Source organism: Streptomyces sp. NPDC029151 (genome assembly GCF_055564315.1).
On the sequence record NZ_JBVHWQ010000001.1, the window covers coordinates 563,003 to 678,345 of the forward strand.

Consider the following 115,343-nt stretch of genomic DNA (forward strand, 5'->3'; position numbering starts at 1 on the left):
GCCCCCCTGGGAGCGGGTCGCAGCCTATGTGACCGCCTGCGTCCGCGCAGCGCACGCCGGTCGGATCGACCTCTCCTGCGAGGAGGAACTCGCGCGGCTGCGGAGCGACCACGCCACGCTCACCGACCTGTTGGAGACCGCTGGCGGAAAGGTCCGCGCGCCGGCTGCCCGCCCTCCGGGCCCGCGCTCCCGTCCGGCGACCTACCGGCTGCCGCCGCGCAACACCCACTTCACCGGCCGCGACGCCACCTTGCGCGAGTTACGGCAGCGCTTGACCTCGGGCGGCGAGGGCGCGATGCAGGTCGTGCACGGGCTGGGCGGCGTCGGCAAGACACAGCTGGCGGTCGAGTACGCCTACCTCTACCGGTCGACATACCGGTTCGTGGCGTTCGTGGACGCCGAGGACCCCGATCTGGTGTCCTCGCAGTTCGCTTCGCTGGCCCGGGAGCTGGGACTGGCGGAGGTGAACGGCGAACAGGTCGTCCCCCGGGTCTACGGCGAACTGCGGCACCACCGGCCCTGGTTGATCATCTTCGACAACGGCGGGAGACCCGGCACGCTCCTGGACGCGCTGCCGTCGGGTGATCTGGGCAGCGGCGGCCACCTCATCGTCACGACCAGGCTGCGCGGCTGGTCGGGCAGAGCCGGCGTCGTCGACCTGGACGTCTTCTCCAGGCAGGAGGCGGTGGAGCTGCTGACCCGGCGGGTGTCCGGCATGACCGCAGCGGTGGCGGACCGGATTGCCGAGCACCTGGGGGACCTGCCGCTGGCACTGGAACAGGCGGCCGGGTACATGGACTACCACCACACCGCGCCCGCGAGGTACCTGGCTCTGCTGGCGTCGCGGCTGGAGGACATGATCGCGCTGGGCGAACTGACCGACCGGCCCGCGGTGGTGGTCGCGACCCTGTGGCAGCTCAACGTGCGCCAGCTGCAGAGCCAGCGGCCGCAGGCCATGCGGCTGCTGGAGTTGTGTGCGCTGCTGGCACCGGAGCCGATCCCGCTGGACCTGTTCGGTGACGGCAAGGAACCGTTGATCGCGGCGGCTGCCGACCCGGTGGCGTGGGACACGACGGTCGGCGCTCTTGCCGGGCTGGGGCTCGCCCGGCGCGGCGCGTCCTCCCTGGTGCTGCACCGCCTGGTGCAGGCCGCCATCCGCGCCACGATGCCGGACGACGTGCGCACCGACGCGCGCACACGGCTGTGCCGGGCGCTGCTCGCGGCCGTGCCGCACGACATCCACGGTGACCCGCAGGCGCCGTCGCGATGGCAGGAACTGCTTCCGCACACGCTCGCGGTGACCAAGGACGAGCCGTCGGCCGAGTGCGCCGCCCAGACGGCGACGCTGCTGCGGCTGGCGTCCGCCTTCCTCCTCTCGATCGGGGAGCACTCGGTGGCACAGCCCCTGTGCGATCGGGCTCTCGCGATCGACGAATCGCTCGGACAGCGGGACGCGGAGATCGGCTTCGACCTGATCACCCTGGCGCAGATCCACCGGGACCGCGGCGCTCCGGAGCGGGCGCGTCCGCTGGCGGAACGTGCGCTTGGCCTGCACGAGTCCTGTCTGCCGGCGGACAGTCCCGCCATCGCGACGGACCTGGCCACCCTGGCCCGGATCCGCCACCTCCTCGGTGATCACGAGGCGGCGGTGCCCCTGGCCGAGCGGGCGTTGCGGATCGACGAGGCGGCGTACGGGCCGGACGACCCGTACGTGAGCTTCGACCTGATAGCCCTGGCCAGTGTCCACCTCGACCTGGACGAGCACGCCGTGGCCGTGCCCTTGATCTCCCGGGCGTTAAGGATCCGCGAGGCCAGTTACGCGCCGGACCACCTGTACATCGGGTACGCCCTGCTGCTCAAGGCCAGGGCCGTGCACGCGCTGGGCGACCCGACCGCGGCGGCCCTCGCGCGCAGGGGCGCACTGATCCTGAACAGCCGGCTGGGCACGTCCCATCCCAAGACGGAGGATGCCCTCGCTCTGGCCAAGCGCTTGCTGGAAGGCGGCAATTGCCGCGAACACGGGGAACGCTCCGCGGCCGCTCAGGCTCACGACACGGACGCCGCCGCGCCGGTCCCGGGCTCGCGTCCGTCACGGGCGCCGGGGCGGTGACGTGAGCCGTCGCGGGCGGTGACGTGCGGGGGGGGCCTTCCGAGACGGGGTGATGGAGCCGCGGATCGTGGAGGCCGGGACGCCCCCCGTCGCGCGCTGCCTACAGTCGAGGGATGGGCGCCGGTGCCCTGGTGGGGGAAGGTCGTCGCGGTGGCCGGCACGCGCGCTCCTTGGTGTGCGCTCGCGGTACGGCGCGAGCTCGTCGACAACCGCCCCAAGGCGATCGAACCCAAGCAGAGTGACACCGTTGAGGACGTGCGCTTCCGCCGACGTCTTCGCTCGATCCTGGAGCGGCTCCGATCCCGGCCACCCCTCCTGGCTCTCAAGGGGACATCCGCGCCCTGGAAGCCGGGCCTGGCTCGCACCTCGAGGCTCGACGAGGCCACGCGATAGACGAAGGGCGCGGCGTGATCATCGCGGTAGCAGGAACGGCCGGCGGCATGGGCCGCACCGTCACCGCGCTCGGCCTCGCCGGCGCAGCCGCCGCGAGCGGGCAGGACACCCTCCTCGTCGGCGGCGATCCATACCAGCACGACGCTGCCGCCGCCACCCGCAGCGTCAGCGAGCCGGCCACCCTTCTGGACCGTACTCCCCCGCTGCGGGTCCTCTCTCTCAACTGGGAGGAGACCGTCCGGTGGGCGCCCGGTGAGCAGAAGCCGGACCAGCTCGGCATCCTCGATCTGTCCAGCGTGGCCCAGGCCGGCGGAGCCGGCCTGGGCGCTGGGCGAGTACGCGCAGCGGGTGATGACGCCGGTCGGGCCCCCCGCCCTGGCGGGCGTGCGGCTGAGGACCGCGCTCAGCCCGCCGACCCGCTGTCTGAGCCGGGCGGGTTCAGACCTCCCCGCGCCACGCGCCGGTCTCAGCGCCGCGGGACTCGATGAACCTCTTGAAGCGCTTCAGGTCCCCGGTGGCCTGCCGCTTGACGAAGCCGAGCTTGTCCCCGACGGTCTCGGCCAGGCCCTCCGGCTCGTAGTCGAGCTGCAGCATGATCTTGGTCGTCTGGTCGTCGATGTAGTGGAAGGTGACGACGCCGGCCTGGTGGGCCTCACCGCCCACCGACGTCCAGGCCACCCGCTCGTCCGGGATCTGCTCGGTGATCTCCGCGTCGAACTCCCGCTCCACCCCACCGATCTTCGTCTTCCAGTGCGTGAGCGTGTCCGTGCGCTGCTCGATCCGCTCGACACCATCCATGAACTGCGGAAAGTCCTCGAACTGCGTCCACTGGTTGTACGCCGCGCTGACGGGCACGTGGACCTCGATGGATTCCTCAACCTGCGACATGGTCGCCCCTCTCCAAGAACCGTGACGTCTCTCGCCGAAAGCCGGGTTTCCAGCTCTGCCAGCAGTCATGCTTCCGATTCATCCGTCTCGCAGCCGCCGCCTGAGCGGCAAGGCCGGCAGTGTCGGCTCCTCCCGGAGAAGGCGCAGGCTCCGATGGGCAAGAGCCCCTGCGTACGGCAGGTGCCTACCGATGAACCACGACAGGTCCGAGCGGCGCCCAGGAGTCCGAAAGACCTCGCTCGCCTGCTCGCTCGTCCGGATGAACGCGGCGGAAACCGGAATGGCGAACCGTTCCACCAGGACAAAACGGACGACCAGCGTCTCTTGGTGCCGGCCGTCCGTAGCCTGCTCTGAGCCGACGAGCGTCGGAAAGTCTGTCTCTCCGCCAGTCAGTCACCCGTGATCGGCCAGGGGTCGGCAACGCTGAGCTGTCCGGACTTTGCGGCGTCGCTGCCCGCATCTGGGAGGCAGTGACGGCGAGTTCGTGTGTGGGGCAACTGTAGGCTCGTGCTCTCGGTTGTTGGGTAGATCGGCGCCGGGCTGACTGGTATGTCGCCTGCCGGCCTGCGCGTTCCAGTCTCTGTGGAGTGAGGAGAACTGATGGAGTCGGCAGAGATTCGCCGCCGTTGGCTGAGCTTTTTCGAGGAGCGCAAGCACACCGTCGTCCCTTCGGCCACACTCATCGCTGATGATCCCACGCTGCTGCTGGTCAACGCTGGCATGGTGCCGTTCAAGCCTTACTTCCTGGGTGAAGTCAAGCCCGAGTTCACCCGAGCCACCAGCGTGCAGAAGTGTGTGCGTACTCCGGACATCGAGGAGGTCGGTAAGACCACCCGGCATGGCACGTTCTTTCAGATGTGCGGCAACTTCTCCTTCGGCGACTACTTCAAGGAAGGTGCCATCAAACTGGCCTGGGAGCTGCTGACCACATCGGTGGAGCAGGGTGGGTACGGGCTTGAGCCGGAGAAGCTGTGGATCACGGTCTATGAGCAGGATGAAGAGGCCGAGCGGATCTGGCGCGACGTGGTCGGCGTGCCCGTCGAACGCATTCAGCGTCTGGGTATGGGCCCCAACTTCTGGTCGATGGGTGTCCCCGGTCCGTGTGGTCCGTCCTCGGAGATCAATTACGACCGTGGTCCGGAGTTCGGTGTCGAGGGTGGTCCGGCCGTCAACGACGAGCGGTACGTGGAAATCTGGAACCTCGTCTTCATGCAGTACAAACGGGGTGAAGGCTCGGGCAAGGACGACTTCCCGATCCTGGGTGACCTGCCGGCGAAGAACATCGACACGGGCCTCGGTCTGGAGCGTCTGGCGATGATCCTCCAGGGTGTCCACAACATGTATGAAACGGACACGCTCAAAGTCGTCATCGACAAGGCCACGGAGCTGACCGGCGTCGCCTACGGCAAGGTCCACGACAGCGACGTGTCGCTGCGTGTGGTCGCCGACCATATGCGTACCTCCGTGATGCTCATCGGCGACGGCGTCACCCCCGGCAACGAGGGCCGCGGATACGTGCTGCGCCGCATCATGCGCCGTGCGGTCCGCAACATGCGCCTGCTCGGAGCGACCGGCCCGGTCGTGCAGCAGCTCGTCGATGTGGTGATCGACACGATGGGCGAGCAGTACCCGGAGCTGGTCACCGACCGCCAGCGCATCGAGGCCATCGCGCTGGCGGAGGAGGCGGCGTTCCTGAAGGCCCTCAAGGGTGGCACGAACATCCTCGACACCGCTGTGACCGAGACGAAGGCTGCCGGCGGCACGGTCCTGCCCGGTGACAAGGCGTTCCTGCTCCACGACACGTGGGGTTTTCCGATCGACCTGACCCTGGAGATGGCCGCCGAGCAGGGCTTGTCGGTGGACGAGGACGGTTTCCGCCGGCTGATGAAGGAGCAGCGGGAGCGGGCCAAGGCCGACGCGAAGGCCAAGAAGACCGGCCACGCCGACGTCACCGCCTACAGGGAGATCGCCGATTCGAGCGGCGCTACCCAGTTCACCGGCTACACCGACAGCGAGGGCGAGACCACCGTCGTCGGCCTCCTGGTCAACGGTGTCCCTACGCCCGCCGCCTCCGAGGGTGATGAGGTCGAGGTCGTCCTGGACCGCACCCCGTTCTATGCCGAGGGCGGTGGTCAGCTGGCCGACCAGGGCCGGATCACACTGCACTCCGGCGCGGTCGTGGAGATTCGCGACGTCCAGCAGCCAGTCCCCGGTGTCTATGTGCACAAGGGATCGGTCCAGGTCGGTGAGGTGACCCTGGGCGCGACCGCCTACGCCGCCATCGACGTGCGTCGCCGCCGGGCCATCGCCCGCGCGCACAGCGCCACCCACCTCACCCACCAGGCTCTGCGTGACGCGCTGGGTCCCACAGCCGCCCAGGCCGGGTCGGAGAACTCCCCGGGCCGTTTCCGCTTCGACTTCGGCTCGCCCAACGCCGTCCCGGGCACGGTCCTGACCGACGTCGAGCAGAAGATCAACGAGGTCCTCGCGCGCGAGCTCGAGGTGCATGCCGAGGTCATGCCGATCACTGAGGCCAAGCGGCAGGGCGCCATCGCCGAGTTCGGCGAGAAGTACGGCGAGCAGGTCCGCGTTGTCACCATCGGTGACTTCTCCAAGGAGCTGTGCGGCGGCACGCACGTCCACAACACCGCGCAGCTCGGCCTGGTCAAGCTGCTCGGCGAGTCGTCCATCGGTTCGGGCGTGCGCCGTATCGAGGCCCTTGTCGGTGTCGATGCGTACAACTTCCTGGCCCGCGAGCACACGGTGGTCGCCCAGCTTCAGGAGCTGGTCAAGGGCCGCGCCGAGGAGCTGCCGGAGAAGATCTTCGCCATGCTCGGCAAGCTGAAGGACGCCGAGAAGGAAATCGAGAAGTACCGCGCGGAGAAAGTCCTCCAGGCCGCCGCAGCTCTCGCCGACTCCGCCAAGGACGTGCATGGCGTCGCTGTGGTCGCCGCGCGGGTCGCCGACGGCGTGGGCACGGACGAGCTACGCATGCTGGTCCTGGATGTGCGTGCCCGTCTGGGCTCGCGCCCGGCCGTCGTCTCTGCCTTCACCGTGGCGCACGGCCGTCCGCTGACCGTGATCGCTACCAACGAGGCCGCTCGCGAGCACGGTTTGAAGGCCGGCGAGCTGGTCCGGACCGCGGCTGAGACCCTGGGTGGTGGTGGCGGTGGCAAGCCGGACGTCGCCCAGGGTGGCGGCCAGAATCCGCAGGCCATCGGCGACGCCATCGCCGCCGTTGAACGGTTCGTCACCGAGACCGCCGCATAAGGTGCCACGGTCCTCCGGAGGCCCCGGTGGGTCAGCAGAGGAACACCTCAACACGCCGCGTTTCGGGTGCGCTCACCAGAGGAGTCCGGTGGGCGCACCCGAACAGGCCGTGTTCTTGCTCCGAGGCTGCCCCGGCTCACCGGCCCTGGGCCGCTGACGAGCGGGCCGTGCGGCCTCAGGACGCCGGGTCGGCCGCCGAATCGAGGACCTTGACGATCCAGGCCTCAAGGTCGCACTCGAGGCCAGCGGCTGCCGTCTTCCACCGCGACTTCTGGTCCTGGGAGATCTGCAGTTTGATGCTGTCCACGGCTGCGGGGACTTCTTCCGTGCCTGTCTGGGCGAGCTTCAGTCGTTGGCGGAGTTCGTTCCGCGACCAGTTGCCCTCCTCGGCCCTTGCCAGCCATTTGTCCTGCTCGTCCTCAGACAGTGCGGCCACCTCGGCGTGGTGTTGGAAGCTCAGGGCATTCCGTCGCCGGGACGCCGGAAACTTCCGTGCGATCCAGGCGTAGTTACGCAGCGTCTGGTAGTCGAGCGAGGTCTCAGCGATGGCACGGCGGTATCGCTCGGGGAACCTGTTCCGACCGTAGATAAGCCAGTCGCCCAGCCACCACGTTGACGAGTCGGAAATTCGGGAGAGTTTCTGACCAATTTCCTTCCACGATTCCAACTCCAGTCGCGGCGGCAGCGACAGCGAGGTGCGGAACGTCATGACCTGACCCTCGATGGGCCGCCCTCCTGCCCCCGACCGGACGGAGGTCTGGTTGCCGATACTTCTCGCGGTGCGCGTATCGGCATGCGGCAGAGTATGGTTCGACGCCCTTCGAGGCTTGGTTATTCGCGACATCTGTGTCTTTCGTCCTTCCTGATTGTCGCGTCGGTCGATTCCTCGTTCTCGTCGTGTACTAAGTGTGGGCAAAGCCTGGGGCGATGCGAGAGTCACTCACAGGTCCACGGACGTGCATTCGTCCAGCCGCCACCCCGCGAAGTAACCTGCCCCTGCGAGCACCCGGCCCATCAGCTGCCCCACCATGTCCCTGGCGTTCTCTCCGTCATGGGCGCGGACGAAGAATATGATGCTGAGAAGCCGGTGCTCCTCTTCCACCGTCAGATGCTCAAGACAGTCACGGGAGCCGGCGCACGCCCAGATGATGTCCTCGGCGACCGCAGGGTTGAGATGGAACCTCGCGGCGTGTATTGCGGGAACCATCCGCACGAACACCGGCATCATGGCTAATGACTCCTTGTCATCCCCAACCGAATCCGTCTGCCAGAACGACGGGCTTGTCGGGGGACGTCGCGCTCGGGTGCGCCACCGCTTCCGCGCCGACGGCGACGGCGGCGACCACGGTCAGTGCGAGCATGAAAGTTCCGACAAGGGTCAGAAGGCGGGACATGAAAAGGCTCCTCCAGTTGAGGGAAGGGATGCAACCGTTCGATCGCCGACCCGGCCGATCGAGCGATGAGACGAGTCTGTCCGCTGAGTGCCCACCGCTGAAGACCCTGCCGGTGGCATCAACTTCCTGCGTCTCTTGGTGCCAATCCAAACAGCCCCCACACCCGCCCGGACCTGCATGTTCAGCAGCTTGGCACGCACCTGCCAGGACACGAGTTGCCACATGGGAAGCCCTCAACCAGTCTGGCCGACTGTCGAGTTCGGGTGGAATGGCGCGGTTCGCCGGATTGGACCGATGAGGCACAACATGTGTTCAGCCTGCTGGGCGATCCTGCGCTCGGACCCGAGGTCGTGTACGCCGACTTGGACGCGTCTGTGCCCCCAGGGTCTCTGGTACACGCCGGCGAGGTCGGCCGGCGGCCCGCCCGGCCCATACACGAGAGGAACCTGCCGCGCCGACCCACCGACCCAACAAAGTGCACAATACAGCTATTTTTTTCATCGTCTGACCCTGCGTTGGTTGATCGGTTGTCCGTGATCAGTCATCATCACGGTATGGACCGATGACCAAGTGATTGCATGCGGATTCGGCGACAGCGGTTGCTGCCACGGAGTCCTCGCCCCCACGACAGTTGCCCCACCTCTGACGGATAAGGCGAAACAATGCTTGAAGCCCTCGGCTTAGACCCCGCAGCTGAGGTTGTCTACTGTTCACTCCTCGATTCACCACGATTGAGCATCGAGGAACTGTGTCACCGTTCGGGTCTCACCGAGAACTCCGTACGGGAGGCCCTCGACAAACTCGCCAGAATGTACCTGCTCCGCCCTGCCGAACCCGGGTCCGGCAGATTGCGCCTGGTCGATCCCGCCACCAGTCTCAGCGCCCTGCACTCACGTCGAGCGGCGGCCCTGGCTCGCCAGCAGAAGGAACTCGACGACGCCCGGCAGTCGATCACCCTGCTGGCCTCGGAATACGGCAGCTCCCGCCGGGACTTCGTACCCGAACTCGCCGAACGCCTCGTCGGCCTCGACATGGTCCGTGAGCGCTTGGCCGAACTGGCCGAGAACGCCAAGGAGGAGTGCCTGTCGTTCATGCTCGGAGGCCCGCAGAAGCCCGAGGACATGGAGGCGAGCAAGCCGCTGGACCAGGTTGCCCTGGAGCGGGGCGTGTCCCTCCGCAGTGTCTACCAGGACAGTTTGCGCAACGACGCCGCTACCACGCGCTACGTGCAGTGGCTATCCTCCCTGGGTGCTGCGAACCGCACCGTGCCCAGCCTGCCGATGCGGCTGGTGATCGTGGACCGCAAGGTCGCCCTCGTCCCGATGGTGCATCGCGACGCCGCTCAGGGGGCCCTCGTCCTGTACAGCGAGGGAGCCGTCATGGCGATGGTCGCCTTGTTCGAGGAGGTCTGGCGGCGCGCGACGCCCTGGGGCACTCCCCTGCGCAAGGACCAGCGTGGTCTGACCCCGCAGGAACGCGAGCTGCTCCGCCTTCTCAGCGAGGGCAACACGGATGAGATGGCCGCCCGTCAGCTGGGTGTCTCCCTGCGTACGGTGCGCCGGCTGGCCGCCGACCTGATGACCCGCCTCGAAGCACGCAGCCGCTTTGAAGCCGGTGTGCTGGCCACCCGTGAAGGCTGGATCTGAGTCGATGGTGTGAGGCCGGAAGCGTCGATCGGGGCCGGAAGCCTCCATGGTGAAAGGCCGGGAGCACGGCCGTCGGACCGCCGTCCAGCGGTCACGATGCCCGTGCTCCCGGCCCTTGGGAACTTTCTCCCCTGCCACACGGTCAGGACCGGCCGGGGCGACGCCCGGCGAGCAGTCCCCCCGGCGACATCTCACGCAACGAAGGCTTCCTCCCAGGTGGCGTTGAGAACGGACTCCCACCGTTCCTCAGCCGGAACCACGACGCGCCGGGTCTGCAGGCTCACGGCCATCAGGGTGCCGTCCGGAGTCCAGAGCCGACCGGACTCCAACGTCCAGCCCGCGCCGGCCTGTTCCGTCCGCACCTCGATGAGCGCCCATCCGTCAAGAGAACGTTCGGCGATCCGATCGGTGAACCGGACGGAGATCTCCGCCGAGGGAATCGGGAGCGGCCGGTCGAGCACCCCGTACAGCGCAGGCGGCATTGAATCGAGGAGCACCACTGCGGCCTCGGCCGGTTCCAGTTCGAGGTCTTTCAATCGGATCCACGCGCTGAGCCGAGCGTCGTCACCGCCTTCGAGGGTCCGGACGCCGGGGTCCATCCGGATCTCCAGGTGCCGGTCGAACCGGACAAGGCCCTCTGGCAGCTCCAACGGCGCGCAGTCCTTGACGGGCGGAACGCACGGATACCGGTGCCCTCGATAGTGCCCGATGTGCGTGTCCTCGGCGTCGCCGAACAGACTGGTCACCGTGACTGCGGGAACACCGGCCTGACGCATCATCGAACGGACGACAACACTCGACAGGTTCTGTTGTTCGGTCTTCGCCGACAGATGCAACGCGCCGGTTGTCACCGGCGAGAGGAACGAGGCGTGCAGGGACCGGGGAAGCATGGATCCGGTCCGCCGGGCGGCGTGCCGGAGGGCGATCGCGGCGAGCAGGCCGCCGTGCGCGGAGTGCCAGGACCACCAACTGGGGTCCAGAGGCGGCAGGTTGATGTCACTGTTGGCCCAAGTCGCCATGTGTGGCTCCTTCGCTCGTGAGATGTCGCTCTACCGTTCGTGATACGCGGGCGTCTGGTGCGACAGCCCTGCGTGGGCATCGATGAGGGCGAGGATCTCGCCCGGGGTGGCGGGAACAGCCGGCACCGCCTCGGATCCGCCGCCGCTCGCTGCGGTACGGGCCATGAGCCACAGTGACAGCATCGAGCGCAGCCGCAGTTCGACCTCCGTGTGCTCTTCCGCCCCGGGAGAGTGCCGGGACAGAAGCGTTTCGAGCCGATCGATCTCCTCGACGACGGATCGGCCGCCGGGCGTCGAGACCAGAACGTCGTGTTCTTGGGTGTCGGTGGTTTGGTGGTGGGGGGTGAGTTGTTCGGTGAGGTGGGTGGCGATGGCTTGGGGGTTGGGGTGGTCGAAGACGAGTGCGGGAGAGAGTCGCAGGCCGGTGGTGGTGTTGAGTCGGTTGCGGAGTTCGACGGCGGTCAGGGAGTCGAATCCGAGGTCCTTGAAGGGCCGGTCGGCCGGGATGGTTGTGGTGTCGGTGTGGCCCAGGACCGCGGCGACGGTGGAGCGGACCAGTTCCAGTGCGGCTTCGTAGCGTTCGGCGTGTGGGAGCGTGCGGAGAGTGTCGGCCTGGTGGGTGTGTGCAGGAGTGGTGGTTGCGGCGCGGCGCCGGCGGGGTGTGAGGGTTCGTAGCAGGGCGGGCAGGTTGTCGGGGTCTGCGGTGCGCAGGGCGGCTCGGTCGAGTGCGGCGGGGACCAGGTGGGGCCGGTCGGTGCGCAGGGCTGTGTCCAGGAGTGCCAGGCCGGTTGTGGTGGGCAGGGCCTTGATGCCGGAGCGGGCCAGGCGGGCTCGTTCGGTGGTGCCGAGTTGGCCGGTCATGCCGCTGTCCTGGTCCCACAGGCCCCAGGCCAGTGCGTGGGTGGGGAGTCCTTGCGCGTGGCGGTGGGCGGCGAGGGTGTCGAGGAAGGTGTTGGCCGCGGCGTAGCTGCTCTGTCCGGCGTTGCCGATCACTCCGGCGATCGAGGAGAAGAGTACGAATGCCTTCAGGGGCATGGCCTGGGTGTGCTGGTGCAGGTTCCAGGCAGCGTCGATCTTGGGCCGCAGGACGTTGCGCAGTCGGCCGGGGGTCTGTGCTTCCACCAGTCCGTCGTCCAGGACGCCGGCCGCGTGGATCACCGCGGTCAGGGGATGCTCCGCCGGGACGAGGGCGAGTGCCGCGGTGAGGCTGTCAGGGTCGGCGACGTCACAGGCGGCGAAACGGACCTGTGCACCGCAGGCAGCGAGTTCGGCTGCCAGGTCACCGGCTCCGGGGGCGTCCGCGCCGCGCCGGGAGGCGAGCAGCAGATGCCGTACTCCGTGCGTGCGGACCAGATGCCGGGCCACCACAGTCCCCAGAGTGCCGGAGGCGCCGGTCACCATCACCGTGCCCCCGGGATCCAGCGACACACTGCCGTCTCCGCCGGGCACGGAGGCCAGGCGGGGCGTCAGTACTTCCCCGCCACGGACGGCCAGCTGGTCTTCCGCGGCATGCCAGATCTCGTGCGGGACCGTCTCATGCGAGGCGGGGCCGAGGTCCACCAGGGTGAAACGACCGGGATGCTCCGATTGCGCGGTACGTACCAGACCCCAGACCGGGGCGGTGCCCAGGTCCAGCAGGCCGGGCTCTTCACCGCCGACGGCAACGGCACCGCGGGTGACCAGGACAAGCCGTGAAGCAGCCAGCCGATCTTCGGCCAGCCAGTCCTGGACCAGGCCCAGTACCTCACCGGCTGCCTGGTGCGCCCGCTCCACGACAGGACTGTCCGCAGGGCCGGCCTCGATCATCGTGATGACGGCGTCCGGCACGGGTGCGCCCGAGGCCGTGTCCGAGATCAGCTGACCGAGATCGTCGAACCGCTGCGCATCGGGCAGCCACGACAGCCCGTCACCGAGCACCGCGACCGAACCGGCCCGGCTGTGCGGCACGGGAGCGGTCCACGGCACCCACTCCACCGCGAACAACCCACCACCCGCACCAGCCGCAGCCGGCGCGGCCTCGGCCACCGGACGGGTGAGAAGGTTTCCGGCGGTGACGACGGGGTTGCCCGTCATGTCTTGAGCTGTCATCCGGCCGTCGTCGCTCCACGTCACGCGCAGCGCCCGCGACCCGGTCGCGTGTACTTCGACGTCCTTCCATGCGAACGGCAGCACAAGCCCGTCCCCGGATACCACCGAGGCGAACGCCAGCGGGTGGAGTGCCGCGTCGAGCAGCGCCGGGTGGATCCCGAACCGTTCGGCGTCCGCCCACAGTTCCTCCGGCAGCTCCACCTCGGCGAACCACTCCTCACCACGCCGCCACAGAGCACGCACCCCCTGGAACGCCGACCCGTACTCGTAACCCGCCTCCGCCAGCATCGGATAGATCTCATCGACGACCTGCGGCTCGGCACCCTCCGGCGGCCACACCACCGACGTTTCCGCCGCCGCGGTCGGGGCCCCGGCGTCGAGCCGGCCCCGGGCGTGCAGGGCCCAGGCCTCCGTCTCCTCTGAGTCTTCTGGCTGCGAGTAGATGCTCACCTCGCGGCTGCCGGCCTGGTCCGGCACGCCCACGGTCACCTGCAGTCGCACACCACCTACCGCGGGAAGCTCCAGCGGCGCCTCCAGCACCAGCTCCACGACACGGCCCAGGCCGGCGCGTACCCCGACCTCGGATGCCATTTCCACCAGCGCCGCACCCGGTACAAGCACCCGGTCACGCACCGCATGCCCTGCCAGCCACGGCTGGGCGTGCACGTCGAGCCGTCCGCTCACCAGCAGCCCACCGTCCGCAAGCGCCGTCGCCGCGCCGAAGAACGGATGACCGCCCTCGCGTAGTCCCAGCGCCGACACATCCCCCACGTCGAGGGGTGCCTGCAACCAGTACCGCTCCCGCTGGAAAGCGTACGAGGGCAGATCCACCAGCCGGCCACCCGGGAAGAACCCCGACCAGTCGACACCGGCCCCCCGCGCCCACACCTCACCCAGCGCGCCGAGCCACTGCTGTCGGCCGCCTCGGCCGCGACGCAGCGTGCCAGTGGCGATGCCGTTGCGTCCGGCCTCCGTGAGTGCGTCCTGGACTCCCGCCGCGAGCACAGGGTGCGGGCTGCATTCGATGAACACCTCGTGGCCCTGTTCGATCAGGGCGCGCATCACCTGGCCGAACTGGACGGTGTGGCGGAGGTTCCGGTACCAGTATTCCGCGTCGAGCGCGGCCGTATCGTCCAGCCGCCGGCCCGTCAGCGTGGAGTGGAAGGTCACCTGGCAACTGCGCGGCCGGATGTCGGCGAGAAGGCTGAGGAGCTGGTCGCGCAGCGCCTCGACTTGGGGGGAATGGGAGGCGTAGTCGACGGCGACCCGCCGTGCCTCGACGCCCTCCTGCTCGCAGGTGGCTATGAGCGCGTCGAGTGCCTCGGTGCCGCCGGAGACCACGGTCGAGGACGGTCCGTTGACAGCGGCCACGACGGCACGGTCGTGTTCCGGGCCGGTCTGCCGGGCCAGGAGACGCTCGCACACTTCCTGGTGTGGCAGCATCACGGCCACCATGCCGCCCTTCTTCGTCAGCACGGTGAGTGCCTGCGACCGCAGGGCGACGACCTTGGCTGCGTCCTCCAGCGACAGCGCCCCAGCGACCGTCGCCGCCGCGATCTCCCCCTGCGAGTGACCGATGACTGCTGCGGGCTTGACGCCATGCGACTCCCAGAGCGCGGCGAGGGCGACCATCACCGCCCACAGGGCCGGCTGGACGACGTCGACCCGCTCCAGCGACGGGGCGCCGGGCTCTCCCTGGAGAACATCGGTCAGCGACCAGTCCACATACGGCGCGAGGGCGTCCGCGCAGGCGTCCACACGATCACGGAAAACGGCGGAGCTGCCGTAGAGCTCTGTCGCCATGCCCTTCCACTGCGATCCCTGGCCGGGGAAGACGAAGACCGGTTTCGCTCCGAGGTCCGCCACGCCCTGTGCGACGACTCCGTCCCGGCGTGTCGCCGTTGCCCCGGCCACGCCACCGGCCCCCTCGGGTGCCAGGCCCTCCAGCGCGGCCACGAGCCCCCGGGTGTCCGACGCGACGACGACGGCCCGGTGCTCCAGCTCGGCGCGAGCTGCAGCCAGGGTGTGGCCGATGTCGGTGATGCCCGGCGCGCTGTCACCGGTCGCGGTCAGGAACGCGGCGAGCCGTTGTGCCTGTGCTCGCAGTGCTTCCGGGGTCTTCGCGGACAGGACGAGGGGCAGGGGCCCGTCGTCGCTCGTGTCGACCGCGGGGGCGGTGGTTTCCTCGCGGGGGGCTTCCTCCAGGATGACGTGTGCGTTGGTGCCGCTGATACCGAAGGATGACACCGCTGCCCGCCGTGGGGCGTGATCGTCGTTCCACTCGATCTGGTCGGTCAGCAGTCGAACGGCGCCTGCTTCCCAGTCGACGTGCGGGGTGGGTTCGTCCACGTGCAGGGTTCGCGGCAGTATCCCGTGCCGCATGGCCTGGACCATCTTGATGACTCCGCCGACGCCGGCGGCTGCCTGGCTGTGACCGATGTTCGACTTCAGTGAGCCCAGCCACAGGGGCCGCTCCTTCTGCCTCCCCCGGCCATAGGTCGCCAGGAGTGCCTGCGCCTCGATCGGGTCGCCCAGCCGGGTTCCGGTGCCGTGTGCCTCGACCACGTCGATGTCGGTGCCCGCCAGACGGGCGTCCGCCAGGGCTGCCCGGATCACCCTCTCTTGCGCGGGGCCGTTGGGTGCGGTCAGTCCGTTCGACGCGCCGTCCTGGTTCACGGCCGAACCCCGTACGACGGCCAGTACGCGGTGGCCGAGCTTGCGGGCCACCGACAGGCGTTCCACCAGGACCAGGCCCACCCCTTCGGCCCAGCCCGTGCCGTCCGCCGAGGCGGCGAAGGACTTGCACCGTCCGTCCGCCGACAGCCCGCGCTGCCGGGAGAACTCCACGAAGGTACTCGGTCGTGACATGACGGTCACACCGCCCGCGAGTGCCAGCTCACACTCACCGCGTCGCAGCGACTGCACGGCCAGGTGCAAGGCAACCAGAGACGACGAACACGCCGTATCCACCGTCAACGCCGGACCCTCGAACCCGAAGGAATACGCCAGGCGACCGGAGGCAACGCTGGGAATGCTGCCGGTGGACAGATAGCCCTCCAGCTCACCGGGGACCTGCCGCAGGCGTGTTCCGTAATCCGCGTACATGACGCCGGCGAAGACTCCGGTCTGTGAGCCTCGCAGCGTCGCCGGGTCCAGACCCGCGTGTTCGAACGTCTCCCAGGCGGTCTCCAGCAGCAGCCGCTGCTGCGGATCGGTGGCCATTGCCTCGCGCGGGCTCAGGCCGAAGAAGTCCGCGTCGAACTCGGCTGCGTCGTAAAGGAATCCGCCGGACCGGGTGTACGTCCGACCGACCGCCTCCGGGTCGGGGTCGTACAGTCGCTCGACGTCCCAGCCGCGATCTGCCGGAAAGTCTCCGACCGCGTCCACACCGCCGGCCACCAGATCCCACAGGCCCGCCGCATCCCCCACCCCTCCCGGATAACGGCAGGCCATACCCACGATCGCGATCGGTTCGTGCTCGCGCGCTTCCATGTCACGGATGCGCTGCCGGCTCTCGGCCAGCTCGTTCGTCGCCCGCCGGAGGTACGAGCGGATCTTGTCTTCGTTCGTCATGGAGATACGCCTTTCCTGACGGCTGACGTCATGGCCGACGTCGTGCGCAGTGAGCCGAGTGTTGAATGATTCGGAGCCGGGAACGGCGGACTGATCGCCGCCCCGGCGAACCCCGTCGAACGGCACTGCTCAGTGTTCGGAGTCGATGAAGGCGAAGAGCTCTTCATCCGTCGCGCTGTCGGAGATCGCGACCGCGACGGGCGCGTCATCGCCCTGGTCGCCGCTGATCTTCATCAGCGACTCCTGAACCCGCTTGGCGAGCCAGGCCCGATCATCGCTGCTGAACGAGGCGTTCATGGCGTCGGACAGCATCCGGTCGAATTCCGCGGCGATCGTCCGTGCGTCGGTGGTGTGGTGGTGGGGGGTGAGTTGTTCGGTGAGGTGGGTGGCGATGGCTTGGGGGTTGGGGTGGTCGAAGACGAGTGCGGGAGAGAGTCGCAGGCCGGTGGTGGTGTTGAGTCGGTTGCGGAGTTCGACGGCGGTCAGGGAGTCGAAGCCGAGGTCCTTGAAGGGCCGGTCGGCCGGGATGGTTGTGGTGTCGGTGTGGCCCAGGACCGCGGCGACGGTGGAGCGGACCAGTTCCAGTGCGGCTTCGTAGCGTTCGGCGTGTGGGAGCGTGCGGAGAGTGTCGGCCTGGTGGGTGTGTGAGGGAGTGGTGGTTGCGGCGCGGCGCCGGCGGGGTGTGAGGGTTCGTAGCAGGGCGGGCAGGTTGTCGGGGTCTGCGGTGCGCAGGGCGGCTCGGTCGAGTGCGGCGGGGACCAGGTGGGGTCGGTCGGTGCGCAGGGCTGTGTCCAGGAGTGCCAGGCCGGTTGTGGTGGGCAGGGCCTTGATGCCGGAGCGGGCCAGGCGGGCTCGTTCGGTGGTGCCGAGTTGGCCGGTCATGCCACTGTCCTGGTCCCACAGGCCCCAGGCCAGTGCGTGGGTGGGGAGTCCTTGCGCGTGGCGGTGGGCGGCGAGGGTGTCGAGGAAGGTGTTGGCCGCGGCGTAGTTGCTCTGTCCGGCGTTGCCGATCACTCCGGCGATCGAGGAGAAGAGTACGAATGCCTTCAGGGGCATGGCCTGGGTGTGCTGGTGCAGGTTCCAGGCAGCGTCGATCTTGGGCCGCAGGACGTTGCGCAGTCGGCCGGGGGTCTGTGCTTCCACCAGTCCGTCGTCCAGGACGCCGGCCGCGTGGATCACCGCGGTCAGGGGATGCTCCGCCGGGACGAGGGCGAGTGCCGCGGTGAGGCTGTCGGAGTCGGCGACGTCACAGGCGGCGAAACGGACCTGTGCGCCGCAGGCGGCGAGTTCGGATGCCAGGTCACCGGCTCCGGGGGCGTCCGCGCCGCGCCGGGAGGCGAGCAGCAGATGCCGTACTCCGTGCGTGCGGACCAGATGCCGGGCCACCAGAGTCCCCAGGGTGCCGGAGGCGCCGGTCACCATCACCGTGCCCCCGGGATCCAGCGACACACTGCCGTCTCCGCCGGGCACGCAGGCCAGGCGGGGCGTCAGCACCTCCCCGCCACGGACGGCCAGCTGGTCTTCCGCGGCATGCCAGATCTCGTGCGGGACCGTCTCATGCGAGGCGGGACCGAGGTCCACCAGGCTGAAACGGCCGGGATGCTCCGATTGCGCGGTACGTACCAGACCCCAGACCGGGGCGGTGCCCAGGTCCAGCAGGCCGGGCTCTTCACCGCCGACGGCAACGGCACCCCGGGTGACCAGGACAAGCCGTGACGCAGCCAGCCGATCTTCGGCCAGCCAGTCCTGGACCAGGCCCAGTACCTCACCGGCTGCCTGGTGCGCCCGCTCCACCACAGGACCGTCCGCAGTGCCGGCCCCGACCACCGTGATGACGGCGTCCGGCACGGGTGCGCCCGAGGCCGTGTCCGAGATCAGCTGACCGAGATCGTCGAACCGCCGCACCCCCGGCAGCCACGGCAGCCCGTCACCGAGCACCGCGACCGAACCGGCCCGGCTCCGCGGCACGGGAGCGGTCCACGGCACCCACTCCACCGCGAACAACCCACCACCACCCGCACCAGCCGCAGCCGGCGCGGCCTCGGCCACCGGACGGGTGAGAAGGTTTCCGGCGGTGACGACGGGGTTGCCCGTCATATCTCGGGCTGTCATCCGGCCGTCGTCGCTCCACGTCACGCGCAGCGCCCGCGACCCGGTCGCGTGCACTTCGACGTCATTCCACGCGAACGGCAGCACAAGCCCGCCCCCGGATACCACCGAGGCGAACGCCAGCGGGTGGAGTGCCGCGTCGAGCAGTGCCGGGTGGATCCCGAACCGCTCGGCGTCCGCCCACAGTTCCTCCGGCAGCTCCACCTCGGCGAACCACTCCTCACCACGCCGCCACAGAGCACGCACCCCCTGGAACGCCGACCCGTACTCGTAACCCGCCTCCGCCAGCATCGGATAGATCCCATCAACGACCTGCGGCTCGACACCCTCCGGCGGCCACACCGACCCGGACTTACTCACCGGCCTGCTCTCCTCTGCCTCGGTGAGCCAGCCCTGCGCATGCATGACCCATTCATCCGTCGCGTCGGTGTCTTCTGTCTGGGAGTAGATCCGTACTTCGTGGCCCCCGGCCTCGTCCGCGGTACCGACCACGACCTGTATCCGGACACCCTGGCCCGTGGGGAGTACGAGCGGGGATTCCAGGGTGAGTTCACCGACCCGGTCCGCACCGACACGTGCGCCGGCTTCCGCGGCCATCTCCACGAACGCGGCTCCGGGAACCAGCACCCGATCGCGGATCATGTGTCCGCCCAGCCACGCGTGGGAACGCAGGTCCAGCCGTCCGCTCAACAGCACGCCACCGTCCGGCAGGCCCGTCAACGCGCCGAAGAACGGATGACCGCCCTCGCGCAGTCCCAGCGCCGACACATCCCCCGCGTCGAGGGGTGCCTGCAACCAGTACCGCTCCCGCTGGAAGGCGTACGAGGGCAGATCCACCGGCCGGCCACCCGGGAAGAAGCCCGACCAGTCGACTCCGGCCCCCCGCGCCCACACCTCACCCAGCGCCGACAACGCGGTCGCCACTTCGGGCCGGCCCCGTCGCATGACCGTCACACACGCCAGCCCGGTGCCGGAGTCGGCGTCGCTGTCCAGGACCTCCCGTGCCAGCGCGGTCAGCACACCGTCCGGACCCAGCTCCAAGAACGTCGTCGCGCCCAGCTTCCGCAACGCGCGCACACCGTCGGCGAAACGCACCTCCTCACGGACATGGCGCACCCAGTGCCCGGCCGAGGCCGGATCACCGTCCGCCAGGTTCGACACCAGCTGAATCCGCGGCGCCTGATACACCACCTGCTCGGCAACCCGCCGGAACTCCTCCAGCATCCCGCCCATCAACGACGAGTGAAACGCGTGGCTTACCGTCAGACGGCGGACCTTACGACCCAGATCCGTGAAGTGCCGTTCGATCACGGCGACGTCGGCCTCACGGCCGGAGACCACCACCGCGCTGGGGCCGTTCACGGCGGCCAGATCCACACCCGGCACCAACAGCGGCAGGACTTCCTCCTCCGCGGCCTGCACCGCCGCCATCGCCCCACCGGCCGGCAGTGCCTGCATCAACCGGCCACGCGCGGCCACCAACCGTGCGGCATCCTCCAGCGACAGAACACCAGCGACATGAGCCGCCGCCAGCTCACCCACCGAGTGACCCGACACGAACTCCGGCCGCACACCCCACGACTCCACCAGCCGGAACAACGCCACCTCGACCGCGAACAACGCCGGCTGCGCGAACTCCGTCCGGTCCAGCACCCCGCCGTCCGACCACACCTCCATCAACGGACGCGACATGTGGCCGTCCAGGGCCGCGCACACCGCGTCGAAGGCCGCGGCGAACACCGGGAACCGCTCGTACAACTCCCGGCCCATCCCCACACGCTGGGCACCCTGCCCCGTGAACAGAACAGCCAGACGCCCACCCGGCACCACACCACCAGCAGCCGGCACCGAACGCAGACCCGCAACCGCACCCTCACGATCACCCGCAACCACCACCACACGGCAATCGAACACGCCGCGAGTCGCCGCCAGTGAGTACGCGGCATCCAGGAGTGCCGGAGCGTTCTGCTGTTCCAGCACGTCGGCGAGCCGTTGTGCCTGTGCTCGCAGTGCTTCCGGGGTCTTCGCGGACAGGACGAGGGGCAGGGGTCCGTCGTCGCTCGTGTCGACCGCGGGTGTGGTGGTTTCCTCGCGGGGGGCTTCTTCCAGGATGACGTGTGCGTTGGTGCCGCTGATACCGAAGGATGACACCGCTGCCCGCCGTGGGGCGTGATCGTCATTCCACTCGATCTGGTCGGTCAGCAGTCGAACGGCGCCCGATTCCCAGTCGACGTGCGGGGTGGGTTCGTCCACGTGCAGGGTTCGCGGCAGTATCCCGTGCCGCATGGCCTGGACCATCTTGATGACTCCGCCGACGCCGGCGGCTGCCTGGCTGTGACCGATGTTCGACTTCAGTGAGCCCAGCCACAGGGGCCGCTCCCTCTGCCTCCCCCGGCCATAGGTCGCCAGCAGTGCCTGCGCCTCGATCGGGTCGCCCAGCCGGGTTCCGGTGCCGTGCGCCTCGACCACGTCGATGTCAGTGCCCGCCAGACGGGCGTCCGCCAGGGCTGCCCGGATCACCCTCTCTTGCGCGGGGCCGTTGGGTGCGGTCAGTCCGTTCGACGCGCCGTCCTGGTTCACGGCCGAACCCCGTACGACGGCCAGTACACGGTGGCCGAGCTTGCGGGCCACCGACAGGCGTTCCACCAGGACCAGGCCCACCCCTTCGGCCCAGCCCGTGCCGTCCGCCGAGGCGGCGAAGGACTTGCACCGTCCGTCCGCCGACAGCCCGCGCTGCCGGGAGAACTCCACGAAGGTACTCGGTCGTGACATGACGGTCACACCGCCCGCGAGTGCCAGCTCACACTCACCACGGCGCAGCGACTGCACGGCCAGGTGCAAGGCAACCAGAGACGACGAACACGCCGTATCCACCGTCAACGCCGGACCCTCGAACCCGAACGAATACGCCAGGCGACCGGAGACCACACTGCCCAGGTTGCCGGTGAGGAGGAAGCCTTCAAAACCTTCCGGGGCTGTGCTCAGGCGAGAACCGTAGTCGTGGTACATGACGCCCGCGAAGACTCCGGTCCGTGAGCCTCGCAGCGTCGCCGGGTCCAGACCCGCGTGCTCGAACGTCTCCCAGGCGGTCTCCAGCAGCAACCGCTGCTGCGGATCGGTGGCCATTGCCTCGCGCGGGCTCAGGCCGAAGAAGTCCGCGTCGAACTCGGCTGCGTCGTAAAGGAATCCGCCCGACCGGGTGTACGTCCGACCGACCGCCTCCGGGTCGGGGTCGTACAGTCGCTCGACGTCCCAGCCGCGATCTGCCGGAAAGTCTCCGACCGCGTCCACACCGCCGGCCACCAGATCCCACAGGCCCGCCGCATCCCCCACCCCTCCCGGATAACGGCAGGCCATACCCACGATCGCGATCGGTTCATCGTCGACGGGAGCCTCGACGTCGCCGGCCACGGGCGCATACGAGGGTGTGGGATCGGTGACCCCGACGGACTCCGCCACGACGGTGCCGAGATAGGCCGCCACCAGTGTGGGCGTCGGGTAGTCGAAGACCAGCGTGGTCGGCACCCGCAGGCCGGTGGTGGTGTTGAGCCGGTTGCGGAGTTCGACGGCGGTCAGGGAGTCGAAGCCGAGGTCCTTGAAGCCGCGTTCCAGGTTGATGTCCGTGGCGTTGGCGTGCCCGAGCACGGAGGCGACCACGCCGCGCACCATGTCGGTGATCGTGCTCAGCCGGTCGGCCTCGGGCAGCGCGGCCAGCCGACCGAGCCAGCCGGCCCGCTCGCCGGTGTCAACCGCCGTCCGGGCCGACACCCGCCGGACCGGCATCCGGATGAGGCCACGGAAGAGGGTCGGTACCTCTCCGCCCGGATCGGAAAGAAGGTGCGCTTTCAGCACTGGCAGGTCCAGGCATGCCGGGACCAGCTGCGCCCGCGAGGTGGCGAGGGAGGCGTCGAGCAGCTCGAGTCCGCGTTCCGCGTTCAGCGGGGCGACACCGGTTCGAGCCCACCGTGCGAGGTCCGCCTCGCCCAGGCCGCCTGCCATGCCGCTGTCCTGGTCCCACAGGCCCCAGGCCAGTGCGTGGGTGGGTAGTCCTTGCGCGTGGCGGTGGGCTGCGAGGGTGTCGAGGAAGGTGTTGGCCGCGGCGTAGTTGCTCTGTCCGGCGTTGCCGATCACTCCGGCGATGGAGGAGAAGAGTACGAATGCCTTCAGGGGCATGGCCTGGGTGTGCTGGTGCAGGTTCCAGGCAGCGTCGATCTTGGGCCGCAGGACGTTGCGCAGTCGCTCGGGGGTCTGTGCCTCCACCAGTCCGTCGTCCAGGACGCCGGCCGCGTGGATCACCGCGGTCAGGGGATGCTCCGCCGGGACGAGGGCGAGTGCCGCGGTGAGGCTGTCGGAGTCGGCGACGTCGCAGGCGGCGAAACGGACCTGTGCGCCGCAGGCGGCGAGTTCGGCTGCCAGGTCGCCGGCTCCGGGGGCGTCCGCGCCGCGCCGGGAGGCGAGCAGCAGATGCCGTACTCCGTGCGTGTGGACCAGGTGCCGGGCCACCAGTGTTCCCAGGGTGCCGGAGGCGCCGGTCACCATCACCGTGCCCCCGGGATCCAGCGACACACTGCCGTCTGCGTCAGGCACGCAGGCCAGGCGGGGCGTCAGTACCTCCCCGCCACGGACGGCCAGCTGGTCTTCCGCGGCATGCCAGATCTCGTGCGGGACCGTCTCGTGCCGGGCGGGACCGAGGTCCACCAGGCTGAAACGGCCGGGATGCTCCGATTGCGCGGTACGTACCAGACCCCAGACCGGGGCGGTGCCCAGGTCCAGCAGGCCGGGCTCTTCACCGCCGACGGCAACGGCACCGCGGGTGACCAGGACAAGCCGTGACGCAGCCAGCCGTTCTTCGGCCAGCCAGTCCTGGACCAGGCCCAGTGCCTCACCGGCTGCCTGGTGCGCCCGCTCCACGACAGGACCGTCCGCAGTACCGGCCCCGATCACCGTGATGACGGCGTCCGGCACGGGTGCGCCCGAGGCCGTGTCCGAGATCAGCTGACCGAGATCGTCGAACCGCTGCGCATCGGGCAGCCACGGCAGCCCGTCACCGAGCACCGCGACCGAACCGGCCCGGCTCCGCGGCACGGAAGCGGTCCACGGCACCCACTCCACCGCGAACAACCCACCACCACCCGCACCAGCCGCAGCCGGCGCGGCCTCGGCCACCGGGCGCAGGGCCAGTTCCCCAACCCTCGCCACCACAGCGCCCGCGTTGTCCAGCATGGTCAGCGAGGCGCTCCGCTCACCGCCCGCACCCCAGTGCACCCGAACTTCGCGCGCACCCGTCGCGTATACCGCGACATCGCTCCATGCGAAGGGCAGCAGCAGCTCGGCATCCTCGGCGGCGGTGAGTCCGTGGACGAGAGGGTGGAGTGCCGCGTCGAGCAGTGCCGGGTGGATCCCGAACCGTTCGGCGTCCGCCCAGAGTTCCTCCGGCAGCTCGACCTCGGCGAACCACTCCTCACCACGGCGCCACAGAGCGCGCACGCCCTGGAACGCCGACCCGTACTCGTAACCCGCCTCCGCGAGAGTCGCGTAGAAGCCGTCGAGCCCCACGACCTCCGCCCCCGCCGGCGGCCATGCGGTCAGGGAGGTCCGCGGCGCCACCGGGTCGCCTACCTCGAGCCGGCCTGAAGCGTGCCGGGTCCACTCCTGGCCGTAGTCGTCGGTGTCTTCCGTCTGGGAGTAGATCCGTACTTCGTGGCCCCCGGTCTCGTCCGCGGTACCGACCACGACCTGTATCCGGACACCCTGGCCCGTGGGGAGTTCGAGCGGGGATTCCAGGGTGAGTTCGCCGACCCGGTCCGCACCGACACGTGCGCCGGCTTCCGCGGCCATCTCCACGAACGCGGCTCCGGGAACCAGTACCCGTTCGCGGATCACGTGGCCGCCCAGCCACGCGTGGGAGCGCAGGTCCAGGCGTCCGCTCAGCAACACGCCACCGTCCGGCAGGCCCGTCAACGCGCCGAAGAACGGATGACCGCCCTCGCGCAGTCCCAGCGCCGACACATCCCCCACGTCGAGGGATGCCTGCAACCAGTACCGCTCCCGCTGGAAAGCGTACGAGGGCAGATCCACCGGCCGGCCACCCGGGAAGAAGCCCGACCAGTCGACTCCGGCCCCCCGCGCCCACACCTCACCCAGCGCCGACAACGCGGTCGCCACTTCGGGCCGGCCCCGTCGCATGACCGTCACACACGCCAGCCCGGTGCCGGAGTCGGCGTCGCTGTCCAGGACCTCCCGTGCCAGCGCGGTCAGCACACCGTCCGGGCCCAGCTCCAAGAACGTCGTCGCGCCCAGCTTCCGCAACGTGCGCACACCGTCGGCGAAACGCACTTCCTCACGGACATGACGCACCCAGTGCCCGGCCGAGGCCGGATCACCGTCCGCCAGGTTCGACACCAGCTGAATCCGCGGCTCCCGATACACCAGCTGTTCGGCAACCCGCCGGAACTCCTCCAGCATCCCGTCCATCAGCGACGAGTGAAACGCGTGGCTTACCGTCAGACGGCGGGTCTTGCGACCCAGATCCGTGAAGTGCCGTTCGATCACGGCGACGTCGGCCTCACGGCCGGAGACCACCACCGCGCTGGGGCCGTTCACGGCGGCCAGATCCACGCCCGGCACCAACAGCGGCAGGACTTCCTCCTCCGCGGCCTGCACCGCCACCATCGCCCCGCCGGCCGGCAGTGCCTGCATCAACCGGCCACGCGCGGCCACCAACCGTGCGGCATCCTCCAGCGACAGAACACCAGCGACATGAGCCGCCGCCAGCTCACCCACCGAGTGACCCGACACGCACTCCGGCCGCACACCCCACGACTCCACCAGCCGGAACAACGCCACCTCGACCGCGAACAACGCCGGCTGCGCGAACTCCGTCCGGTCCAGCACCCCGCCGTCCGACCACACCTCCGTCAACGGACGCGACATGTGGCCGTCCAGGGCCGCGCACACCGCGTCGAAAGCCGCGGCGAACACCGGGAACCGCTCGTACAACTCCCGGCCCATCCCCACACGCTGGGCACCCTGCCCCGTGAACAGAACCGCCAGACGCCCACCCGGCACCACACCACCAGCAGCCGGAACCGAACGCAGACCCGCAACCGCACCCTCACGATCACCCGCAACCACCACCACACGGCAATCGAGCGCATCCCGGCGGGCCAGGGTGAAGCCGACGTCGGACAGGCTCAGGCCGCGGTTCTCCTCTGCGGCGAGGAAGTCGTGCAGTCGGTCTGCCTGTGCTCGCAGTGCTTCCGGGGTCTTCGCGGACAGGACGAGTGGCAGGGGTCCGCCGTCGCTCGAGTCGACCGCGGGTGTGGTGGTTTCCTCGCGGGGGGCTTCTTCCAGGATGACGTGTGCGTTGGTGCCGCTGATACCGAAGGACGACACCGCTGCCCGCCGTGGGGCGTGATCGTCATTCCACTCGATCTGGTCGGTCAGCAGTCGAACGGCGCCCGATTCCCAGTCGACGTGCGGGGTGGGTTCGTCCACGTGCAGGGTTCGCGGGAGTATCCCGTGCCGCATGGCCTGGACCATCTTGATGACTCCGCCGACGCCGGCGGCTGCCTGGCTGTGACCGATGTTCGACTTCAGTGAGCCCAGCCACAGGGGCCGCTCCTTCTGCCTCCCCCGGCCATAGGTCCCCAGCAGTGCCTGCGCCTCGATCGGGTCGCCCAGCCGGGTTCCGGTGCCGTGTGCCTCGACCACGTCGATGTCGGTGCCCGTCAGACCGGCGTCCGCCAGCGCTGCCCGGATCACCCGTTCCTGCGCCGACTCATTCGGGGCCGTCAGTCCGTTCGACGCGCCGTCCTGGTTCACGGCCGAGCCCCGTACGACGGCCAGTACGCGGTGGCCGAGCTTGCGGGCCACCGACAGGCGTTCCACCAGGACCAGGCCCACCCCTTCGGCCCAGCCCGTGCCGTCCGCCGAGGCGGCGAAGGACTTGCACCGTCCGTCCGCCGACAGCCCGCGCTGCCGGGAGAACTCCACGAACATGCCGGGGGTCGACATGACGGTCACACCGCCCGCGAGTGCCAGCTCGCACTCACCGCGTCGCAGCGACTGCACGGCCAGGTGCAAGGCCACCAGAGACGACGAACACGCCGTATCCACCGTCAACGCCGGACCCTCGAACCCGAACGAATACGCTACGCGGCCGGAGATCACACTGGCTGAGTTGCCGGTGAGCAGGTATCCCTCGGAGCCGTCGACCGACTCGTGCAGTCGCGGTCCGTACTCCATCGCGGTGGCACCGATGAAGGTGCCGACGCGCTTGCCCCGCAGGGACGACACGGCGATACCAGCGTCCTCGAACGTCTCCCAGGCGGTCTCCAGCAGCAACCGCTGCTGCGGGTCCATCGCGGCGGCCTCGCGCGGGTTGATGCCGAAGAAGTCCGCGTCGAAGGAGGCCACGTCGTCCAGGAAGCCGCCGTGCCGGGTCACGGACGCGTCGCGCTCGATCAGCGCGTCGAGGTCCCAGCCGCGGTCCGGCGGGAAGTCGCCGATCGCGTCCACGCCGTCGGTGACGATCCGCCACAGATCGTCGGCGGAGGCGACCGAACCCGGGTAGCGGCACGCCATGGCCACCACAGCGATCGGGTCGTCGTCGGCGCCGTCGTTCCCTGTCTCCGCCGGGTCGATCGCGCCGGACACCTGCGTGACGAGGTGGTCGACCAGTGCCGCGGGGGTCGGGCAGCGGAAGAGCAGTGTGCTCGGCAGGCGCAGGCCGAGTTCCTGGTTGAGGATGTTGCGCAGCTCCACCGCGAGCAGGGAGTCGAAGCCCAACTGCTTGAAGGTGAGGTCGAGTTCAATGGCCTCATCGGTAGCATCGCGCCCCAGCACCGCAGCCGCTCGGGTGCGAACCACCTCCGTGAGTTCGCGGGCGAGCTGGTCGGCCGCGAGCGTGCTCAGCGGGGTCGAGCTGCCCGTGGCCGACGCGTCAGTGGCGGACTCCGCTTCTGCTGCGGGCCCGGATCGCTCGACCGGGTGTGGAGCGGTGACTCCGTCGCCGGCGGCCGGGGCCTTCCAGTAGCTCTTGCGCTGGAAGGCGTAGGTGGGCAGGTTCACCGGCCGGGCCGGTGCGCCGGTCAGCCTCGGCCAGTCGACGGCGAGCCCACGGATGTGTACGGCCGAGGCCGCGGCGACGGCGGCGAAGCTCTCGGCGTCATCGCGCATCGCGGGCATCAGCACGGCGTCTGTGCCGTCGAGCGACTCCTGTCCCATGGCGGTCAGCACGCCGCCGGGTCCGATCTCGACGAAGGTCTCGACTCCTTCGGCGTGCAGGGCCTGGAGGGCGTCGGCGAAGCGCACGGTCGCGGCGACGTGCCGGACCCAGTACTGGGCACTGCACAGCTCGTTGGCCCGGCCGGTTCGACCGGTGACGGTCGACACCACCGGGATCTGCGGTGCGTGGTATGTCAGGCCGTTCGCGACGGCGGCGAACTCGGCCGTCATGGGTGCCATGAGCGGCGAGTGGAAGGCGTGGCTCACGGTCAGCCGGCGGGTCCTGCGGCCCGCTGCGCGGAAGTGCGCCTCGATCGCCAGAGCGTCCGCTTCGGTGCCGGAGACGACGGTCGAGCCGGGCGCGTTGACCGCGGCGAGGCCGACGGACGCCTCCAAGCCCTCGAGGAGGGGGAGCACCTCGGCCTCGGAGGCCTCCAGGGCGATCATCGCCCCGCCGGCCGGGAGCTGCTGCATGAGCCGGCCCCGGGCGACGACGAGGGCTGCGGCGTCGGGCAGCGACAGGATTCCGGCGACATGGGCGACGGCGATCTCGCCGATCGAGTGGCCGGCCAGGTAGTCGGGTCGTACGCCCCAGGACTCGATCAGTCGGTACAGCGCGACCTCGACGGCGAACAGGGCGGGCTGGGTGAAGCGGGTCTCGTCGAGCGCGGTGCGATCCGCGGCGTGCCACATGACCTCGCGCAGCGGCTGTCCGAGTCGGGGGTCGAGTTCTTCGCACACGGTGTCGAAGGCTGTCGCGAACACCGGATATGTCTGATACAGCTCGCGGCCCATGCCGAGGCGTTGACTTCCCTGGCCGGTGAAGAGGAAGGCCAGTCGGCTGGTGCCGGCCCGCCCGGTGAGCACGGCGGTCGACCGCTTGCCGTGGGCCAGTGCCTCGACGCCGGCGAGGAGCTGCTCACGGTTGTCGGCGAGGACGGCGGCGCGGTGGGTGAAGTGGGTGCGGGTGGTGGCGAGAGCGGCGGCGACATCGGCAGGGTCGACCGTGGGGTTGTCCGCCAGTGCGGTCAGCAGCCTCTCCCCCTGTGCGCGCAGGGCCGCTTCGGTCGTACCGGACAGCAGCCAGGGTATGGTCCCGGTCCGAGCGGGCGCGGCGTGCGCGCGACCGTCGGGCGTCGCCGCGGGAGCGCCGGACGGCCGGTCGGTCGGTGGTTGCTCCGCGACCACCAGGTGGCAGTTGGTGCCGCCCATGCCGAACGAGCTGACACCGGCGACGAGTCGGCTCTCGTCCTGCGGCCAGGGCCCGGACTCCGTGACCACCCGCAGGCGCAGTTCGTCGAGCGGGATTTCGGGGTTGGGCCGCTCGTAGTTGAGGCTCGCCGGAAGCCTCCGGTGCATGATGCCGAGGCCCGCCTTCAGCAGGCCCACGATGCCGGAGGCGCCTTCCAGGTGGCCGACGTTGGTCTTGGCGGAGCCGACGAGCAGCGGGGCGTCGGCGGGGTGGGCGCTGCCGATCGCCGCGCCCAGGGCCCTGGCCTCGATCGGGTCGCCCGTGGGCGTGCCCGTGCCGTGCATCTCGACGTACTGCACGTGCGCGGGGTCGATGCCGGCGTTGTGGTGCGCGAGTCGGATGACTTCCTGCTGGGCGCGTACGGACGGCCTGGTCAGCCCATCGGTGGCGCCGTCGCTGTTGACGGCGCCACCGAGGATCAGCCAGTGCACCTGGTTGCCGTCGGCAAGGGCTCGCGAGTACGGCTTCAGGAGCAGGACGGCGCCGCCTTCGCCGCGTACATAGCCGTTGGCGCGTTCGTCGAAGGTGTAGCACCGCCCGTCGGGCGAGAGGGCTCCGAACTTCTGGGTGCCGACGGTGGTCTCGGGCAGGATGTTGAGGCTCACACCGCCGGCCAGCGCCAGCGTGGACTCGCCGCGCGCCAGGCTTTCGCAGGCCATCCGGACAGCGACGAGAGCCGAGGACTGCGCGGTGTCGACGACCAGGCTGGGGCCGCGAAGGTCGAGGAAGTAGGAGACGCGGTTGGCGATGATGCCGCGGTAGGTGCCGGTCACAGTGTGCTGGGTGATGCCGTCCTCGCCCGCGCGGTCCAGCAGGCGCGCGTAGTCGTCGGCTATGGCGCCCACGAAGACTCCGGTGCGGCTGCCGGCCAGCTCGCCGGGCACGACCCGGCCGTTCTCCATTGCTTCCCAGCTGAGTTCGAGCATGAGGCGTTGCTGGGGGTCCATCATGGCGGCCTCACGCGGCGACACACCGAAGAAGCCCGCGTCGAACCGGTCCACCTGTTCCAGGAAGCCGCCGAACGGAGCCTGGATACCGGGGTGGTGCGCCCAGCGGTCGGCGGGTGATTCGGTGATCGCGTCCTCACCGGCGTCGAGAAGACGCCAGAACGCCTCGGGGTCGGGGGCGCCCGGCAGTCGGCACGCGATGCCGATGACGGCGATGGGTTCGTGGGTTCCGCCGGTGAGGGGCGTACGCGCCGTGTCACGGTCATGGTCCGCCGAGCGGCCCGTGGCAGGCGTGGTGGACTCGTTAGTGATCTCGACATCGCGCATGGTCGTGAACTCTGCCTATCGCACGGTTGAGGGGAAGGGGGACCACGTTGAGGGGAAGGGGGCACCACGGTCTTCGCCTGGGCCGAGGGCGGCCCAGGCGGAGCGGTCCGGCCGGCGGAGCAGCTCAAGACGGTGGGAGACTCGGTTGGCCCGCCCCCAGGGGCATCGGCCTTGCCGACGCGGCCTGTGGCTCAGAAGAGACTTTTCAGGGTCGCTTCGGTCTGGGCGACGGACTCGCTGTCGGGGCCTACCACGCAGTACTCGACGGCGCCGGACTGTTCGGTGTGGTCGCAGGTGATGACCACGCCGGACGAGTGCTCCGAGTCGTAGGCGAGCCCCTGGGATCGCAGCTCGGTGATCGCCGCGGTGAACGAGGCGACCTTCCAGTCGTTGTTGCTGACGAAGACTGTGCGGTCCGGGTAGCCTTCACCGGCTACGGCAAGGCCGAGCCAGTGGAGGTGGGTGGTGCCGCCCAGTCGGCCGTTGTACTCGGTGAAGCGCACCTCGCCGTCCGGCGAGACGATTCCGTCGATGTTGATCAGGCCTCGGTAGCCGAGGGCCTGGATGGCCTTGCCGAGCCGCTCGGCGGCAGCACGGAACTCCTCGCGCTGTGTCTTGGTGGTGGTCTCGCCCGGCAGAACGACTCCGTCGAAGACCGGGGTCATGCGCATCTCGCCGACGTGGTACACCGTCGCCCCGGTGTCATTGATGTCGACCTCGGCACCGAGCGGGATGCTGTCCGGAACGTAGTGCTCGACGACGACCTTGTTCCGACCGTCGTTGGAGTAGACGGGCCAGCGCTGGGCGAGGTGGTCGGCGAGTGCGCCGGGCCGGTCGAGAACGGTGAGGGCGCCCGCCCCGATCTGGGTGACGCCGACGGTGGGGGCGAGGATCTCGTTCCCGTGTCCGCCCTGGTGGAAGTCCTGCTTGACGATCACTGGGCGGCCGAGGGCGAACTGGTCCAGGACGAACCTCTGGGCGCGCTCCCGGGAGTAGGTCGCCACACCGTCGGCGGTCGCGACCCCGGATCCCGCCGCCAGCATCCGGAAGACGCTCTTGCTGTTGAGGAGTTCGCAGCCGCCTTCCTTCAGGAAGGCGAGGTTCGGTGCCGAGGTGTCGAGGCCGAGCATGTCGCAGATCCGCACGACGACGGTGTCGAAGACGTAGGGAAGCACCTGGTCGACGCCGCGTGCGCGGGCTTCCCTGAGCAGCAGCTGCTCGAAGGCGGGCTCGGTCATCCGGTCCGTGGTGAGGACGTCGGTGCCGAACTCGCCCGGCGGCGGCACGAGGATGGTGACCGAGTCCGCAGGGATGCCCTTGAAGTCCATGACGTACCCGATGAACTCGGGATTCACGGGCTGGGGCAGCACAACGAGATCACCCGGCTCAGCGAGCCAGACGAGCCGGAGCGAGATGTTGCCTCCGATCGTCCGCTCCAGCGGGTCGAAGGAGTTGAGATCGCCCACCAGGTAGTCGTTGAACGAGTTGCCGATGATCAGTTTGCTCATGGAGTGCTCCCTAGCGGGCGTGTGCCGTGGCGGCGACGAGGCGCAGAGCCCGCTCCAACCTGGCGATGAGGATGTCCAGTTCGGCTTCGGTGAGGGTGAGGGGCGGCGCTACGAGGATGGTCTGGGACCGTGCGTCCACCCCGGCCGGGTACAGCTGCAGACCGCATTCCATCGCGGCGGCGCAGATCCACGGTGCCAGCGGATTCGTGGCGTACTCCTCGGCGTCCTGCACGAGGGGTATGCCCTGGAGCAGTCCGCGGCCGCGCGGCGGCCGGGTGAACTCCAGTCCAGCCGTGACCCCGGCGAGCCGCTCGGTCAGCAGGGGGCCGAGCTTGGCGGCGTGGGCCACCAGGTCGTGCTCCTGCATGTAGCGGAGCACTGCCAGCGCGGTCGCGGCGGACACCGGGTTGCCGCTCATGGTGTGCCCGACCGCGGCGTCGACGGCCGATCGCCCCGGCAACACCTCCGGGCTCACCAGGCAGGCGCCGATGGGCGTGTAGCCGGCGCTCAGCCCCTTCGCGGTGATCACGAGGTCGGGGCGCACCCCGGAACGGTCGTGTCCGAACCATTCGCCGGTCCGGCCGAAGCCGGTCATGACCTCGTCGATCACCAGCAGGGCGCCGGACCGGTCGCACAGCTCGCGCAAGCCGCGAAGGGTCTCGTCCGGCAGCTCGGCGGCGCCGCCGGCGGCGCCGCCGACCGGCTCGACCACCACGGCGGCGATCCGCTCCGGGCCGATGGCGGCGAACCGCTCTTCCCACTCCGCCAGCCCGGGAAGCGGGGCGGCGGCGTCGTGGGCGGCGACAGTGCCGAGGCTCAGCCTGTTGTCGTGTAGCGGGTCGAGGTTGCGCCGGCGCTGCGGGTGTCCGGAGATACTCAAGGCACCGGCGGTCATTCCGTGGTAGCTGGGGAACTGGGCCAGTACGACGGTGCGGTCGGCGTCACCGCGAGCGGCGTGGTGGTTCAGCACCAGACGCAGCGCGGTCTCTGTGGCCTCCGACCCGGAGTTGGTGTAGACGACCTCCTTGAACCTGTGGCCGGTCACCCGGTGGATCTCCGCGGTGAGTTCGCGTACGGCCTCGCTGGCGAACTGGTAGCGGTGGGCGAAACCCAGCTGCTGTGCCTGCCGGGTCATGGCGGAGATGATCTCTGGGACCCCGTGGCCGATGTTGACGCAGATCGTCCCGGAGCTGCCGTCGAGATAGTCGCGTCCCTCCGCGTCATAGATCCAGCAGCCACTGGCCTTCACTGCGAGGGGCCTGGCCGCCCTGAGGTCCAGTCCTGGCGTGTCGAGGATGTCGTTTGCCATGTCCCTGCTTCCTCAGTCGGCCAGTCGGCTCGTGAACTTCTGGACGTCGATCACCGCTCGCTCGTGCGTACCGACGCTGATGGTCTCGCCGGCCTCGTCGAGGACCCGGAAGGAGAACTCCATCCGCCGGGCGACGGCGGGCGCGCTGATCTCGTACTCGACGGCGCGGCCGACCTTCACCGGAGCGTGGTGCCGCATCGTCGCGGACACTCCGACGGTCATCTGGCCGGCGTCGAGGTGCTTCTTCATCAGTGCGTCACACAGCACCTCGACGGTTCCGAGGATCGCCGGTGTCGACAGCACGGGCAGGCCGACGTTGCCCCAGCGCTCAGCCGAGTCCACGTCCGTCACCTGCCGGGTCTCCCTGAAGACCTCCGTTGAACCCATGGGTGGGGCTGCCTCTCTCGTTGGTGGACCCGGATCAGGCACGCGCGGTGCGGTGCTCCGCGAGCAGCTGGCTGAAGATGTTCTTCTTCTGCATCTCGTCGGTGCCGCCAGCGATCCGGAACGCCGCGGCATCGCGCAACTGGCGTTCGATGCCGAAGTCCCGGTCGAAGCCGAGGTGGCCGAAGAGCTGCAGGAGCTCCTGGCTCGCCGCGACGATGCCCTGGGCGGCTGCGAGCTTGGTGCAGGACGCCAGGCTGTTGGCCTGGGCGTCGTCGTTCTCCAGGGCGGACAGCGTGGCGTAGGACAGCTGGCGGGCGGTCTCCGCCGCGACCTTCATCAGTACGATCTTGTCCTGGATGTACTGGTGCTCGGCGATCGGGGCGCCGAACGCCTCGCGGGTGGTGGCCCGTTCCAGCGCCTGCGGGACGAAGGAGTCCATGTGCGCCGACGCGATGATGCCGAAGTTCAGCCGGTCGAACGCGAGGCACCAGTAGAGCATCTCGATGCCATTGCCGATCTCGCCGATGATGCGGCCGGGGGTGATACGCGCGGCGTCCATGGTGATCGGTCCGAGGGGGCTTGACCGCAGTCCGATCAGGTCCTCCGGCTCGCCCTGGGAGACGCCCTGCTGCCCGCGCTCGATCAGGAAGAGCGTGATGTCCCGCTTGCCGACGTCGGCGACCCGCCCGACGATCAGCGCGATGTCCGCCACGGGGGCGTTGGTGATGTGGCACTTCTGGCCGGTCAGCTCGAACTCGTCCGCGGAGAGGGCGCGTGCTGTGGTGCGGATCCCGGTCACGTGCGAGCCGCCGGTCGGCTCGGTGCACGCCGTGGCCCCGATCTCGCCGGACATCAGGCGCGGGATGTAGTGCTCCTGCTGCTCCTGCGTGCCGTACCGCAGCAGCAGCTGGATCAGCGAGCCGTGCGCGCCCACCGACACCATGTAACCGGGATCGTTGGCGCCGCGGCTGAGCCCTTCAAGGGCGGCGATGAAATCACTCAGCTCGCCACCGTCACCGCCGAGCTCCTTGGGCACCGATATCTTCCAGAACCCACTGTCGGCGATTTTTCGCCACAGGTCGAAGTCGAATTCCACGGTACGGTCGCGCCGAATGCTTCCCGGCGCGGCAACGGTCTTTCCGAAATCCATGAATTTCGCGCGGAGTGCGAGCTGATTGTCGTTCCACCGGTTGTCCATTACTGCCTCTCGGTCTGCATTCGGCGACTGACTGACGGAACACTAGGAAGGCGGCGTCCGGTTGGCAATTGAACCACACCCCCGGAAGAGGCCTCGCCACAACTTCCGTCCCGCCGGCGGGACAGCCCTGGGGAAGCCTTCGCGGACTGGCCCTTGCCCCTTCCCGGGTGCGGCTCATACCTTCCCGGAGACCCGCAAGAGAGAAAGGATTCCCGCTTATGCAGACCATGGAGCTCGATCTCATTGACCTGGATTTCTGGCGCAAGCCGCTGGAGGAGCGGAACCAAGTGTTCAGGCAACTGCGCGCGGCTCCACGGCCGGTGTTCTGCCCCACCGACGACGGCCACGGCTTCTTCGCACTGACCCGGTACGACGATGTCTTGACAGCGAGCCGCAACACCCAGGCGTTCAGTTCGGAGCCGATCTCGACCAGTCCGAACAACCCGTCTCCGGAGGTCCTGGAATTTGCGGGGTCGATCATCAGCCTGGACGCTCCCCAGCACACCCGGCTGCGTCGGATCGTGAGCCGTGCGTTCACCCCGAAGATGATCGGTAACCTCGCCGAGGACATCGCGGGCATCGCCCGCGGGATCGTCGACGACCTCATCGACAAGGGACCGTGTGACTTCGTCTCCGAAGTCTCGATGCTGATGCCCATGCGGGTGATCTGCCGCATGCTCGGCATTCCGGCCTCCATGGAGGACGAGGTGATCGGCCTCACCGACATGATCCTTGCGGCCGGCGATCCGGACTACGCGACGGCGGACGGGAACGACCGCGACGCCACGTTGGTGACCAAGTACACCAAGCTGCACGCGTTCGCCGCCGATCTGGCCGATGCCCGACGACGGCAGCCCGGTGACGACCTCGTCACGAAGCTGATCACCGCGGACATCGAGGGCGAGTGCCTGACCCAGAAGGAGCTGGGAAAGTTCTTCACCCTGCTCCTCGTCGCCGGCAGCGAGACCGCGCGAAACACGCTGTCACACACCCTCGCCCTGCTCACCGACCATCCCGACCAGCGCGCGCTGCTGCTGGACGACCTGCCGGGCCGTCTTCCCCGCGCGATCGAGGAGGTGCTCCGGTACGCCACTCCCACGACCTGGATGCGCCGCGACGTCAAGAGCGACATCGAGCTGTCTGGGCACACCTACCAGGCCGGTGACCGCGTGGTGATGTTCTACAACTCCGCGAACCGCGACGAGACCGCGTTCAAGGACCCGGACACCTTCGACATCACCCGCCACCCGAATCCCCACGTGAGCTTCGGCGCACCCGGCCCGCACTTCTGCCTCGGCGCCCACTTGGCCCGCCACCAGATCTCTGTGCTGCTCCGGGAGCTGTTCACCCGGCTCCCCGGCATCCACGCCACGTCGCCCGGCACTCGCCACCTGTCGAGCTTCGTCAACGGCCACCAGAGCCTGCCGTGCGCGTTCTAGCTGCTCGCCGACCGCTGCACACCGGGAGGCGCTGACATGCGACTCGGTATCAACCTCGGCTACTGGGGTGCCGGCGCCGACACGGACAACCTCGCCGTCGCCCAGGAGGCCGACCGCCTCGGCTACGCGGTCTGCTGGGCTGCTGAGGGGTACGGCTCGGACGCACCCACGGTGCTCGCCTGGGTCGCCGCCCAGACCGACCACATCGACGTGGGCACCGCCGTCCTCCAGATCCCGGCCCGCCAGCCCACCATGACCGCGATGACAGCCGCCACGCTCGACACGCTCTCGGGCGGTCGGTTCCGCCTCGGCATCGGCGTCTCGGGACCGCAGGTCTCCGAGGGCTGGTACGGCGTCAGATTCGACCGGCCGCTCGCCCGCACCCGGGAGTACGTCGAGATCGTCCGCCGGACGCTCGCCCGTGAACGGCTGAGCCACCAGGGCGAGCACTGGACGCTGCCGCTGCCGGGCGGCCCCGGAAAGCCGCTGCGTCTGACCGTCCATCCGGTCCGGGAGCACATCCCGCTGTACGTCGCGGCGATCGGCCCGAAGAACCTCGAACAGACCGGCGAGATCGCCGACGGTGCGCTGCTGCTCCTCACCGCGGCCGAGCAGCTGGAGGAGACCACCCTGCGGCACCTGCGTACCGGCCGCGCGCGGGCGGGCCGCACGATGGACGGCTTCGACGTCGCTCCGACGCTCCCCATCGCGGTCGGTGACGACCTCGGCCGTCTGGCGGACGGATTCAGGCCCTACACCGCCCTGTACGTCGGGGGGATGGGCAGCCGCAGCCAGAACTTCTACAACCGGCTCGTGCAGCGGATGGGGTACGAGAAGGAGGCGGCTGAGATCCAGGAACGGTACCTGGCCGGCGACAAGACCGGCGCGGCAGCCGCCGTCCCCCACCAACTGATCGACTCCACCACGCTCCTGGGCCCGGTGGAGCGCATCGCCGAGCGCATGACGGCGTATGCCGAAGCCGGCGTCAACACCCTCACACTGGCGCCCGCAGGCTTCGCGTTGGCACCTGGGGGTTTCACCTTGGAGGACCGGATCGCCGCGCTGCGAGCCGGTGCCGAGGCACTGGAACGCGCCGGCTTGGCCTCGTAGCGCCGCACCAGGCACCGGACCCTGTCCCAGCGGTCTCAGCCGTGGACGGCTCTCGCCTCCGCGGCCGAGTCGCGACCACCCCACCACCCAGGAGGACCAACGACGTGGACACTTCCGCGCAGGGCGACGTGAAAACCGCCGCCGACCGTATCGCCGGACCCGCCCGGCCCATCAACCACGCACCCTTGGACGACGGGCTCCCGGGGCACGAGGCCTGGCTGGCGCTGGACTTCCTCCCCACCACGCTCTTTGGCCGGGTGGAGCGCATCGCCGAGCTCATGACGGCGTATGCCGAGATCGACGTCAACGCCCGCACAGTGGCGCCCGGAGGCTTCGCGTTGGCACCTGGGGGTTTCACCTTGGAGGACCGGATCGCCGCGCTGCGAGCCGGTGCCGAGGCACTGGAACGCGCCGGCTTGGCCTCGTAGCGCCGCACCAGGCACCGGACCCTGTCCCAGCGGTCTCAGCCGTGGGCGGCTCTCGCCTCCGCGGCCGAGTCGCGACCACCCCACCACCCAGGAGGACCAACGACGTGGTCACCCTCACGCAGGGCGACGTGAAAACCGCCGCCGACCGTATCGCCGGACGCGTCCGGCCCATCAACCTCGTACCCTTCGACGACGGGCTCCCGGGACGCGAGGTGTGGCTGGCGCTGGAGTTCCTCCAGCACACCGGGAGCTTCAAGGCCCGCGGGGCCCAGAACTTCATCCAGGCGCATCGCGACGCCGGGACCCTACCGGACGCCGGGGTCGCCATCGCTTCGGGTGGCAACGCGGGCCTCGCATGCGCCTGGGCCGCCCGGCAACAGGGCGTACCCGCCACCGTTTTCCTGCCGGGCACCGCACCGCAGGTCAAGGTCGCCAAGCTCCGGAGGTACGACGCCGACGTGCGGCTGATCGGCACCGAGTACACCCAGGCCCTGGAAGCCTCGCAGGAACACGCGCAGCGGACCGGCGCGCTGCTGGCCCACGCCTATGACCACCCCCTCATCGCGGCCGGTGCCGGAACTCTCCTGGAGGAGATCCGGCACCGGATCCCCGACCTGGACACCGTAGTGGTCGCGGTCGGCGGCGGCGGCCTGTTCGCCGGGGTCGCCACCGCGGCTCGTTACCACGGTATCCGTACGGTGGCGGTCGAACCGGAACACTGCCGCGCGCTCAACGCCGCGATCGAGGCCGGCCGTCCGGTCGACGTGCCCGTGGACTCCGTGGCGTCGGACTCGCTCGGCGCCCGCCGCATCTCCGCCATGGCCCTGCACGCCGCCACCGATGACAGCGTGCGATCGGTACTGGTGGCCGACGCGGACATTCTCCGGACCCGCCAGGCGCTCTGGGACCACCACCGTGTCGTCGTCGAACACGGTGCCGCGACCGCGCTGGCAGCTCTGACGGGCCGGCAGGGACCGCCGACTCACGGCTACCGGCCGGCCGACGGTGAGAAGGTCTGCGTGGTTCTCTGCGGCGCCAACACCGACCCTGCGGACCTCGTCCGCCCGACGGACTCCTGACTTAGGAAAAGGACCCTGGCAACGCGGCCGTCCGCCGCGTTGCCAGGGTTTTCGCCGTTCCGCGTCGACCAGTTCCTCTTCAGTCGTCACCCAGCTCGATCCGGCGCGCGGCCCAGGTCAGGCAGCCCACACCGAGAACGAGCAGGTAGGCGGCATGCCCCGCCAGCATGAGCGAGAGGTGACCGAACGCCGCACCCCGGACCAGCTGCACCCCGTGGTACAGCGGCAGCAACCCCGCGAGGGTGTGGAGCGGCTCCGGATACCGGCTGAGGGGAGCGAAGGCTCCGGAGAACAGGAAGAGGCCCAGCTGGCCGACCACCACCATGTCGAAGTCCTGCGGACCGCGAAGCCGCGTCGCCACGACCATCCCCAGCGCGCCGAAGGCGAAGGAGACGAGGAGTCCCGCGGGGAGGACGGCGAGCGCGCGCGCCGGCGTGGTGACCCCGAACGCTGCGATGACGGCGAGGAAGACAGCGATGTAGCCGGCGCTGCGGACCAAGGCCCACAGCAGTTCCCCCGCGACGATGTCCACCGGGCGGATCGGTGTGGCCAGCATCCCCTCGAAGGTGTGCTGGTACCGGAGCTTGAAGAAAAAGTGGATCAGGGTCTCCGACACCGCTCCGGACATCGCGGCACTCGCCAGCATGGCCGGGGCGATGAACTGCAGGTAGGAGACCTCCTTCCCGTCCACGCTCCAGTGACCGGTCATCAGGGAGCCCAGTCCGACGCCCATCGCGAGCATGTACATGAGCGGCTCGAAGACACCGGAGAGGATGGTGACCCAGTACTCCGGCCCGGATCGCAGGGCACTGATGTTCCGGGACGTGATGGCCCGCACCCGGCTCGGGGAGGGAGCGAGAGTGGTCATGTCAGCTGTTCCCGTCGTAGACGCGGCGATGGAGGATCCTGGACGAAAGCACGTATCCCACGGCGCTCCACGCACCGAGGACCGCGATGTGCGCCCACAGCGGCCACTCGGGCCGCTGCCCCAGGGCGGCCGCCCGAGCGAGGTCGACCCCGTGCCAGAGCGGGGTCGCGTAGACCGTGACCGTCGCCCACTCCGGCAGCTTCGTCGGCGGGAAGAAGATGCCGGAGAACAGCACGACCGGGACCGTGATGAGGCGCGAGAGGGCCGGCAGGTACGTGTCGTCGGTGATGGTGCCGGCCAGCGCGGTCAGCGGCAGGGCCGTGGCGACCGCGACCCCGGCAGCCACCAGAGGCTCCGCGAAGATCCACCACGAGCGGACCGCCCCGAAGCACGCGGCGATCGCGAGGAAGCACACCGTCGAGAACTGCACCTTGACCATCAAGTACAGCAGCCGGCCCGCCAGGACGTCCCGCACACTCGCCGACGTCGCGACGATCGCGTGGACGGTGCGGGTGGTGTTCAGCTCGTGGAAGACGCGGGATGTGGACTCCTGGGCGGTCTGCTGGAAGACCGCGGAGAGCAGCAAAGGAGCGGCGATCCACGCCAGATAGGGCACACCGTCGACCTCGTCGACGAAGCCGCCCACCCCGACTCCGATGCTTACCATGAAGAGCACGGGCGTCAGGACGGCACTGAGCGCAGAGGACTTCCACAGGCGCCGGTAGGCGATCAGGTGCCGTTCCATGACGGCCAAGCTGGAGCTGGTCACCGGGCGTCCCTCCCGGTCAGCGCCAGGAAGGCGTCCTCCAGGCCGCACCGGCGGACCAGCACGCTCGACGGACCCAGCGCCCTGGCCCGTACTCCGGCCGCCACGTCGTCTCCCCGGTCGGTGTAGATGAGCAGGCGGTCCGGGAGCACCTCGACCCTTCCCAGGTCGTTGACCTTCTCGGCCATCTCGGGCAGGTCGTCCGAGGTGAACCTCAGCTCCACGACCTCGGGTTGGGTGTGCGTCCGGATGAGGGATGCCGGCGATCCCTCGGCGACGAACCGGCCGGAGCGCATGATGACCAGCCGGTCGCACAGCTGCTCCGCCTCGTCCATGTAGTGCGTGGTGAGGATCAGGGTGATGCCCCGGCGCTTCAGCTGGTGCAGTCGCTCCCACACCAGATGCCGCGCCTGCGGGTCCAAGCCCGTAGTCGGCTCGTCGAGCAGGACGATCTCGGGGTCGTTGATCAAGGCACGCGCGATCGTAAGCCGACGCTTCATGCCGCCGGACATCGCGGCAACCTTCCCGTGCGCCTTGTCCGCGATCTCGAAAAACTCCAGGAGCTCGTTCGCGCGCCGTCTGCCCTCGGCGCGTGGAATGCCGAAGTAGCGGCTGTAGGCGTACAGGTTCTCCCGGACAGTCAGGTCCGGATCCAGGTTGTCGAACTGCGGACACACGCCGATGCGCCCCCGGATGCGCGAGCCATCCTTGACCGGATCCATTCCGAGGACACTCAGCTCCCCGGAGGTCGGCCGGGAGACGCACCCGATCATCCTCATCGTCGATGACTTGCCTGCGCCGTTCGATCCCAGGAGTCCGAAAGCCTCACCGGACCGCACCTCGAAATCGATTCCCTTGACCGCCTCGAACTCGTCGTAACACTTTACAAGATTCCTGGCCGATATAACCCGTTCATCGATCACCGAGACTCTCCGTTCCCACACAACTCTCCATTCTCAGCGCATGCGTGGTCTCCACCTGTACCACGGGCCCTGACCCGCAGGTCAAGGGCGCAGGCGACGGCCAGAAATCCGCAGCGGAACACTTCGGACGGGGCACTGGCATAGTGCCGCCCTCGCGGGTTGTCCCGCCGGCGGGACGGCGGTTTCGTCGATTGACGGGCGAACGGAGCCCGTGCGACATTCGCACCTCCTTCACTGTGCACTATCGGCGAGAGAAATTCCCGAGAAAGGGCATCGCATGAAACTTGGAATTCTCGCATGGCACGCCGGGGAGGCGGAATCCGAGGGCATAGCGGCCGCGGCCCGGGCCAGGGGACACGAGACAACGGTTTTCGAGCTCTCGGACATCGCACTTCGGGAAACCCCTCTCGGCACGACCCCGACCATCGCCGGCCGGGACGCCGCCGACCTGGATGTGGTGGTCTCGCGCGCGCACGTCGGACTGAAGAACTGGCGCTATGCGGTCGAGCGGCTCTTCCTGCTCTCCAGTGTGTCCGGACTGGTCATGCTGGACCCGGCGGACGCCCACACGGCGGCGGTCAGCAAGGCGGTGATGCTGCACCGGGTGGCCCAGGCCGGCGTGCACGTTCCCAAGACCCGGATATGCCGCGGCATCGAGGACTTCGAGGCGGCCGTGGCGGAGTGGGGCGCCGTCGTCGTCAAACCCTCGGTCGGGCACCGCGGTATCGACGTCGACCGCTTCTCCGAAGGGCTTACCGACCGGGCCCGGACCCGCATGGAGCAGCTCCTCGACACCTACGGCGAACTCCTGTGCCAGGAGTACTTGAAGCACGACGGCGACTGGCGAGTCCACGTCGTCGACGGCCAGGTCACCATGTGCGTGCACGTCATGACCGAAAGTGATGGTCAGTGGAAGCCGATCTCAGGCGCCGAGACGAAGAAGCCGGAGGATATCCGGCGCGCCGACATCGAACTCGTGACGCCCGAAGACGACCTGGCCGACGCCGGCCTGCGCGCGACGGCGGCGACCGGTCTGAGCATGGCGGGTGTCGACATCGTCCGGCACGACGGCGAATGGGTCGTCATGGAGGTCAACGGGTGTCCCGCGTGGGCCTTCCTGGAGCCCTCGCTCCAGGAGCAGCGCTGCAACGAGGTCGTTGACCTCGCCGAACGCCGCCACCAGCAGGATGCGGCGCGGCGCGGGTGACCGAGGGGCCCGGTCGGAGGACACCGGGCCGGACCGCGCCCACCACCCCGAGAATCGAAAGGAAGCGATCGACCATGGCGACCACCCAGACGCCGCCGAAGAACCTTTCCGGGTCCGGTCCCGACCAGACGGCCCTCCTGTTCGACACCCTTACAACGGACCGGCTCGAACCCGACCACCTGCTGCGCCTCGGCGCCGGCGTGCTGGGCGCGATCCGCATCCGTGGCTTCTTCGACGCCGACCATTGCGCCCAGATCATGAGGGGGCTGGAGGGCTGCACGATGGGCAGCTACGACGAGGCCCTGATGAAGAAGCGGATTCCCAAGCTCGGCCCAGCGGTGTTCGACTACTACCAGCATGAGGACTTCCCCGCCGCGTACTGGGCCGACGTCGAGCGGTCGACGGCCGTGCGGGTCGGCCTGCTCGAGGGCGCCGACCCGCTGGACCTGGCCAAGGCGAAGCTCGCCGAGTCCTGGCCCGGCGGGGTCCGCGACCTCACGCTCGGCGGCCGGCCCATGTTCGCCGGGATGATCCGCGAGGTCAACGGGGGCGGCGGCGTCCACTTCGACGAGCTCGTGCGCGAGTTCCCGGGCATGGTCGACGAGACCCCGGTCTGTCAGCTCGCGTTCAACTGCCACATCTCGGTGCCAAGTTCGGGTGGCGAGCTGAACGTGTTCCGCCGTCGCTGGGAACCCCGTGACGAGATCCGGCGTGGCGGGAACTACTTCTACCCCGACGAGATGGTCGCCGAAGAGCCGTGCGCCAGTGTGCGGGCCTCCCTCGGCGACGCGGTCCTGTTCGACCCCCGCAACTACCACACCATCCTCCCCGCCGGGCCGGGCCGCCGCGTCGCCCTGGCCTTCTTCATCGGCATCTCCGGGTCCGGGGAGCTCGTCCTGTGGTCCTGACGGGACCAGCCCGTTCGTCATCACGAAGAGGAGTGTTCGCCGATGTACCCAGGAGCGCACGCCCCTGACCGGCCGGCGGTAGTGACCGCCGACGGCGCACGAACCCTGACATACGGCCAGCTGGAGGACCGCTCGCTGCGGCTCGCGGACCACCTGCGTCGGACGGGCCTGCGCCGCGGCGACACCGTCGCCGTACTCTGCGACAACGACCCGCGGATGGTGGAGGTCTACTGGGCCGCTCTGCGGTCGGGTCTCTACCTCACCGCCGTCAACCACCATCTCAGTGCCGAGGAAGCCGCGTACATCATCGACGACTGCGGTGCCCGGGTTCTCATCGTGTCCGGCAGCCTGACGGCACTGGGCTCCGCGGTCGTCTCGTCGGTGCCGCGCCACCTGACGGTGCTCGGCCTGGACGACGGGACGTACGAGGCAGGGCTCGCCGCGGCGTCCGCCGAACCGCCGGACTTCCAGCCGCGAGGCGTCGACATGCTGTACTCCTCGGGCACCACCGGCCGGCCCAAGGGCATCAGACCCGGGCTGCCCGACGGCGACGTCCGCACCGAGCCTTCGGCATTCACCCAGCTGTTCCAGCCGGCCTACGGGTTCGGACAGGACACCGTCTATCTGTGCCCGGCCCCCCTGTATCACGCGGCGCCGCTGCGGTTCAGCGGCATCGTGACAGCGACCGGCGGCACCGTCGTTCTCATGTCCTCCTTCGACGCAGAGGGTGCACTGGCCGCTATCCAGCGGCACAGGGTCACCCACAGCCAGTGGGTGCCCACCATGTTCGTCCGCATGCTGCGGCTGCCGGACGCGGTGCGCGAGCGCTACGACGTCTCCTCGATGCGGGTCGCCATCCACGCGGCCGCACCGTGCCCGGTCGAGGTGAAGCACCGGATGATGCGGTGGTGGGGGCCGGTCCTGTACGAGTACTACTCGTCGACCGAGGGCAACGGCGTCACCCTCATCGATCCGCAGCAGTGGCTGCGTAAGCCGGGCTCGGTGGGGGTCGCGGCGCTGGGATCAGTGCGGATCTGTGACGACGCCGGCCGGGAACTTCCGGCCGGGCACACCGGACTGGTCTACTTCGAGCGCGAAGAACCCCCGTTCGATTACCACAACGATCCCGAGCAGACCCGGCGGACTCGGCACCCTGATCACCCCCACTGGACGACAACCGGCGACATCGGTCACGTCGATGAGGACGGCTACCTCTTCCTCACCGACCGCAAGGCGTTCACGATCATTTCCGGCGGGGTCAACATCTACCCCCAGGAGATCGAGAGCGTCCTCGTGCTGCATCCCGCGGTCGCCGACGCCGCCGTGGTGGGGGTGCCGGATCCCGAGATGGGCGAGGCCGTCAAGGCCGTGGTCGAGCTGGAGAACGGCGTAGCACCCGGGCCAGGCCTCGCCGAGGAACTCGTCGGCTTCGTCCGGGGCCGCATCGCGCGCTACAAGGCGCCGCGTGTGGTCGAGTTCACCGCCCGTCTGCCGCGCACGCCGACGGGCAAGCTCGCGAAGTCGCCTCTGCGTACCGCTCCGGCCTCTGCACACACCTACTTCCCACCGTCTCACACGTCAGTTGAGGAGATATCAGCATGACCAGCACGCTCTTTCCGGCGTACCTTGACACGGCCTCCGCGTCGATGCAGCTCGCCGACCGCATCGCCCAGCAGCTCGCCTGGCCCGAAGACGTGTTCGAAGCCCACTACGCCGCCCCGTCCCGGACCGCCGAACTGGTGAACTCGGTCGGCGAACTCGGGGACGCGGCGGCGGTCGGCGACGCGGACGCCCAGTTTGCGCAGCAGTACCTGCTGTCCAAGATCTACGCCGTGCACACCCAGCTGCCGTTGGGGCCGACACCCGAGGGCTCCACCGCGCTGCACGCCGTGACCCGCAGGCTGGAACGGGACACCATCCGCAATGAGGACGCCTGGATCGACGACGCCGTCTACGCCTCGATACCGGACGACCCCGAAGCGTTCGTGCCCTGGCTCAAGGCCCTCACCCGGGAGCACCAGGCGTTCAAGCACCCTTACTACCGCTCCTTCATCCGGGACCACGCCACCGAGGAGGACTTCCGTCGTTTCGTGCTCCACGAGTCGTCCGTGGACGGCCGCTTCGACGACCTCCTGGCCATGATGCAGGTGGGCACCGACGGCGGTACCAAGATGGAGATCGCCCAGAACTTCTGGGACGAGATGGGCAACGGCGACCCGGAGATGGTGCACACCACGCTGTTCGGCCGGCTCATCGACTACTTCGGCATCACCAGCACCGAACTCACGGAGAGCCTGTCCACCGAGGCCCTGCTCAGCGGCAACCTCGCCGTGCTGCTGTGCCGCTACCGGAACACGTTCGCCGAGGCGGTCGGCCTTCTGGCGGTGACCGAGTGGATGGCGCCCGACCGCTTCTCCCAGGTACTGCATGGCTGGGAGCGACTGGGCCTGCCCGACGACGGCATCACCTACCACCGCCTGCACATCGGTATCGACGCACATCACGCCAGCGCGTGGTTCACGAACGTCGTCAAGCCGATGACCGCCGACCCCCGCAACCGCCGAGCCATAGCCCGGGGTGCCCTGTGGCGGCTCAACACGTCAAGCCGCTACCTCGACCGCATCATGGGCCTCAAAGCCGCCGGTTGCCGGCACTGAGCTCGGGACGTCGTATCGCTGCTCAGGCGGGTCTGACGGCCAGGCCGGTCTCGGCGAGGCAGCCGTCCACGAGGTGGCCGCGTACTGGATGTGACGTAGGCCGCGTCGGACGCGCTGGACGGGATCTTCGAGAGTGGAGGCGACGTTGAAGAGCCGGCTGCGCCACAGGAGAGACAAGCCCCTTCGACGGATCGAGGTCGGGCGCGTGGGGCGGAAGGCTGTCAACGGTCAGCCGAACCCGGCCCTCCACCCACCGCCGTAGGCCGGCTGTCTTGGACGGTGAAGTCGATCCGGGGCGCGGTTCCGGTCTCATCGACCGGTCCGTTGCCCCGGATCGCTTCCAGCTTCACCCCATTACCCCCATTTACGGACAAAACCGAGGTCAGCAATCATGCATGTGGAACTCGACGCGCCGAAGTGTGCTGCCTCCGGACAGTGCGTCATGGCCGCCCCCGACGTTTTCGACCAGCGCGACGACGACGGCATCGCCGTCCTGCTGACCGACCGGCCGGATGAAGAACTGTTCGACGGCGTACGGGAGGCGGCGGCGATCTGCCCCGCCGCCGCGATCCGTCTGGTCGAACAGTGAAGCGAATCGTCATCGTCGGTGCCTCGGCTGCCGGTCTGGCGGCGGCCGAGACGCTGCGCAGGGAAGGCTACGACGGCACCCTGACACTGATCGGAGACGAACCCCACGTCCCCTACGACCGGCCTCCGCTCTCCAAGCACCTGCTTGCCGGGGACTGGGAGCCCGACAACCTGCGTCTGCGCCGGCCGACGGACCTGGTCGCGCTCGGACTCGACCTGCGGCTCGGTCTCGCGGCGACCGGCCTGGACCTCACTACCCGTACCGTACGGATGGAGGACGGCACATCGTTGCCGTACGACGGTCTGGTCATCGCCACCGGCGTACGTCCGCGGCGGCTGCCCGGCGGGGGCGGCCACCAGCTGCGCACCCTCGACGATGCGCTGGCGCTGCAAGAGCGCCTCCGCCCGGGGCGGCGGCTGGTGGTAGTCGGTGCCGGTTTCCTCGGCGCGGAAGCAGCCGCCATGGCCTGGAAGCTGGGGTGCGACGTCACCCTGTTGGAACCTGCTCCCGTGCCGCTGGCGCAGGCCGTGGGCAAAGAGGTCGGACAGGTACTGGCCGACGTTCACCGCGACCGGGGCGTCGACTTGCGCACCGGGGTCACAGTGACCGAGGTGACTGAAGGCGGGGTGCGGCTGGCCGGGGGAGGAACCATCGAGGGTGACGAAGTACTGGTCGCAGTCGGCTCGTCGCCGAACACCGACTGGCTGGCCGTCAGCGGGCTCACTGTCGATGACGGCGTTGTCTGCGACGCGTACTGCCAGGCCGCGCCGGGCGTATACGCAGCCGGAGACGTGGCTCGCTGGCACAACCCGCTGTTCGGTGTCCAGATGCGGATCGAGCACCGTACGAACGCGTCCGAGCAGGGCATGGCCGCCGCCCGGAACCTGCTCGCCGCTCCTCAGGCCCGCAAGCCGTTCGCGCCCGTGCCGTACTTCTGGTCCGACCAGTACGACATGAAGATCCATGCCCACGGCTACCTGCGCGGCCACGAGGAAACGGCAGTTGTCGAAGGCTGCTTGGAGGAGCGCAGGTTCGTGGTCGCCTACCGCACGGGTGACCGCCTCACCGGAGTTCTCGCAGTTGGTATGCCGCCCAAGGGCGTCAGGCAGTGGCGTCAGGCGATCGCTGTCCAAGCCGGCTGGCACGACGCAGTCCCGAACCGGATGCCGGCATAACGGAAACGTCGGCCGGCAACCACTGAGCAGAGCTTCAGACGCCTCCGAGCCGTTGACACCTGCGATCGCGGGAGACCCGCCCGGTGCAGCCCTCCCCCTGTGCGGCGATCAGGGTCTCCAGGTCGTGGACCAGCCGTACGGTGCGTGTGGCCTGCTGGGCGAGGAACCGTACGGCTGGGGGATCCTGGCCGCTTGGTTCCTCCGCTCCTCGGCCGGGTGGTCCGCGTCCGGTCGGGCTGCCTGTCGTGTCGCCGTACGCGCTCTTCCGCCGGACTCGGTGTCCGAAGAACGCCGGAGGGCCCCCGGATGGTTCCGCGGGGCCCTCGGTCGTCCGGAAGGAATCAGTGCGCGGCCGGAACCGCGCTTCCGCCGGCGGCTGCCGGCCTGGGGTTCAGCAGGCGTTCCGCCAGTTCCCCGAAGAGCAGGCCGAAGCCGGCCCACAGGACGGACTGGACGGCCAGGGCGGACAGCCGGAACCTCCACAGCAGGGCGGCCGGGAAGTCCCCCGGCACCTCGTTGACGACCGGCAGGAACGCGTAGGCCAGGCCGATGACGACGGCGAAGGCGGCCACCGCGGCGACCGTCGCCCACCAGGTGCCCAGGGTGGGCGCGAGGCGCTTGCCCAGGATGGTGGCGGCGACCGCCAGGAGGACGCTGAGCAGCATCATCAGGAAGTACAGCGTGGTCCGTTCGCCGATGGTGCCGGGGTCGCCGACCGAGGGCGGGTTGGCCGGGTACTTCAGGAACGGCACGACGTACACGGCGAGCAGTGCGCAGCCGGACAGCAGCAGGGCGGTCGCCCGCGGGGTGAAGCGGCCTACGCGGCCGAGCGCGAAGCAGTAGGCGAGCGCGGCGATGCCGCCGAACGCGACTCCGTAGACGAGGACGCCGGTGGCCAGGCCCGCGGTGGACTGCAGGGAGCGGGAGACGACTTCCATCTCGTGCTCGTGGGAGTGCGCGTCCTCGAAGGCGATCGCCTTGTCGACGCTCGGCTCACCGAGGAGGTAGGCCGCGACGAGGGCGAGCACGCCGGCGACGAGGCCGGCGAGCATGCCCCGCACGAGAAGGTTCCGTACGGTTGCGGAGTTCATGGGCGGTGCTGTCCCCTCGCGTCAGTGGCAGGGGAAGCCGAGCAGGTGACGGGCGTCGTGCACCCACTCGTGGACGCCGGTGCCGTTGAAGACGGAGGTGGCGCCCTGCTCGGCGCCGACGAAGTAGAGCAGGACGAGCATCAGGATGCCGAAGAAGACCGCCCAGGGAGCCACCGCCCTCAGCGGCAGCTTGGCGGGGACTGCGGGAGTGGTGGCTGTCGGCCGGACGACGGTCTGCGCCATGGCAGGACCTCCTCTGGGAGTTCGCGTCCCATCTCGGTGGTGCACAGGACGACGGCCACGGGTCTGACTCACGAACACCCCTGCGGTGCCCGCACACAGTGGCGCGACCGTGCCGGATTCCCACCGGCTTCCGTCTCGCCGTCGTCGATATCGGACAGACCGTACCGCGCGGCGCGAGGATGGCCAAGACCGCCTTCGCCGGCGTGATCTTCTTCTCCCGCCGAGTGGGACGGTACGGGCTCCGTGGTTCTGCGGTGACGGAGCTCCGGCGGCGCGTGCGGGGACGAAGGCGACTGTGCTCTCCTGCCGGTCGGCGTTGGCCGAGCGGAAGAGGCTCCGTTCAGAGCGGACGCCTTCCCCGAGCGTGGTCCCGAAGGCCCGGTCGGCCTGCTTACTTCGCCATCGTTGCGACAGGCAGCGACATGCCGGCGACCCTCTCGGCGGCGGCCAGGGCTTCGCCGAGCAGGTCGTCGGTGGGGCCCACAGGGGAGACCGGTCCGGCTCGCTCGGCTTCGGCCGCGCCCATGGTGCGCCAGGGCGCATCCGGTGACCGTCGCCACGGTCCCCCGAGCGACCGGTGGGCGTGAGGTGCTGGTGCCGGCTGTCCACGGCTCGCTCCCGGGCTCTCGTTCCGACTTCCCCCAACTCGGTTCGTTTGGCCGTGGGCGACGGTACGGCCTCCAGCCTGCAGGAGCCGGTCATCCTGCGGATCGCCACGGTCCCGGTGATGATCAGGCCTGCGTGCGGGCACGTAGAGGCGACGAACGCGCTGTCGCGCGTCCCCTCGCCGCAGGTGTGGCTCTGCAGGGGCGGATGCGCCGGGTCCGGACTTCGTCGTGCCTGGGCACACTCAAGGAATCCCGGCGCCGCTTGATCTACGCGCTGATGCCGGCCACCGTCCCGCCGAAGCTCTGTCCCCCACCCTGCCCCCTGTGCGACGAACTCCTCAGACATCCGCCCCCGGACCCACTGTGGCGTTTCGGCTCGATCCCGCTCTTATGCGCTGAGCGCGCAGGGTAGTGCACTCAAGTGGTACCCCGGATCGCCGGGCTCGCGAGGGGGCGAGGGAGCTGTGACGTCGACGCTGAAGGCATACGGCCCGCCTGGAAACCTGATGGAGTACCTCCCTGATCCGTACGAACCGATCGACCGGTGGTACCAGGCCAGGAACGCATCAAATGTTCGCACCACGGCCCGAATAGTCCGGGATCTTTGTCCGGAGGCCGACCTGTTCGTGGACCCTCTGGCCGGCGGGGGGAGTTCGGCCTGCGCGGCACGCCTGCTCGGACTGCCCTTCTTCGGCATCGAGCTGGACCCCTTGCTGGCCTGCGTGTGTCTCGCCAAGTCGGTGGCCGAGTCCGATCATGCGAGGAACCTGCCCGCACAGGTGGACCCCGACCTACCGATGCCGTCATGTCTCTCAGTGGCTCGCCGGATGAGTACACACACCGAACACCCGGTGTCGGACGGCGACATGCTGGCGGATCTGAAGGGCAGCCCGTGCCCGTCTGCGACGTCGCACGTGCTGTGGGGCGACGCGACGCAGACAGAGGCTTGGGCTGAACTCCATGTGGAGGCCCGGCACGCTGTGCTTTACACCTCTCCTCCGTTCGGGCTCTCCTCTCCACGGCCCGCTGCCTCTCCGGAACTCCGGGCGGAGGCCGAGCTGGCCCTGACAGCGGCGGGGGCCGCTCGATCCGGCAACGGGCCCGGGAGCTTCGCCTCCTACGACCGGATCGCATCCGCCGTCGTCGTCCGAGCGGCGCAAAGACTCCGGCGACTCACCGTCATCCTTGAGCACGAGCCGGCCGACGACGGCTCCGATTCCCGCTTCCTGACGATCCGTCGACTGACCGACGCACTGGGCAACCGCATACGGAACGTCCGAATCCTGGAGTGCGGCGCCTACTCACCCCGTGGCCTGTTTTCCCTGATCGTCTGCGAGGTGGCTCAGTGAAAGCGCACTCGCCTTACTCACTCACCGCACATGAGTGGCCCGCCCTCGCCGCCGACACCATCAACCTGGCGGACGCGCACGCCCGTCATTCCCTGTCAGCGGACTCGGTCCGACGCCTCTCCGAAGTGACGCACGATCTCTTGGCCAACGCCGGGGCCGACTACTTCGAGGCGGAATCGTGGTTCCGCGAGGCTCTCACGCGACACACCGGCCAGCACTACCCGGTTCACTCCTCCTATCTGACCTACTCCGCTTCGATCGCCCTCGATGTGATCGCCAAGTACCTGCGGTCGGTGCCCGGGCCGATCGGCATGATCACGCCGACGTTCGACAGTGTGCCGGCGCTCTTCGCCCGGAGCGGCCTTGATCTGCTACCCGTCCCAGAGGACCGCATCCTCCCGGATTGCGACACCGACTTCCTCGACTCAATGGGGCTCAGCGCGCTCGTCGTCGTAGCGCCGAACAACCCCACCGGTGCCGTACTGGGTCCCGGCCAGGCGCTCACACTGCTCAAGTGGGCGGCCCGGCGTAACACGCTCCTGGTTCTCGACGCGTCCTTCCGCATGTTCGATCCGGGGTTGAAGCTGGACGTCGTCGACATGGGCAACGACATCGGAGCTGACGTCGCGACGGTCGATGACACCGGCAAGACCATCCCCCTGCACGACACCAAGGTAGGAGTACTCACAGCCACCCGTACCCTTGCCCGCGACCTCGGCTCCATCTGCACCGATGTACTCCTCAACGTCTCGGAGCTCAACATCAGGATGCTCGCGGCACTGCTGGAGGACGACGGACCGCATGGGGAGGCCGCCCGGGCTCGCGCTGTCGCCGCGGCCAATCAAAGACATCTGGAGCAACGCTTCAGTCTCACGCTGGACCAACCGCATGAGCACGCATTCCAACGGAGCGTGGCATGGCTGCATGTGGGGCGGCACCGGGACGCTGTCCTCGATGCCTGCCAGGCCCGGTCGGTGAACGTGCTGCCAGGCGACCGCTTCTACTGGAACAGTGAGGACGGAAAGACGCGGAATCCGGGATCGCAGTGGGTGCGCGTGCCGCTCCTGCGCGACGAGGAGTTGTTCGGTCGGGGCCTGGACGCCCTGGACAGCGCCCGTCGTTCCGCGGAATCCTCCGGGGAGTCAGGGTGAGCAGCGACGAGAGAATCGTGTTGGTGACCGGCACCAGGCTGGTCGTCCCGTCGGCGCTCCAGGAGGTCGAGGCCCGCGGGTACACCCTGCGCAGGCTTGATCAGGACGAGATCACCGCCGCCGAGCTGCACCAGGCGTTGCTGGGTGCGTCAGGGTACGTCATCGGCGGTTACGAGGAACCGGAAGCCGAGCACTTCGAGAAGGCGGACCTGCTGGAGGCTGTGGCTTTCGTAGGCACTGATTACCGTAGTTTCGTCCCGGGTTGGCGGCGTGCCGTGGATCTCGGTATCGCCCTGTCCGCGACGCCGGGTGCGAATGCCGACTCCGTGGCCGAGTTCACGGTCCTCCTGATGCTGGCTCTGGCGCGAGGGATCCTCGGATCGATCGCGCGTTGTGGAGCGGACGGGCTCATCGCACCCGAAACAATGGGTCCGGCTGCTGTGGAACTACGCGGGCTCACTCTCGGTGTCATCGGCCCTGGCCGTATCGGCACACGTGTGGCCGTGATCGCCTCAGCCGGTCTTGGCATGCGCGTCGTCTACACCGGCCCGCACCACAAGCCGGAGTTCGAGTCCGCTGCTTCGGCGCGATACCTCGACAAGCCGGAGCTTCTGGCGGTGTCGGACGTAGTGAGTCTGCACCGTCCCGGCCCCGTGCGGGGAGACCGGCCCGAGATCGGCCGTATCGAACTGGAGCAGATGAAGGACGGTGCACTGCTGATCAACAGCGGTCACCCGGACCTCTTCGATCCAGCCGCCCTGTACCAGGTCCTCGCCGACGACCGCGGGATACGGGCAGCGAGCGACGGGCTGCGCCGCTCGCCCGCCTGGCACCGTCTGGTCTCCCTGGGGCCCGAGCGTTTCCTGTGTCTGCCGCAGACGGGCTTCCACACCAAGGCGGCTGACCTGCGTGCGTCGTCGCTAGCCGTGCAGACGGTCTGCGATGTCCTGGCGGGCACGCACGCGGAGTCCGCGGTCGAGAACCCGGACTACCGCGAGGTCAGACAAGCGAGGGGACGGGTGATCGGGGGCCGCGCTTGAGGCCTGCGAGGGCCCCGTTCACAGGATCCGGCTCGCCAGCCTTGCGATCGCCATCCCGTCCTGGGTACACAGCAGCTGCCTGAGCCCACTCAACGCGGGCTCCAGGCGGGGGTCGTCGAGTCCCAGCAGTTCCAGCCCCGCTGCCCACGATGCGTCGTCCTCGGCCGCCGCCGCCAGTACGCCGAGTCCCCGGCCTCCTTCCACCCTGCGGTGCAACCGACGCTGCAACGCGGGCCATCGCACGATGATCTCGGCCACGTACACCAGCAGGCAGGCGCGTTCTACGGCCGCTTCGGAACGGGCCAACGGCTCGTCCACCATCAGTGCTCGTTCGTAGAGCTGCCAGACGTTCAGCATCCTCTTGGCCTCGCGGATCGACGGCTCCTCCAGCGCTGTGATCCGTTCCTTCAGGAGCTGCTGGATCCTGGGATGCTGTTCGAGGGTGCGGACGGCGAGGACCGCGGTGGGAGCGGGTCGGCGCACGTTTCCCGGCCCGTGTCCGCCGGCGGATACGGGTTCCGGCACCACCGGGGATGCGCTCCGGCCGGACGCCCCGGCGTGGGTACGGCCCCGTGGGGACGGAACGCGCACGGGTGCGGACGTCTGATGCGCGGACGGCAGACGTGTCACTGTTTCGACGAAGCCCGCGATCCCCTGGTCCGAGACCTGAGGCAGCACCACGGGCAGTTGCACCAGCTTCCGCAGAAATGCCCAGCCAGGGCTCGGGTCCTGAGCGTAAACACCTGGATGCGGGCCGATCGCACCGGTGTAGGCATCCAGGTGGCCGGCCACCACCGAGGGGTCGAGACCGATCACGAAGCGGGCACGCAGCCCATGCCCGGTGGCGATGCCGTTCAGGAAGAGATTCACGGCTTCGAACACCTCGGCGGCGGTATCGCTGCGGCAACGGTCCAGGTCATCGATGAAGACGACGAGTTCGTTGCCCGTGTCGGCGAGATCGCTCAGCAACTCCCCGATGTCGTGCTGCAGCAGGTACAGCGACCCGGCCGAAGCGCGAAGGAGCGGGTCAGCGACCTGGGCCGGGTTGTCTTGAACGCCCGGCTCCCTGCCGTCGTGTACCGGCATGCGCAGCATCGCGCCGGGGACGAAGCGGGACGCACGACCGACGCAGTACCGGGTGAGGGAGTGGGTCAGCGCCGCGAGCAGGAACACGACCGCGACGACGAACGAGACGTCCACTGCCGTCCAACCTGCGCCGAGAAGCTCCGAAGGCCTGTCCAATGCGGCAAGGCCCAGGAGGAAAGGCAGCAGCACGGTAACGATGCCGATGCCGAGCAGGGGGGAAACGGTGCGACGGAGCAGGAGCCGTCGTAGGGCGAAGCGGTCGACACGCTGCAGATTGCGGGTGAACCAGTAGCGCTCGCGTTCGCTCTCGCTCGGGTAGAGCACGGGTGCCACGGCTTCGATGATCTCCCCCGCCAGTCCCGCCCAGACCTGTTGCCCGGACTGGTAGAACCAGGGGTTGAACCAGGCGGTGACGATACCGGTTCGATCAGGGCCGGGTCCGGGTGCGGCTCGGCGTCTCCCCTGCCTGCCGATCAGACGCACGGCCTCCCGAACGGTCATGGGGCGCTCGCGGGGGCCGTTCGCGCTGGAGGGAACCGGACTCGGAGCCAGATCACGGACCAGGGTCATCAGAGTGCTTTTCCCGCTGCCCCAGGGCCCCTCGACGCTGATCACACTCGGTCCGCCCTCCCCTTTGGACGGGTCGATGGGTCGAAATGCCTGATGGGCGAGGGCACGGGCGAGAGCGTTGCGGCCGAGCAGGTCCGTTCGGGCGGGGGCGTCCGACATGCCCCACAGAGTGACTGGTCCGGTTTCGATCGTTCGGACCGCTTCTCCCGTCCGCGGATTCCACAGCCTCACGGTGCCGTCGTACCCGGCCGAGGCGATCCGGGGCTCGCCCGAGGGCGTGGTCCAGCTCGTCAGGGCCCAGACACCGGATGTGTGCCCCGCGAGAGGGTCGCCTGCGGCCCGCTGCGTTTGCGGGTCCCACACCCGGACGGTGTCGTCGTCGCTGCCGGTGGCCAGACGAAATCCGCCCTCGGTGTCCTGCCAATCGGTCAGGGCCCCGATACGTGCCGTGTGCCCTGTGAGCGGGCCGCCCATCGCGGTTCCCGTCTCCGCATCCCAGATCCGGACAACGGCGTCGAAGCCCGCAGAGGCGAGTGCGGGTCTTCCTTGGTCGGTGGTCCATACGGCCAGTGCTCGTGCCCATGCGGTATGACCGGCCATCTCCGCGCCGATCGCAGCGCCGGTCTCGGGGTCCCAGACCCTGATGCAGCCGTCGTCCCCGGCCGAAGCCAGTCGCTGCGATCCCTCCGCATTCGTCCATGCCACGAGGGCCAGCACCCACGGTGATCCGGACGCCCATTCCCGGACGAGTGTTCCCGCCTCCGGGTCCCAGACGCGTACGGTGCCGTCGGTTCCGCCGGACGCCAGGCGCCATTCTCGGTCCGCTCCCTGCCACGAGGCGAGGGCCGGTAACCAGGCCGCCTGACCCGGAAGCGGCTCGTGCAGCGCGGCTCCCGTGTCGGGATCCCAGACCCGGACGGTGCCGTCGTCACCGGCCGAGGCGAGTCGTGACCGTCCATCTGCGCGGGTCCAACTCGTGAGCGCCCAGATCCCGGCCGTATGCCCCGTCAGCGGCGTTCCGGCGGGCGTACCCGACTCGGGGTCCCAGAGACGGATGACCGCGTCGTCCCCCGCCGAGGCGAGGCGCACGGACCCATCGGCACTCTGCCAACTGGTCAGCGCCCACTGGCCGGCGACGTGGCCGATCAACGGCTGCATCACATCGAGACCGGTCCGGGGATCCCACAGCCGGATCGTCCCCCCGTCTCCAGCGCTGACCAGACGGGTGTCTCCGCGGTCGTCGGTCCACGCGGCGACGGCAGGCATCCACCCGAGATGACCGGGCGAGGGGGCTCCCACGGCGCTGCCGTTCTCGGCATTCCAGATGCGAACGGTACCGTCCGCGGCGGCGGACGCGAGCAACGTCCCGCCGTCCTCGCCGGCCCACACGGCGAAAGAGCGTACGGCTGCGGTGTGCCCGGTCATGGGCTCGCACACGGGATGCCCGTCGGCATCCCGGACCTGCACCGTGCCGTCCACTCCGCCGATCGCCAGCCGGGCCGCACCGTCGAGCCCCTGCCAGGCTTTGATCGCATAGACGCCCGCCGCGCACGCCTGGGGGATCCGCCCCGTGGCTTCGCCGGTTCCGGCGTCCCAGAAGTGCACATCGCCACCGTCGCCACCGGCCGCCAGTCGCACGGAGCCGTCGGCAAGGACGAGCGCCGCGACCGCCCACAGGCCGCCGGAATCCGCGATCAGCGGCTCCCCCACCGGCTCTCCGGTGCGGGCATCCCAGATCCGGACGGTGCGATCCGCGCTGGCGGAGGCGATCCGGACCCCGCCGTCCGGCGCGGTCCAGTTCGTCAGGCCCATGACCCACTCACTGTGGCCGGTCAGCGGCCCCGCGACGGGCGTTCCCCGGGCCGGATCCCAGATCCACACCGTGTGGTCCTCGCCCGACGACGCGAGGCGGTGCTCACCCGTGTCGTCCCTCCACTGGGTCAGCGCGCCGATGCAGGCCGTGTGGCCGACCAGCGGGGACCCCAAAGGGGTGCCGGACCTGAGGTCCCAGACACGCACCGTACGGTCCGCTCCCGCCGAGGCCAGACGCAATGCGCCGTTCGCCTCACGCCAGGTCACCAATGCTCCGACGCCGCCGGGCTGAGGATCGAGCCACGGGATGCCGTCCTCGGAGGGCGCGACAACGGGCACCGTCATTCCGGAGTACACCCTCGGACGAGTCGACGACCCCTCTGCGGAGCCATGGTCTCCGCCGGGGCACCCCAAGCGATGCGGAACCCGGCCTCATGAGCGATGGATGCTCTCATGGGCCTCAACGCGCAACCCACGAAACCCCCTCCAGAGCCGGAATCGGTTCGGGCGAGGGATGCCTACCCGTCGGGGGCGGCTTCATTCTCCGGGCTCTGCGCGTCCACCCGCACCCGCTTCAGTCGGGCAGGCCGCCGGCCTGGGGCACGCTGGCGCCGTGCAGGCGGAGACCATTCGCTCGCGTCTCGCCGCGGAGGGCGGTCTCCGGAGACCACAGCGATGCGTATGTCCGGTCAGCCCGCCGGATCACGAACCCCCGTGCGACGCCCGGGTCAGCTGCTTCTGTTCGATGAGGGTGGCGACGGCGTGCAGCCAGGTGGCCGCCGTGTCGTCGGCGGGGACTCCGCCGGCGAGTTCGGTGCCGGTGCGCAGCCACTGCCGTGCGAGGGCGGCCGCTTCCCGGCGGGGCAGGGGTTCGGGCAGGTCCGCGGCGCGGATGAGTCCGCCGGCGCGGACGGTGTCGGCGAGGAAGGCGACCGAGCGGGGCTCGGTGCCGAGGCGGTCGAGGGTGACGGCCGCGGCCGCGGCGCCGTCGCCGAACAGGGCGGTGCGGCGCGGGCCGGGTTCGGCGGTGAGGCCGTGGCGCAGCAGGGCGGTGACGTCGAGCCGGGCCAGCTCGTCGTCCGTGCGGTCGGGCGGGTGCGGGGCGTGGTCGTTCATGGCGGGGCCTCGGGTGTCTCGTCTCATCTGGCTGGTGCGCCGCGGCTCAGTCGACGGTGACGGTGTAGGTGATGCGCTCGGGGGCCTGGGAGGGGGTGGGCGCCCCCGTGGCCGGGGTGGCGGAGGGTCCCGTCGTCGCGGGGGGCAGGGCGGAGGTGTTGCCCTGGCAGGTGGTGAAGGTGCAGTGCAGCAGCGTGAAGCGGGTGGTCCCCTTGGCCTTGGCCTCGAAGGTGAAGGTGAGCCGGCCGCCGGCGCCGGCCGCCGGCTCGTCGCCGGAGTGCGGCGCGTAGGCGTGGCCGCGGCTGACCAGTACCGAGGTGTCGGGCCTGGGGTCGACCAGGTACCAGTACTCGCGGGTGGAGGCGTTCTGGTGGACGGTGAGCGTGAAACGCTCGCCCGGCTTCGCGGTGATGCTGGTGTCCTTCACCGAGTGGCTCGTCGGGGCGCCCGCGGTGCTCGTGGGTCCGCCGGCCGGGTCGTCGGTGCCCGAGCCGCAGCCCGTGGCGAGAGCGAGGAGCGCGGTCGCCGCGAGCGCGGCGCCGCCCCTGCTACCGCGGAAGATAGACGCTGTACGCATTGGGGAGATCACTGTTGGAAGCCTTGCCCATGTGGCCGTTGATGAAGTCGTCCTCGCTGACCCAGGTGGTCGAGCCCCAGGGGTTGTACACCTGGAGCATGTCACCCTCCTGGGCGATGATGGTCATGGCGTGGGCGCCCTCCTTGCCCGAGACGTCGACGGGCACCGGCCGTCCCTCCGCCACCGACTTCTCGACTTGGGTGAGGACGGCCCTGCGGTCGGCGGCGCTGTTCAGGTCCTGGCGCTCGTAGTCGGTGCCGGTGGCGCTGCCGACGGTGGAGTCGTTGATCCGCTCCTGGCCCTCGGGGCCCATGCCGCCCCAGTTCTTGCCGCCGTCGCCTTCGGTGTGCAGCCGGTGCTGCTCGGCCACCAGGCGCTGTTTGAAGGCCTCGGGGTCGTCCTGCTGCCCGTCGGGGCCGCCGGTGAGGTCGAGCGCGTAGAGGGGGTCGACCATGGCGCGGGACGTGACGGTGGACGAGGCCACGCAGGTGCCCTCGGAGCCGTCGCCGCCCTGGACCCACCGCTGGCCGTCGAACGTGACGTAGTCCTTGTTGTTGTTCGAGCCGTCCGACGCCTGGCCCTCGTCGTTCATGCTGTCCTTCCGGGTGACCACCGGAGTGAGGTGCCGGCGCAGCCAGGCGGGGTCCTTGCCGTGGATCTTGTTCTGGAACGTCCCGATCTCGGCGACGCTGTGGCCGGCGGCCAGGGCCTTCATCAGGTAGGCGCGTTCCTGCGGGCTGTCCGACTGCGCCAGCATCCGCTCCATGGCCATCTCGTCGTCCAGGTTCAGCTGGTCCATGCGGGTCGACGCGCGCGCCAGGTCGCCGGGCGTGAGGATCTCGTTCAGCTCGGTGTCGGCGTCCGCGACGCCGGTGTCGGCGAGCATCAGCTTGTCGACGGCGGTGAGTTCGCTGGTCTCCATCTTCCCGGCCCGTGCCTCGGCGGCCCACTTGTTCAGGTCCCGGGCCGCGACGCGGGTCGCCTCCTGCGCGTCGGCGACGGCGGTGTGCATCAGGTCGACCGCGAAGGAGCCGAAGTGGGCGGCGTTCTTGCGGTCCCACTCCTCCTCGTCGTTCTCGTGCAGGTCGTCGAAGAAACCGTCCTTGCCGCCGAGCGTCTTCTTCTGCTCCAGCAGCTGTCCGCGGCCCTGCTCGTCCTTGCTCCGCGCGGCGATGAGCGCGTCGGCCAGCGTCAGCAGCACCGACGCGCAGCCCTGGAACGCCTCGCTCATCTGGGTCGCGGACCGGCCGGCGGCGTTCACCGCGTCGGAGGCGAGGACACCGGTGTCGCCGACCCACACCTCCGGGAGGCCCTTGCGGCCCACCCGGTCGACCTGGTCGAAGACGCCGCCGACATGGTCGACCTGGCCGCGGTAGAGGCTCGCCAGGCCCTCCAGCAGGGCCGGGTCGCCGCCCGGTTCGGGCACCGAGAGGGCGTCGTCGATCAGGTCGAGGAGGTCGTTCTTGCTGCCGGCCTGCAGCATCTTCCTGGAGAGCCCGGCGAGCCATTCGAGGCGGAGGGAAGGGGAGTCGAGAGGAGAGGAGAAGAACGACACGGGCCCGCTCCTCAGTAGCTCGACAGGACCGAGGTCCGGCCGCCCTGCGTCGATGTGTCGGTGAGGCTGCTCGTGCCGCCGACGGTGACGCCGTCCGCGTGCTGCTTCACCAGGCCGTCGGTGCCGTGGTAGGTCTTCTTGGCCAACTGCACCTTGCCACCGAGTTCGTGCAGGGCCGACGCCAGTGTCCTGGCCTCCGCCTCCCAGGCCTTGACGAACGCGTTGAGCGCCGACGCGGCGTCCTCGCCGCCTGCGTCGTCGTACGAGTAGCTCATCCGCGCCTTGACGGCCGAGCTGATGGCGTCCATGTCCCTGCCGGCGTCGTCCAGTTGCCGGGCCTGGCCGGTCATACCCGCCTTGACCTGGTAGCCGTCCGATCCCACCGTGCCTCCCCCGTGTGCATCCGATCGCGACCGCGGGCAGGCTAACACGCAGCGTATGTGCGGACGATCACACGCCGATCCCCCCACACACCTCCTCTACATCACCCACCCAGGGCAGTCCCGGCCGCTCCCCCCGGCCGGGGTCGGAGCCGGTGCCCGTCACCCGGCGGGGAGGGTCTCCCGCATCGCCTTCGCCGTGCCGGCCGGGTCGTAGTCCTCCGGCACACCGGGGACCAGGACGATGTCGCCGGCGATGTGCCGCGAGCGCAGCGGGGCGATCTCCTGGTAGGCGGGCGAGTCCCACCAGGCCCGGGCCTCGGCGATCCCGGGGAAGGAGATCACCACGACGTGACCGGGCCAGCTGCCCTCCTTGACCTCGTGCTGTGCGGCGTGCACGAGGAAGCGGCCGCCGTACGGCTCGAAGGTGGCGGTGATGCGCTCGATGTACTCGGCGATCTCCGGGTGCGGGGCGGCTTCCTGCAGGTGCGCTATGGCGTAGGCGGGCATGGTGTCCTTCCGGTCGTGCGGGCTCCGTACGCCGACGATCGTGCCACGGGGGCCGGCCGGGATCGATGACCTGGGAGGTAAGGACGTTCAGAGGCGCGGGAGCCGGTGGCTGCCGGGATTCACCACGGCGCCGAGGCCGTTGAGCAGCAGGCGGGTGCCGCCGCGGAGGTGGGCGGCGTCCTGGGTGCCGTCTCCGCTGGGGACGAGCCAGGTGTACTGCTCGGTCCAGGTCAGGCGGGAGCCGGCGGGCCGGTCGGCGAGTTCGACGGTGACGAGGGAGATCCAGCGGGTGCTGCCGTCGACCTCGGCCTCGTAGACGTAGACGATGCGGGTGTCCGGCACGATGTGCAGGAACCGGGAGCGGTAGGCGAGGTGCTCCTCGGTGTCGCCGGAGACGAAGACGTTGCGGGCGGTCTCGCCGCCGCCGACCCGGAAGTCCAGCTCGTGCTCGGCGGTGGCGGATCTGCCGGGGAGGCGGAACCAGCGGCGCCGCAGGGAGGTTTCGGCGAATCCGCGGAACACCTCGGCCGGCGCTACCGTGAAGTCCCGGTCCAAGGAGAAGGAGCCGTGCATCGCGCGGGGTGCCGGGGCCGCGATCGGGGCGGGGTCGGCCGGGGAGCCGGGCCGGGAAGCGGCCTCGGAACCGGACCGGGAAGCGGCCGGGGGGTTCGCCGCCTCCGCCTGCGCGAGGTGACCTGCGTCCATTGGCTCAACCTAACACGGGCGGGGGCGCCTTCCCGGGCCCCCGCGCCCGCGGTCAGAGCCAGCCGTCGAGCGACTTCAGGAAGCCGTCGAGGTCGTCGCGGTGGACGCAGTGCCCGGTGTCCGGCACGTACACCACCTCGAAGCCGCGCCCGCGCAGCCGTTCGGCCAGCTCGTCCGGTACGAGGTGGTGGTCGCCGGCGCCCTGGACCAGCGAGGGCACCTCGGCACGCGCCGGGATCAGGTCCCGGTCGCTCTGCAGCCACTCGATGGCCCGCACGTCCCAGCGGGCGTACCCGGCCAGCTCCGCCTCGACGTCCTCGGCCTGCCAGCGCGGGCAGAGCCGGCGGATGCTCTCGGCGGTGGCCGACTTGGTGGCCTGGGCGAACTCCCGTACCTCGTCGACCGATTTGGCGCCGAGCTTCCACGCCGGGTCGCTGTAGACGACCTTGGCGGGCCGCAGACCGGGCACCGCCAGGGCGAGCACGGGTGCGCCGAAGGAGTGGGCGAGGGCCAGGTCGATGCCGGCCGGGACCGATTCCACGAGGTCGGCGGCGAGCAGTTCGGGGGTGTACGCGTCGGCGTGCGGGCTGTCCCCGTGGCCGCGCAGGTCCGGCATGATCACGCGGTAGCCGCGCTCGGCGAGGGCCGGCGCGACCCGGCGCCAGGTGTCGGCCGACGACATCACGCCGTGGACGAGGAGCACCGTCCGGTCGCCGTCGCCGACCTCGTGCAGTGCGAGCTTCATGATCGGGGGGTGTCCTTTCGACACACGGGGGGGGACAACGGTTCACGGGGTTCACCCGGTTCGCGCTCTTCGGCTGTTCCAGGGGTTCGGCGGTTCGGCTGTTCGACGGTTCAGCTGTCCGGCTCGGCCAGTTCCAGCAGCGCCTTCGCGGCCAGCCGGTAGCCCATCGGGCCCAGGCCGACGACGATGCCGGAGGCCAGCGGGGCGATCACGGACTCGTGCCGGAACCGCTCCCGGGCCCAGACGTTGCTCAGGTGCACCTCGATCCAGGGCCGCGGGTAGGCGGCGAGGGAGTCGCGCAGGCTCCAGCCGGCCATCATCAGCGCACCGGGGTTGACGATGGCGCCGACGGTGTCGTGGTGCCGGTTGATGTCGCGCACCAGGTCTCCCTCGGAGTCGTGCTGGAGGGAGAGCACCTCCCAGCCGGCCCCGCTCACCTCGGCGGCGACGGCCTTCTCGATGTCGGCGAGGGTGTCGGTGCCGTAGATCTCGGGCTGGCGGCGGCCCAGCATGCCGAGGTTGGGGCCGTTCAACAGGAGCAGAGTGCTCATGGGGTCACCTCACTGTTCGGCGTACCGGACGGTCCGGAGCCGTGCGGGGCCCGGGTGCGGGCGGAACCGGCGCCCTCCAGGCTGAGTTCGGCGTCGGCGAGTTCCTCGGCGCGGATCATCGCGGCCCGCAGGACGGGCGGCGTCATCAGCGAGGTCACGATCGCGACCAGGACGATGATGGTGTACGCGTCGGTGTCCAGGACACCGAGGCGCAGACCCGTCATCGCCACGACGACCTCGACCACGCCACGGCAGTTCATGCCGGCCCCGAGGGCGAGCGCCTCCCAGCGGTTGAGGCGGCTGAACCGGGCGCCTATGAAGGCGCCGGAGAACTTGCCGAGGACGGCGACGGCGAGCACGGCGAGGGCCGCGGCGAGGACGCCGGGGTGGCGCAGGCCGGTGAGGTCCATCCGCAGCCCGGCGGTGGCGAAGAACAGCGGGGCGAGGAAGCCCAGCGCGGTGCTCTTCAGCGGTTCCAGCTTCTCCCGGTCCAGGTCCTTGCTGGTGCCGACCAGCACGCCGACGACGAAGGCACCGAAGATCGACTCCAGCTTCATGGCCTGGGTGGCCGCGGCGCCGAACAGGACGAGGACGACGACCGTCATGATGGTGGGGGTGGCGCCCTCGGCCCGGCCCGCGCGGCGCAGCGCGGCGCCCACCAGCGGGCGGCCGACCAGCACGGCGAACAGCACGACACCGACCGGGTAGAGCACGGCCGTGGCCACGACTCCCGCGGTGAGTCCGGCGGTGGCCATCGCGGAGACCACGGACAGCAGGAACCAGCCGACGATGTCGTCCACGACGCCGGCGGACAGGATCAGCTGGCCGATGTCGCGGTGCAGCAGCTTCATGTCGAGGAGGGTCTTGGCGATCACCGGGATCGCGGTGACGCACATCGCGACGCCGAGGAAGAACGCGAAGACCGTGGGATCGACGCCGTCCGGCAGCAGGATGCCGCTCAGCGCGAAGCCGGTCGCGACACCGAGGCCCAGGGGCAGCACCAGGCCGGCGATGCTGACCCGGGCGGCGGTGATCCCGCGTTTGCGGACGAGGCCGAAGTTCAGCTCGGCGCCGGTGACGCCGACCAGCAGCAGCACGCCGAGCTGGCCGGTGGCGTCGAGCATGTGCATCTGTTCCGGCCGCTGGGGCAGCAGCCAGTGGGAGAAGGCGGGCAGCACGTGCTGGAGCACGGACGGGCCGAGCAGCAGTCCCGCGCACAGCTCGCCCACCACCGCGGGCATGCGGAAGCGCTCGGCGAGCCGGCCGAGGACGAGCGCGAGCAGCAGCAGGAAGGCGAGCTGGAGGAGGAAGACCAGCAGGGAGTGGGGGGCGATGGTCGGCACGGGGCCGGCGAGCGTCACCGGGCCGGCGGGCGTCGGAGGACTGGCGAGCGTCACGGGCTCTTCCCTCGTCGGAGCGGGCGGAGCGGTCGTAGCGGGCGGGGCGGGCGAGGCGGGCGGTGGGGTCAGCGGGTGGTGTCGGCGCCCTGGCCGGTCAGACTGCGGGTCAGGAGGCCGATGACCTCGGCGCTCCGCTCGACGTGGAAGAAGTGCCCGCCCCGGAAGACGTGGACGTCGGTCGGGCCGGTGGTGTGCTCCTCCCAGGCGTGGGCCTCGTCCAGCGTGGTCCGGGGGTCGGCGTCACCGGTGAGCACGGTCACCGGGCAGTCGAGCATCCTGCCGGGGTCGTGCCGGTAGTTCTCGATGGCGGTGTAGTCGCTGCGGATCGCCGGCAGGAACATCGCCAGCACCTCCGGGTCGGCCAGGATCGCCTGGTTGGGGCCGCTGAGGGTGCGCAGTTCGGCCAGCACCTGCTCGTCGCCGGCGGCGTGCACGCGTTCGTCGCGGTACCGGGAGGGGGCGCGCCGGCCGGAGGCGAACAGCCGCACCGGGGCGGGCAGCCCGGCCTCGCGCATGCGCAGGGCCACCTCGTAGGCGAGGACGGCCCCCATGCTGTGCCCGAACAGGGCGAGCGGCCGGTCGTCCGGGTGACGCAGGGCCGCGAAGATCTGGTCGGCGTAGTCGGGGATGTTGTCGATGCCGGGTTCGTGCCGGCGCGTCTGGCGGCCCGGGTACTGGACGGCGAGGACCTCGACCGCGGGCGCGAGGGCCGTGGCGACCGGGAAGAAGAAGCTCGCGGAACCGCCGGCGTGCGGCAGGCAGACGAGCCGTACCGCGCTGTCGGGCGAGGGGCGGAAGACGCTGACCCACTTCTCGAACTGTGCCGTTGCTCCAGGCATGCCGAATGGCTCGCTTTCACGTCGGGGAACTGCGCGGATCAGCGTCTGATACGGGACTTCGGCAGGTTAGGCCGAGCGGTCGCGGGGCCGGTATCCCCCAACCTGATAGCCCTCGTACGGATCACGGCCGCAACGGGCCGGCGGGCCGTACGCTCACCCCGAGTCACCCGAGCAGGGCCCGTCAGCAGGCCGTACCGAGGGGGTTTCCATGTCCGCTGTGTCACCCGACCACCCGATGGCGTCCGCGAGTTCACCGGACGCGGACGTACTCGTCGTCGGATACGGGCCGGTCGGCTCGGTGCTGGCGGTGCTGCTGGCGCAGCGCGGCCTGCGGGTGACGGTCCTCGAACGCCGGCGGCGGCCGTACACGCTGCCCCGTGCGACGAGTTTCGACGGGGAGACCGCCCGGCTGCTGGCCGGTACGGGCGTCGGCGCGGAACTGGGCGGGATCACCGAGCCGGGCACCGGCTACCAGTGGCGTACGGCGGACGGGAAGACGCTGCTGGACATCGAGTTCACCACCGATGGGCCGTACGGCTGGCCCGACGCCAACACCATGCACCAGCCGGCGCTGGAGGAGCTGCTCGCCGCCCGCGCCGCCGAACTGCCGGGCGTCACGGTGCTGCGGGGCCGGCGGGTCGTGGACCTCGCCGACGGCCCGGACGGCGTCACGGTGACCGCGGAGGACGAGGAGGACGAGGAGGGGGCCACACGGACCTTCTCGGCACGCTGGGTGGTCGGCTGCGACGGCGCGAACAGCTTCGTACGGGAACGGATGGGCGTGTCCGTCACCGACCTCGGGTTCTCCTACGAGTGGCTGCTGTGCGACGTGGAACTGCGCGAGCCGCGGGAGTTCGTGCCGACCAATGTGCAGCTGTGCGATCCGGCCCGGCCGACCACGCTGGTCGGGAGCGGACCGGGGCACCGGCGCTGGGAGTTCATGCGGCTGCCGGGCGAGCGGGCGGCCGACCTGAACCGGGAGGAGACCGCGTGGCGGCTGCTCGCGCCGTACGGCGTCACCCCGGAGACCGCGCGGCTGCTGCGCAGCACGACGTACATCTTCCAGGCGCGGTGGGCCGACGAGTGGCGGGCTGGACATGTGCTGCTGGCCGGGGACGCGGCCCATCTGATGCCGCCGTTCGCGGGGCAGGGCATGTGCTCGGGCGTGCGGGACGTGGCCGGTCTGGCGTGGCGGCTGGACCTGGTGCTGCGCGGTGCCGCCCCGCAGTCGCTGCTCGACAGCTACACCGAGGAACGCCTGACGCAGGTGCGGGAGTCGATCCTGGCGTCGGTGCAGCTGGGGCGGCTGATCTGCGTGACGGACGCGGCGGCAGCGGCGGAGCGGGACGCGACGGTGCTGGCGAACCGGCGCGGGCGGGGACCCGGCCGGCCGGACCCGGCCCGGCCGATCACCCGCGGCCTGCTGCACCGCCCGGACGGCGCCGACACCCGGGTGCCGCCCACGGGCGAGGTCCTGCCGCACGCCCGGCTGCTCGGGCCGTCCGACGCCCGGCCGCTGGAGGACCCGGTGCGCGGGGGGTTCGTCCTGTTCACCAAGGCGGAGACGGACACGGACCTCACCCCGGACCGGCTGTCGTTCCTGCGGGCCGTCGGTGCGCGGGTGGTCCGCCTGTGGCCGGCCGACGGCTCGTACGACGGCACGGGCGGCGCGGTGGACGCGGTGGACGCCGACGGGGTACTGCGCGACTACCTCGACCGGTACGGCGCCACCGCCCTGCTGGTACGCCCCGACTACCACGTCTTCGGCGCGGCGACCGGTCCGCGGAGGACGGCGCTGCTCGTGGACGACCTCCGCACCCGGCTCACCGCACCGACACCGGCACCGGCACCCGCGGGGCGCGCGGGCTGACCCGGGCCGGGCAGCCGCGGGCGAGCCCGGGAACCGGCGGCAAGGGCCGACGGGGGCAGGCGGACGACCGCCACCGGTCGACGGGACCTGCTGGCGCTCCGGGAGGGGCTCCGGGCAGCGAGGTCCGGGCGGGCCCGGGAACGGCGGCACCGGCCGACGCGGGGCAGACGGGGCACCGACACCGGCCGGCGGCACGGGTGGGCGGGCTGGGCGGGCCTCCGGGCAGCGAGACGCCCGGGTGGTCGCGGGCGAACAGGCGGGGAAACCGCCGGTGCAGCCGACGCCTTGCAGGCGGGCCACCGGCACCGGCACCCGCAGGGCGCGCGGGCCGACCCGAGCCGGGGGGCCGCGAGCGGGCCCGGGAACCGGCGGCACCCGCCGACGCCGGACAGGCGCACGACCGCCACCGGTCAGCGGTACCGGGTGGGGCTGCGGGCGGCGGAGGTGCCGCGGTGGTCACGGGCGAACGGGCGGGGAAACCGCCCGTGCAGCCGACGCCTTGCAGGCGGGCCACCGACACCGGCACCCGCAGGGCGCGCGGGCCGACCCGAGCCGGGCGGCCGCGGGCGGGCCCGGGAACCGGCGGCACCCGCCGACGCCGGACAGGCGGACGACCGCCACCAGACAGCGGTACCGGAGAGGGCTGCGGGCGGCGGAGGTGCCGCGGTGGCAGCGGGCGGACAGGCGGGGAAACCGCCGGTGCAGCCGACGCCTTGCAGGCGGGCCACCGACACCGGCACCCGCAGGGCGCGCGGGCCGACCCGAGCCGGGCGGCCGCGGGCGAGCCCGGGAACCGGCGGCACCCGCCGACGCCGGACAGGCGGACCACCGCCACCAGACAGCGGTATCGGAGAGGGCGCCGGGAGGGCCTCCGGGCAGCGAGACGCCCGGGTGGTCGCGGGCGGACGGGCGGGGGAACCGCCGGTGCAGGCCGACGGCACGGGCGGGCAGGCTGGGCGGCCGCGAGCGAGCCCGGGAACCGGCGGCACCCGCCGACGCCGGGCAGACGGACCACCGCCACCGGTCAGCGGTACCGGAGGGGGCTCAGGCGGCGGAGGTGCCCGGGTGATCGCGGGCGGGCGGGCAGGCTGGGCGGCCTTCAGGCAGCGGGGCGTCTATCGGTCGGCCGCGTGCCGGGCCGGGGAACCGCCGGTGTCGGCCGACCCCTTGCAGGGGGGCCACCGGCGCCCGCGGGCCGGGCGGTCGGGGGCCGGCCCGGAAGACCGGTGGCGCCGGCCGGTGTCGGGCAGGCGGGCCGCCGGCGGCGGCCGGCGGTGCCGGGAGGGGCTCCGGGCGGCGGAGCGTCGTGCGGTGGAGGTCAGAGGCCGTGGGCCAGGAGGACGGCGCCGCGTAGTGAGGACAGGCCGCCCAGCCGGGCGGGGGCGAGGGGTGGGGTGGGGTGGCCGGGGCGGGCGAGTGCGGTGAGGTGGGCGGTGACGGCGGGCAGGAGGGCCGGGATGCCCGCCGCGAAGCCTCCGCCCAGCACGGCTCGGTCGGGGTGGAGGAGTTCGGTGACGCTCGTCAGGGCCGTGGCCAGGGCGCGGGCCGTGCGGTCCAGGGCCGTCAGCGCCCAGGGCAGGCGGTCGCGCAGGCCGTCGCGTAGCTCGTCGAAGGTGACCGGGGCGCCGCGGAGCGCGGTGGCGTGGGCGAGGGTGGCCGGTCCGGACGCGGTCGCCTGGAGGCAGCCCCGGCGTCCGCAGACGCACTCGGGGCCGTCCTGGTCGATCGTCAGGTGACCGATCTCGAAGGAGCCGCGCCCGGGGCCGGGGCAGAGCGTGCCGTCCAGGACGAGTCCGCCGCCCACTCCGGTGCCGACGCCGACGTAGAGGAGGTGGGCGCTGCCGGCCGCGTCCGCCTCGGCGAGGGCGCCGAGGTCGCCGTCGTCGGCCCAGGCGACCGGTGTTCCGGGGAAGAGGTCGCGCAGGGCGGTGCCCAGGGCGAGCCCGGTCCACGCGGGGCGGCTGGGCCAGGCGGTGATCCGTTCGCCGGGGCCGACGGTGGCGGGCATGGCGACGCCGACGGCCCGTACGTCCGCCAGGGCGGGGAAGGCCTTCAGGTGTGCGGCAAGGGCGGCCAGGTCGTCCTCGGCGTCCCGGTGCGGGCCCCAGGTGAAGGCCGACTCCTCGGTCCGGCCGTCGTCGGTCTCCACGCGCAGGGCGACCTTGGTGCCGCCGATGTCGACACCCAGACAGCCGGGCGCCGGACGTGCGCCGGGCCGCCGGTCCCGGGGAGCCGGCACGCTCAGTCCCCCGGTACGGCCGGGCACAGGGCCAGCAGGTCGCAGGGGCGGCGCAGGACCGCGTCGGGCCCGGCGGAGAGCAGTTCCTCCTCGTCGGGGCCGACCCACAGGGCGGCGGCGGAGGCCACGCCGGCGTCGCGGGCGCTGGCCAGGTCGGTGGGCGCGTCGCCGACCATGATGGCCTGCTCGGGCGGCACGTCCAGCAGTTCCAGCGCGCGCTGCACGATGTCCGGCGCGGGCTTGGGCCGGGGCACCTCGTCGGAGCCGATGACGTGGGCGAAGAACGGCAGCAGGCCGAGCCCGTCGAGCAGCGAGCGGGCGCGGTCGCCGGCCTTGCCGGTGGCGACGGCCAGCCTGAGGCCGCGCACCCGCAGGGTCAGCAGGAGTTCGAGGACGCCGTCGAAGACCTCCACGCGGTGGGCGAGCCGGTAGCTCTCGCGGACGAAGGGCTCCTCCATCGCCGGCGGCAGCCCCATGATGCGCATGATGTCGGGGAAGTAGCGCCCCTGGTGGCGCACGTACTCCTCGAACGGGGCCGGGCCGTCGCCGACGACCTCGGCGTAGGCGACCGCGAAGGCCTCCCGCATGACGGCGAAGCTGTCGACGATCACCCCGTCCAGGTCGAAGACGACCGCCCGCCGGGTTGCCGTCAGGAGGGCGGCCGGGGCGAGGGGCCGGTCGGGCGAGTGGACTGTCATGGGGTCCTCATCTGCTGGTGGTCTGCTGGTACGCGGGCTCGCTCGGCCCGTCGCGTCCGGCCCGGGCGGAGGCGTAGAGGCGTTCCACGAGCCGTACGGTGGTGCGTGCCTCGGCGATGGCCCGGCCCCGGCCGGCCGGGTCGGCGAGGAGGGCGGGCACGCCGTCCAGCTGCCGTCCGTACTCCGCGCCAACGGGTTCGGCGGGGACGGGCAGCCGGCGGGTGGTGCCCTCGCGGGTGAGGGTGAGGACGGACTCGGGCTGCCGGTTGGGGCTGAAGCCGAAGGTGCAGCGCAGTTCGGCGGTGCCGGTGCTGCCCTCGATCCGGATCAGGGACAGGTCCGTCGCCTCGTGCGAGGCCCAACTGGTGTGCAGGGACACGGAGATGCCGTCCTCGCGGAGCAGGAAGCCGCGGGCGGTGTCCTCGACGTCGCCGGTGAGGGCCGCGGCGGGCCGCTCGCGGCGCCAGGCCGCGGACCACGCGCCGGTGTTGAGGAAGTCGTCCGAGACGGCGCCGACGGCCTGGTGGACCGGGGACGGGCCGAGCAGTGCGGTCAGGGTGTCCACGAGGTGCCACCCGAGGTCGACCAGGGCGCCGCCGCCGGCCTCGCTGCGCCGGGTGAACCAGCCGCCCGCCCGCGGCACCCCGCGGGCTCGCACCCAGGCCAGGTCGACGTGCCGTACCTTCCCCAACTCGGGCAGTACCGCGGCGAGTTCGAGGACGTCGGCGCGGTGGCGGGCGGCGCTGCCGGCCAACAGCAGGCCACCGGTCCGCTCGGCCTCGGCCAGGGTGTCGGCCTCGGTGCTCGACAGGCACACCGGCTTCTCCAGGAAGACGGACACGCCCCGGCGGAGCAGGCCGGCGGCGACCGTGGTGTGCAGGTGGTTGGGTACGGCGACGACGGCGAGGTCGACGGAGGCGGGGTCGAGCGCGTCCGTCCCGGCGTGGGCGGAGGTGCCCGTCGCCGCGCCGACGTCCGCGCGGGCGGCGGGGTCGGGGTCGACGACGGCGACCAGGTCGAAGTCCGGGTGGGCCCGCAGCCGGGGCAGCCACAGTTCCCGCCCCGCCCACCCGAGCCCCACCACGGCGGCTCGCACGCTCATATCGCGGCCACTGCGTCCGCGATGATCTCGGCCGTGATCTCCAGGGCGCGCTCGTCGGCGAGGAGCACCCGGTGGTGCAGCCAGACGCAGTCGCCGTTGATGGCCTCGGTGTTCGGGCAGCGCTCGGCGATCTGCTCCACGGTCTCGTCGGGGGCGCCGACCTCCCAGAAGGCGTCGGTGCGGTAGACGGCGCGGAACGCGGCGAACGCGGGCAGCCCGGCCTCGACCAGCCGGTCCACCAGGGCGTTGCGGTCCGCCTCGGTGATGCCGGGGATCCGGAACATGGCCATGTAGTGGGTGTTCTGGTCGGCGCGGACGTCACCGCCCTGCGGTACGACGCCGTCGACGGCGCCGAGCAGCCGGGACAGCAGCGCCCAGCGCCGGTCGCGCAGCTCCGTCTGGGCGGGCAGGCGGCGCAGCTGGGCGCGCAGCACGGCGGCGGAGAACTCGTTGAGCCGCATGTTGGTGCCGGCGACCTGGTGCTTGTAGTGCCGGTCGGTGCGCGGCCGGCCGCAGCTGTGCCGCAGGAACGCCGCCTCGTACAGGTCGTTCTCGGGGAACAGGACGGCGCCGCCCTCGCCGGCGGTCATCAGCTTGCCGTTCTGGAAGGAGAACGCGGCGACCGTGCCGAGTTCGCCGACCCGTTTGCCCTGCCAGCGGGCACCCTGGGCGTGGGCCGCGTCCTGCAGGATCGGTACTCCGGTGTCGGCGGAGAGCTTGCCGAGGGCGTCCATGTCGGCCATCAGACCGGCCATGTGCACGGGCATGACGGCGCGGGTGCGCGGGGTGACGGCGGCGGCCGCGGCGGCGACGTCGATGTTGTACGTGTCCGGGTCGACGTCGACGGGGACCGCGACGGCGCCGATGCGCTGGGCGGCCTGGGAGGAGGAGATGAAGGTGAAGGCGGGCACGATGACCTCGGTGCCCGGGCCGACGCCCATGACCTGGAGGGCGAGTTCGAGGGCGTGGGTGCCGTTGGTGACGGCGAGGGCGTGCGGGGCGCCGTGGAAGTCGGCGAACTCGTCCTCGAAGGAGGTGACTTCCTGCCCGCCCATGCGCCACCACTGGCCCTGTTCGAGGGCGCGGATCAGTCCGGTCCGCTCCTCGTCGTCGTACTGGGGCCATGTGGGGAATTCCGGTGCCGGTCGCGCGTTCATGGTTCTCCAAATCTCCGTCGGGAACGGGCTGGGCGGGATGAGCGGGCGAGGCGAAGGGGGTGACAGAGCCGGTCCGGACGGTTCGCGCGGTGCTGGCCGTCCTCAGACTAGGACGCGGTGTGCCGGGCCTCCCATCCCTCGGTCTGGTAGTCGGCCGGTGGCGGGCCGGTCAGGGTGTGTGCAGTCCGAAGAACGCGCGGTAGGAGTCGATCTGTCCGGTGAGCATGTGGCGTCCGTGGTGCACGGGGAGTCCGTGTGCGGCGGCCTCGCGCAGCAGCCGGGTCTCGCGGGGTTTCATGATGATGTCGGCGACGACGGCGCCCGGTGGCAGTGCCTGCGGCGGGAAGGGCAGCGGGTCGTCGGGGCGCAGACCGAGCGGGGTGGCGTTGACGGCGATGTCGCTGTCGGCCAGTGGCGGTTCGCCGGCCGTCCGGACGCGGCCGGGCCAGTGGGCGGCCAGCCGGTCGACGAGGGCGGTCAGCCGCGGGGTGTCGGGGTCGGTGATGGTCAGCCGGTCCGCTCCGGCGTCGAGCAGGGCCGCCGCGATGGCGCTGCCGGCTCCGCCCGCGCCGACGAGTGCCACGCGGGCGCCCTTCGGCTGGTGCCCGGCCCCGGTCAGACCGGCCACGAAGCCGGTGCCGTCGAAGTTCTCGGCCAGCCAGGTGCCGTCGGGTTCGCGGCGCAGCGCGTTGGCGCTGCCGGTGATCTCGACGGCGGGGCCGCGCCGGTCGGCGAGCTGTGCGGCGGCCGTCTTGTGCGGGACGGTGACGAACAGGCCGTCGAGGTTGCCGACGCGCTGGAGTCCGCGGACGACGGGTTCCAGGTCGGCGGGGCGGACGTGCACGGGGACGAGTACGGCGTCGATGCCGAGGCGGGCGAAGAGCGGGTTGAGCAGTCCGGGCGACTGGACCTGGCCGACCGGGTCGCCGAGGACGGCGTAGAGCCGGGTGGTTCCGCTGACCAGGGTCTGCTCGGGGGTGCCGGCGGGGGCCCGCCGCGGGGTGTCGGTCATCGTGCTGCCTCCGTGCTGCGCGCCGCCCCGGTCGCGTACGACTCGGCGACGGCGAAGGCGAGTTCCATGGACTGTTCGGCGTTGAGGCGGGGGTCGCAGGCGGTGCGGTAGCGGGCGGGCAGGTCGTCGTCGGTCAGGCCGCGGGCGCCGCCGGTGCACTCCGTGACGTCCTCCCCGGTCGCTTCCAGGTGCAGGCCGCCTGGGTGGGTGCCGAGCGCCCGGTGCACCTCCAGGAAGCCGGTGATCTCGTCGAGGATGTGGTCGTAGTGCCGTGTCCGGTAACCGGACGCGGTGGTGCGGGAGTTGCCGTGCATGGGGTCGCAGCTCCAGATCACCTGGCGGCCGGAGGCGGTGACCTTCTCCACGATCGGCGGGAGCACCTCGCGTACCCGGTCGTGGCCCATCCGGCTGATCAGGGTGACCCGGCCCGGCTCGCCGTGCGGGTCGAGGCGCCGTACGTAGTCGAGCGCCTGTTCCGGGGTGGTGCCGGGGCCGATCTCCACACCGACGGGGTTGGCGAGCAGTTCGGCGAAGGCGATGTGCGCTCCGTCGGGGTGCCGGGTGTGCTCCCCGATCCACAGGAAGTGGGCGAGTCCGCTGGACAGCCGGGGTTCGGGGCCGTCGGGGTCGGCCCACAGCAGGGTGCGTTCGTAGTCGAGGATCAGGGCCTCGTGGCTGGTCCAGATGTCGCCGAGCCGGGGTGCGGGGGCGCCGACGCCGGTGATGAAGCGCAGCCCGCGGCCGATCTCCGCGGCGCGTGCCCGGTGCCGGCGGCCTCCGGGCGTGGTGCTGACGAACCGGCGGTTCTCCTCGTGCAGGGCGTGTGCGTCGGCGAGGTCGCCGTGGGCGAGTCGGCGGACGACGGTCATCGCCTCCCTGGCGTGGCGGTGGGCGCGTGCCAGGCGTTCGGGGTCGGGGGTGCGGGCGGCGTGGCCGGGTTCGGCCGAGTTGACGATGTCACCTCGGTACACGGGCAGTCCGCGCGCGTCGAGGGCCGCGGAGCGGGGCCTGGCGTACTGTCCGGCGGCGCGCGCCACCGTGACCACGGGCAGGCCGGCGGCGTGGGTGAGGACCAGTGCCATCCGCCGGAGCAGGCCGAGGTTGGCCCGCAGGTGGGGTTCGGTGCTCTCGGCGAAGGTCTCGGCGCAGTCGCCGGACTGCAGCAGGAGGGCCTCGCCGCGGGCGACGGCGCCGAGCCGGTCGAGCAGCCGCCGGGTCTCGGCGGGTGTGACGAGGGGCTCGCCGGCGGTCAGCCGGCGGACCACGGCCCGGGCCCGGTCGGGGTCGGGCCAGCCGGGCTGCTGTGCGGCGGGCCTGGCCAGGGCCGCTTCGAGCCGGTCGGCGAGGGTGCGCTCGACCGCCCGCCGCCGGATCCGCCCGGGGGTGCCGGGCGGCCACCGTGGTGAGTACGTCATGTCACCGCCGCCTCCGTTCCCGCGGTGCCGGCCGGGGCGCCGGTGACGAGCCGGTCGAGGGGGGCGCGTTCCATCCGGGCCAGGGCCTCGGCGACCGCCGGCTCGGGCACGTCGGTGACGAGGTCCGCGCCGGACGGGCCGTCCAGGACGAAGGTGAGGCCCGAGCGGGCCTTCTTGTCCCGCCGCATCAGCCCGATCAGTGTGCCGGGGTCGGCGTCGTCGGGCAGTGCGGTGGGCAGGCCGTAGGAGGCGACGTGCGTGCGGTGTTCGTTCACCCGGCCGGGGCTGATCCGGCCGAGGAGGCCGGCGAGGAGGCCCGCGAAGACGGTGCCGATGGCGACGCCCTCGCCGTGCCGCAGGGCGAAGCCGGTGGCGGCCTCCAGGGCGTGGCCGAGGGTGTGGCCGTAGTTGAGCAGGTGCCTGCGGCCGGTGTCGCGTTCGTCGGCGGAGACGATGCCGGCCTTGAGGGTGACGCCGGCCGCGATCTGTTCGGCGAGCGGCAGTCCGTGCAGGCCGGGGGCGCCGATGAAGTGGCAGCGGGCGATCTCCCCGAGCCCGTTGCGCAGTTCGCGGGGCGGCAGGGTGGTCAGGTAGTCGGTGTCGCACAGCACGGCGGCGGGTTGCCAGTAGGCGCCGACGAGGTTCTTGCCCTCGGGCAGGTTGACGGCGGTCTTGCCGCCGACGCTGGCGTCGACCTGGGCGAGGAGGGTGGTCGGCAGGTGGACGACGGGGACTCCGCGGTGGTAGAGCGCGGCGGCGAGGCCGACGACGTCGGTGGTGGTGCCGCCGCCGACGGAGACGACGGCGTCGGAGCGGGTCAGTCCGAACCGTACGAACGCGGCGCACAGCGACTCCACCGTGGCGAGGTTCTTGTCCGGTTCGCCGTCCCGGGCGGGCAGCAGCAGCGTCTCCGCACCGGTGTCGGGCACCCACTCGACGGGGCGGGCCGAGACCACGGCGACGCGCCGGGCGCCGAGCCGGTCGATGATCCCGGGCAGGGCGGAGCGCACTCCGGGGCCGATGAGCACATCGTAGGACCGGTCGCCGAAGCGCACCGGGACTTGTCTTGTCACTTCCGTCTCACCTTGTTCGGTGGTGCGCGGACTCGGTCGGTCGCCCGGAGCCCGGCCGGCGGCGGCACACCGCGGCCGGGTCTCCGTGGCGGACGGGCCCCGGAGGGCTCGGGCCCCCGGGAAGGGTGTCACTGGCCGGCGGTCACCCGGCGGATGCGGGACTCGGCGCGCTCCTTGCGGTCCTGCTCGTCCAGGTGCGGATAGGACGGGCAGCCGTAGACCCGCTGGAACGGCTCGAAGGTGTCCCACTCGGGGCGCCGGCGCATCTCCTGGGCGACCGCGTTGTGCTCGCTCCAGAAGTCGCCGCCGATCAGCCGGATCAGGTAGCGCTCCAGCGTGTCGCGGTCGGTGGTGCGGCCGGCGTCGGCGGCGACCGCGACGAGTTCGCCGTCGTAGAAGGCGTGGATGAGCCGGATGTAGGTGTCGTAGCCGGTCTTGAAGAAGTTCTCGTACTCCGCGATCAGCCGGTCGGCGTCCTGCGGGTTCTTCAGGGCCCGGCTGAGGGCCTCGGCGGCGCGGACCGCGGTGGCGGAGGCGACGAGGACGCCGCCGGAGAACATGGGGTCGCCGAAGCAGCCGGCGTCGCCGACCATGACCCAGCCGGGGCCGGTGACGGTGTCGGTGTGGTAGCAGTAGTCGGTCTCGACCTTCAGGTCCATGACCGGCCGGGTGCCGGTCAGCCGGGTGGTGATCCGCGGCACCCGGGCGAGGTGCTCCTCGAAGACCTTCTCCGGGGTGGAGGCGCGGAAGACGTCGCGGGGCATGACGGTGCCGACACTGATGACGTCCTTGGACAGCGGGATGGCCCACACCCAGCCGTCGGCGTGCGCGCCCACCTGGATGTCGCCCTCGACGCCGAGGTTGTGCTTCTCGTTCAGGCCGTCGTAGTGCCGGAACACCGCGACCATGCGGAGCTTCTCCAGCGTCTTGCGCAGCCCGAACTTGTGGGCGATGCGCCCGGCGCGCCCGCTGGCGTCGACGACGTACTGCGCGCGGACCTCGTGCTCCTCGCCGTCCTTGGTGTAGCGGACGCCGACCATGCGGTCGCCCTCCATCAGCAGCTCGCCGACGGCGGCGCCGTAGTGGATGTCGGCTCCGGCCTTGCCGGCCTCGTCGACCAGCATGCGGTCGAACCTGGCGCGCTGGACCTGGAAGGCCCGGTCGAAGCGGCCCTCGCCCTGCTTGCCGAAGTCGGCGCGGAAGACGCCGGAGAAGAACTTGGTCTCGGTCGGGTCGATGAACTCGCCGCCGAACTTGGGGACGTAGCCGCCGCTCTCCACCGCTTCCCGCATGCCGATCCGGTCGAACAGGCCCATCATGTACGGCAGCAGGGACTCACCGATGTGGAAGCGCGGGTTCTCCTCGCGTTCCAGGAGCACCACGGAGTGCCCCTCCTTGGCCAGCGTGTAGGCGCTCACCGCGCCGGCGGGTCCGCCGCCGATGACGACGACGTCGGCCGAGTTCTTGCTCATGGGATGTCCTTCCGGTCGGTTGCTGGTGACGTTGGTCGGGGTGGTCCGCCGCCCGGTCACGCGAGGTCGGCGGGGTCGAGGTCGCCGGTGAGGAGGGCGGTGACGAGCCGGTGGTGCTCGGCGTCGTCCACGACGGTGCGGACGCGTTCACGGCCGTCCCGGACGACCAGGAACCGGCGGCCCTTCAGCACGGCCTGGCCGTCGGCGAAGGTTCTGCCGCACAGGGTGCCCTGGCCGTCGTCCGGGGCGGCGGTGGCGTGGTGGGCGCGGGCCCGGTCCTCCAGTTCCTTCCAGTCGTGCCACTGGCGGGCCCGGAGCCGGAAGGTGTAGACGGTGCCCCACCGGGTGACGCGCCCGCGCCGCTGCACGGCGACGGTGCCGTCCTCCTTGCTCACGAGCCGGTACTGGCAGCCGTACTGGGTCTGCACCTCGTCGCCGACGCGCAGCGGTTCGAGGTACGACGGTCCCGGGTAGCCGACGTCGACGAGCCACTCCTCGCCGTCGAGGACGGCCCGGAGGAACATGTGCTCGATCTCGGTGCCGAAGTTCTCGCGGCCCTCGGCGGTGCTCGCGGCCAGCAGGGACACCTCGTAGCCCAGTGCGGACAGGAGCCGGAAGAAGAGCCGGTTGAGCTGGAAGCAGGTGCCGCCCAGGCCTTCCATGATCCCGGTGCGGAACACCTCGTCCTCGTCCACGTCCACGAGGTTCACGCCGTCGGCGAAGCCCTGTCCGGCGACGTTGTACGGCAGGGTCATCAGGTGCTGTTTGTGCAGGGTGCGCAGGGTGGCCAGGTCGGGCCTCGGCGCTCCCCGCGTCCAGCCGATGCGGCGGAGGTAGGCATCCACGTCGAACATGCGGTCATCTGCTCCCTTCGGGGTCGGTGCGGTGGTGGACGCCTCAGACGGACAGGGCGACGGGCCCGGTGCCGTCCTCGCCGTACAGGCGTTCGGTCAGGTGGGCGACGATCCTCGCGGGGGTCGGGTGGTCGAAGACGAGACCCGCGCCGAGCTTGGTGCCGGTCAGCTCGCCGAGCCGGTTGCGCAGTTCGAGCGCGGTCAGCGAGTCGAAGCCGATCTCGAACAGTCCCTGGCCGGCGTCGACCTGGTGGGTGCCGGCGTAGCCGAGGACGACGCCGATCTGGGCGCGCACCAGCTCCAGGAGGGCCTCGGTCCGCTCCCCCGCCGGGAGTCCGGCGAGGCGTTCGGCGAGCCGGCGCCGCTCGTCCCCGGTGACGGCGGCCCGCGCCGACTGCCGGCCGGCCCGGACGAGTCCGCGCAGCAGCGGCGGCACGGCGGCCCCGCCGGTGGCGTCGGCGCGCAGGCCCCGCAGGTCCAGCTTGGCCGGCACGAGCAGGGTCCGGTCGCCGCCCAGCGCCGCGTCGAACAGCTCCATGCCCTCCTCGGGTGTGAGGGCGAGGACGCCGCCGCGGCGGCTGAGCCGGCCGCGGACGCGTTCGTCGGCGCCGGCCGCCATGCCGGTGGTCTGCTCCCACAGGCCCCAGGCGAGCGACCGCGCCGGGAACCCGGCCGCCCGGCGGCGCGCCATCAGCGCGTCCATGCAGGCGTTGGCGGCGGCGTAGCTCCCGGTTCCGGCGCCGAGGAAGACGGCGGAGACCGAGGAGTAGGCGATGAACGCGTCCAGGTCCGGGACGAGTTCGCGGGTCAGCTCGTCCAGGTGCCGGGTGGCCGTCACCTTGGGCGCGAACACCCGGGCCAGCCGGTCGGGTTCGATCTCGCCGACCACGCCCGCGTCGTACAGGCCGGCCGCGTGGACGACGGCGGTGAGGCGGGGCCTGCCGGTCTCGGCGAGCCCGGTGAGCAGTGCCGCGACCGCGTCCCGGTCGGTCACGTCACAGGCGGGTACCGCGACCGACTCGGCGCCCAGCGCCTCAAGCCCGGCCACCAGCTCCCGCGCACCCTCGGCCTCCGCGCCGCGCCGGCTGACGAGGACGAGGTGCCGGATGCCGTGCCGGGTCACCAGGTGCCGGGCCAGCAGCCCGGCCAGGGAGCCGGTGCCACCGGTGATCAGCACCGTGCCGTCCGGGTCGAGCGCCGGTTCCGCGGAGCCGGCCGGGGCGCGCCGCGCGAGCCGCGGCACGTGCAGCGCCCCGTCGCGGACCGCGAGCTGCGGTTCACCGGTGGCGAGGACCGCGCCCAGCAACTCCCCCACGTCTGCGAGGCGTTCGGCGCCGGTGTCGAGGAGGACGATCTGGTCGGGGTTCTCGGCCTGCGCGGCGCGGATCAGTCCCCAGACGGCCGCGCCGCCGGGGTCGGTGACCGTCTCGTCACCGCCCGCGGGAACCGCGCCCCGGGTGAGCACGACCAGCCGGCTGTCCTCCAGGCCGCCGCCGGCGAGCCAGGTCTGGACGACTTCCAGGACGCGCTCGGTCACGGCGAGCGGGGTGTCGTCCGGGCCTGTGGTCGCGGCCTCCACGACGACGGCGCGGGGCAGCCCGGCGCCGTCCTGGGCGTCCTCGGCGAGGGTCGCCACCTCCTCCGCGGTGGACAGCCGCAGCCAGGACGGGGCCTCGGTGCCCTGGGGCCGGGGCAGCGGCACCCAGTCGACGCCGAACAGCATGTCCCCGCCGCCGGTGCGCAGTTGCTCGGGGCTGACCGGCCGGAACACCAGGGAGTCCGCGCTGAGGACGGGGCTGCCGGTCTCGTCGGCGGCCTCCAGGGACAGCGCGTCCGGGGCGGGCCGGGCGACCCGGATCCGCAGGGCCGCGGCGCCGGCGGCGTGCAGGGTGAGCCCGTTCCAGGCGAAGGGCAGCATCGTGCGGTGCTCGCCGCTGCTCAGGAACGCCTTGGTGTGCAGGGCGGCGTCGAGCAGCGCGGGGTGGAGGCCGAACTCCGCGGCGGCGGCACGGTGCTGCTCGGGCAGGGCGATCTCGGCGAAGAGCTCCTCGCCTCGCCGCCACACCGCGCGCAGGCCGCGGAAGACGGGGCCGTAGCGGTAGTCGTGGTCGCGCAGTCCGGCGTAGAAGTCCTCCGGGGTCACCTCGACGCGTTCGGCGCCGGGCGGCGGCCAGGTGGTGAGGTCGGGGTGGGCGGCGGCGCGGGTACGGGGGGCCGGGGTGAGCACGCCGGTGGCGTGCCGGGTCCAGTCGCCGGTGCCGGCGGGGCCGTCGGGCGTGGAGTGGAGGGTGACGGTGCGGGCGCCGTGTTCGTCGGGTCCGCCGACGCCGACCTGGACGCGGACGCCGCCCTGTGCGGGCAGGACGAGCGGTGCCTCGATGACCAGTTCGTCCAGGGTGGCGCAGCCGGCCTCGTCGCCGGCGCGGACGGCGAGCTCCACCAGTGCGGTGCCGGGCAGCAGCACGACGTCGCCCACGGCGTGGTCGGCGAGCCAGGGGTGGCTGCGCAGGGACAGCCGTGAGGTGCACAGCACTCCGCCGGTGTCGGGCACCTCGACCACCGCGCCGACGAGCGGGTGACCGGCGCCGGCCAGGCCCAGCGAGGCGGCGTCCGCGGCGGCGGCCGGGGCGGGCAGCCAGTAGTGCTGGTGGTCGAAGGCGTAGGTCGGCAAGTCCACGCGTTCGGCGGCGCCCTCGGGCAGGACCGCCGTCCAGTCCACGGGGACGCCCTTGACGAACAGGTCCGCCAGGGAGGCCATAAGCCGCCGGGGGCCGCCGTCGTCCCGGCGCAGGGTGCCGGTCACCAGCACGTCGGCGCCGTCGGCGGTCTCGCTGATCGCCGGGGCCAGCACCGGGTGGGCGCCGACCTCAACGAACACGGTGTGCCCGGTCTCCAGCAGATCGGTGACGGCGTCGCCGAAGCGGACCGGCCGGCGCATGTTCCGGTACCAGTAGTCGGCGTCGAGTACACCGGCCCCGGTGACGCGCTCGCCGGTGACCGTGGAGTGGAAGGGGACGACGGGAGCCTGACCGCGGACGTCGGCGAACGCCTTGATCAGGGGTTCGCGCACCGCCTCCACGTGCGGGGTGTGGGAGGCGAAGTCGACGGCGATCCGCCGGGTCCGGACGCCCTGGGCCGTCAGCGCCCCGAGGACCTCGTCGAGGGCGTCCGCTTCGCCGGACACCACGACCGAGGAGGGGCTGTTGACCGCAGACACGTGGACGCGGCCCGCCCAGGGTTCGACGGCGGCGGCCGCCTCGGCCTCGGGCAGGGACACGGCGATCATGCCGCCGTGCCCGGACAGCCGCTCGGCGATCACCTGGCCGCGCAGCGCCACCAGCCGGGCGGCCTCCTCCAGCGGCAGCGCTCCGGAGACGCAGGCCGCGGCGATCTCGCCCTGCGAGTGGCCGACGACGGCGTCCGGGACGACGCCGGCCGCGGCCCACACGGCCGCGAGGCCCACCATCACGGCGAAGCCCGCCGACTGGCCGACGTCGGCACGCCGCAGCAGTTCGGGCGGTGTCCGGCCGCGCAGCACGTCCTCCAGTTCCCAGTCCACCCAGGGTTCCAGCGCCCGTGCGCACTCGGCGATCCGCTCGGCGAACACGGGCGAGCTGTCGAGGAGTTCGCCGCCCATGCCGGCCCACTGGGCGCCCTGGCCGGGGAAGACGAAGACGACCTTGCCGGCGCCGGCCGGGGCGGGGCCGCCGGTCACCACGGCGGGGCTGTGCTCGCCGCCGGCCAGCGCGCGCAGCCCGGTGAGGGCCTCCTCACGGGTGCCGGCGACGACCACGGCCCGCTCGGGCAGGACGGCCCGCCGGGTCACCAGGGCCGCCGCGACCTCGGCGGGCATCGCGCCGGTGCGGTCGAGGAACGCGGCGAGCCGTGCGGCCTGCCCGGTGAGCGCCGTGGTGCCCCGGGCCGACAGCACGAGCGGTACGACCCCGGCGGGGGCCGCCTGCGGCGCGCTCGCGTCCTCCTGATCCTCGTCGGCCTCCTCCAGGATGACGTGCGCGTTGGTGCCGCTGAGCCCGAACGAGGACACCGCGGCCCGGCGCGGCCGCCCCGGGTCGGCCCACGCGCGGGCCTCGGTGAGCAGGCGCACCGCACCGGCCGACCAGTCGACCTGGGAGGAGGGCGCGTCGACGTGCAGGGTGGCGGGCATCTCGCGGTGCCGCAGCGCCTGTACGGCCTTGATCACGCCGGCCACCCCGGCGGCGGCCTGGGCGTGTCCGATGTTCGACTTCAACGAGCCCAGCCACAGCGGCCGTTCGGGGTCGCGGTCCCTGCCGTACGTCGCGAGCAGGGCCTGTGCCTCGATCGGGTCGCCGAGGACGGTGCCGGTGCCGTGGCCCTCGACCAGGTCCACGTCCGCCGGGGTCAGCCCGGCCGCGGCGAGCGCCTTGCGGATGACCCGCTGCTGGGAGGGCCCGTTGGGGGCGGTCAGGCCGTTGGAGGCGCCGTCCTGGTTGACGGCCGAGCCGCGGATCACGGCGAGCACCGGGTGCCCCTTGCGGCGGGCCTCGGAGAGGCGTTCCAGGACGACGACACCCGCGCCCTCGGCCCAGCCGGTGCCGTCGGCGGCGTCGGCGTACGACTTGCACCGCCCGTCCGGGGCCAGCGCCCGCTGCCGGGAGAACTCCATGAACATGCCCGGACCGGCCATCACCGTGGAGCCCCCGGCGAGGGCCAGGGAGCACTCGCCGCCCCGCAGCGCCTGCGCGGCCAGGTGCAGGGCGACCAGCGAGGAGGAGCAGGCGGTGTCGACGGTCACCGCCGGGCCCTCGAAGCCGAAGACGTACGACACCCGGCCGGAGGCCACGCTGGCCCCGGCGCCGGTCAGCGCGAACCCGCCGACTTCTTCCGGGACTTCGCCGCCGGAGTAGTAGTCGACGCCCATGATGCCGCTGAACACGCCGACGTCGCTGCCCTTGAGCGCGGTCGGGTCGATACCGGCCCGCTCCAGGGCCTCCCAGGAGGTCTCCAGCAGCAGCCGCTGCTGCGGGTCCATGGCGACCGCCTCGCGCGGTGAGATCCCGAAGAACAGCGGGTCGAACAGCGGCGCCTCGTGCAGGAAGCCGCCCTGCCCGACGTACGACGTCCCGGCGTGCTCGGGGTCGGCGTCGTAGACCGCGTCGAGGTCCCAGCCGCGGTCGGCGGGGAACCCGCTGACACCGTCGCGTCCTTCCCGCACCAGTCGCCACAGCTCCTCCGGGCTGCCGACCCCGCCGGGCAGCCGGCAGGCCATGCCCACCACGGCGATCGGCTCGTCGGGGTCGTGCCGCACGGGCGCCGGCGCGGCGGCGGCCGGGGTCACGCCCTGGAACTCCTCGTGCAGGTGCCGGGCGAGGGCGAGGGGGGTCGGGTAGTCGAAGACGGCGGTGGCGGGCAGGTTGAGGCCGGTGGCCTCGCGGAGCCGGTTGCGTAGTTCGACGGAGGTGAGGGAGTCGAACCCGGCGTCCTTGAACGCCGTCTCGGCCCTGACCCGCTCGGGACCGGCGTGCCCGAGGACGTTCGCGACGTGGGTGCGGACGACGTCGAGGAGCAGTGCCTCCCGTTCGGCGGGGGCCAGCCCGGCCAGCCGCCCGGCCAGTCCGTCCCGGCCCTCGCCTCCGGTCCCGCGCGCGGCACGCCGGCCCGCGCGGACGAGCCCGCGCAGCAGCGGCGGCACGGTGGCCCCGCCGGTGGCGTCGGCCCGCAGCCCGCGCAGGTCGAGCCTGACCGGAACGAGCAGGGTGTGCCCGCTGCCCAGGGCCGCGTCGAACAGCTCCATGCCCTCCTCGGGGCGGAGGGCCAGCACGCCGCCCCGGCGGCTCATGCGGCTGCGGGACAGGTCGTCCAGGCCGGCGCCCATGCCGGTGGTCTGCTCCCACAGGCCCCAGGCGAGCGACCGCGCCGGGAACCCGGCCGCCCGGCGGCGCGCCATCAGCGCGTCCATGCAGGCGTTGGCGGCTCCGTAACTCCCGGTGCCCGCGCCGAGGAAGACACCGGAGACGGACGAGTAGGTGACGAACACGTCCAGGTCGGGGACGAGTTCCCGGGTCAGCGCGTCCAGGTGCTCCACGGCCGTCACCTTCGGCGCGAACACCCGATCCAGCCGCGTGGGGTCGATCTCCCCGACCACGCCCGCGTCGAACACACCGGCCGCGTGGACGACGGCGGTCAGCCGGGGCTTCCCGGGTCCGGTCAGCCCGGCCAGCAGTGCCGTCACCGCGTCCCGGTCGGTCACGTCACAGGCGGGTACCGCGACCGACTCGGCGCCCAGCGCCTCCAGCCCGGCCACCAGCTCCCGCGCACCCTCGGCCTCCGGACCGCGCCGGCTGACGAGGACGAGGTGCCGGATGCCGTGCCGGGTCACCAGGTGCCGGGCCAGCAGCCCGGCCAGGGAGCCGGTGCCACCGGTGATCAGCACCGTGCCGTCCGGGTCCAGCACCGGCCCAGCGGGGACGGCCCCGGCGGCCCTGGCGAGACGCGGCACGTACAACGCGCCGCCCCGGACGGCCACTTGCGGTTCACCGGAGGCCGACACCGCGTCGAGGTCCACCTCGTCCGTCTCGGTGTCGACGAGGACGATCCGGTCGGGGTTCTCCGCCTGCGCCGCCCGCACGAGCCCCCAGACGGCCGCCCCACCGGGGTCGGTGACCGCCTCGTCTCCCCCGGCGGGCACCGCGCCCCGGGTCACCACCACCAGCCGGCCGTCCTCGGCGGCCTGGTCGTCCGCGAGCCACGCCTGTACGGCCTCCAGTACCCGGGCCACCAGCGCCACCGGGGTCTCCCCGGCCGCACGGGCGTCGACCACCGACGCCACACCGGCACCGGCACCGGACACGGGCGGCAGCTCGCTCCACTCCACCCGGTACAGCGCGTCGGCGCCGGGTGCGCCGGCCGCCGCTTCGAGCTGTTCACCGGAGACGGCCCGCGAGACCAGCGAGTCCAGCGTCAGCACCAGGTCACCGGTGTCGTCCACGGCTTCCAGCGACAGCGTGTCCGGGTCGGGCCGCAGCAGCCGGACCCGGACCGCCGCGGCACCGGAGGCGTGCAGCGTCAGCCCGTTCCAGGCGAACGGCAGCCGCACCACCGCCTCCCGCTTTGGCACGGCACCGTCGGCGACCTCGGCGGCCGCGTCCAGGATGCTGGCGTGCAGTGCGGCGTCGAGCAGCGCCGGGTGCATGCCGAACCCGGCGGCGGCGTCCCGCTGTTCCTGCGGTACGACGACCTCGGCGAACAGTTCGTCGTCGCGCCGCCAGACCTTCCGCACGCACTGGAACGCCGGGCCGTACCCGTATCCCGCGCGCGTCAGCTTCTCGTAGCCGTCGGAGATGTCGACCTGCCGGGCGCCGGGCGGGGGCCAGGCGGTGAAGTCGAACGTGGCGTCCGCTGCGGGCGCGGTCGTGGTGAGTCTGCCGGAGGCGTGCCGGGTCCAGGCGTCCGGGCCGCTCTCCGTCCCGGTCTCGTGGCGGGTGGAGTACACCTCCACACCGCGGCCACCGGTCTCGTCCGGCCCGCCGACCGCGACCAGGACGCGCACGGCACCCTGCTCGGGCACGACCAGCGGAGCCTCGATCACGAGCTCCTCCAGCATTCCGCAGCCGACCTCGTCACCGGCCCGTACGGCCAGCTCCACCAGCCCGGTGCCGGGCACGAGCACCACTCCCCCGATGGCATGGTCGGCCAGCCAGGAGTGCGTGCGCAGCGACAGCCGGGAAGTGAGGACCAGTCCGTCCGACTGCGGCAACGGCACCACCGCACCGAGCAGGGGGTGGTCCGCCGGTCCCTGCCCCAGGGCGGTGGCGTCCAGGAGGGGGCCGGGGGCCGGGAGCCAGTAGTGCTGGTGGTCGAAGGCGTACGTCGGCAGGTCCACCTGCGCTTCGGTCGCGCCCTCGGGGAGCACGGCCGCCCAGTCCACCTTGGACCCGCGGACGAAGAGATGAGCCACGGCCGACAGGAGGGTCTGCGCCTCGTCACGGTCGTCGCGCAGGGCGGGCACGCTCACCGCGTCCTCACCCGCCGACTCCGCGATGGCGCCCGTCAGGGCGCCGCCGGGGCCGAGTTCGAGGAACACCGACCCGCCCGTGGCACCAATGCCCTCCGCGAACCGGACGGGACGACGGACGTGATCAACCCAGTACCCCGGATCCGACAACTGGCCCGGCTCCGCGAGCCCGCCCGTCACGTTCGACACCACCGGAATCGTCGGCTCGTTCCACGTCAGACCCGACAGGGCCTGGGCGAAGTCCGACAGCATCGGCTCCATCAGCGCCGAGTGGAAGGCGTGCGACACGGTGAGCCGCTTCACCCGACGGCCCTGCTCTCGCAGCTTCTCCGCCACGGCCGTGACGGCCCCCTCCTCACCGGAGAGCACCACCGAACCGGGCGCGTTGACGGCGGCGAGGTCGACACCCGCACCGAGGTGGTCCTCGACCTCCGCCTCGGTCGCGGCCACCGCGACCATCGCACCACCCGACGGAAGGGCCTGCATCAGCCGGCCCCGCGCCGCGACCAGCGCCGCCGCATCCTCCAGCGACAACACCCCGGCCACATGCGCCGCGACGACCTCACCGATCGAGTGCCCGGCCACCACGTCCGGCCGTACACCCCAGGACTCCACCAGCCGGAACAACGCCGACTCCACCGCGAACAACCCGGCCTGCGTGAACACCGTCTGGTCCAGCAGACCGTCACCCGCGTCACCGACGCCGAAGACCACGTCCTTGACCGACTGCCTCAGACGCAGCTGTGCGTCCAAGGCGGCACAGGCATCGTCCAAGGCCTGCGCGAACACGGGATACCGGTCATACAACTCCCGGCCCATACCCACCCGTTGCGACCCCTGCCCCGGGAACACGAACACCGTCTTCCCGCCGGCCCCCATGCCCGTGACCACCGAGGCGGCGGTCTCCCCCTCGGCCAGTGCCCGCAGCCCGGCCACCGCCTCCTCACGCGACCCGGCGACGACCACGGCCCGCTCGGACAGCACCGCCCGTCGCGAGACCAGCGCTCCGGCGACGCCGGCCAGCGGGGCTCCGGTGCCGGTCCCGCTGTCGGTCCCGGTCTCGGTGAGGAAGTCCGCGAGCCGTCCCGCCTGGCCGGCGAGCGCGGCGGTGTTCCGTGCCGACACGACGACCGGTACGGGGCCGTCGGTGGGGGCCACCGGCTGGGCAGGGGGCTCCTCCGGTGCCTGTTCCAGGATCACGTGGGCGTTGGTGCCGCTGACGCCGAAGCCGGAGACGCCGGCGCGGCGAGGCCGGTTCACGTCCGGCCACTCGCGGGCCTGCGTGAGCAGCCGTACGGCGCCCGCGTCCCAGTCGACGCGGGGGGACGGTTCGTCCACGTGGAGGGTGGCCGGGAGGACGCCGTGCCGCATGGCCTGGATCATCTTGATGACACCGGCGACACCGGCGGCGGCCTGGGTGTGACCGATGTTGGACTTCAACGAGCCGAGCCACAGGGGTTGTTCGCGGTCCTGGCCGTAGGTGGCGAGCAGGGCCTGGGCCTCGATGGGGTCGCCGAGGGTCGTGCCGGTGCCGTGGCCCTCCACCGCGTCGACGTCCGCCGGGGTCAGCCCGGCCGACGCCAACGCCTTGCGGATCACGCGCTGTTGTGCGGGCCCGTTGGGGGCGGTGAGGCCGTTGGACGCGCCGTCCTGGTTGACCGCCGTGCCGCGCACGACGGCGAGCACCCGGTGGCCCTTGCGCTGCGCCTCCGACAGTCGTTCCAGTACGACGACTCCGGCGCCCTCCGCCCAGCCGGTGCCGTCGGCGGTGGACGAGTAGGCCTTGCAGCGGCCGTCGGCGGCGAGGCCCCGCTGCCGGGAGAAGTCGATGAACAGGCCGGGGGTGGCCATGACGGTGGCGCCGCCCGCCAGGGCCATCGAGCACTCGCCGCGGCGCAGCGCCTGCACGGCGAGGTGGATGGCGACCAGGGAGGACGAGCAAGCGGTGTCGAGGGTGACGGCGGGACCCTCGAAGCCGAACACGTAGGAGACGCGGCCGGAGGCCACGCTGGACGCCGCACCGGTGCCGGTGAAGCCCTCCAGTTCGGGCGGGACGCTGCCGCCGGCGAAGTAGTCGACGCCCATGATGCCGTTGAAGACACCGACGTCCGTGCCCTTCAGCGACAGGGGATCGATACCGGCCCGCTCCAGCGCCTCCCAGGAGGTTTCGAGGAGGAGCCGCTGCTGCGGGTCCATCGCCAGCGCCTCACGCGGGGAGATCCCGAAGAACTCGGCGTCGAACCGGCCGGCGCCCCGCAGGAATCCTCCCTGGTCGACGTAGGAGGTGCCGGTCTTCTCGGGGTCGGCGTCCAGGAGGGTGCCGAGGTCCCAGCCGCGGTCGTCCGGGAAGCCCGACACCCCGTCGCGGCCCTCGGCGACGAGCTCCCAGAGCTGTTCGGGTGTGTCGGCGCCGCCGGGGAGCCGGCAGGCCATGCCGACGATGGCGATCGGTTCACGCGAGGCGGACAGCAGCTGCTGGTTCCGCTTCTTCAGCGTGCCGACCTCTTCGAGCGACTTGCGCAGCGCCTCGACAAGCTTCTCGTAGGAAGCACTCACTTTCCCTGCCCCAATCTGTCGTGTGCCGCGTCAGCCTTCGAGGGATTCGCTGTCGCCGAGCGCGAGGTGTACGAGGTCGTCGACGTCGAGGTCGGCCAGCGCGCCCCGTTCGGTGTCCGGATCGCCGGGCGTGGGTGCGCCGGGTTCCAGGGCGGTCAGTTCGACCAGCGCGTCCAGCAGGCCGGCCTCCCGGAACCGCTCCAGCGGGAGGGTGAGCAGCGCGTGGCGCAGCCGTTCCTCGTCGGCCTCCGCCGCCGGCCGCTGCCCGGCGGCGCCCTCGGGGGCGAGTCCGCCGTGCAGGTGGCGGGCGAGGGCGAGCGGGGTGGGATAGTCGAAGACGACGGTGGCGGAGAGGTTGACGCCGGTCGCGGCGCGCAGCCGGTTGCGCAGTTCGACGGAGGTGAGGGAGTCGAACCCGGCGTCCTTGAACGCCGTCTCGGCCCCGACGCCGTCCGCTCCCGCGTGGCCGAGCACACTGGCGACGTGGCCGCGGACGAGGTCCAGCAGCACGGCTTCCTGCCGCTCGCGGTCCAGTCCGGCCAGCCGGCGCAGCAGGGCGTCCCCGCCGTCTCCGGCGGCGGCCGCGCGTGCCGACTGCCGTCCGGTTCGCACGAGTTGGCGCAGCAGCGGTGGCACGCCGGAACCCGTGGCCGCTTCGGCGCGTACGGTCCTGAGGTCCAGCTTGACCGGCACGAGCAGCGTGTCGTCACCGGCCAGGGCCGCGTCGAGGAGGGCCAGACCCTCCTGTGGGGCCAGCGGCAGGATGCCGCCGCGCCGGTTGCCGCGGGTACGGGCCGCGGCCTCGGCGCCGCTGGTCATGCCGGTGGTCTGCTCCCAGGGGCCCCAGGCCAGGGACAGCGCGGGCAGTCCGGCCGCCCGGCGCCGGGCCATCGCCGCGTCCAGCCAGGCGTTGGCGGCGGCGTAGTTGCCCTGGCCGGCCGAGCCGAACAGACCGGAGGCGGAGGAGAACACGGCGAACGTCGTCAGGCCCCGCGCCCGGGTCAGCTCGTCCAGATGGCGTACGGCCACGACCTTCGGAGCGAAGACGCGGTCCAGGCGCTCCCGGTCGAGGGTGCCGATCACGCCGTCGTCCAGGACGCCCGCGGTGTGCAGGACGGTGGTCAGCGGGTGGTCGCCGGGTACGGAGTCCAGCAGGGCGGCGACCGCGTCCCGGTCGGCGATGTCGCAGGCGGCCACCCGTACGGTCTCCGCGCCGAGCCCGGTCAGCTCGCTGACCAGGTTCCGCGCGCCCTCGGCGTCCGGGCCGCGCCGGCTCGCCAGCAGCAGGTGGCGTACGCCGTGCCGCTCGACCAGGTGCCGGGCCACCAGCGCGCCCAGCGAGCCGGTGCCGCCGGTCACGAGGACCGTGCCGTCCGGATCCCAGTTCACGTCCTCGGCGGCGGGGCGTGCGGGGGTGGCGCGCACCAGGCGCGGTGCGCGGAGGGTCGTACCGCGCAGCGCCAGCTGCGGTTCACCGGCCTCGGCGGCCGCGGTGGCGGTGGCGAGGAGGGCGGCGAGGGAGGCGTCGTCGGCCGGCGGGAGGTCCGTGTCGACGAGCGTGATCCGGTCGGGGTTCTCCGCCTGGGCGGCCCGCACGAGTCCCCACACGGCCGCCCCCGCCGGGTCGGCGACGGTCTCCTCCTCCCCGGCGGCGGGCACCGCGCCCCGGGTCACGACCACGAGCCGGGAGGCGGCGAGCCGCTCCTCGGCCAGCCACGCCTGGAGGACGCCCAGCACCCGGGAAGTGCGCTCCAGCGGGTCGTCGTCCAGACCGTCGTCGTCCAGACCGTCGTCCTCCCAGCCGTCGGCCGGCACGGCCAGCACCTGCGGCAGGGTGTCATCGGCGGCCACCGCGGCGAGGTCGGCGGTGGTGGCGACCCACGCCCAGTCGGGGACCGGGCCGCCCGTGCGGACGGGCACGGTGACGTCCGCCCACTCCACGCGGAACAGCGCGTCCGCGCCTGGCGCGCCGGCCGCGGCCTCCAGTTGCTCGGCGCTGACCTCGCGGAACACCAGGGAGTCGGTGGTCAGTACCGGCGCACCGGTCTCGTCGGCGGCCTGCACCGTCACCGCGTCGGGCCCGGACGGCGCCACCCGTACGCGCAGCGCCGAGGCGCCCGCCGCGTGCAGCGCGAGCCGGTTCCAGGCGAACGGCAGGACCGTGCGCGGCGCGGCCCCGGGAGCGTTCGCGTCGGAAGCGGTCGGGCCGGAAGCGGTCGCGTCAGGAGCGGTCTCCTCGTGCGGGGTGACGAACCCGTTGGCGTGCAGGGCGGCGTCCAGCAGGGCGGGGTGGATGCCGAACCGGGCCGCTTCCTCTCGCTGCTCGTCCGGCACGGCGACCTCTGCGTACACCTCGCCGCCACGCCGCCACACCGCCCGCAGCCCCTGGAACACCGGGCCGTACGTGTACCCCTTCTCGATGAGCCCGGAGTAGAAGGCGTCGACGTCCACCTCGACCCGCTCGGCGCCGGGCGGCGGCCAGGCGGTGAAGTCGAACGTGCCGCCGGCCGCCGGGACCGTGGTGGTGAGGGTGCCGGTGGCGTGGCGGGTCCAGGCGTCGGCGCCGATCTCGCCGGCGGTGTCCTCACGGGCCGAGTAGACCGCCACCGTCCGCGCACCGTCCTCGTCCGGCCCGCCCACAGCGACCTGCACCCGGACACCACCCTGCTCGGGAACGACCAAAGGCGCCTCGATCACGAGTTCCTCCAGCACCCCGCACCCGGCCTCGTCACCGGCCCGCACCGCCAGCTCGACCAGCCCGGTGCCGGGCACCAGAACCACCCCGCCGACGGCATGGTCCGCCAGCCACGGATGCGTACGCAGCGACAACCGGGACGTGCACAACAGACCCCCGGTCTCGGGCACCTCCACCACCGCACCCAGCAACGGATGATCCGCGGTGCTCTGCCCCAAAGCCACCGCGTCCGTGGCGGGAGCCGTCCGCAGCCAGTAATGGCGGTGCTCGAAGGCGTACGTCGGCAGGTCCACCTGCGCCTCGGTCGCACCCTTCGGGAGCACGGCCGCCCAGTCCACCTTGGCCCCGCGGACGAAGAGACGAGCCACGGCCGACAGGAGGGTCTGCGCCTCGTCACGGTCGTCGCGCAGGGCGGGCACGCTCACCGCGTCCTCACCCGCCGACTCCGCGACGGCACCGCTCAAGGCGCCGCCGGGGCCGAGTTCCAGGAACACCGACCCGCCCGTGGCCCTGATCCCGTCCGCGAACCGGACGGGACGACGGACGTGATCCACCCAGTACCCCGGATCCGACAACTGGCTCGGCTCCGCCAGCCCGCCCGTCACATTCGACACCACCGGAATCGACGGCTCGCTCCACGTCAGCCCGGACAGGGCCTGGGCGAAGTCCGACAGCATCGGCTCCATCAGCGCCGAGTGGAAAGCGTGCGACACGGTGAGCCGCTTCACCCGACGGCCCTGCTCCCGCAGCTTCTCCGCCACGGCCGTGACGGCCCCCTCCTCACCGGAGAGCACCACCGAGCCCGGCGCGTTCACCGCCGCCAAGTCCACACCCTCACCAAGGTGTCCGGCGACCTCCGCCTCACTCGCGGCCACCGCGACCATCGCACCACCCGACGGAAGGGCCTGCATCAGCCGGCCCCGCGCCGCGACCAGCGCCGCCGCGTCCTCCAGTGACAACACCCCCGCCACATGCGCCGCCACGACCTCACCGATCGAGTGCCCGGCCAGCACGTCCGGTCGTACACCCCACGACTCCACAAGCCGGAACAGTGCCGATTCGACCGCGAACAACCCGGCCTGCGTGAACACCGTCTGGTCCAGCAGACCGTCACCCGCGTCACCGAAGAGCACGTCCTTGACCGACTGCCCCGCGCCCAGCTGCCCGTCGAGGGCGGCGCACGCATCGTCCAGGGCCCGCGCGAACACCGGATACCGTTCGTACAACTCCCGGCCCATACCGACGCGTTGTGATCCCTGGCCCGGGAACACGAACACGTTTCTGCCGCCGGTGTCCGTGCCCGTGACGACGAACGGGGAGGGCTCCCCGTTCGCCACCGAGCCGAGCCCGGCCACCGCTTCCTCCGGCGATCCGGCGACGACCACGGCCCGCTCAGTCAGGACCGCCCGCCGGGACACCAGGGCACCCGCGACGGCCGTGAGGGGCAGGTCCGTTCGGCCGACGAACTCCGCCAGTCGCCCCGCCTGCCCGGCGAGGGCGCCGGTGCTCCGCGCGGAGACGAGCAGCGGCACCACGCCATCGGCCGGGGCCACCGGCTCGGTGGCGGGCTCCTCCGGTGCCTGCTCCAGGATCACATGGGCGTTGGTGCCGCTGACGCCGAAGCCGGAGACACCGGCGCGGCGCGGCCGGTTCACGTCCGGCCACTCGCGGGTCTCCGTCAGCAGTTCGACCGCTCCGTCCGACCAGTCGACCTGGGAGGTCGGGGTGTCGACGTGCAGGGTGGCGGGCAGGATGCCGTGCCGCATGGCCTGCACCATCTTGATCACCCCGGCCACGCCCGCGGCCATCTGGGTGTGTCCGATGTTCGACTTCAACGAGCCGAGCCAGAGGGGCTGTTCGCGGTCCTGTCCGTAGGTGGCGAGGAGGGCCTGCGCCTCGATCGGGTCGCCGAGGACCGTGCCGGTGCCGTGGCCCTCCACCGCGTCCACGTCCGCCGGGGTCAGCCCGGCCGCGGCGAGTGCCTTGCGGATGACCCGTTGCTGCGAGGGACCGTTGGGGGCGGTCAGGCCGTTGGACGCGCCGTCCTGGTTCACCGCGCTGCCCCGCACCACCGCCAGGACCCGGTGGCCCTTGCGCTGCGCCTCCGACAGCCGTTCCAGTACGACCACACCCGCGCCCTCGGCCCAGCCCGTACCGTCGGCCGCGTCGGCGTACGACTTGCAGCGGCCGTCCGAGGCCAGACCCCGCTGCCGGGAGAACTCGACGAAGGTTCCCGGGGTGGCCATGACGGTGGCGCCGCCGGCCAGGGCCATCGAGCACTCGCCACCCCGCAGCGCCTGGGCCGCGAGGTGGATGGCGACCAGGGAGGAGGAGCAGGCTGTGTCCACGGTGACGGCCGGCCCCTCGAAGCCGAAGACGTAGGCGACGCGGCCGGAAGCCACGCTGCCCATGCCGCCGGTACCGGTGAAGCCCTCCAGCTCGGGCGGCACCGGGCCGGAGGTGCCGTAACCCTGGCCCATCAGACCGGAGAAGACGCCGACGTCCGTGCCCTTCAGGGAGAGCGGGTCGATACCGGCCCGCTCCAGCGCCTCCCAGGACGTTTCGAGGAGCAGCCGCTGCTGCGGGTCCATCGCCAGCGCCTCACGCGGCGAGATGCCGAAGAAGCCCGCGTCGAACAGGGCGGCGTCGTAGAGGAAGCCGCCCTGGCTCACGTAGGACGTGCCGGCCCGGTCCGGGTCGTCGCTGAAGAAGCCGCTCAGGTCCCAGCCTCGGTCGTCGGGGAAGCCGGACATCGCGTCGCGGCCCTCGGACACCAGCCGCCACAGTTCCTCGGGGCTGTTGACACCGCCGGGCAGGCGGCACGCCATGCCGACGATCGCGATCGGCTCGTCCGGGTCGGCGAGTGCGGGTGCCGTGACCGGTGCGGGGGCGGTGGCCGTCGTCTCGCCCAGCTCGCCGTGCAGGTGACGGGCGAGGGCGAGCGGAGTGGGATGGTCGAAGACGACCGTGGCGGCCAGTTTGAGGCCGGTGGCCTCGCGGAGCCGGTTGCGCAGTTCCACCGAGGTGAGCGAGTCGAACCCGGAGTCCCGGAACGCCGTGTCCGGCTTGACGCCCTCGGGGCCGGCGTGGCCGAGCACGGTCGCCGCGTGCGTGCGCACCAGGTCCAGCAGCAGCGTCTCCTGCTCCGCCGCGCCCAGTCCGGCCAGGCGGTCCGTCAGGCCGCCGCCGCTGTCGCCGGCCGCGGCCCGCACGGTCTGCCGGCCGGTGCGCACCAGGCCGCGCAGGAGAGTGGGCACGGCCCGGCCGGCACCGGCGTCGGTGCGCAGCTGCCGCAGGTCCAGTTTGGCCGGGACGAGCAGCGCCTCGCCGGTGCGCAGGGCGGCGTCGAAGAGGTCCATGCCCTCCTCGGGAGACATGGGCAGGACGCCGCCGCGCCGGTTCATCCGGCTGCGGGTGAGGTCGTCCATGCCGGCCGCCATGCCGCCGGTGGCCTGGTCCCACAGGCCCCAGGCGAGGGAGGTCGCGGGCAGGCCCGCGGCACGGCGCTGGTGGGCCACGGCGTCGAGGAATGCGTTGGCCGCCGCGTAACTGCCGGTGCCCGCACCGAGGAAGACGGAGGAGACGGAGGAGAAGACGACGAACGCGGCCAGCTCGGGGGCGAGTTCACGGGTCAGCTCGTCCAGGTGCCGTACGGCGGTCACCTTCGGCGCGAAGACGCCCGCGACCTGTTCGGGCCGGATGGTGCCGATCACTCCGGCGTCGGCGATGCCGGCGGTGTGCACGATCCCGGTCAGCGGGCGTCCGCCCCGGCGGGCCTCGGTCAGCAGGGCGGCGACCGCGTCGCGGTCCGTGACGTCGCAGGCGGCCACCGTGACGTCGGCGGCGCCGAGGCCGGTGAGTTCCGCGACCAGCTCTGCCGCCCCGTCGGCGCTTTGGCCGCGGCGGCTGGCGAGGACGAGGTGGCGGATGCCGTGGCGGGCGACCAGGTGCCGGGCCAGCAGTCCGCCGAGGGAGCCGGTACCGCCGGTGATCAGGACGGTGCCCTCCGGGTCCAGCGCGCGGAGCCCCTCCCCGGCCGCCTGGTCGGGACCGCCGGCTGCGACGGCACGGGCGAGCCGCGGGATGTACAGCGTGTCCCCGCGCAGGGCCAGTTCGGGCTCGGTGTCGGCCGACAGGTGGCCGAGGACGGGGGCGAGTTCGGGGATGAGGTGATCGAGGGTGAGCTGTTCGGGGGTGGAGTCTTGGGAGGTGAGGTGTTCGGGGGTGGGGTGTCCGGTGGTGAGGTGTTCGGGGGTGGGGTGTCCGGGGGTGAGGTCGGGGTGGGCAGGCGGGGCGAGGGCGAGGTCGGGGTCGAGGTCCAGGAGCACGATGCGGTCCGGGTTCTCGGACTGCGCGGCCCGGACCAGGCCCCACACCGCGCCTCCCGCCGGATCCGTGACCGCTCCGTCGGCGCCCGCCGGTACCGCACCCCGGGTGGCGACCACCAGCCGGGTCGGCTCCAGCTCGGGAGCGGCCAGCCAGGCCTGCACCGCCGCCAAAACCCGGTTCGTCAGCGCCAGGGCCGGGTCGTCCGCCCCCTGGTCGCGGGGTGCGCAGGCCTCCAGGACGACGAGCATGGGCGGCTTCCCCACGGCGCCCTCCGCGGCGCCCTTCACGACGCCCTCCGCCAGGGCGGCGACATCGGCGGCCGAGCGCACCCCGGCCCAGACCGGCTGCTCGCCCACCGGTCCGGCGGGCCCGGGCAGCGCGGTCCATACGACGCGGAACAGGGAGTCGTCGCTCGCCGTACCCGCGGCGGACTCCAACTGCGCGGCGGCGAGCGGCCGTAGCTCCGCCGCGTCCGCGCGCAGGACCAGCCCGCCGGCCTGATCGACCGCCTCCAGCGCCAGCGCGTCACGGCCGGACGGCGTGATCCGTACCCGCAGCGCCGTGGCGCCGACGGCGTGCAGCGCGAGGCCGCGCCAGGTCGGGTACTGCCACACCCGGGAACCGCCGTCGGCCACGGCCGCGTCCAGCAGCGCCGGGTGCAGGGCGGCGTCCAGCAGTGCCGGGTGGAGCCCGAACCGCTGGGCGTCCTCCCGCTCGTCCTCGGGTACGGCGACCTCGGCGAGGATCTCGTCACCGAGCCGCCAGAGTGCCCGTACGGCCTGGAAGGCGGGCCCGTGCTCGTAACCGCGACGGGCCAGTCCGCGGTACAGCGCCTCCACGTCGACGCGCTGGGCACCCTGCGGCGGCCAGGCGCCGAAGTCGCCCCGCGGGCTCTCGCCGGGCTTGGGCGTCGCCGACAGCACACCGGTGGCGTGCCGGACCCAGGCCTCCGCCCCGGCCACCTCGGTGGCGTCCTCGCGTGTCGAGTACACGGTGACCGTGCGGCAGCCGCTCTCGTCGGCGCCGCCGACCGCGACCTGGACGCGTACCCCGCCCTGTTCCGGCAGCACCAGCGGCGCGGCGACCGTGAGTTCGTCCACGGTTGCGCACCCCACCTCGTCACCGGCCCGCGCGGCCAGCTCGACCAGGGCCGCGGCGGGGGCGAGGACCACCCCGGCGACGGTGTGGTCCGCCAGCCAGGGGTGTGTGCGCAGGGACAGCCGCGACGTGCACAACACACCGCCGGTCTCGGGTACTTCCACGACCGCACCGAGCAACGGGTGGTCGGTGGGGGCCTGTCCGAGGGCCGTGGCGTCGGTCGCTCCGTTCAGCCGGAGCCAGTAGTGCCGGTGGTCGAACGCGTACGTAGGCAGATCGACGGGGGCGCCGCCACTGCCTCCGGGCAGCACGGCCGTCCAGTCGACGGCCACGCCCCGGACGAACAGCCCGGCCATCGACACCAGCAGCCGCCGCAGACCGCCCTCTTCACGCCGCAACGAGCCGGTGACGACGACGCCGGACTCCCCCGCCGCCTCGTCCACGATCTCGTTCACAGGCTGGACGAGGACCGGGTGCGCGCTGGACTCGACGAACACCGTGTGACCTTCGGCGAGGAGCGCCTCGACGGCCGGATCGAAACGGACCTGGTTACGGAGGTTGCGGTACCAGTAGCCGCCGTCGAGGACACCCGCCTCACGCACCCACTCACCGGTCACCGTCGAGAAGAACGGCACCAGCGGGGCCTGGCCGTGAATGTCGGCGAACGCCTCCGCCAGCGCGGTCTCGATCGCCTCGACATGACGAGTGTGCGAGGCGTAGTCCACCGCCACACGACGGACCCGGACACCGTCGGCCTCCAACGCGGCCAGCGCCTCGTCCAATGCCTCGGCGTCCCCGGCGATCACCACGGATGTCGGACTGTTGACCGCCGCGACCTCAACGCGCCTCTCCCAGGCGGCGATACGCGCGCTCGCCTCGGCCTCGGACAACGCCACCGACGCCATGCCGCCCCGGCCCGCCAGCTCACCGGCGATCACCCGACTGCGTACAGCCACGATCCGCGCCGCGTCCTCCAGCGACAGGGCACCCGCCACACAAGCCGCGGCGATCTCACCCTGCGAGTGACCGACCACCGCGTCCGGCACCACACCCACCGACGCCCACACCGCCGCCAGAGCCACCATCACCGCGAAACTCGCCGGCTGGACGACGTCCACCCGGTCCAGCAGATCGACGTCGCCGCGCAGCACGGCCGTCAAGTCCCAGTCCACCCACGGCTCCAGCGCCCGGGCGCACTCCTCGACCCGCTCGGCGAACACCGGCGAGGACTCCAGCAGCTCCCGGCCCATCCCCAGCCACTGCGCCCCCTGACCGGGAAACACCAGAACCGTACGGCCGGATGCCGCGCCCTCCGCGCCGGTCACCACCGCGGGATGGTTCTCGCCGCCCGCCAGCGCGGCCAGCCCGGCCACCGCCTCCTCCCGCGACCCGGCGACCACCACCGCCCGTTCGCCGAGCAGGGCCCGCTGGGAGACGAGAGCGGCCGCGAGGTCCGGGAGGGAGGCGTCCGTGTCGGCGGTGAACGGGGCCAGGCGGCCGGCCTGGGCCGCCAGGGCTGCCTCCGAGGCCGCCGACACCACCAGGGGGACCACGCCGTCGACCGGGGGCACCCGCTCCGCGGCCTGCGGTTCCTCCGCGGCCTCTTCCAGAATGAGGTGGGCGTTGGTGCCGCTGACGCCGAAGGAGGAGACGCCGGCCCTGCGGGGGCGGCCGGTCCGGGGCCAGTTCCGCTCCTCGGTGAGCAGTTCGACGGCACCGGCGGACCAGTCGACCTGGGAGGAGGGGGTGTCGACGTGGAGCGTGGCCGGGAGGACGCCGTGCCGCATCGCCTGGACCATCTTGATGACACCGGCGACACCGGCGGCGGCCTGCGTGTGGCCGATGTTGGACTTCAACGAGCCCAGCAGTAGCGGCCGTTGGCGGTCCTGGCCGTAGGTGGCAAGGAGGGCCTGTGCCTCGATCGGGTCGCCCAGGACCGTGCCGGTGCCGTGGCCCTCGACCACGTCGACGTCGGCCGGGGTCAGGCCGGCCTCGGACAGTGCCTTGCGGATGACGCGCTGCTGGGAAGGGCCGTTGGGGGCGGTCAGGCCGTTGGAGGCGCCGTCCTGGTTGACGGCCGACGCGCGGACGACGGCCAGCACGCGGTGGCCGTTGCGGCGGGCGTCGGACAGGCGCTCCAGGACGACCACGCCCGCGCCCTCGGCCCAGCCGGTGCCGTCGGCCGCCTCGGCGTACGACTTGCAGCGGCCGTCGGCGGCCAGCGCTCGCTGCCGGGAGAACTGCATGAACATACCGGGGCCGGCCATGACGGTGGCACCGCCGGCCAGGGCCATCGAGCACTCCCCGCGCCGCAACGCCTGGGCGGCGAGGTGCATGGCGACCAGGGACGAGGAGCAGGCCGTGTCCACGGTCACGGCAGGGCCTTCGAGGCCGAAGACGTACGAGATGCGGCCCGAGGCCACGCTTCCGGTGGTACCGGTGCCGGTGAAGCCCTCCAGCTCCGGCGGGACCGGGCCGCCGGTGGCGTAGCCCTCGTTGATGACGCCCACGAACACACCGGTGTCGGAGCCCTTGAGGGTCAGCGCGTCGATGCCGGCCCGCTCCAGCGCCTCCCAGGACATCTCGAGGAGGAGCCGCTGCTGCGGGTCCATCGCCACCGCCTCGCGCGGCGAGATCCCGAACAGTCCCGCGTCGAAGAGGGCCGCCTCGTGCAGGAAGCCGCCCTGGTCGACGTAGGACTTGCCCGTCTTGTCGGGGTCGGCGTCGAACAGCTCCTCCAGGTTCCAGCCCCGGTCGGTCGGGAACCCCGAGACGCCGTCGCCGCGTTCGCGGACGAGTCGCCACAGGTCGTCGGGGTCGGTCACCCCGCCGGGCAGCCGGCACGCCATGCCCACGATCGCGATCGGCTCCGCCTTCTCGGCCTCAAGTTCACGGACGCGTTGCTGGGAGCGGCGCGCGTCGGCGAGAACGCGCTTGAGGTAGTCGCGAAGCTTGCTTTCATCCGCCATTGCGGGTCAGCTCCTAGTGGGGCTAAGGCGTCAGGTGGACTGCGGGGGCGGGCGTGGACACGGCCGACCGGGTGGCCGGTGGCTGACGGCCGGGTGGCTGGTGGCTAGTGGCCGAACTCGGTGTCGATCAGCTCGAACAGTTCGTCGTCGGAGGCGGAGTCGAAGTCCACGCCGTCCTCGGCGTTCTGCTCGGCGACGTTCGCCGTGGACCAGGTGGTCAGCAGGCCCTGGAGCCGGGTGGCGACCTGGGCGCGGGTGGAGTCGTCGGGCGCGGTGCCGGCCAACAGCGTTTCCAGCTTGCTGAGTTCGGCGAGCAGGGGGTGCGTGGTCGGGGCGGCCTGGTCGCCGGGGGCCAGCCGGTCGTGCAGGTAGCGGGTGAGGGCGAGGGGGGTCGGGTAGTCGAAGACGGCGGTGGCGGGCAGGTTGAGGCCGGTGGCCTCGCGGAGCCGGTTGCGCAGTTCGACGGAGGTGAGGGAGTCGAACCCGGCGTCCTTGAACGCCGTCTCGGCCCTGACCTGGTCCGCCCCGGAGTGCCCGAGGACGGTCGCCACCTGGCCCCGCACCACCGTCAGCAGCAGGTTCTCCTGCTCGGCCGGGGAGAGCGTGGCCAGCTTGCGGGCGAGTCCGCCGGAGTCCCCGGCGCCGGCCCGGGCGGACTTCCGGCCGGTCCGGACGAGTTGCCGGAGCAGGGGGGCGACACCGGCGCCCAGCGCGGCGTCGGCGCGCAGCGCCCTGAGGTCCAGTTTCACGGGCACCACCAGCGTCTCGCCCGCCGGCAGGGCCGCGTCGAGCAGCTCCATGCCCTCGGCGAGCGTGAGCGGTACGACGCCTCCGCGCCGGCCGGTCCGGCTCCGTGCGGCCTCTCCGGCGTCCGTGTCCTGGCCGCCCGTCGGCTCCCACGGTCCCCAGGCCAGCGAGACGGCGGGCAGTCCGGCCGCCCGGCGCCGGTGGGCGATGGCGTCCAGGCAGGCGTTGGCCGCCGCGTAACCGCCGGTGCCCGCGCCCAGGAAGACGGAGGAGGCGGAGGACAGCAGGACGAACGCGGCCAGGCCGGGGGCGAGTTCGCGGGTCAGCTCGTCCAGGTGCTGGACGGCCGTCACCTTCGGGGCGAAGACCCGGTCCATCCGGTCCTGGTCCATCTCGCCGATCATCCCGGCGTCGAAGACGCGTGCCGCGTGGACGACACCGGTCAGCGGACGGGCGTCCGGTACGGCGGCGAGGAGCGCGGCGACCGCGTCACGATCGGTGACGTCGCACGCGACCAGGGACACGGTGGCACCCCGCTCCCCGAGTTCGGCGACGAGCCGGTCCGCGCCCTCGGCCTCCGCGCCCCGCCTGCTCGCCAGCAGCAGATGCCGCACGCCGTGCCGCTCGACCAGGTGCCGGGCGACCGCCGCGCCGAGCATTCCGGTGCCGCCGGTGATCAGGACCGTACCCTCCGGGTCGAGCGCCGGCGCCCCGGAGCCGTCGGCCGGGGACAGCCGGGCCAGCCGCGGCACGTACAGCGCCGAGCCGCGGACGGCCACCTGCGGCTCACCGGTCGCCAGGACCGCGTCGAGGTCCACCTCGTCCGTCTCGGTGTCGACGAGGACGATCCGGTCGGGGTTCTCCGCCTGCGCCGCCCGCACGAGCCCCCAGACGGCCGCCCCACCGGAATCGGTGACCGTCTCCTCACCCGCGGCGGGCACCGCGCCCCGGGTCACCACGACCAGCCGGCCGTCCTCTGCGTCCTCCTCCGCCAGCCAGCCCTGTACGGCCGCCAGCACCCGACCCGCCAGCACCACAGGCGTGTCGTCACCGCCGCTGCGGGCCTCGACCACCGTCACGTCCGGCACCTCACCGGCACCGGACACGGGCGGCAGCTCGCTCCACTCCACCCGGAACAGCGCGTCGTCCGCGCCGGTGCCGGCCGTCGCCGTCAGCTGCTCGGCCGGGACCGGCCGTAGCGTGACGGCCGCCGCCGTGACGACCGTGCCACCGGCCTCGTCGGCCGCCTGGACCGCGAGGGCCCCGGATGCGGACGGCGCCAGGCGCACGCGCAGTGCCGTGGCACCCTCGGCGTGCAGCTCCAGCCGGTTCCACTCCAGCGGCTGCCGGACCCGGGCGTCGTCCGTCGCCGTGACCTCCAGCAGCGCCGGGTGCAGAGCGGCGTCCAGCAGGGCGGGGTGGATGCCGAACCGGGCCGCCGCGTCGCGCTGTCCGTCCGGCAGCGCGACCTCGGCGAACAGTTCGTCACCACGCCGCCACAGTGTCCTCAGCCCCTGGAAGACCGGGCCGTATTCGTACCCGTCGCGGAGCAGTCGCTCCTCCGCGCCGGACAGGTCCTCCGCCTGCGCACCGGGCGGCGGCCAGGCGGTGAAGTCGAAGGCGTCGGCGGTGGTCGGCGTACCGGTGAGGATTCCGGTGGCGTGCCGGGTCCACGCGTCCGCACCGATCTCGCCGACGGCGTCCTCCCGCGCGGAGTGGACGGCCACCGGGCGGCGGCCCTCCGCGTCGGGGGCCTCGACCGTGACCTGCACCCGCACGCCACCCTGCTCGGGCACGACCAGCGGAGCCTCGATCACGAGCTCCTCCACGACACCGCAACCGACCTCGTCACCGGCGCGCACGGCCAGCTCCACCAGCCCGGCGCCGGGCACGACCACCACTCCCCCGACGGCGTGGTCGGCCAGCCAGGAGTGCGTGCGCAGCGACAGCCGCGAGGTGAAGACCAGGCCGTCCGACTGCGGCAACGGCACCACCGCACCGAGGAGCGGGTGGTTCGCCGTGCTCTGGCCGAGAGCCACCGCGTCCGTGGCGGGAGCCGTCCGCAGCCAGTAGTGGCGGTGCTCGAAGGCGTACGTCGGCAGGTCCACCTGCGCTTCGGTCGCACCCTTCGGGAGCACGGCCGCCCAGTCCACCTTGGACCCACGGACGAAGAGATGAGCCACGGCCGACAAAAGCGTCTGCACCTCGTCACGCTCGTCACGCAGGGCGGGCACGCTCACCACGTCCTCACCCGCCGACTCCGCGACGGCACCGCTCAAGGCGCCGCCGGGGCCGAGTTCCAGGAACACCGACCCGCCCGTGGCACCGATGCCTTCCGCGAACCGGACGGGACGACGGACGTGATCCACCCAGTACTCAGGGTCGGACAGCTGGCCCGGCTCCGCGAGCCCGCCCGTCACGTTCGACACCACCGGGATCGCCGGCTCGTTCCACGTCAGACCCGACAAGGCCTGGGCGAAGTCCGACAGCATCGGTTCCATCAGCGCCGAGTGGAAGGCGTGCGACACAGTGAGCCGCTTCACCCGACGGCCCTGCTCTCGCAGCTTCTCCGCCACGGCCGTGACGGCCCCCTCCTCACCGGAGAGCACCACCGAACCGGGCGCGTTGACGGCGGCGAGGTCGACACCCGCACCGAGGTGGTCCTCGACCTCCGCCTCACTCGCGGCCACCGCAACCATCGCACCACCCGACGGAAGGGCCTGCATCAGCCGGCCCCGCGCCGCGACCAGCGCCGCCGCATCCTCCAACGACAGCACCCCCGCCACATGCGCCGCGACGACCTCACCGATCGAGTGCCCGGCCAGCACGTCCGGCCGCACACCCCAGGACTCCACCAGCCGGAACAACGCCGATTCGACCGCGAACAAAGCGGCCTGCGTGAACACCGTCTGGTCCAGCAGACCGTCACCCGCGTCACCGACGCCGAAGACCACGTCCTTGACCGACTGCCTCAGGCCCAGCTGCGTGTCCAAGGCGGCACAGGCATCGTCCAAGGCCTGCGCGAACACGGGATACCGGTCATACAACTCCCGGCCCATACCCACCCGTTGCGACCCCTGCCCCGGGAACACGAACACCGTCTTCCCCCCGGTCCCCGTGCCCGTGACCACGAGCGGTGAGGGTTCGCCGGCCGCCGCCGACTCCAGTCCGGCCACCGCTTCCTCCGGCGACCCGGCGACGACCACGGCCCGCTCGGACAGCACCGCCCTCCGGGACACCAGGGCACCCGCGACGGCGGCCAGCGTGGCGTCGGTTCGCCCGACGAAGGCGGCCAGGCGCTCCGCCTGCCCGGCCAGTGCCCCGGTGCTCCGGGCCGACAGTACGAGCGGCGTCACACCGCCGTCCGGCAGGACCGGTTCCTGCGTGTCGGCCGCCTCCGGTGCCTGTTCCAGGATGAGGTGGGCGTTGGTGCCGCTCAGGCCGAAGGAGGAGACGCCGACCCGGCGGGGGCGTCCGGTGTCGGGCCAGTCATGTGCCTCGGTGAGGAGTTCCACGGCTCCGGACATCCAGTCCACCTGGGACGACGGCGCGTCGACGTGCAGGGTGGGCGGGAGGACGCCGTGCCGCATGGCCTCCACCATCTTGATGACGCCGGCCACACCGGAGGCGGCCTGGGTGTGACCGATGTTCGACTTCAACGAACCGAGCCACAGCGGTCGTTCCGGGTCGCGGTCGTTGCCGTAGGTGGCGAGGAGGGCCTGCGCCTCGATCGGGTCGCCGAGGACCGTGCCGGTGCCGTGGCCCTCCACCGCGTCCACGTCCGCCGGCGTCAACCCGGCCGCCGCCAACGCCTTGCGGATGACCCGTTGCTGCGAGGGCCCGTTGGGGGCGGTGAGGCCGTTGGACGCGCCGTCCTGGTTCACCGCACTGCCCCGCACGACCGCCAGGACCCGGTGGCCCTTGCGCTGCGCCTCCGACAGCCGCTCCAGTACGACCACACCCGCGCCCTCGGCCCAGCCCGTACCGTCGGCCGCGTCGGCGTACGACTTGCAGCGGCCGTCCGAGGCCAGACCCCGCTGCCGGGAGAACTGGACGAAGGCGCCGGGACTGGACATGACGGCCGCGCCGCTGGCCAGGGCCAGGGAGCACTCGCCGCTGCGCAGGGCCTGGGCGGCCAGGTGCATCGCGACCAGGGAGGAGGAGCAGGCGGTGTCCACGGTGACGGCCGGCCCCTCGAAGCCGAAGACGTACGACACCCGTCCCGAGGCCACGCTGCTGCCGGCGCCGGTGGTGACGAACCCCTCCAGCTCGGCGGGGATTTCCCCACCGGAGCCGTAGCCCTGGCCCATCAGACCGGAGAAGACGCCGACGTCCGTGCCCTTCAGGGAGAGCGGGTCGATGCCGGCCCGCTCCAGCGCCTCCCAGGAGGTCTCCAGAAGCAGCCGCTGCTGCGGGTCCATCGCCAGCGCCTCACGCGGGGAGATCCCCCAGAACCCGGCGTCGAACAGGGCCGCCTCGTGCAGGAAGCCGCCCTGGTCGACGTACGAGGTGCCGGCCTTGTCGGGGTCGGAGTCGAACAGGCCTTCCAGGTCCCAGCCTCGGTCGTCGGGGAAGCCGGACATCGCGTCACGGCCCTCGGACACCAGCCGCCACAGCTCTTCCGGGCTGTTGACACCGCCGGGCAGGCGGCACGCCATGCCGACGATCGCGATCGGCTCGTCCGGGTCGGCGAGTGCGGGTGCCGTGACCGGTGCGGGGGCGGCCGCCGTCGTCACGCCCAGCTCGCCGTGCAGGTGACGGGCCAGGGCCAGCGGCGTGGGGTGGTCGAAGACGACCGTGGCGGGCAGCTTGAGGCCGGTGGCCTCGCGGAGCCGGTTGCGCAGTTCCACCGAGGTGAGCGAGTCGAACCCGGAGTCCCGGAACGCCGTGTCCGGCCTGACGCCCTCGGGGCCGGCGTGCGCGAGCACGGTCGCCGCGTGCGTGCGCACCAGGTCCAGCAGCAGCGCCTCCTGCTCCGCTTCGTCCAACCCGGCGAGCTGACGGGCGAGTTCGCCGGTGGCGTCGCTGACGGCGGCCGCCCGTGCGACCTGCCGGCCCGCCTTGACCAGGCCGCGCAGCAGGGACGGTACGCCACGCCCGGCCGCCGCGTCGGCCCGCATGGACCGCAGGTCCAGTTTGATCGGGACGAGCAGGGGGTCGCCTGCGCGCACGGCCGCGTCGAAGAGGTCCATGCCCTCGTCGGAGGCGATGGTCTGGCTGCGGCTCCGGCTCACCCGGGCCTGGTCGGCGGTGCCGAGGTGGGCGGTCATGCCGGTGGCCTGCTCCCACAGACCCCACGCCAGCGACACACCCGGCAACCCGGCCGCCCGACGACGCTGTACCACCGCGTCCAGATACGCGTTCGCCGCCGCGTAGTTGCCCTGCCCCGCCGAACCGAACACACCGGCAGCCGACGAGAACACGATGAACGTGCCGAGGTCAGGGGCGAGTTCACGCGTCAGCTCGTCCAGGTGCGTGACCGCGCCGACCTTGGGCGCGAACACCCCGGCCAGCCGCTCCGACGACAACGCCCCGATCACACCGTCGTCCAGCACACCCGCCGTGTGCACCACACCCGTCCACGGGCGCTCCGCCGCCAGGGAGGTCAGCAGGTCCGCCACCGACGCCCGGTCCGACACGTCGCACGCCACCACGGACACCGACTCCGCACCCGACTCGGACAGCTCCGCCACCAACTCCGGGACACCCTCGGCCGCCGAACCCCGCCGGCTGGCCAGCACCAGATGCCGCACCCCGTACCGCTCCACCAAATGCCGCGCCACCAACGCACCCAGCGCACCGGTACCACCCGTGACCAGCACCGACCCCGCCGCATCGAAAACGACCGGCACCCCCGCCGACACCCCACGAGCCAGCCTCGGCACGAACAGACCACCCCCACGAACCGCCACCTGCGGCTCACCAGCGGCCAGCACAGCAGCGAGCGACGCCTCCACCTCCACGCCCTCACCCACATCGAGCAACACGAACCGCCCGGGATGCTCCGCCTGCGCCACCCGGACCAGACCCCACACCGCCGCAGCAGCCGGATCGGTCACGAACTCCACCCCGCCCGCCGGCACCGCACCCCGCGTGACGATGACCAGCTGGGCCGCGTCCAGACCGGGTGCGGCCAGCCAGGCCTGGACGATCTCCAGCACCCGGCCGGTGAGGGCCAGTGCCGCCGCGTCGTCCGCGGTCTCGGTACGGCCGGCTTCCAGCACCACCACCGGGGGCACGCCCGAGCCGTCGGTCAGCGCGGTCACGTGCGCGGGCTCGGTGATCGGGACCCAGGCGGGCGGCAGGTCGGTGCCCGGTTCCGCGGTCCCGGGCAGCTCCGTCCAGTCGACGCGGTACAGGGACTGCCGGCTGTCGTCGGCCGCCGCGCCGAGCTGGTCGGCGGAGACGGCCCGGGAGACCAGCGAGCGCAGGGTGAGCACGGGCGCGCCGGTCTCGTCCGCCGCGTCCAGGGACAGGGAGTCGGGCGCGGACCGGGTCAAGCGTACGCGCAGCGCCGAGGCGCCGGCCGCGTGCAGGCGCAGCCCGTTCCAGCCGAACGGGAGGTGGACACCGTTCCCGTCGTCGGTGCGGTTCTCGCCGTCGGGGTCGGCGAGTGCCACGTCCAGCATCGCGGGGTGGAGCGCGGCATCGAGCAGTGCCGGGTGGATGCCGAACCGGGCGGCGCCGGCCCGCTGCTCCTCCGGCAGGGCGACCTCGGCGAAGAGGTCGTCGCCGCGCCGCCACAGGGCTCGTACGCCCTGGAAGACCGGCCCGTAGCCGTAGCCTGCCTCGGCCAGCAGCTCGTAACCGCCGGAGAGGTCCACCTTCCGTGCGCCGGTGGGCGGCCACACGGCCAGGTCGGCGACCGGCTGGGCCGGGTCGGCCGCCGCCGACGCGGTCAGGGTGCCGGTGGCGTGCCGGGTCCAGGCGTCGACGCCGATGTCCCCGGCGGCGTCCTCCGGTGCCGAGTACACGGCGACCGTGCGGGTCCCCGTCTCCTCGGGACCGCCCACGGCGACCTGGACGCGTACCCCGCCCTGTTCCGGCAGCACCAGCGGGGCCTCGATGACCAGTTCCTCCAGGATTCCGCCCCCGACCTCGTCACCAGCGCGCACGGCCAGCTCCACCAGCCCGGTACCGGGCACGAGCACCGCGCCGCCCACCGCGTGGTCCGCCAGCCACGGGTGCGTGCGCAGAGACAGCCGGGACGTGCACAGCACGCCTCCCGTCTCCGGCACCTGGACCACGGCGCCGAGCAGGGGGTGGTCGGCACCCGCCTGCCCGAGGGAGGCGGCGTCCGCCGCGGGGGTGGGCTTCAGCCAGTAGTGCCGGTGGTCGAAGGCGTACGTGGGCAGGTCCACCTGCCCGCCGTCGGCACCGGCCGGCAGGACGCCCGTCCAGTCGACGGCCACGCCCCGGACGAACAGCCCGGCCATCGACGTCAACAACCGCCGCAGGCCGCCCTCTTCGCGCCGCAGCGAGCCGGTGACGACGGCGCCGGACTCCCCCGCCGCCTCGTCCACGATCTCGTTCACAGGCTGGACGAGGACCGGGTGCGCACTGGACTCGACGAACACCGTGTGACCCTCGGCGAGGAGCGCCTCGACGGCCGGGCCGAAACGGACCTGGTTGCGGAGGTTGCGGTACCAGTAGCCGCCGTCGAGGACACCCGCCTCGCGGATCCACTCACCGGTCACCGTCGAGAAGAACGGCACCAGCGGCGCCTGGCTGCGGACATCGGAGAACGCCTCGGCCAACGACCCCTGGATCGCCTCGACATGACGGGTGTGGGAGGCGTAGTCCACCGCGACCCGCCGGACCCGGACACCGTCGGCCTCCAGCGCGGCCAGCGCCTCGTCCAACGCCTCGGCGTCCCCGGCGATCACCACGGATGTCGGACTGTTGACCGCCGCGACCTCGACGCGCCCCTCCCAGGCGGCGATACGCGCGGTCGCCTCGGCCTCGGACAGCGCCACCGACGCCATGCCGCCCCGGCCCGCCAGCTCACCCGCGATCACCTGACTGCGGACGGCCACGATCCGCGCGGCGTCCTCCAGCGACAGGGCACCCGCCACACAAGCCGCGGCGATCTCACCCTGAGAGTGACCGACCACCGCGTCCGGCACGACACCCACCGACGCCCACACCGCCGCCAGAGCAACGTTCACGGAGAAACTCGCCGGCTGGACGACGTCCACCCGGTCCAGCAGATCGACGTCGCCGCGCAGCACGGCCGTCAAGTCCCAGTCCACCCAAGGCTCCAACGCCCGGGCGCACTCACCGACCCGCTCCGCGAACACCGGCGAGGACTCCAACAACTCCCGGCCCATCCCCAGCCACTGCGACCCCTGCCCCGGGAACACCAGAACCGTCCGCCCGGAGGTCCCCGCACCACCGCGCACCACCGCAGGATGGCTGTCACCGGCCGCCAGCGCGGCCAGCCCGGCCACCGCCTCCTCCCGCGACCCGGCGACCACCACGGCACGCTCCGACAGCACCGCCCGGCGGGCCGCCAGCGCACCCGCGACCTCCGCCGGCGAGGCGCCCGTGTCTCCGACGAACGCGGCCAGCCGCTCCGCCTGGCCGGACAGCGAGCCCGCCGACGCCGCCGACACCACCAGCGGTACCACTCCGTCATGCGGCTCACGGGGAGCGGCGGGCTCCTCCTCGGGGGCCTGCTCGAAGATGAGGTGGGCGTTGGTGCCGCTGAGGCCGAAGGAGGAGACGCCGACGCGGCGCGGACGGCCGGTCTCCGGCCACTGCCGGGCCTCCGTGAGGAGTTCGACGGCGCCGGCCGACCAGTCGACCTGCGGGGTGGGTTCGGCCACGTGCAGGGTCGGGGGGAGGACGCCGTGTCGTAGGGCCTCCACCATCTTGATGACACCGGCGACACCGGCGGCGGCCTGAGTGTGCCCGATGTTGGACTTCACCGAGCCCAGCCACAGGGGCTGTTCGCGGTCACGGCCGTAGGTGGCGAGGAGTGCCTGGGCCTCGATGGGGTCGCCGAGGGCGGTGCCCGTGCCGTGGGCCTCCACGGCGTCGACCTCGGGCGCGGTGAGCCCGGCCGCGGCGAGGGCCCGGCGGATGACCCGTTGCTGCGAGGGCCCGTTGGGGGCGGTGAGGCCGTTGGAGGCGCCGTCCTGGTTGATCGCGCTGCCGCGCAGCACGGCGAGGACGCGGTGGCCCTTGCGGCGCGCCTCCGAGAGGCGTTCCAGGACGATCACGCCGACGCCCTCGGCCCAGCCGGTGCCGTCCGCGGTCGAGGAGAAGGCCTTGCAGCGGCCGTCGGGGGCGAGGGCCCGCTGCCGGGAGAACTCCACGAAGGTGCCCGGGGTCGCCATGATCGTCGCGCCGCCGGCGAGCGCGAGGGAGCACTCGCCTCCGCGCAGGGCCTGGGCGGCCAGGTGCATGGCGACCAGGGAGGAGGAGCAGGCGGTGTCCACGGTGACGGCGGGGCCCTCGAAGCCGAAGGCGTACGAGACCCGGCCCGAGGCCACGCTCACCGCGGAGCCGGTGGCCGTGAAGCCGCCCAGCTCGGGCGGGATGTCGCCGCCGATGCCGTACCCCTGCGTCATCACGCCGGAGAACACGCCGACGTCGGTGCCCTTCAGCGCGGACGGGTTGACGCCGGCCCGTTCCAGGGCCTCCCAGGAGGTCTCCAGCAGCAGTCGCTGCTGGGGGTCCATCGCCAGCGCCTCGCGCGGGGAGATCCCGAAGAACCCGGCGTCGAACAGGCCAGCCTCGTGGAGGAAGCCGCCCTGGTCGACGTACGACGTGCCGATGGTGTCGGGGTCGGTGTCGAAGATGTCGTCCACGTCCCAGCCGCGGTCGGCGGGGAATCCGGAGATGGCGTCGCGGCCCTCGGACACCAGCCGCCACAGTTCCTCGGGGCTGTTGACACCGCCGGGGAGGCGGCAGGCCATGCCCACGACGGCGATCGGTTCGTCCGGGTCGGCCACGACGACCGTGGGGGCCGCCGCGCCGGTGGCGTCGCCGTTCGGCCCGGCCAGCTCGTCGCGGAGGAAGCGGGCGAGCGCGAGCGGGGTCGGGTAGTCGTAGACGAGGGTGGCCGGGAGGCCGAGCCGGGTGGTCTCGCGGAGCCGGTTGCGCAGTTGGACGGCGGTGAGGGAGTCGAAGCCGGCGTCCTTGAACGCCTTGTCGGCCTTGACCTTCTCGGGGCCGCTGTGACCGAGCACGGTCGCGACGTGGGCGCGGACCAGGTCCAGGAGCAGGGCCTCCTGCTCGGCCGGGGTCAGGCCCGCGAGCCGGCCGGTCAGGCCGCTGCCGCGTCCGGCGGCGATCCGGGCGGCGGCGCGCCGGCTGTGGGGGATCAGCGTGCGCAGCAGGGAGGGTATGGTGCCGCCGGCCGCGGCCTCGGCGCGTACGGCCCTCAGGTCCAGTTTGATCGGGACGAGCAGGGGGTCGCCGGCGCGCAGGGCCGCGTCGAAAAGGTCCAGTCCCTCGCCGGGGGCGAGCGCCCGGAATCCGCCGCGGTTCATGCGGGCCTGGTCGGCGGTGCCGAGGTGGGCGGTCATGCCGGTGGCCTGCTCCCACAGACCCCACGCCAGCGACACACCCGGCAACCCGGCCGCCCGACGACGCTGCACCACCGCGTCCAGATACGCGTTCGCCGCCGCGTAATTACCCTGCCCCGCCGACCCGAACACCCCCGCAGCCGACGAGAACACAACGAAGGCACCCAACTCCGGCGCCACTTCACGCGTCAACTCGTCCAGATGCGCGACTGCACTCACCTTCGGCGCAAACACACCCGCCAACCGCTCCGACGACAACGCCCCGATCACACCGTCGTCCAGCACACCCGCCGTATGCACCACACCCGCCAACGGCCGCTCCGCCACCACCGAAGCCAGCAACCCCGCCACCGACGCCCGGTCCGACACATCACACGCCACCACCGACACCGACTCCGCACCCAACCCCGACAACCCGGCCACCAACTCCGCGACCCCCTCGGCCGCCGAACCCCGCCGGCTGGCCAGCACCAGATGCCGCACCCCGTACCGCTCCACCAAATGCCGCGCCACCAACGCACCCAGCGCACCGGTACCACCCGTGACCAGCACCGACCCCGCCGCATCGAAAACGACCGGCACCCCCACCGACACCCCACGAGCCAGCCTCGGCACGAACAGACCACCCCCACGAACCGCCACCTGCGGCTCACCAGAGGCCAGCACAGCAGCGAGCGACGCCTCCACCTCCACGCCCTCACCCACATCGAGCAACACGAACCGCCCGGGATGCTCCGCCTGCGCCACCCGGACCAGACCCCACACCGCCGCAGCAGCCGGATCGGTCACGAACTCCACCCCGCCCGCCGGCACCGCACCCCGCGTGACGACGACCAGCTGGGCCGCGTCCAGACCGGGTGCGGCCAGCCAGGCCTGGACGACATCCAGCGCCCTGCTGGTCAAGGTGAGCGCCGCCGTGTCGTCGCCTCCGTCCGCCGTGCAGTCGAACACGGCGGCGGCCGGCGGTTCGGCGCCGTCCGTCAGTGCGCTCACCTCGCTCCGGTCGGCCAGCGCGACCCATTCCGGTACGGCCGGGGTCTGCCGGGGCGCGGGCAGCTCGGTCCACTCCACCCGGAAGAGCGCGTCGTCCGCGCCGGGGGCGGAGTCCGCCGTCGCCAGGTGGTCCGCGGGGACCGGCCGCAGGGTCACGGCGTCCGCGGTCAGGACCGGGCCGCCGGTCTCGTCGGCGGCCTCGACCGACACGACGCCGGCCGTGGACCGTACGAGCCGGGCGCGCAGCACCGTGGCGCCCGTGGCGTGCAGGACGACCCTGTTCCACTCCAGCGGCTGCCACACCTGGGCGGCGTCTCCGGCGACGGCCTCCCGGACGGCGGGGTGCAGGACGGCGTCCAGCAGTGCCGGGTGCACGCCGTACCGGTCGGCCTCGGTCTGGTCCTCCTCCGCCAGCGCGGCCTCGGCGAACAGTTCGTCGCCGCGCCGCCACAGGCCGCGCAGGCCCTGGAAGAGGGGGCCGTAGGCGTGGCCGTGGGCGATCAGCTCGGCGTACAGCTCCTCGGTGCCGGCCCGCTGTGCGCCGGGCGGCGGCCAGGTGGTGAAGTCGAAGCCGCCGGTCGCCGGGGCACCGGCCGCCGGCGTGAGGATCCCGGTGGCGTGCCGGGTCCAGGTGGCAGGCCCGTTCGTCTCGCCGGTGTCGTCGGGGGCCGCGTACACCTCCACGCTCCGGGCGCCGGCCCCGTCCGGCCCGCCGACGGTGATCTGGAGGCGTACGGCACCCTGTTCGGGCAGGATCAGCGGTGCCTCGACGACCAGCTCGTCCAGCACTCCGCAGCCGACCTCGTCACCGGCGCGTACGGCCAGCTCGACCAGCCCGGTGCCGGGCACGACCACCACTCCCCCGACGGCGTGGTCGGCCAGCCAGGAGTGCGTGCGCAGGGACAGGCGGGAAGTGAGGACCAGCCCGTCCGACTGCGGCAACGGAACCACCGCGCCCAGCAACGGATGCCCGGCACCGGCCAGTCCCAGGGCCGCCGCGTCGACCACCGACTCCGCCATGTTCAGCCAGTAGTGCTGGTGGTCGAAGGCGTACGTCGGCAGGTCCACGTGCGCTTCGGTCGCGCCCTCGGGGAGCACGGCGGCCCAGTCCACCCGCGTACCGCGGACGAACAGCTCCGCCACGGACAGCAGCAGCGTCTCCTCCTCACCGCGCTCGTCGCGCAGTGCGGGCACGCTCACCGCGTCCTCACCCGCCGACTCCGCGACGGCACCGCTCAGAGCCCCGCCGGGGCCGAGTTCCAGGAACACCGACCCGCCCGTGGCACCGATGCCTTCCGCGAACCGGACGGGACGACGGACGTGATCCACCCAGTACCCCGGGTCGGACAGCTGGCCCGGCCCCGCGAGCCCGCCCGTCACGTTCGACACCACCGGAATGGACGGCTCGTTCCACGTCAGCCCGGACAGGGCCTGGGCGAAGTCCGACAGCATCGGCTCCATCAGCGCCGAGTGGAAAGCGTGCGACACGGTGAGCCGCTTCACCCGACGGCCCTGCTCCCGCAGCTTCTCCGCCACGGCCGTAACGGCCCCCTCCTCACCGGAGAGCACCACCGAACCGGGCGCGTTGACGGCGGCGAGGTCGACACCCTCACCAAGGTGTCCGGCGACCTCCGCCTCACTCGCGGCCACCGCGACCATCGCACCGCCCGGTGCCAGGGCCTGCATCAGCCGGCCCCGCGCCGCGACCAGCGCCGCCGCGTCCTCCAGTGACAGCACCCCCGCCACGTGCGCCGCCACGACCTCGCCGATGGAGTGCCCGGCCAGCACGTCCGGTCGTACACCCCACGACTCCACCAGCCGGAACAACGCCGACTCCACCGCGAACAATCCGGCCTGCGTGAACACCGTCTGGTCCAGCAGACCGTCACCCGCGTCACCGACGCCGAAGACCACGTCCTTGACCGACTGCCTCAGACGCAGCTGTGCGTCCAGGGCGGCACAGGCGTCATCCAAGGCCTGCGCGAACACGGGATACCGGTCATACAACTCCCGGCCCATACCGACCCGTTGTGATCCCTGCCCCGGGAACACGAACACCGTCTTCCCGCTGGCCCCCGTGCCCGTGACCACCGAGGCGGCGGTCTCCCCCTCGGCCAGTGCCCGCAGCCCGGCCACCGCCTCCTCACGCGACCCGGCGACGACCACGGCCCGCTCGGACAGCACTGCCCTCCGGGACACGAGGGCTCCGGCGACGGCCGCCAACGGGGTGTCGCTGTCGTCGTCGACGAAGCCGGCCAGTCGTCGCGCCTGTCCGGCCAGCGCACCGGTGCTCCGCGCGGACACGACCACCGGCACGACACCATCGGCCGGTACCGGTGCCGCCGGCTCGGTGGCGGGCTCCTCCGGTGCCTGCTCCAGGATCAGATGGGCGTTCGTGCCGCTGACGCCGAAGCCGGACACGCCCACCCGGCGGGGCCGGTCGATGTCGGGCCAGGGACTGCTCCGGTGGAGGAGTCGGACGGCGCCGGCGTCCCAGTCGACTCGGGTGCTGGGTTCGTCGGCGTGCAGGGTGGCGGGCAGGATGCCGTGGCGCAGGGCCTGCACCATCTTGATGACGCCGGCGACACCGGCGGCGGCCTGCGTGTGACCGACGTTGGACTTCAACGAGCCGAGCCAGAGGGGCTGTTCGCGGTCCTGGCCGTAGGTGGCGAGGAGGGCCTGCGCCTCGATCGGGTCGCCGAGGACCGTGCCGGTGCCGTGGCCCTCCACCGCGTCCACGTCCGCCGGCGTCAACCCGGCCGCCGCCAACGCCTTGCGGATCACCCGTTGCTGCGAGGGACCGTTGGGGGCGGTCAGGCCGTTGGACGCACCGTCCTGGTTCACCGCGCTGCCCCGCACCACCGCCAGGACCCGGTGGCCCTTGCGCTGCGCCTCCGACAGCCGTTCCAGTACGACCACACCCGCGCCCTCGGCCCAGCCCGTACCGTCGGCCGTGTCGGCGTACGACTTGCAGCGGCCGTCCGAAGCGAGGCCCCGCTGCCGGGAGAAGTCCACGAAGGTGTGCGGGGTGGCCATGACGGTGGCGCCGCCGGCCAGGGCCATCGAGCACTCGCCGCGCCGCAGGGCCTGGGCCGCGAGGTGGATGGCGACGAGGGAGGAGGAGCAGGCGGTGTCCACGGTGACGGCCGGCCCCTCGAAGCCGAAGACGTACGACACCCGTCCCGATGCCACGCTGCCCGCGCCGCCGGTGCCGGCGTAACCCTCCAGTTCCGCGGGGAGGTTGCCGCCGAGGAAGTAGTCGACGCCCATGATGCCGTTGAAGACACCGACGTCCGCGCCCTTCAGCGACAGGGGATCGATACCGGCCTGTTCGAGTGCCTCCCAGGACGTCTCCAGCAGCAGGCGCTGCTGCGGGTCCATCGCCAGCGCCTCACGCGGGGAGATGCCGAAGA

The 115,343-nt window shown here is 71.8% G+C and carries 54 protein-coding genes, 2 pseudogenes and 1 riboswitch (2 of these 57 running past the window's edge); of the genes and pseudogenes, 17 read left to right on the plus strand and 39 right to left on the minus strand.

Annotated elements, in window-relative coordinates; all coding sequences use genetic code 11:
* Positions 1-2,110: the 3' portion of an FxSxx-COOH system tetratricopeptide repeat protein gene (gene fxsT / locus ACZ4VF_RS02285; RefSeq protein WP_467922603.1), read on the plus strand. The gene continues 164 nt to the left of window position 1, outside the view; 2,110 of the gene's 2,274 nt are visible here — the last part of the coding sequence; its start codon lies beyond the left edge, outside the window; it ends in the stop codon at positions 2,108-2,110.
* An 831-nt stretch (positions 2,111-2,941) separates the two neighbouring features.
* Here fxsT and ACZ4VF_RS02290 read toward each other — a convergent pair.
* Entirely contained in the window at positions 2,942-3,391 is a 450-nt protein-coding gene (locus ACZ4VF_RS02290; RefSeq protein ID WP_467922604.1) for an SRPBCC family protein, read from the minus strand.
* Between the two features lie 600 nt (positions 3,392-3,991).
* Here ACZ4VF_RS02290 and alaS point away from each other — a divergent pair.
* The gene (gene alaS / locus ACZ4VF_RS02295; protein ID WP_467922605.1) at positions 3,992-6,661 is read left to right on the plus strand and encodes an alanine--tRNA ligase; all 2,670 of its coding nucleotides are present in this window, start codon (positions 3,992-3,994) and stop codon (positions 6,659-6,661) included.
* 175 nt (positions 6,662-6,836) lie between these two features.
* On the opposite strand, the gene ACZ4VF_RS02300 is transcribed toward alaS, so the two are convergent.
* The 3 genes from ACZ4VF_RS02300 to ACZ4VF_RS02310 all read right to left on the minus strand — a co-directional run bounded on the left by ACZ4VF_RS02300 (position 6,837) and on the right by ACZ4VF_RS02310 (position 8,055).
* Entirely contained in the window at positions 6,837-7,370 is a 534-nt protein-coding gene (locus ACZ4VF_RS02300; RefSeq protein ID WP_467922607.1) for an LmbU family transcriptional regulator, read from the minus strand.
* A gap of 231 nt (positions 7,371-7,601) precedes the next feature.
* Positions 7,602-7,889, minus strand: a complete 288-nt coding sequence (locus tag ACZ4VF_RS02305) for a hypothetical protein (RefSeq protein WP_467922609.1) — start codon at positions 7,887-7,889, stop codon at positions 7,602-7,604.
* A gap of 16 nt (positions 7,890-7,905) precedes the next feature.
* Positions 7,906-8,055 carry a hypothetical protein gene (locus ACZ4VF_RS02310; protein ID WP_467922610.1) on the minus strand — a complete coding sequence of 50 codons (150 nt, stop codon included), beginning with the start codon at positions 8,053-8,055 and terminating at the stop codon, positions 7,906-7,908.
* Positions 8,056-8,786: 731 nt separating this feature from the next.
* Between ACZ4VF_RS02310 and ACZ4VF_RS02315 the strand changes: the two genes are divergently transcribed.
* Entirely contained in the window at positions 8,787-9,701 is a 915-nt protein-coding gene (locus tag ACZ4VF_RS02315; protein ID WP_467922611.1) for a helix-turn-helix transcriptional regulator, read from the plus strand.
* Between the two features lie 191 nt (positions 9,702-9,892).
* Here the strand turns inward: ACZ4VF_RS02315 and ACZ4VF_RS02320 are convergent, their stop codons facing one another.
* From ACZ4VF_RS02320 to ACZ4VF_RS02350, 7 genes are all read right to left on the minus strand, one after another.
* Positions 9,893-10,720: an acyl-CoA thioesterase gene (locus ACZ4VF_RS02320; protein WP_467922613.1), complete on the minus strand. Its 828-nt coding sequence runs from the start codon at positions 10,718-10,720 to the stop codon at positions 9,893-9,895.
* A gap of 30 nt (positions 10,721-10,750) precedes the next feature.
* A complete protein-coding gene (locus ACZ4VF_RS02325) occupies positions 10,751-16,507 on the minus strand; it encodes a type I polyketide synthase (RefSeq protein ID WP_467922614.1) in 5,757 nt (1,918 codons plus the stop codon).
* Between the two features lie 3 nt (positions 16,508-16,510).
* Positions 16,511-30,244 carry an SDR family NAD(P)-dependent oxidoreductase gene (locus ACZ4VF_RS02330; protein WP_467922615.1) on the minus strand — a complete coding sequence of 4,578 codons (13,734 nt, stop codon included), beginning with the start codon at positions 30,242-30,244 and terminating at the stop codon, positions 16,511-16,513.
* Between the two features lie 191 nt (positions 30,245-30,435).
* Positions 30,436-31,752 (minus strand): preATP grasp domain-containing protein, encoded by a 1,317-nt coding sequence (locus ACZ4VF_RS02335; RefSeq protein WP_467922617.1) that lies wholly within the window; start codon positions 31,750-31,752, stop codon positions 30,436-30,438.
* A gap of 10 nt (positions 31,753-31,762) precedes the next feature.
* Positions 31,763-33,061, minus strand: a complete 1,299-nt coding sequence (locus ACZ4VF_RS02340; RefSeq protein WP_467922619.1) for an aminotransferase family protein — start codon at positions 33,059-33,061, stop codon at positions 31,763-31,765.
* Positions 33,062-33,073: 12 nt separating this feature from the next.
* Positions 33,074-33,448 carry a thioesterase family protein gene (locus tag ACZ4VF_RS02345; RefSeq protein WP_467922620.1) on the minus strand — a complete coding sequence of 125 codons (375 nt, stop codon included), beginning with the start codon at positions 33,446-33,448 and terminating at the stop codon, positions 33,074-33,076.
* Positions 33,449-33,482: 34 nt separating this feature from the next.
* Positions 33,483-34,646, minus strand: a complete 1,164-nt coding sequence (locus ACZ4VF_RS02350) for an acyl-CoA dehydrogenase family protein (RefSeq protein ID WP_467922622.1) — start codon at positions 34,644-34,646, stop codon at positions 33,483-33,485.
* A 218-nt stretch (positions 34,647-34,864) separates the two neighbouring features.
* Here ACZ4VF_RS02350 and ACZ4VF_RS02355 point away from each other — a divergent pair, with 218 nt between their 5' ends.
* From ACZ4VF_RS02355 to ACZ4VF_RS02370, 4 genes and pseudogenes are all read left to right on the plus strand, one after another.
* On the plus strand, positions 34,865-36,085 hold the full coding sequence (locus ACZ4VF_RS02355) for a cytochrome P450 (RefSeq protein ID WP_467922623.1): 1,221 nt from the start codon (positions 34,865-34,867) through the stop codon (positions 36,083-36,085).
* Positions 36,086-36,121: 36 nt separating this feature from the next.
* Positions 36,122-37,195: an LLM class F420-dependent oxidoreductase gene (locus tag ACZ4VF_RS02360; protein WP_467922624.1), complete on the plus strand. Its 1,074-nt coding sequence runs from the start codon at positions 36,122-36,124 to the stop codon at positions 37,193-37,195.
* A gap of 239 nt (positions 37,196-37,434) precedes the next feature.
* Positions 37,435-37,623, plus strand: a pseudogene (locus ACZ4VF_RS02365) (hypothetical protein); the annotation flags it as partial.
* A gap of 104 nt (positions 37,624-37,727) precedes the next feature.
* Entirely contained in the window at positions 37,728-38,702 is a 975-nt protein-coding gene (locus ACZ4VF_RS02370; protein ID WP_467922626.1) for a threonine/serine dehydratase, read from the plus strand.
* A gap of 79 nt (positions 38,703-38,781) precedes the next feature.
* On the opposite strand, the gene ACZ4VF_RS02375 is transcribed toward ACZ4VF_RS02370, so the two are convergent.
* The 3 genes from ACZ4VF_RS02375 to ACZ4VF_RS02385 are packed head-to-tail and all read right to left on the minus strand — an operon-like array spanning position 38,782 to position 41,259.
* Positions 38,782-39,570: an ABC transporter permease gene (locus tag ACZ4VF_RS02375; RefSeq protein WP_467922627.1), complete on the minus strand. Its 789-nt coding sequence runs from the start codon at positions 39,568-39,570 to the stop codon at positions 38,782-38,784.
* A 1-nt stretch (position 39,571) separates the two neighbouring features.
* The gene (locus ACZ4VF_RS02380; protein WP_467922628.1) at positions 39,572-40,339 is read right to left on the minus strand and encodes an ABC transporter permease; all 768 of its coding nucleotides are present in this window, start codon (positions 40,337-40,339) and stop codon (positions 39,572-39,574) included.
* A complete protein-coding gene (locus ACZ4VF_RS02385) occupies positions 40,336-41,259 on the minus strand; it encodes an ABC transporter ATP-binding protein (protein WP_467922630.1) in 924 nt (307 codons plus the stop codon). The genes ACZ4VF_RS02380 and ACZ4VF_RS02385 overlap by 4 nt, the downstream gene beginning before the upstream one ends.
* Positions 41,260-41,470: 211 nt before the next feature.
* On the opposite strand from ACZ4VF_RS02385, the gene ACZ4VF_RS02390 reads away from it, so the two are divergent.
* From ACZ4VF_RS02390 to ACZ4VF_RS02415, 6 genes are all read left to right on the plus strand, one after another.
* Positions 41,471-42,466, plus strand: coding sequence for an ATP-grasp domain-containing protein (locus tag ACZ4VF_RS02390; RefSeq protein ID WP_467922631.1), 996 nt, complete (start codon positions 41,471-41,473; stop codon positions 42,464-42,466).
* A gap of 74 nt (positions 42,467-42,540) precedes the next feature.
* The gene (locus tag ACZ4VF_RS02395; RefSeq protein ID WP_467922632.1) at positions 42,541-43,374 is read left to right on the plus strand and encodes an L-gamma-glutamyl-L-propargylglycine hydroxylase BesE; all 834 of its coding nucleotides are present in this window, start codon (positions 42,541-42,543) and stop codon (positions 43,372-43,374) included.
* 42 nt (positions 43,375-43,416) lie between these two features.
* On the plus strand, positions 43,417-44,976 hold the full coding sequence (locus tag ACZ4VF_RS02400) for an acyl-CoA synthetase (RefSeq protein ID WP_467922633.1): 1,560 nt from the start codon (positions 43,417-43,419) through the stop codon (positions 44,974-44,976).
* Entirely contained in the window at positions 44,973-46,031 is a 1,059-nt protein-coding gene (locus tag ACZ4VF_RS02405) for an iron-containing redox enzyme family protein (protein ID WP_467922634.1), read from the plus strand. The genes ACZ4VF_RS02400 and ACZ4VF_RS02405 overlap by 4 nt, the downstream gene beginning before the upstream one ends.
* A 391-nt stretch (positions 46,032-46,422) precedes the next feature.
* Positions 46,423-46,620: a ferredoxin gene (locus ACZ4VF_RS02410; protein WP_467922635.1), complete on the plus strand. Its 198-nt coding sequence runs from the start codon at positions 46,423-46,425 to the stop codon at positions 46,618-46,620.
* Positions 46,617-47,795: an NAD(P)/FAD-dependent oxidoreductase gene (locus ACZ4VF_RS02415; protein ID WP_467922636.1), complete on the plus strand. Its 1,179-nt coding sequence runs from the start codon at positions 46,617-46,619 to the stop codon at positions 47,793-47,795. Before ACZ4VF_RS02410 ends, ACZ4VF_RS02415 begins: the two co-directional genes overlap by 4 nt.
* A 341-nt stretch (positions 47,796-48,136) precedes the next feature.
* On the opposite strand, the gene ACZ4VF_RS02420 is transcribed toward ACZ4VF_RS02415, so the two are convergent.
* On the minus strand, positions 48,137-48,886 hold the full coding sequence (locus ACZ4VF_RS02420) for a CbtA family protein (protein WP_467922637.1): 750 nt from the start codon (positions 48,884-48,886) through the stop codon (positions 48,137-48,139).
* Positions 48,887-48,907: 21 nt separating this feature from the next.
* Entirely contained in the window at positions 48,908-49,129 is a 222-nt protein-coding gene (locus tag ACZ4VF_RS02425; RefSeq protein ID WP_467922639.1) for a CbtB domain-containing protein, read from the minus strand.
* A 36-nt stretch (positions 49,130-49,165) separates the two neighbouring features.
* Positions 49,166-49,310: riboswitch (cobalamin riboswitch) on the minus strand.
* An 891-nt stretch (positions 49,311-50,201) separates the two neighbouring features.
* Between ACZ4VF_RS02425 and ACZ4VF_RS02430 the strand changes: the two genes are divergently transcribed.
* Genes ACZ4VF_RS02430 through ACZ4VF_RS02440 form a run of 3 tightly spaced genes read left to right on the plus strand, consistent with a single transcriptional unit; the run spans position 50,202 to position 53,277 of the window.
* A complete protein-coding gene (locus ACZ4VF_RS02430) occupies positions 50,202-51,086 on the plus strand; it encodes a hypothetical protein (RefSeq protein WP_467922641.1) in 885 nt (294 codons plus the stop codon).
* Positions 51,083-52,237, plus strand: a complete 1,155-nt coding sequence (locus ACZ4VF_RS02435; RefSeq protein ID WP_467922643.1) for an aminotransferase class I/II-fold pyridoxal phosphate-dependent enzyme — start codon at positions 51,083-51,085, stop codon at positions 52,235-52,237. Before ACZ4VF_RS02430 ends, ACZ4VF_RS02435 begins: the two co-directional genes overlap by 4 nt.
* Positions 52,234-53,277 carry a 2-hydroxyacid dehydrogenase gene (locus tag ACZ4VF_RS02440; protein ID WP_467922644.1) on the plus strand — a complete coding sequence of 348 codons (1,044 nt, stop codon included), beginning with the start codon at positions 52,234-52,236 and terminating at the stop codon, positions 53,275-53,277. The genes ACZ4VF_RS02435 and ACZ4VF_RS02440 overlap by 4 nt, the downstream gene beginning before the upstream one ends.
* 18 nt (positions 53,278-53,295) lie before the next feature.
* Here ACZ4VF_RS02440 and ACZ4VF_RS02445 read toward each other — a convergent pair whose 3' ends face one another.
* The 11 genes from ACZ4VF_RS02445 to ACZ4VF_RS02495 form a co-directional block, all read right to left on the minus strand.
* Positions 53,296-57,090: a P-loop NTPase fold protein gene (locus tag ACZ4VF_RS02445; protein ID WP_467922645.1), complete on the minus strand. Its 3,795-nt coding sequence runs from the start codon at positions 57,088-57,090 to the stop codon at positions 53,296-53,298.
* Between the two features lie 357 nt (positions 57,091-57,447).
* A complete protein-coding gene (locus tag ACZ4VF_RS02450) occupies positions 57,448-57,861 on the minus strand; it encodes a hypothetical protein (RefSeq protein ID WP_467922646.1) in 414 nt (137 codons plus the stop codon).
* A gap of 46 nt (positions 57,862-57,907) precedes the next feature.
* Positions 57,908-58,438, minus strand: a complete 531-nt coding sequence (locus ACZ4VF_RS02455; protein WP_467922647.1) for a protease inhibitor I42 family protein — start codon at positions 58,436-58,438, stop codon at positions 57,908-57,910.
* Complete coding sequence (locus tag ACZ4VF_RS02460; RefSeq protein WP_467922648.1) at positions 58,410-59,993, minus strand: peptidoglycan-binding protein; 1,584 nt, start codon at positions 59,991-59,993, stop codon at positions 58,410-58,412. Before ACZ4VF_RS02460 ends, ACZ4VF_RS02455 begins: the two co-directional genes overlap by 29 nt.
* Before the next feature lie 11 nt (positions 59,994-60,004).
* Positions 60,005-60,376 (minus strand): hypothetical protein, encoded by a 372-nt coding sequence (locus ACZ4VF_RS02465; protein WP_467922650.1) that lies wholly within the window; start codon positions 60,374-60,376, stop codon positions 60,005-60,007.
* 159 nt (positions 60,377-60,535) lie between these two features.
* A complete protein-coding gene (locus ACZ4VF_RS02470) occupies positions 60,536-60,883 on the minus strand; it encodes a DUF1330 domain-containing protein (protein ID WP_467922651.1) in 348 nt (115 codons plus the stop codon).
* An 87-nt stretch (positions 60,884-60,970) separates the two neighbouring features.
* A complete protein-coding gene (locus tag ACZ4VF_RS02475; protein WP_467922652.1) occupies positions 60,971-61,588 on the minus strand; it encodes an SRPBCC domain-containing protein in 618 nt (205 codons plus the stop codon).
* Positions 61,589-61,640: 52 nt separating this feature from the next.
* Positions 61,641-62,333 (minus strand): alpha/beta fold hydrolase, encoded by a 693-nt coding sequence (locus ACZ4VF_RS02480; RefSeq protein ID WP_467922654.1) that lies wholly within the window; start codon positions 62,331-62,333, stop codon positions 61,641-61,643.
* A 110-nt stretch (positions 62,334-62,443) separates the two neighbouring features.
* Positions 62,444-62,884, minus strand: a complete 441-nt coding sequence (locus ACZ4VF_RS02485; RefSeq protein ID WP_467922655.1) for a type II 3-dehydroquinate dehydratase — start codon at positions 62,882-62,884, stop codon at positions 62,444-62,446.
* Positions 62,881-64,281, minus strand: coding sequence for a cation:proton antiporter (locus tag ACZ4VF_RS02490; RefSeq protein WP_467922656.1), 1,401 nt, complete (start codon positions 64,279-64,281; stop codon positions 62,881-62,883). Before ACZ4VF_RS02490 ends, ACZ4VF_RS02485 begins: the two co-directional genes overlap by 4 nt.
* Positions 64,282-64,349: 68 nt before the next feature.
* Complete coding sequence (locus ACZ4VF_RS02495; RefSeq protein WP_467922657.1) at positions 64,350-65,123, minus strand: thioesterase II family protein; 774 nt, start codon at positions 65,121-65,123, stop codon at positions 64,350-64,352.
* Between the two features lie 208 nt (positions 65,124-65,331).
* Between ACZ4VF_RS02495 and mhpA the strand changes: the two genes are divergently transcribed.
* Positions 65,332-66,993, plus strand: coding sequence for a bifunctional 3-(3-hydroxy-phenyl)propionate/3-hydroxycinnamic acid hydroxylase MhpA (mhpA, locus tag ACZ4VF_RS02500; protein ID WP_467922658.1), 1,662 nt, complete (start codon positions 65,332-65,334; stop codon positions 66,991-66,993).
* Positions 66,994-68,311: 1,318 nt separating this feature from the next.
* Here the strand turns inward: mhpA and ACZ4VF_RS02505 are convergent.
* The 12 genes and pseudogenes from ACZ4VF_RS02505 to ACZ4VF_RS02560 all read right to left on the minus strand — a co-directional run.
* Entirely contained in the window at positions 68,312-69,232 is a 921-nt protein-coding gene (locus ACZ4VF_RS02505; RefSeq protein ID WP_467922659.1) for an ROK family protein, read from the minus strand.
* A gap of 2 nt (positions 69,233-69,234) precedes the next feature.
* Positions 69,235-69,930, minus strand: a complete 696-nt coding sequence (locus tag ACZ4VF_RS02510; RefSeq protein ID WP_467922660.1) for an HAD-IA family hydrolase — start codon at positions 69,928-69,930, stop codon at positions 69,235-69,237.
* A 7-nt stretch (positions 69,931-69,937) separates the two neighbouring features.
* The gene (locus ACZ4VF_RS02515) at positions 69,938-71,032 is read right to left on the minus strand and encodes a Gfo/Idh/MocA family protein (RefSeq protein WP_467922661.1); all 1,095 of its coding nucleotides are present in this window, start codon (positions 71,030-71,032) and stop codon (positions 69,938-69,940) included.
* Positions 71,029-72,189 (minus strand): 3-amino-5-hydroxybenzoate synthase, encoded by a 1,161-nt coding sequence (gene rifK / locus ACZ4VF_RS02520; RefSeq protein ID WP_467922662.1) that lies wholly within the window; start codon positions 72,187-72,189, stop codon positions 71,029-71,031. Before rifK ends, ACZ4VF_RS02515 begins: the two co-directional genes overlap by 4 nt.
* A 169-nt stretch (positions 72,190-72,358) precedes the next feature.
* The gene (locus tag ACZ4VF_RS02525; protein ID WP_467922664.1) at positions 72,359-73,201 is read right to left on the minus strand and encodes a shikimate dehydrogenase family protein; all 843 of its coding nucleotides are present in this window, start codon (positions 73,199-73,201) and stop codon (positions 72,359-72,361) included.
* Entirely contained in the window at positions 73,198-74,616 is a 1,419-nt protein-coding gene (locus ACZ4VF_RS02530; protein WP_467922665.1) for a 3-deoxy-7-phosphoheptulonate synthase, read from the minus strand. Before ACZ4VF_RS02530 ends, ACZ4VF_RS02525 begins: the two co-directional genes overlap by 4 nt.
* Positions 74,613-75,689 (minus strand): 3-dehydroquinate synthase family protein, encoded by a 1,077-nt coding sequence (locus tag ACZ4VF_RS02535; RefSeq protein WP_467922666.1) that lies wholly within the window; start codon positions 75,687-75,689, stop codon positions 74,613-74,615. The genes ACZ4VF_RS02530 and ACZ4VF_RS02535 overlap by 4 nt, the downstream gene beginning before the upstream one ends.
* A 128-nt stretch (positions 75,690-75,817) precedes the next feature.
* Positions 75,818-77,161, minus strand: a complete 1,344-nt coding sequence (locus tag ACZ4VF_RS02540; RefSeq protein WP_467922667.1) for an NAD(P)/FAD-dependent oxidoreductase — start codon at positions 77,159-77,161, stop codon at positions 75,818-75,820.
* Positions 77,162-77,217: 56 nt separating this feature from the next.
* Positions 77,218-78,015: an arylamine N-acetyltransferase family protein gene (locus ACZ4VF_RS02545; RefSeq protein ID WP_467922668.1), complete on the minus strand. Its 798-nt coding sequence runs from the start codon at positions 78,013-78,015 to the stop codon at positions 77,218-77,220.
* A 43-nt stretch (positions 78,016-78,058) separates the two neighbouring features.
* Positions 78,059-88,549 (minus strand): annotated as a pseudogene (locus tag ACZ4VF_RS02550) (type I polyketide synthase); the annotation flags it as partial.
* 45 nt (positions 88,550-88,594) lie between these two features.
* Entirely contained in the window at positions 88,595-99,655 is an 11,061-nt protein-coding gene (locus ACZ4VF_RS02555; protein ID WP_467922669.1) for a type I polyketide synthase, read from the minus strand.
* Between the two features lie 104 nt (positions 99,656-99,759).
* Positions 99,760-115,343, minus strand: partial view of an SDR family NAD(P)-dependent oxidoreductase gene (locus ACZ4VF_RS02560; protein ID WP_467922670.1) — the 3' portion only. It continues 316 nt past the right edge of the window; the window shows 15,584 of its 15,900 coding nt (coding positions 317-15,900); the start codon falls outside the window, past its right edge; it ends in the stop codon at positions 99,760-99,762.

Excerpts from the sequence above, each read along its gene's own strand:
- ACZ4VF_RS02290 (WP_467922604.1), bottom strand. The coding sequence starts at position 3,391 with ATGTCGCAGGTTGAGGAATCCATCGAGGTCCACGTGCCCGTCAGCGCG.
- alaS (WP_467922605.1), top strand. The coding sequence starts at position 3,992 with ATGGAGTCGGCAGAGATTCGCCGCCGTTGGCTGAGCTTTTTCGAGGAG.
- ACZ4VF_RS02300 (WP_467922607.1), bottom strand. The coding sequence starts at position 7,370 with ATGACGTTCCGCACCTCGCTGTCGCTGCCGCCGCGACTGGAGTTGGAA.
- ACZ4VF_RS02305 (WP_467922609.1), bottom strand. The coding sequence starts at position 7,889 with ATGATGCCGGTGTTCGTGCGGATGGTTCCCGCAATACACGCCGCGAGG.
- ACZ4VF_RS02310 (WP_467922610.1), bottom strand. The coding sequence starts at position 8,055 with ATGTCCCGCCTTCTGACCCTTGTCGGAACTTTCATGCTCGCACTGACC.
- ACZ4VF_RS02320 (WP_467922613.1), bottom strand. The coding sequence starts at position 10,720 with ATGGCGACTTGGGCCAACAGTGACATCAACCTGCCGCCTCTGGACCCC.
- ACZ4VF_RS02330 (WP_467922615.1), bottom strand. The coding sequence starts at position 30,244 with ATGCGCGATGTCGAGATCACTAACGAGTCCACCACGCCTGCCACGGGC.
- ACZ4VF_RS02335 (WP_467922617.1), bottom strand. The coding sequence starts at position 31,752 with ATGAGCAAACTGATCATCGGCAACTCGTTCAACGACTACCTGGTGGGC.
- ACZ4VF_RS02340 (WP_467922619.1), bottom strand. The coding sequence starts at position 33,061 with ATGGCAAACGACATCCTCGACACGCCAGGACTGGACCTCAGGGCGGCC.
- ACZ4VF_RS02345 (WP_467922620.1), bottom strand. The coding sequence starts at position 33,448 with ATGGGTTCAACGGAGGTCTTCAGGGAGACCCGGCAGGTGACGGACGTG.
- ACZ4VF_RS02350 (WP_467922622.1), bottom strand. The coding sequence starts at position 34,646 with ATGGACAACCGGTGGAACGACAATCAGCTCGCACTCCGCGCGAAATTC.
- ACZ4VF_RS02355 (WP_467922623.1), top strand. The coding sequence starts at position 34,865 with ATGCAGACCATGGAGCTCGATCTCATTGACCTGGATTTCTGGCGCAAG.
- ACZ4VF_RS02360 (WP_467922624.1), top strand. The coding sequence starts at position 36,122 with ATGCGACTCGGTATCAACCTCGGCTACTGGGGTGCCGGCGCCGACACG.
- ACZ4VF_RS02375 (WP_467922627.1), bottom strand. The coding sequence starts at position 39,570 with ATGACCACTCTCGCTCCCTCCCCGAGCCGGGTGCGGGCCATCACGTCC.
- ACZ4VF_RS02395 (WP_467922632.1), top strand. The coding sequence starts at position 42,541 with ATGGCGACCACCCAGACGCCGCCGAAGAACCTTTCCGGGTCCGGTCCC.
- ACZ4VF_RS02400 (WP_467922633.1), top strand. The coding sequence starts at position 43,417 with ATGTACCCAGGAGCGCACGCCCCTGACCGGCCGGCGGTAGTGACCGCC.
- ACZ4VF_RS02405 (WP_467922634.1), top strand. The coding sequence starts at position 44,973 with ATGACCAGCACGCTCTTTCCGGCGTACCTTGACACGGCCTCCGCGTCG.
- ACZ4VF_RS02410 (WP_467922635.1), top strand. The coding sequence starts at position 46,423 with ATGCATGTGGAACTCGACGCGCCGAAGTGTGCTGCCTCCGGACAGTGC.
- ACZ4VF_RS02420 (WP_467922637.1), bottom strand. The coding sequence starts at position 48,886 with ATGAACTCCGCAACCGTACGGAACCTTCTCGTGCGGGGCATGCTCGCC.
- ACZ4VF_RS02425 (WP_467922639.1), bottom strand. The coding sequence starts at position 49,129 with ATGGCGCAGACCGTCGTCCGGCCGACAGCCACCACTCCCGCAGTCCCC.
- ACZ4VF_RS02445 (WP_467922645.1), bottom strand. The coding sequence starts at position 57,090 with ATGACGGTGCCCGTTGTCGCGCCCTCCGAGGACGGCATCCCGTGGCTC.
- ACZ4VF_RS02450 (WP_467922646.1), bottom strand. The coding sequence starts at position 57,861 with ATGAACGACCACGCCCCGCACCCGCCCGACCGCACGGACGACGAGCTG.
- ACZ4VF_RS02455 (WP_467922647.1), bottom strand. The coding sequence starts at position 58,438 with ATGCGTACAGCGTCTATCTTCCGCGGTAGCAGGGGCGGCGCCGCGCTC.
- ACZ4VF_RS02470 (WP_467922651.1), bottom strand. The coding sequence starts at position 60,883 with ATGCCCGCCTACGCCATAGCGCACCTGCAGGAAGCCGCCCCGCACCCG.
- ACZ4VF_RS02475 (WP_467922652.1), bottom strand. The coding sequence starts at position 61,588 with ATGGACGCAGGTCACCTCGCGCAGGCGGAGGCGGCGAACCCCCCGGCC.
- ACZ4VF_RS02480 (WP_467922654.1), bottom strand. The coding sequence starts at position 62,333 with ATGAAGCTCGCACTGCACGAGGTCGGCGACGGCGACCGGACGGTGCTC.
- ACZ4VF_RS02485 (WP_467922655.1), bottom strand. The coding sequence starts at position 62,884 with ATGAGCACTCTGCTCCTGTTGAACGGCCCCAACCTCGGCATGCTGGGC.
- ACZ4VF_RS02495 (WP_467922657.1), bottom strand. The coding sequence starts at position 65,123 with ATGCCTGGAGCAACGGCACAGTTCGAGAAGTGGGTCAGCGTCTTCCGC.
- mhpA (WP_467922658.1), top strand. The coding sequence starts at position 65,332 with ATGTCCGCTGTGTCACCCGACCACCCGATGGCGTCCGCGAGTTCACCG.
- ACZ4VF_RS02510 (WP_467922660.1), bottom strand. The coding sequence starts at position 69,930 with ATGACAGTCCACTCGCCCGACCGGCCCCTCGCCCCGGCCGCCCTCCTG.
- ACZ4VF_RS02515 (WP_467922661.1), bottom strand. The coding sequence starts at position 71,032 with ATGAGCGTGCGAGCCGCCGTGGTGGGGCTCGGGTGGGCGGGGCGGGAA.
- rifK (WP_467922662.1), bottom strand. The coding sequence starts at position 72,189 with ATGAACGCGCGACCGGCACCGGAATTCCCCACATGGCCCCAGTACGAC.
- ACZ4VF_RS02525 (WP_467922664.1), bottom strand. The coding sequence starts at position 73,201 with ATGACCGACACCCCGCGGCGGGCCCCCGCCGGCACCCCCGAGCAGACC.
- ACZ4VF_RS02530 (WP_467922665.1), bottom strand. The coding sequence starts at position 74,616 with ATGACGTACTCACCACGGTGGCCGCCCGGCACCCCCGGGCGGATCCGG.
- ACZ4VF_RS02540 (WP_467922667.1), bottom strand. The coding sequence starts at position 77,161 with ATGAGCAAGAACTCGGCCGACGTCGTCGTCATCGGCGGCGGACCCGCC.
- ACZ4VF_RS02545 (WP_467922668.1), bottom strand. The coding sequence starts at position 78,015 with ATGTTCGACGTGGATGCCTACCTCCGCCGCATCGGCTGGACGCGGGGA.
- ACZ4VF_RS02555 (WP_467922669.1), bottom strand. The coding sequence starts at position 99,655 with ATGGCGGATGAAAGCAAGCTTCGCGACTACCTCAAGCGCGTTCTCGCC.